Origin of the sequence: Nocardia sp. 348MFTsu5.1, from assembly GCF_000383535.1 — a bacterium.
GTDB lineage: Bacteria > Actinomycetota > Actinomycetes > Mycobacteriales > Mycobacteriaceae > Williamsia > Williamsia faeni.
This window is the reverse complement of record NZ_KB911513.1, coordinates 1-115,343: the sequence shown is the minus strand read 5'-3', so window position 1 is coordinate 115,343 and position 115,343 is coordinate 1. Positions and strand designations below refer to the sequence as shown.

Genomic DNA, 115,343 nt, shown 5'->3' with positions numbered 1-115,343 from the left:
GGTGTCGACATCGAAGTCATGGCTGGCCACCACCAGGAACGTGCTGAACCACAGGACGGCCACAAACTGTGCCAGCCAGGCCCAGAAGTCCCCCATCGCGATGAAGATCGCGAGTTCGGAGATCAGCAGGGCACGTAGTCCGAAGGCGCCGAAGAAGTGCGGCAGTCCACCCCGCAGCGACCCGTACATGTCCGAGACACCGACCTGCCGTGTGAGCTTGCAGATCTCGAGCAGCCGGATCACCATGCCGGTGGTGGCGTGTCCGAACTTGTGGAGGGTGTGGATCGGTATCCGGAAAGCCCTGGGCAGATCCATCATGAAGGTGAAGACATTCTTCTTGATGTCCACTTCACTCTGCGTGTGTGGATGGTGCAGCAGTGCATGGCCATCCGCGGTGACGAACGAGAGGGCGACGTAGTTGATGTCGAAGGCACTGACCAGCGCCTTGTTGGCGCCCTTCTGTGCCCGGTGTATCGCATAGTGGCCGTAGCCGGCAATTCCGCTGCGCAGCACAACCATTGCGACCACGAAGGCCGGCAGCGGCATCCAGCTGGTGTTGTACAGTCGCAGGCCCTGGACCGCGAAGTACGCCAGCACCAACGAGATGACCACGATGTTGAAAATGGTGTCCATGCGCTTGATGCGGGCCGCGAGTTCCGGTTCGCGCAGCCGGCGCTTGATCCGGTGCAGCAGGTCGTTCTTGTCGTCGAACCGGAAATGCGGGGTGTCACGCCAGCTGTCGAAGCCCTCCTTGAACAGGAAGTCGGGCGCGTTGGCCTTCGGGTGGATGTCCTCGACCTCGGCATCACGATCGAGTGCGTACTTCTCCAGCATCTTTTCGACTCGCTCCGGATTCTTGTGGTACGAACCGATGATCGAGGTGATGTCGCGGTTCTTTGTCCGCCCGATGAAGAACTCGCCGCCGGGATGCTTCGAGATCCAGTCGGTCAGGTCGTAAGCGCGGCCCTTGTAGATCCAGACATTGGCCAGCCGGGGTCCGCCGTCGGGTCCCGGTGCGCGGCCGAGGTCGTGATCCTCTGCCGGACCCTGATCGACATCGTCGACCTTGGTCACCTCGTCGATCTGCGTTTCGGTCATCCGATTCCTCCGTTGTCGGCTGCCGGAATCAGGTGACGGCAGCGGGTGTGGTTTGGCTATAGGAGTACGCGGAAGCCGCCGATGTTCCCGGACGAGGAAACTGATTACGGTCAATTGAACGACTATTGCCGGGCTGCCAGGCGCTATAGCGTCCCAGAGCATGTCAAAACAACCACGTCGCAACCCGAGAATCACGCGCTCGAAATCCAACCTGATCGCGGCCGCGGTCGCGTTGTCGCTTTCCGGAGTCCTGCTGACCGCATGTGGCGGTGGAGGCTCGAACGATGCGGATTCGACTGTGTCCCAGTCGGTTCCACCGGTGCTGGAAACCTCTCGGTCGACTCAGCCATCGGTGGTGGCCACCGATCCCGCCGCGGTGATCGAGCAGAGTGCCCAGACGACCCGGATGATGAACTCCGTGCACATCGCACTGGTGGTGGATGACTCGATCGAGAGTCTTCCGATCCAGACGATCAACGGTGACGTCACCAATCAGCCGGCTGTCGGCGCCCAGGGCGACGGCGAGTTCCGGATCAACAACAACCTGACCCAGTCGGACTTCATCGTCACCGAGGGCAACCTCTACACCAAGGGCGATGGCGCCGACAGCTACACCAACCTCGGTCCGGCCAACCGGATCTACGACCCGGCCATCATCCTCGACAAGGACAAGGGCCTGGCCAATGTGATCTCCAAGGTCCAGAATCCGACCGTCGTGGGCACTGAAACGATCAACGGTGTCGAGGCGATCAAGATCGAGGGCACCATCGCGAGCACCGAACTCAAGCCGATCCTGCCCGAGGTCGACAAGACCGGAGCCGAGCTGCCGATCACTCTCTGGGTCACCGCCGAAGCCCCGTACAACCTGGTGCAGATCACCGTGGAGGTCTCCGGTGGTGAGGTCAACATCGTCACCTCGAAGTGGCAAGAACCTGTCACCATCAACAGCCCCGAGTAGGGTTCTGACCGGTAGCGTCCACCCCTACTGACGGCAGGTTCACCGAACAATGACCACATCGAACCCCTCTGAGCTGCAGATTTGGGTCGACGGGATCCAGGCACCGGCGGTGCCGGGCACCACCCGAATCCAGATCGGCCGGGTGCCGGAGAACGACATCACGATCGACCATCCGCTGATCTCGCGTCGGCACGCGGTGCTGAGCTGGAACGGCGGGTGGTCGATCGCCGACGCCGGGAGCACCAATGGGATGTATGCCGGCGGTCAGCGGGTGCAGGCGGTGAACCTGCGGGGCACCCAGGACGTCCGTCTCGGTGGTCCCGACGCGGGCCCGGTATTGCGTATCCGCGTCGCACAGCCTGCGACGCCATCGGTCCCGTCCCTGCAGAAGCCGGTCGGGGTCGACGACCGGCCACACATGCAGGCGCTGCGGCAAAACATGTCGGCCGTGTACCGGACCGCCGGGAATCAGCCGGCACCACAGCGGCAGGCAGTCGACATCGCCAGCGGTTCGGCGGTCCGGATCGGTCGCACCCCGGACAACCACGTCGTGGTCAGCGATGTGCTGGCATCTCGCCATCATGCCCAGATGATCAGCAGCCCAACAGGTCTGGTGATCGAGGACCTGCGCAGTGTCAACGGAACGTATGTCAACGGTCGCCGGATCACCCGGCAGTCCCTGTCCGACGGCGATGTCGTCACCATCGGCAACAGCGACTTCGTGGTCGCCGAGGGTCGACTGGTCCGCGGCCAGGCCAAGTCGGTGGTCTCCGGTGGCGTGCACGTGAGCTCGGTGAGTCTGACGATCGACGGCAAACAACTCCTCGACGACATCGACTTCACCGCCGCACCCGGAACCCTGACCGCCATCATCGGTCCATCGGGTGCCGGCAAATCGACTGTGTCCAAGATTGTTTCGGGTTCGCACCATCCGTCGGTCGGCACGGTGACGTTCGAGGGGCACGGAGTCCACGAAGAGTATGAAGCTCTGCGAACCCGTATCGGTATGGTCCCGCAGGACGACGTCCTGCACAGCAGGCTGACCCTGCGCCAGGCCCTGCGCTATGCCGCCCAACTGCGGCTACCGCCGGACATGTCGCGGGCCGACCGGGATCTGGTGATCGACGGCGTGCTCGCCGAGTTGCAGTTGTCGGAACACACCGCGACCCGCATCGACAAACTGTCCGGCGGACAACGTAAACGGGCGTCCGTGGCCATGGAGCTGCTGACCGGCCCCGCGCTGCTCATCCTCGATGAGCCGACATCCGGACTGGACCCCGCACTCGACCGGCAGGTGATGCTGACCCTCCGTCGCCTGGCCGATGCCGGTCGTGTGGTCATCGTCGTCACCCACTCGGTGGCCCACCTCGCCATGTGCGATCAGGTGCTGTTGCTGGCACCCGGTGGGAGGACCGCGTTCTGCGGTCCGCCCCGATCCGTCGAATCCGCCATGGGAACCTCCGATTGGCCCGAGATCTTCGCCTACGTCGCAGCGGAGCCGATCGAGGCGTCGAATCGATACCGCGCCACCGTGCGGCGGCGGCCACCGCCGGCACCGCCGCAACCCGGCGCCGGACGCCCGCGTCCCCGGCAGGCGAGTTCACTGCGCCAGGTGAGCACCATCGCCCGACGGCAGTTCCGGCTGATCCTGGCCGACCGCGGCTATCTGGCGTTCCTGCTGCTCCTGCCGGTCGTCCTGGGGGCCTTGACCCTGGTGATCCCCGGTTCGGCCGGATTCGGGCTGAATGCACCCGCAACCACGGAAACCCTTCAGATCCTGGTGATCCTGGTCATCGGTGCGACCTTCATGGGTTCGGCACTGACAGTCCGCGACCTGGTGGGCGAGCGATCGATCTTCGAACGTGAACGGGCCGTGGGACTACGCCCCGGCGCCTACCTGGCAGCCAAGGTCATCGTCTTCGCGCTCTTCGCGACCATACAGTCGGTGGTCATGCTCCTGATCTGCTACGCGGGCCGCGGCACACCGGGCAAGGGCGTATATCTGCCTGCCACAGTCGAACTCGGCATCGACCTTGCGCTGTTGACCTGCCTCGGCGCGCTCATCGGCCTGGCCATCTCGGCGAGTGTTCGCACGCCGGAGCAGACGATGCCACCACTGGTCGTGGTGGTGATGATCCAGCTCGTGTTCTGTGGCGGCCTGTTTGCACTGCACGGCCGGTCCGGTCTGGAACAGATCGCCTGGCTGATCCCGTCCCGATGGGGCTACGGCGCAGCAGCGTCAACCGTCGAAGTGCAGTGGACGACACCGGGTTCGGCCACCGAGGACGAACCACTCTGGCAACACGACATGTCCACCCTCGGTGTCAGCTACGCGATCCTGGGCGCGATGGCCGTCGTCCTGGTGCTGTTCATCTACAGCCGCCTGCGGCTGAAGCGCTCCTGACGCCCGATCCTGGTGGGTTTCGGTGAGCGCGAACTGGCCTTTTGCTCACCAGAACCCACCACAACCGGGTGTGCGGGGGGTTATTTGGTGATCAGTGCCCAGAGGTTGTCGCGGCCGGCGGCGGCAGCGGCTTCGGCAAGCCGGGTGTCCCAATGGTGGACGGAGCCGTACTCCGAACGCCAGGCCAGCGCAGCCTGGGTGAACTCGTGCAGCCGGTGTTCACGGGTGGTGCCGATGGCGCCGTGGACCTGATGGGCGTTGCGGACCACCACTGATGCGGCATGGCCGGCGCAGGATCGGGCCGCGGCCACCAGGAACTCGAGATTGCCCCCCGTCCAATCGGTTCGGATCACCTCGCCCAGGGCTGCCTCGACGGCAGCGCGGGCGAGGGAGGTCTCGGCGGCGATGTCGGCGACGAGATTCTGCACGGCCTGAAACTTGGCCAGCGAACGGCCGAACTGGACCCGTTCGACAGTGTGAGCGATCGACATCTCGAGGATGCGGTCGAGTGCGGCACAGACCTGCAGCCCGCGGATCAGCGCACTGCGTAGCGTCAACTGGTCGACGACGGCGTCGGGAACGAGAGTGCCCTCGAGTCCGCTCGTGTCGAATCTGACCGTGTCGCGCGGCTCGCCCGCGATGTTGGAACCCGAGCTGATGCTCAGTTCACCGGCCGCGACATCGGCGACGCGGTAGGTATCGGCGGCGCACCACACGACGACAACGTTGTCGGCGGCAGACGCCCACGGCACCCCGGCCGCAACTCCCGACTCATCGAGGCGGCAGAGGGTGCGTCGGGCATCGCCGACCGGCAGTCCGGCTGTGTCGAGGAGCCATCCCGCCAGCAGATCGTGTTCGGCCAAGGGGATCCGGACGCCGTTGTACGCGGCCGCGTGGATGAGCGCGGCGGCCTCGCGCCAGCCCGCTCCACTTCCACCCGCGTCTTCGCTGCCGGTCAGCCGTACCAGGCCCAATTCCCCCAGCCGGCTCCACAACCCGGTATCCCATTCTGCAACAGCGGTTTCCGGGGAACTCTGCTCGCGGTGGGCAGCGAACACCGCGTCCATCATGTCGACCAGTTCGCGGTCGACGCCGGTGGTCGCATCCATCAGCGCATCCCCAATCCCCGCGCGATCACACCGCGCAGAACTTCGCTGGTTCCGCCGCGCAGGGTGAACCCGGGGCGCTGGGACACCGCGTCGTCGACCATTGCGCCAAAGTCGGCGTTGATCAGATCACCGCCGAGAAGATCTGCGAAGTCGGCGATGTCACCTTCGGTGGCAGTGCCCAGAACCTTGACCACGGCTGCGGCGGTATCGGCGGGCTCCGAACGCTCCAGTGCGCCGGCAACCGCTGTCGACATCTGGTGCAGGCCCGCGATCCGCCCGACGAATCTGCCCAGGTCCGGGTGGGCGGGCAGAGTGCCCGCGGCGGTGTGCTCCGCCACTTCGGCGAGCAGCGTGAACGTCGACAGAAATCGTTCCGGGCCACTGCGTTCGAAACTGAGCTCGGACGTGACCTGGTTCCAGCCGTCGCCGATGGTGCCGAACACCATCTCGTCCGGAACGAAGACGTCGTCGAGAATCACCTCATTGAAATGATGTCTGCCGTTCATCCCGATGATGGGGCGGATGTCGACACCGGGCGAGCGCAGGTCGACGATGAACTGACTCAGACCGGCATGACGGTGTGCGGGGTCGACAGCCTCGGTGCGGGTCAGGCAGATGAAGGCGTGGGCGAGGTGCGCGCCGGACGTCCACACCTTGGTTCCGGTGATCGTCCAGCCACCGTCGACCGCGGTCGCCCTGGTCCGGACACTCGCCAGGTCGGAGCCGGAATCGGGCTCGCTCATACCGATTCCGAAGTAGCACTCGCCCTGCGCGATGGCGGGCAGGTATTTGCGCTTCTGAATCTCGGTGCCGTACTTGAGGAGCGACGGCACGATCTGCCGGTCGGCGATCCAGTGCGCGCCAACGGGCGCGCCCGCCGCGAGCAATTCCTCGGTGACAACAAACCTTTCGAGGTGACTGCGGCCGTGCCCGCCATACTCTTCGGGCACGGTCATCCCCAGCCAACCGCGGGCGGCCAGTGCACGGGAGAAATCCTCGTCCCAGCCGGTGAGCCAGCAATCGACCTCGCGGCCGATGCGTCCGTCGGCCCGCTGATCGGCGATGAACCGGCGGACCTCGTCGCGCAGTCCGTCAAAGGCATGCGGATCATCCGATCCCGGGGGAACCAATCTCAGATCCGTCATACCGGTGTGTCCCTTCCCTTGCGCTCGCTGTGACGGGCGGTACACGGAACTATGGCAGGAGCTCAATTCTTGGGCAATACCGTGACAACTTACGTATTTACGTAGCCGCGGAGGAGTGTTGCGCCCACCTGCTTCGTACGTCGCCTGGATGGGTGCTGCCCCTCAATGAACTCGGCCGTGACGTAGTTTGGCAGCATGGACGGAGTCGATGTCATCGTGTCGCACTGGGCTGTTGCTCGCCCGGAACTCGACGTCTCGGGTTTGAAGGTCTTCGGACGGCTGCATCGCAGCTTCCTGGTCTACAAGAATCGCATCGCCGAAACATTCGAGAAGCACAACATCACCGACTCCGGTTTCGACGTCTTGGCCTGCCTGCGCCGCGCGGTACCCGATCACCGCTTGACCTCAGGTGAACTGGCCGAGCAGACATTGGTCACCACCGGCGGACTCAGCTTGCGGGTCAAACGGCTCGAAGAAGCGGGGTTGGTGACGCGCTCGCGCGATGCCGGCGATGCACGTCTGGTCTATGTACAGCTCACTCCGGAGGGCAGCGCACTCGTCGATGCCGTCGCGGACGAACATTTTCGCAAGCTGAACGCAATGCTCGGCGACATGAGTGAAGACGACATCCAGACCTTGGCCGCCCTCCTCGGACGCCTCGAAAGTTCCGCACGCACAGTCCCCGGAACCGACTCCGCGAGCGCTGCGCGAGCTGTCACCTCCGCCTGACGCAAAATATTTTCGGTTCTTCGTGACGCGGCACACACCCACTGTGACCTGCGTCTCTTCCATTTCGTAGACGTAAAAGGCACGTAACAGCAGCTCGAACGGGCAAGTTTGACATTGACGTCTTAGCGCTAAGAGATTACAAATGTCTTAGCGCAAAGATATTTGCGAAGCGCACTGAAAAGTCTCCTGTCGAACGGATACCCGATGACACTCGCTGCACAACCCGCTCCAACGGTCCTGAGAACGGCGCCCGGAGGCGCATCCGCCACCGATCTGGTCGACGAGATCTATGTCGGCGGCATCTGGCGTCGCGGCTCGGGTGATGGGATCGACACGGTCGATCCCTCCACCGGAGAGGTGTTCGCCACCCTCCACGGCGCAACCGCCGACGATGTCGACGTCGCGGTGCAGGCCGGCCTCGACACCGCTCACCGCAGCGGATGGTCCTCGATGTACGTGCATGAGCGCGCCGCGGTACTTCACCGCATCGGCAACGCCGTCGAGCACAACCGGGACCGCATCGCAGCACTGCAGACCCTCGACACCGGCAAGACGCTGACGGAGACGCGGGCACTTACGATGAGCGCTGCCAACACATTTCGTTACATGGCGGCGGCCGTGGAGACCATGGACGGCGCGCTGACCACACCGCGTGGGCCGTGGATGACGATGTCGACTCACGAGCCGATGGGTGTCATCGGTGCCATCACACCCTGGAACTCCCCGATCGCCTCCGACGCCCAAAAGATCGCTCCCGCACTGGCTGCCGGCAATGCCGTCGTCTCCAAGCCGCCCGTGTGGGCGCCGTGGGTGACACTGCTGCTGGCCCGCCTGTGCGAGGAGGCAGGGCTACCGGCCGGCCTGTTGTCCGTACTCCCTGGCCCCGGCCGCACCGTGGGTGAAGCCCTGGTCCGGCACCCCGACATCGCCAAGGTCACCTTCACCGGAGGCACCAACACCGGTCGCCACCTCGCCCACCTGGCCGCCGACAAACTCATGCCGATCACCCTCGAACTCGGCGGCAAGTCCCCCACCATCGTCTTCGCCGATGCCGACATCGAACGCGCCCTGCAGGGTGTCCTGTACGGCATCTTCTCCTCCAGCGGTCAGAGCTGTATCGCAGGATCGCGAGTCTTCGTACAGCGCAGCATCTTCGACAAGTTCACCGCCGAGCTCGCCGAGCGTGCACAACGCCTGCGCCTTGGCGCCGGAACGGACGCCCGCACGGACGTCGCACCGATGATCGCTGCGGCGCACCGTGATTCGGTGGCACGGATGGTCGATGACGCCGTCGCCGCCGGTGCAACACTGCTGTGCGGAGGCGCCGTCCCCACGGAGGGAGACCTCGCCGTCGGCGCCTACTACCCTCCCACTGTTCTGACAGGTGTCACCAACGCCGCGGTGATCTGTCAAGAAGAGGTCTTCGGTCCCGTGGCGGTCGTTCTCCCGTTCGACGACGAACGCGATCTGATCGAGCAGGCCAATGACAGTGTCTACGGTCTCGCCTGCGGTATCTGGACCGAGGACTACCGGCGGGCGACGCGCATCGCCAACACCATCTCGGCCGGCACCGTGTGGGTCAACACGTACAAGCAGTTCTCCATCTCGACCCCGTTCACCGGTCTGCGCGACAGCGGACTCGGCACCGAGAAGGGTCGAGATGCGGTGCGGCAGTACAGCAATCAGAAAAGCATCTACCTCGATCTTTCCGAGGCCCCCCTCTCCTGGGGTCACCGGAATTGACACATCCAACCCCTCTCGAAAGGACACCCGCCATGGCAAACACCGTTACCACCACGAGTCCGGCGCACCCCTACAGTCCCGCATACGCGGTCGCCGGCTTCGGATTCGTCTCCGGCGCTTTGTCGGTCGATGTTGACGGCCACGCCGTCGAAGGAGTCGAACCAGCTCTCGACGCCGCCATCGCCCGGCTGACCGAACGCCTCGCCACGATTGACATGGCGCTGACCGATGTCGTGAAGACCACCTACTTCGTCACCGACGTCGCCACCCGCGATGCGGCCAACAAGCACTACGAGCGCATCTTCGATGCGCCGCGGCCGGCACGCTCGTTCGTCGAGGTCGCTGCCCTGCCGTACGGGGCGACCGTCGAAATCGAAGCCATCGCCCACCGCCCCTGAGTATTTCAGTACTCCCTGCACCACGGCGTAAACCATCCCGTTCTCCCGAAAGGACCCAACATGACCGCTCCCGAAAAGACCCACGCCGACCTCGAGAACCTGATCGACTCGTGCATCGCCAGCAAGGAAACCCGCTACGAGGACTGGGACACCCTCGGTTTCCAGGCCGCCAAGGGCGGCGACCGCTTCAAGCGCGCCCAGATCCGCTACATCGGCTCCGGCGCAACCGGCAACCACGAGGGTGACTCCCGCTCCCTTCCGTCCGAGCACTTCACCTTCTCCAACATGCGCCTCCCCGCAGGCGCCGTAGGACCCGAACACACCCACCACGACGTCGAAGAGGTCTTCTACGTTCTGGAGGGCGAACTCGAAGTCGCCGTCCACGACGTCGAGGACGGCACCAAGACCGCCGTCCGGCGCCTGGGCTACCGCGACCTCATCCGAGTCCCCGCCGGCGTGCCCCGCAGTCTCGCCAACGTGGGCGAGACCGACGCGCTCTTCTGCGTGGTCATCGGTGCACCCAAGCCCCAGCTACCCACCTACCCGCCCAGCTCGGAGATGTACGGCGTCACGCGCTGACCCCAATTGGGTCACCCGGACGGCAGACACGGAAGGAACAGCGATGCACGAGAACACCACCAGACGACTCCGCGTGCAGCAGAAGAGCTACGAGGCCGAGGGCGTCACCAGTGTCACCCTGGTCGACCCGACCGGAGCACCACTGCCGACGTGGGAGCCGGGTGCTCATGTGGCTCTCCACCTCCCTGGAGGACTGGTCCGCGAATACTCGTTGTGCTCGGATCCCGAGGACACGAACGGATGGACCGTCGCTGTCCTGCGTGCTGAACAATCCCGGGGCGGAAGCGTTCACGTGCACGACAAGCTATCCGTCGGAACGGAAATCGAGGTGGCCGGGCCCCGCAGCGCATTCGCGTTGGACACCGGTGCCGACGAACACGTCCTGATCGCCGGTGGTGTCGGCATCACGCCCATCGTGGCAATGATGCGGCGCCTCGAGAGGACCGGCCGCCCCTGGCGCATGCTCTACGCCGGCCGGTCCCGCTCGTCGATGGCATTCGCCGACGAGGTCAGTCGATCGGCGGGGGAAGCGGCGATCCACGCCGACGACGAACAGGGCGGGCTCCCGGACCTGCCTGCGATGCTCGGCGAACTCGGTGCCGGCGTAGTCGTCTACTGCTGTGGTCCGGCCCCCCTGCTCGACGCTGTTGCGAACGCGGTACCGGCCCAGGCGTCGCTACGTACCGAGCGGTTCGCCGCCCCGGAGGTCCTGGTCTCCGAGGCCGGCGACACGGCCTTCGACGTGGTACTCGAACACAGCGGCCGGCGGCTCCCGGTGGCCCCGGAACAGTCGGTGCTCGATGCGCTCCTCGACGGCGGCCTCGACGTCCCCAGCTCCTGCACCGAAGGGATCTGCGGAACGTGCGAGGTCGGCGTGATCAAGGGCGATGTCGACCATCGTGACTTTCTTCTCGGTGAATCCGAACATGCCGACAACAAGATCATGTTCCCGTGCGTATCCCGTTGCCGCTCAGCCGAACTCGTTCTCGATCTCTAAGGAGTCCCACCATGACCGCCGATCACCTGCCGGTACACCGCCGGCCTGTGCTCACCGATCGACCCGTCTGTGCTCTGCGCAGCCTCCGATCCGTGGCACTGACCGTGCCGGATCCGAGCGCTGCCCGCGACTTCTACCACGAGGTATGGGGCCTGACGACCGTAGAAGAGGACGGCGACCGCTTCTGGCTTCGCGCCACCGGAACCGACCACCACGTGCTCGATCTGCGGCGCGGTGACCATAATGCGTTGGGCCGCATCAGCTTCGCCGTCGGGACACCCCGCGAGGTGGACGACGCCGCACGTGCCCTGCATCGCATCGGAGTCCCGGTTCTCCGCGAACCCGGTCCTCTCGACCACGCCGGCGGTGGCTACGGATTGCGGCTCGTGGACCCCGAGGGTCGCATCGTCGAGTTGTCCGCCGACACCTACGCGGTGCCGGCACAGGAACCGGCGGGACGACGCGCGATTCCCCGCAAGATCGCCCACGTCGTGCTCAACACCACCGACATCGAACGCACCGCCGCGTTCTACACGCAGGTCCTCGGCATGAAGATCTCCGACTGGTCGGAACGTCAGATGACGTTCCTGCGCTGCAACTCTGACCATCACGTCATCGCGCTCAATCAGGCGCCATGGGCTTCGCTGAACCACGTCGCCTATGAGATGCCGTCGATTGACCACTTCATGCGCGGCATCGGAAGCCTCCGCGCACACGGCATCTCACCGCAGTGGGGGCCGGGTCGCCACGGACCGGGTGACAACACCTTCTCCTACTTCACCGATCCGGCCGGACTGGTCTGCGAGTACACCTCCGAGGTGGCGCAGATCGACGAGGACTCCTGGTTGTGCCGCACCTGGCGACGCACCCCCGAACTGTCCGATCAATGGGGCACGGCCGGTGCACCCACCACCTCCGTCCGAACGGCGATGGCCGGCATCCCCGACCTCGGTGCGCAGCCACTCTTCGTGGCCGACCACCCCGACTACTTCATCCCGATGCCCGAAACCGTGGGTGTCTCATGACGGGGACAAGGGTGACGCGGACAACGTTGACCCGGACCCTGTTCGTCGACGGACTGCGTGTCGTCAGGTACCACCCGGACAGCGAAAACGCAACGCCGCCAGCGGTTCTTCTTCTGCACGGCATCGGCGGCTCGGCAGACTCGTGCGCGCCCCTCGCGGGCATTCTCGCCGATCTCGGCATCCACGCCTGGTGCCTCGACGCCGCTGGGTACGGCGAGTCCGCAGATCCGACGAGCGTGCACCACCACGACTTCGTCGCCGATGTCCTGACGGTTGCCGAGGCAGTGTCGCCCGGACGTCCGGTGGTGCTGCTGGGGACCTCATGGGGCGGCGTCATCGCCGCCGCCGCAGCGCTTCGCCGACCCGACCTCGTGGCAGGTCTCGTGCTCGCCGACAGCACCCGCGGCAGTGGGACGTCGCCGGCCAAAGCCGACGCCATGCGGACCCGGGCCGCCGACATGAAACTGCGCGGACCCGCCGCGCTCGCCGACGAGCGAGCGGCCCGCCTGGTCGCCCCCGGCGCGGACCCCGCGATCGCGGAATCGGTGCGCGTGTCCATGGCGTCGGTGCGCGACCGCGGATTCTCGGCGGCCGCGGAGTTCATGGCATCGGCCGATCTCGGACCACTGCTGGGTCAGATCAGCTGCCCCACCGCAGTTGTCGTCGGAGAGGACGATGTGATCACCGGCGTCGAAGAATCCCGACTGCTCGCGGAGTCGATTCCAGGGGCCCGGCTGTACGAGGTCGCGGGTGCCGGGCACGTCGCGATCCAGGAACAGCCGGCGATCGTGGCCGCTCACGTCTTACAACTCCTGGAAGGCCTGTCATGACGGGCGGCACTGTTGTCGTCACCGGAGGCGGGCGCGGTTTGGGCCTGAGCATCGCGCAGCGCCTGTGCAGCGACGGTAAGCGGGTCGTCATCGCCGAACGCGATCCCGACACTGCACACGCGTCGGCCGAAGGACTGCGGCGAAGAGGTTACGACGCCCACGCCGTGGTCACCGACATCGGCGACAGCAGTTCGATCCGGGCGCTCGTGTCCGGGTTGCACACCGACGGTGACCGCGTCGTCGGCCTCGTCAACAACGCGGCGATCGCCGACGGTGTCGGCGGCAAAACGTTCTTCGACCTCGACGAGGCAGAGTTCGACCGGGTCACCTCCGTCAACATCCGCGGGACGTGGGCCATGACGAAATACCTGTGGCCGGCGATCTCGGATGCAAAGGGATCGATCGTCAACATCGCCTCCGACGTCGCGATGTACGGATCGCCGCGGCTCGTGCATTACGTGAGCTCCAAAGCCGCCGTCATCGGCATGACGCGATCGATGGCTCGCGACGCCGGTGAACACGGAGTCCGGGTGAATGCTGTTGCCCCCGGGCTTATTCGGGTGGAGGCCACCGAATCCGTACCCGATGCCCGCTACCGGACCTATGCCGAAGGCCGGTCACTGAACCGGGAGCAAACCCCCGAGGACGTCGCCGGCGTCGTCCGTTTCCTCCTGTCCGACGACGCAGCCTTCGTCACCGGACAGACCATCGTCGTCGACGGCGGATTCATCTTCCGCTGACAGCGCATTCTCAGGAGTTAGTTCATGGATCTGCATCTCAAAGACCGACGAATACTGATCACGGGTGCCAGCTCGGGTATCGGACTCGCGACGGCGACGATGCTCGCCGCCGAGGGTGCACGACTGGCCCTGTGCGCCCGGGATCAGGACCGGTTGCGTGCGGTGACAGCACCTCTCGCCGAGCAGACCGACGTGGTGACCGCATCGTGCGACGTCACTTCGAAGCAGTCGGTCGAAGACTTCGTCGGCCGGGCCGTCGACCGCCTCGGCGGGCTCGACGGTGTGGTCTGCAATGCCGGCCGCTCACTGATGAGCACCGTCGAGGAGACGACCGACGATGAGATCCGGGAGGAGTTCGACCTCAAGATCTTCGGCGCACTCAACGTCGTCCGTTCGGCCCGCAAAGTCCTGGCATCCTCGGATGCCGGATCGATCGTCGTCGTGAACGCAATCCTGTCGCGTCAGCCCGAATCACGGCTGGCCGTCACGGCCGCAGCGAGGGCCGGCTTGCTGAACCTGTCCCGTTCGCTCGCAAATGATCTGGCAGTGGACAACATTCGGGTCAACTCGGTCCTGCTCGGTCTGGTCGACACCGGACAGTGGCAGCGCCGTTATGCAGACAGCAACTCCGCCCTCGACTTCGCCCAGTGGAGCGCCGAGATCGCCGCTGACCGCGGTATTGCATTGGGCCGCTTCGGCACAGCCGAAGAACTGGCCTTTCCGATCACCACGCTCCTGTCCCCACGCAGCAGCTACATCACCGGTGCCGCGCTCGACGTCGGCGGCGGTGTCCACCGCTACATCTGACCGCCGAACCCAAACAGACTTCCACGCCACCAACTCAGGAGAAGACATGCAACCAGAAGCAGGCACCCGCCGCACCGGTGGTGACGTGCTGGTCGACGTCATGAAACGACACGGTGTGACAACCGCGTTCGGCGTCATCAGTATCCACAACCTGCCGCTCGTCGAGGCCGTCGACCGTGACCTCGATTTCGTCGAAATGCGCCACGAAGCTGCCGCCGTCAACGCCGCGGACGCCTACGCCCGCACCACCGGGGGTATCGGGATCGCACTGACGAGCACCGGGACCGGAGCCGGCAACGCAGCCGGTTCGATGGTCGAAGCACTGACCGCGGGCAGTCGCGTCTTGCACATCACCGGTCAGATCGAGAGCGAGCACCTCTCACCCGGCCGCCCGGCGCCCAGTCGCGGTGTCATCCACGAATTCCCGAAACAGCCCCAACTGCTCGATGCGGTGTCGGCATACAGCGCCTCGATCACCGACGTGAAAAGCGTTCAGTTCGAACTCGAGAACGCAATTGCACGGATCCGGTCGGCACCGAACGGTCCGGCGAGCATCGAATGGCCCACCGACCTGCAATATCTCGCGTCACCGGAGAACCAGCGCCCGTTCGAGACCAGCGATGGATCGCTGCCCGAACTCGACACCGACGCGATAGCACGGGCGGCCGAGTTGGTCCGACAGGCGAAGACCCCGTTGATCTGGCTGGGCGGCGGCGCCGCAGTTGCGGGCGAAGAGTTGACCGAGCTCGCACATCGGCTCGGAGCCGGGATCCTCACCAGCAATTCCGGACGTGGCATCGTGCCCGAGAGCGACCCACTGGTCGTCGGCAACTTCGCCACGACACCACCGGCGCGCGCCCTCATCGCCGATGCCGACCTCCTCATCGCGATCGGCACCCACTTTCGCTCCAACGAGACTGCGACGTACAGCCTGTCGTTGCCGGACAAGATGATTCAGATCGACATCGAACCTTCGACGATCGGCCGGGTCTACCCCGCCGTGGTCGGGATCGTCGGGGACGCCAGGGCAACGGTGGCCGCTTTGGCAGAGCAGGTCGGTGTCGTCGACGTCGCCGCCGACTGGGCGGCGCGGGTGACCGAGATGCGCGAGAGCGTGCGCGCAGATCTGACCGAGTACATCGGCGGTTACGCAGACATCTGCACCGCGATGCGCGCGATCCTGCCGGAGCGCTCACCGATCGCCCGGGACGTCACCATCCCGTCCAGTCAATGGGGTAACCGACTTCTGCCGATCCTCGACCGCGCCACCAACATCTTTCCGCTTGGCGGCGGAATCGGTCAGGGTCTCGCGATGGGGATCGGTGCGGCACATGGCCGCTCGGATGTGCCCACGCTGGTCATGGTCGGTGACGGCGGTTTGGCTGTCCACCTCGGCGAGCTGGCCTCACTGGCAGGCTCGAATGCGCACTGCATCGTGGTCGTGTTCAACGACGGTGGGTACGGGGTCCTTCGGAACATGCAGGAGAAGAACGGGTTCCGGCGATCCGGGGTCGACCTGCACACCCCGCGGTTCGATCTACTCGCGGAGTCGATGGGGATTCCCCACCGCCTGATTCAGAGCGCTGATCTGTTCGGCGCAGCGCTGACCGAGGCGGTCGAGCGGCAGGGACCGTCCATGATCGAAGTCGACGTCTCCGCCATTACGCCCACACCGGGGGCATTCGTTCCGCCCGTCCACGTGCCGACGGACGCCGGCCGATGAACGCACTCGCACCGAAGCGCTGGTGGGACGACGACGCCCGCATGGCCGTCGAAGCCGCCAACCCGACGCACGTATTCGCATCAGGCGCCGATGCCCGCGCCGCCATCGAACTCGCCGTCGATCATCCGGCCACCGTCGTGAGCCTCGTGCTCGCCGACCCGGTCTTCGATGTCGACAGCGACACCGGCGAGCGGCTACTGAACTCGGTGACGGTACCGACACTCGTCATCGCATCCGCCCCGGAATCCGATACCGATCTGGGCGTTGCGCAACGCCTCGCCGGAGACATCGACAACGCGGTTTTCGTCGTCGTCGACGGTTCGACCAACCCGGTGCACACCGGCAGCCGCGAGTCATTCCACGAGTGGACGTCCTCCTTCGTCACCATCGCCGAAGGGTTGGCCCTCCGCTCGGGGACCGTTCTCACCCCACCCACCCCCCTCGTCGAAGGAGAAGTCCGATGACCACTCGCACAGCCCGCGAGCCCTATCTCGAAACACACCAATCCCACCCGGAACCGATCACACCGTACGAGCGCAAACTCGCCGGCTCACTCAGCGAGGTCTACGCCGGCGGGGTCGACACCTTGGACGGCGTGGTCGAAGGCCTGAACAACCTGGGCCTACACGGACCAGATGGCGGGCCCTGGACCGCCGAGAGTTTTCGCGCCGAGATGCGCAGATTGGGGAAGTGACATGACCACCGAAACCACCACCGTCACCAGCGGCACGCCGGCACGACCGACCGCCCGCCGGTCCGGCCCGACCTATGCCGTCGGCACCCGGCGTCACCTCGACGCCGACGACATCGCTGCCACCGGCATCCGAGATCGCTGGTACCCGATCCTGCCCTCCCACATGGTTCAGGCAGGTGACATGGTCCCCGTGCGCCGCCTTGACGTGGACTGGGTTCTGTTCCGCGACGCCGAAGGCAACGTGCGCATGCTCGAGGACCGTTGCCCGCACCGCAGCGCACCGCTGTCGGTCGGACAGCACCTCGGCGACCGCATCGCGTGCATGTATCACGGGGTCCAGGTCGACGGAACCGGAACTGTGGTCTCCGTCCCGGGCATGCCGGGGTGCGCGCTGGAGGGACGGCGAGCGACTGTATCGCTGGACGTGGTCGAAGCCGCCGACACCATCTTCGCGTTCGTCCCACTGACCGCGGACTCCGTCACCACCCCGTTTGCACTGCCTGATCGACTGGCCGATCCAGAGGTGTCCTCGTTCCCGAATTACGCCGAGTGGGCCGGGCCCTGGCGCTTCTACATGGACAACGTCCTCGACCCGATGCACGGAGCCTTCCTGCACCGCAACTCCCACTCGATGTTCGGCGGCGACGTCACCGCGCGTTTCCGTATCCGGGAGACCGATCGCGGCTTCTTCTTCGAGAAGACCGACCAGCGCGGCGTCAATTTCGACTGGGTCGAGTTCGTCCGCGGGTCGATGGACTACGTCGACCTGGAAATCCCGTACGGCCCCGGTGCAGGTCCGGGCGGAGTGTTCGGCATCGTCGGTATGAGCACCCCGATCGATCGGCAGAACTCCGCGATCTTCCACTGGCGTACCCGACGGGTCGCCGGATGGCAGCGTGAATCGTGGCGGTTCCTGTACCGAACCATGCTCGAGGCAAAACACTGGGAAGTACTCGAACAGGACCGTGCCGTCCTCGAGGTACTCGCGGCGGACGCCGATCACGAGGAACACCTGTACCAACACGATCTCGGTGTCTCGCGGATCCGCCGGCTGTACCGGGCCGATGCGAAAGCCCAGGCTCAGACGCTGGCGGAAGCCGGCCGATGACCGCGCCCACCACCGAGACGATGATGCTGACCATCTTCCTGCGGCACGACCAGAGCCAAAATCTCGAACAGCTGCAGACCCGGCTCGACGACAACGACTGGTGGCACGGGTTTCCCCCGGAAGGTTGCGAGGTCGTGTCCTGGGTCGTCGCCATGGGAATCGGGCAGATCGTCACCCTGCGCCTACCCGCCCATCGGCTACCGGCGGTCAACGTCGAACTCGAACGACGGGCGTGGGGAACGTTTCGCACCGACTTCTACCCGACCTACGACTTCACCGAGGTACGCGAACGTCTCGCCCGCGAATCCGACGCCCGGCGGACAGTGTCCAGCTCATGACCCGCGTGACGCACTCTGACGTGCCCGAGCCGCCTCGGGCCGGAATGTTCAGCAACGCCCGAGTCATCGGGAACCAGTTCTTTCTCTCCGGCATGCACGCGGGCACACCGTCGGGACCGATCGGTGGATCCGACACGTATGAGCAGGCCAAGGAGGCGTTTCGCCGCGTCGCAGCTCTCTGCGAGGCCTGCGGCGCCGGCGTCGACGACATCGTCACCCTACGGATCTACGTCACCGACGTCGCCGACAAAGCTGCCGTCGGGCGTGCCCGGGGCGAAGTCTTCACCGGCAACCTCCCCTGCTCGACATTGCTGGAGGTCTGCGCACTTGTCGAACCCGGTCTCACCGTCGAGATCGAAGCTCAAGGTTTCATCCCCACCGTCCGCTAGCGGACAATTGACAACAGCACCCGGCGCTCGTCGCCGACCGACCCTTAGGACGCCATCATGAGCGGACCAACTTCACCAGGAAAAACAACTGCAGCGATCACCCGCCCGAACTGGACTGTGCTGACGCTGGCCTTCATCGCTGTCGTGCTCGACGGCTACGACACCATCGCGCTCGGGCTGTCGGTGCCCGCGATGTCCCGCGACTGGGGAGAGGCTCCGTCGCACTTCACACCCGCCCTCGCACTCACCAGTCTCGGTGTCGCCCTCGGCTACATCGCCGTCGGACGCCTCACCGCACGCCACGGGTGCCGCCACGTCATTCTGGTCGCGGTCGGCGTGTTCACGGTCGGTTCGCTACTGACAGCCTGGTCCGGATCGATCATCGAACTCTCTGCCCTGCGGTTCATGACCGGCCTCGGGCTGGGTGCGGTCATGCCCGCAGCCGTTGCGCAGGCAACCGCCCTCAATCCGGCTCGACTGCGTCAGTCCATTGCCGTGTTCGTGACCATGGGAATCTCGCTCGGCGCCCTCATCGCCGGACTGGCGGGCAGCCAACTCGTGTCCCACTTCGGGTGGCCGTCCGTGTTCATCGCCGGCGCAATAGCCTCTGCCTCGCTGTTCCCGTTCCTGTGGTTCGGGCTGCCCGACGAGCGCGGCGCAATCGGTCAGGTCACGCCCGCCGATGCGAAGCACAGTGCCTCGGTCGCGCGGTTGTTCGATCCCGAGGTCCGGGCCCGCACGCTCGTTCTGTGGGGATTCGCCTTCCTGGTGTTCTCGGTGTTCTACATCTTCTCCTCGTGGCTCCCGACGCTGCTCACCAGTTACGGATTCAGCACCGGACTTGCACCGCTCGGCTCCGCTGCATTGGGTGTCGGCAGCATCATCGGCGCCGGCATCCTCATCGTCGGGGTTCTCAAGTTTCGACTGACCTCCGTTCTCGCCTGCACCACAACGGCCGCGATCGTGTTCCTGGTGATCTCCGCGTTTCTCGGACCGGACAAAGCATTGCTGCTGATCGTGTTCGGCGGTGTCGGCCTCGGCCTGCAAGCGGGCATGATCGGACAAGCCGCGGTCGCTGTATCGATCTACCCTCATCGCACCGTCGCAACCGGTGTCGGCTGGGCATCGTCGATGGGCCGATTGGGCTCGGTCATCGGCCCGATCGTCGGCGGAGCGCTCATCGGACTCGGAACCTCTACCAGCACCATCGTGCTGCTCTCCTGCGTACCGGTGTCCGCGGCCCTGGTGTTGATGGTCGTCCTCGGCAGGATGCGCACTGCGGCAGATGATTCCGGCGATGTGGCCACCACAACGTCCGCGCCAAGGGACCACGCGTTGAGGTCATGAACATGAACGAGGATCTTGTGCAACACAATTCGTCGAACTCGACAACCACAGCCCCGCCCATAGCAGTATCCATAGTCGGTTACGGTGCGATAGGCAGGGTGCTCGCCGACCGATTGCTCGCCGGAGCCGTTCAGAGCGTCGACCTGATCGGCGTCGTCGATCAGAAGCCACTGACATCAGCACCCGCCGGGCTGCAACGCCTTGGCTTCGAGGAAGCCTTGAGCGCATCGCAGATCATGGTCGAATGCGCCGGAGCCGGATTCGTGCGTCAGTGTGCACGCACCATCGTAGAAAGCGGCGTCGACCTTGTCCTCTGCTCAATCGGCGCGTACGCCGATCCAGAGCTGCGGGCGCAATTGAATGCAGCCGGCCCAGGACGAATCGTCCGCCCGACCGGCGCGATCGGCGCCTTGGACTTCCTCGAAGCCGCAGCACGATTCGAGCGGTTCGACCAGGTCACGCTCACCACCACCAAACCACCCCGCGCGCTGCTGCGGGACTGGATGAGCAACGACGAACAACAGGAGTTGCTCGCGTCCACGGCACCGCGGGAGGTGTTCCGCGGATCAGTCCGCAAAGCCTGCGAGCTCTACCCCAGCTCGATCAATGTGGCCGCCGCAATCGCGATGGCCATCAACGACTTCGACGCCGTCGAGGTCGTGATCCGCAGCGACCCGGATGCGTCCTTCAACAGGCACAGTATCGACGCCGGCGCATCGTTCGGGCAGTACCGGTTCACCTTCGAAAACCGGCCCACCCCCGAGAATCCGCGTACCAGCGGCATCGTGGCCGCGTCAGTACTGCATTCGCTCGAACAACTCGCGCAACGTCAACGCGCACTTCTCTGAGCCGACGCCCAACCCGAGCCCCCCCGGGAAGTCCCGGGGGCGCTGGGTCAAGGGATGATGTTCACCATTCGGCCCGGGACCACGATGACCTTGCGAGGTTCACCGTCGAGCAGCGGGATGATCTTCTCGTCCGCCAGTGCGGTCGCGCGCAGGGTCGCCTCATCGGCGTCGGCCGCCACCGTCATCCGGCTCCGGACCTTGCCCTTCACCTGGATCGGGATCTCGATGGTGTCGTGGACCAGCCACTGCTCCTGCGCCACGGGGAACGGCCCGTGCGCCAGAGATGCGGTGTTGCCCAACCGTTCCCACAGTTCCTCGGCCGCGTGCGGCGCCACCGGAGCCAGCATGAGAACCAGCGGCGTGACCGCGTCGCGCGGCGCACCCTCGGGATACTGCTTGGTCAGGTGGTTGGTCAGCTCGATGAGCTTGGCCACGGCGGTGTTGTCGCGCAGGTTCGAATAGTCTTCGCGCACACCGTCAATCGTCTTGTGCAACAGGCGATTGGTGTCATCGGTCAGGTCGACGTCGACCACGCGGGTCGTCCCGGTCATCTCGTCGACGACCAGACGCCAGGCGCGCTGCAGGAATCGCTGTGCGCCGACGACGTCCTTGGTCGCCCAGGCGCGTGAGGTGTCCAGCGGTCCCATCGACATCTCGTAGACACGCAGGGTATCCGCACCGTAGTCGCGGCAGATGTCATCCGGCGCAACGGAGTTCTTGAGGGACTTGCCCATCTTTCCGTATTCGCGGTTGACCTCTTGGCCGTCGTAGAAGAACTTGCCGCCTTCTTCGGTGACCTCTTCGGCCGGCACGTAGACGCCGCGCGCATCGGTGTACGCGTACGCCTGGATCATGCCCTGGTTGTATAGACGGCGGTACGGTTCGGCCGAGCTCACGTGTCCGAGGTCGAACAGCACCTTGTGCCAGAAGCGCGAGTACAGCAGGTGCAGCACCGCATGCTCGACACCGCCGACGTAGAGATCGAGCCCGCCGGGATCGTTCTCACCGTGCAGATCGGTCCGCGGACCCATCCAGTACGCCTCGTTCTCCTTGGCGCACAACTCATCCGAGTTGGTCGGGTCGATGTAGCGCAGCTGGTACCAGGAGCTACCCGCCCACTGCGGCATCACATTGGTGTCGCGGGTGTAGTCCTTCAGGCCATCGCCGAGGTCGAGTTCGACACTCACCCAGTCGGTAGCCTTCGCCAGCGGCGGGGACGGTTCGCTGTTCGGATCGTCCGGGTCGAACGACACCGGCGCGTAGTCGATGACGTCCGGGAGTTCCACGGGCAGCATCGAATCCGGAATCGGATGCGGCGCACCCGAGGCGTCGTAGACGATGGGGAACGGCTCGCCCCAGTACCGCTGCCGCGCAAAGAGCCAGTCACGCAGCTTGTACTGGATGGTGCCGCTTCCGGTGCCATCGGCCTCGAGGCGCTCGATGGTGGCCGACTTGGCCTCGTCGACCCGCATTCCGTCGAGGAAGCCGGAGTTGACCAGCGGTCCGTCGCCGGTGAAAGCCTCTTCGGCCACACCCTGATCCGAGCCGATGACCTCGATGATCGGCAACTCGAAAGCAGTGGCGAACTCGTAGTCGCGGCCGTCGTGGGCCGGGACCGCCATGATGGCGCCGGTTCCGTAGCCGATCAGCACATAGTCGGCGATGAACACCGGGACCGGCGCGCCATTGAGCGGATTGACGGCGTAGCTGCCGGTGAAGACACCCGTCTTCTCCTTGTTCTCCTGCCGTTCGAGATCCGACTTCGCCGCGATCGTCTTGCGGTAGGCCGCAACAGCTTCGATCGGGGTCGATGCACCGCCGGTCCACAGTCCGTTGACATCGGCGGGCCACTCCGCGGTGGTCAGCTGGTCAACGAGCTCGTGTTCGGGGGCCAGCACCATGTACGTCGCACCGAACAGGGTGTCGGGGCGGGTGGTGAAGACCTCAATTTTACAGTCCCGCGCAGGAGACGAAGGCGAAGCCGGAGCTCGACCAGATGGGACCGTGAAGGACACCTGGGCACCGCGGGAGCGGCCGATCCAGTTGCGCTGCATGGTCTTGACCTTTTCGGGCCAGTCCAGCAGGTCCAGATCGTCGAGCAGGCGGTCGCTGTACGCGGTGATGCGCATCATCCACTGGCGCAGGTGTTTCCGGAACACCGGGAAATTGCCGCGATCGCTACGACCGTCGGCGGTGACCTCTTCGTTGGCCAGCACGGTGCCCAGCCCGGGGCACCAGTTGACCAGCGAATCGCTCTGATAGACCAGCCGGTACTCGTCGATCACACCAGCCTTCGCGGCCTCGTCCAGGTCCGACCAGTCCCGGCCGTCGGCGAGAGTCCGTGCTCCGGAATCGAATTCGGCAATCAACTCGGGGATCCGCCGGGCCTTCCCGGAGTCCGCGTCGAACCAGGCGTTGTAGATCTGCAGGAAGATCCACTGCGTCCAGTGGTAAAAGTCGACGTCGGTGGTCGCCACCCGGCGACGCTCGTCGTGACCCAGACCCAGGCGGCGGATCTGTTCGAGGTACCGCTCGATGTTGGCCTCGGTGGTCGTCCGCGGATGGGTTCCGGTCTGCACCGCGTATTGCTCGGCCGGCAGACCGAAGGAATCGAAGCCCATCGTGTGCAGGACGTTGCGACCGTTCATCCGGTGGAATCGCGCGTAGACGTCGGTGGCGATGAATCCGAGCGGGTGGCCGACGTGGAGTCCGGCGCCCGAGGGGTACGGGAACATGTCCTGGACGAAAAGCTTGGCGTCGGGACCGTCGAACGACGACAGATCGCCGGCCAGGTCACCCACCGGGTTGGGCGCCTCGAAGGTGCGCCGCTGCGTCCAATTCTGCTGCCAGCGCGCCTCGATCTGCCCGGCCAGCTCTGCCGTGTAGCGATGCTGCGGGGATTCGTCGGGGGCTGAATTCGTCGGGCCAGTCACCTGACCAGCGTAAAGCCTGCCCAATCCGAGCTGCAGGCAGGCCTGGGTGACCATTGATTTCCCCTGGCCTCGTATTGTATGGGGGTGACCGTCGCAGCAATCATCCTCGCCGCCATCGCGCTGGCGCTGGCGCTGGTCTTCGGAGTTTCCGGGGTCCTGGGCATCTTCAAGCGCCTCCCCCGCAATCGCTGGATCGGCGTACGTTCCGCCGAGACCATGCGCAGCGACGAGAAGTTCGAGCTGGCCAACCGCGTCGCCGGACCCGGCCTGATCTGCGCAGCAGTCGTCCTGGTGATGGGCGCCGTGCTCGCGATCCTTCTCGGCGGCTTCGCCGGTTTGATCATCGCCGTCGCCGCGATCGCGGTCGGCGTCGGTCTGGCCGGTGTCATCGGTTCCCTCGGTGTCCGGGCCGCCGCGGCAATGCCCGAGCCCGCGTCGGATTGCGGCGTCAGCGGTGGCTGCACCAGCTGTTCACTGCAGAGCGTGTGCTCCACCGACAGCGCCGGCGGCGGCGCAGCTCCGGCCAACTGAGGCGTGGCGCGCTCGCCGCTGGCCTACCTTCAGCGCTTCAATATCGATGGCTTCATGGTGGCCATCATCGGCGCAGTGGTCGTGGCCACCGTGTTCCCGGCCCGCGGCTCGGCCGACGACGTCCTCGACTGGGTCGTCAAGATCGGGATCGGCCTGCTGTTCTTCCTCTACGGCACCCGCCTGCACCCGCATGATGCGCTCACCGGCCTCACCCACTGGCGCCTTCACCTGACGATCCTGGTGTTCACCTTCGTGGTGTTCCCGTTGCTCGGACTGGCGCTCTGGCCGATCCTTCCGCACCTGGTCGGCGACGAACTGGCCGCCGGTGTCCTGTTCCTGTGCCTGGTGCCGTCCACGGTCCAGTCGTCGATCAACTTCACGTCGATCGCGCACGGAAACGTCGCCGGAGCCATCGTCAGCGCCTCGGCCTCGAACCTGCTCGGCGTGTTTCTGACGCCGATGCTCGTGGTGCTCCTGATGAACACCTCCGGAGATGTCACGTTCTCGGCGTCATCCGTGCTCACGATCGTCCTGCAGCTGTTGGTGCCGTTCATCGCCGGACAGTTGCTGCAGCCGCTGATCGGCAGCCGGATCGCCGCGCACCGGGCCCTCACCAAGTTCTACGATCGCGCCATCATCGTCCTGGTTGTCTACGCCGCATTCAGCGAAGGCGTCCGCCAGGGCATCTGGGGGCAGGTCGTCTGGTGGCAGGTGGTGATCCTGGTGGTCCTGGCCACGGCGATGGTTGCGTTCATGCTCTGGCTGACCGGTACCGGATCCAAACGCCTCGGATTCGACCGGGCCGACTCCATCGCCATCCAATTCTGCGGCACCAAGAAGTCACTGACCACGGGCCTGCCGATGGCCGCAGTCCTCTTCGACAGTCACGAAGTCGGTCTGATCGTGCTGCCCCTGATGATCTTCCACCAGGTCCAGCTGATGATCTGCACCTGGCTGGCCTCCCGCTACAGCCGCCAAGACTTCATCTAGCCCCACGCGGCCCCCGGCCGCGACCAAAATTCGATCAGTCCTTGCCGCGCGTCTCTCGCAATCGTTTGCCGCGCTCGACATACTTCGCATCCGTTTCGGCATTCTTGTCCGACACCTTCGTGTCGCGCGGCGGCAGTTGCAACGACTTCTCCGCCGGAATACCTGCCTGCAGCTGCCGGCCCCGTTCGAGTTCGGCGTCCACTTCGGCGCCGAACAGCAGGGCGAGGTTGGTGATCCACAGCCAGAGCAGGAACACGATCGCTCCGGCCAGGGCGCCGTAGGTTTTGTTGTAGCTGCTGAAGTTGGCCACATACAGGGCGAACAGGACAGAAGCGATGATCCAGGTGACGATCGCCACCGTGGCGCCGATGCTGATCCAGCGGAACTTCGGCTGCTGGACGTTCGGGGTCGCGTAGTACAGGATCGCCACCGTCAACACGACGAAGAGCAGAACCAGTGGCCAGCGGGCGATGTTCCAGACGGTGAGGGCGGTATCACCGAGACCGATGGCCTCGCCGATGGAACGCGCGATGGGTCCACTGACCGCCAGCATCAGGGCCACCGCGGCGGCCATCAGCAGAGCGATGACCGTCACCAGCAGCATCAGTGGCCGAAGTTTCCAGATCGGCCGACCTTCCTCGACCTCGTACATCCGGTTCATCGCCCGACCGAATGCGCCCACATACCCGGAGGCCGACCACACCGCACCAACGAGACCGATGACCAAAGCGAAGCCGGCAGACGAAGAATTGACCAATTGCTCCACCGGTCCCCGTAGCGTGTCGACCGCCGAGGCCGGGCCGAGGTCATCGACCATCTGCAATACCGAATCCACGGTCTTCTGACCCTGCCCGAAGATGCCGAGCAGGGAGACCAGCACCAGCATTGCCGGAAACAGTGACAGGACAGCGTAATACGTGAGGGCAGCGGCGAGGTCGGTGCATTGGTCGCGGGAGAACTCCCGCGCCACCTTGCGCCCGACGTAGAGAAAGGACGGCTTGGTCAGGTCCGTCGGCGACTCCGGCTTACGTGGATCGTCCGGGTCCGGTTTGTCTGTCGTGAGCTGCTCATCCTTGGTGCGGGCCATGACGTGGGACTACCCGCGAGCGCACCGGGTCAAACCGTGGCAGCGAGCGGTTTGAAGTGGTCTTCAGCAGGGCATTCTGCGTTCGCGACCCTGCTGGTCGGTGCGAGACGGTCATGTCATGGTCGCGTCATCCAACTGCGTTCACCCGTTCATCCCCCCACCTGCGGAGGCTTTGATGTCGACAGATGCAATTGTCATGCTGAAAAATGACCACAAGGAAATCAAGAAGTTGTTCAACGCCTTCCGCGATGCCGGTCCGGACGCGACGAAAACGAAGGCAGACATCGTCGCCAAGATCGTCGAAGCGCTGACCGTGCACACCTACATCGAGAACGAGGGCATGTATCCGGCGGTCCGCAAGGCTGTCCCGGACGTCGAGGATGACATCTTGGAGTCCTACGAGGAGCATCACGTGGCTGATCTGCTCGTGATGGAACTCGTCGCGATGGCTCCTTCCGACGAACGATTCGACGCGAAGACCACGGTCCTCATCGAAAATGTGGAGCATCACATCGAAGAGGAAGAGTCCGAGTGGTTTCCGGAGGTGCGGAAGGCGTTGGGACGTAAGGAACTTCAGCGCATCGGCGAGGACATGCTCGAGTTGAGGGCGAAGGCCCCACACTCGCCGGCGCAGCCTTCGGCACTGAAGAAGACGATCGACGCCATCATCAAGTAGAGATTCGGCGCCTACACCCCGCTCGCCTCGAGGCGGGCGGGGTGTGGACGTCTGTTGCCCTTACCGTTGCTGGTCGGCAACCCTGTTGGTTGCGTCCTTCGCGTGACCCTGAACGTCCTGGGCCGCAGAGGTGCCTTCGTCCTTGATGGTTCCGGCGGCATCGATGGCCGTATCCTTCACCGCCGCAACTGCTTCCTGAGCCGGCCCCTGCAGATGCTCCGCAGTTTGTTTGGCCACGTTGGTGAGCTCGTCGGTGAGTGGCTGTGCCTTCTCTTGCAGCGCCGCCGCCGCCTGGGCTTCGCGGTCACTCGCCGGGATGAGTGAGGACACCAATAGTCCTGCGCCGAAGGCGATCAGGCCGGCCGCCAACGGATTGCCCTGGGTCTGCGCCTTGACCGTACCGGGTGCGGATTGGACGGCGTCGGAAGCAGACTGCGCCGCGCCGGTCACCGACGACACCGCCGAATCCTTGGCGCCCGAGGCACTCTGCGCGCTGTCCTGGGCCGAGCCCATGACCCGATCGCGGACACTGCCGAGCGAACCGGTGACGCGGCCGACCCTGCGCTTGGCCATCGTCGCCGGATTGGCTTCGTAGGCAAGGGTGTTCACGTTTGAACTCAATGCGGCCCGAGTTCGTTCGATGTCGGCGCGAATCTGGTCGGGATCTGAACTGGTGGTCATCATCTCTCCTGAGGGTGGGGCGCCAACGCGCCGGGTATGTTCTTGACGGTCGCGGTGGTCTGCGGTAATCCTTTGGCCTTGCGCAACTCCGAGCGTCCGAGGACGGCCAGGATTGCACCGATAACGGCCCAGATCACCAGTACGACGAGGGCGGACCAGCCCCTGCCAATGGCGTTGCCGAGGCTCCACCAGAGGGCGATAGAAGCGAACAGCAGCACGAAGTAGCCGGCCACGGCGGCACCGGCGAGCATTCCGGATCCCTTGCCCACCCGGCTCGCAGTCCGGGTCGCTTCGGCTTTCGCCAACGCCAACTCTTGCCGAACGAGCACGGATAGGTCTTCGCTGACGTTTGCCAGCAGATCGCCGATCGACGGGGGATCGGTGCCTTCGGTGGGGTTGGCGTGCAACGGGCCGCTCATGGGTTCACGCCCGGCTGCGGGTAACCCGGCTGCTGGTAACCCGGCTGCTGGTTGCCCGGCTGTGCGTAACCCGGCTGCGGGGCGGACGCAGGCGGAACAACGTAGGGCGACTCGGGCATGCCGGCACTTTGTGGCGGCGCGGCAACGTGCTGACCGGGTGCGTATCCCGTAGGTGGTGTGCCATAGCCGGTGGCCGGGACGTCCAACGGCGGAATAGGACCGGTGGGAGCGTCTTCGAACCGGGTCACCTGCGGCGACGAACCAGAGTTCGTAGAGTCGTCAGCGGTGTTGGCCGCGGTCAGCCCACGTCCGAGACGACCCGCGAGTAGCCCGGCTCCGGCGGCGAGCGCGAGGAAGGTGCCTGGTTTGCGACGGGCGAAGCGGGTGACCTCGTCGATGATCTGGCCCGGCTCGCGGTCTTCGAGCCAGGATGCGACCGTTTGGGCATGCTGTCCGGCCTGACGGGTGAGATCTGTTGCCATGCCGGGGTTCTCGGAGTTCCTGGCCATCGAGCCGAATTCATCGGACAGTGCTCGCAGACCGCCGGCGACACGCTTTTGCTGCTCGGCCGCCTGGGTGGTCAACTCGTCGCGGGTCTGGTGCAACAGATCTTGCGCCTGATTCTTGGCCTCACCGGCAACCTGCTGCGCCTGATCGCCGGCCACCGATGCCACATGCTTCCCGGCGTCGGTGGCGCCGGCCGCGACCTCGCCGGCTTGCTGCTTGGCGACGTCGGCGGTCGAATCGTTGCCGGACGTGGGCGGACGACCGGTCGTTGTCATCTGATCTGGGTGATTTGGGATGGAGATGCCACTCGAAGAAGTCATGATGCGCTCTCGCGTTCGTACTAGACAGTGGTACGGAGAAGGGCCACTCCTTGACCTGAGGTCGTAGTACCCCGATCCGCGGATGCCAATCAGGTTGATCGACGGACCCGCAAATCTGTTGTGCCTCGGCTGAATACCTGTTTCACCGATCGCGTACCTGGGTAGAGCTATATCCATGCGGTGTCGAGATGCCACGCGCGTGGCAGGTCCATCTGGAGTGGGGCGGGGCTCAGTTGCGTTCGAGTTCGATCGGATGGGTCGACAACATCGGCAGAGGCCAGGGCTGACGCCGCAAGACCTGCGACCAGAGGTCGACCTCGGCGGGCGCCAACACATCGGCCGGCAACGACGGCGCCACGATCCAGCTTCCCGACATCAATTCATCACCGAGCTGCCCGATACCCCACCCGGCATATCCGGCGAAGATCCGGACACCGACCAACGACTCCCCGAGTTCTTCGGCGTCGGCATCGAGATCGACCAGAACCACCGAACCCTCGACCGACCGCAACGCCGGAATGTTGTCGACGTCGGCGCCGGGTTTGATCACACCGAGACAGAGCGCGGAGTCCTGCTTCACCGGACCGCCGATGTAGATCGCCTTGGGCCGGGCGACGGTGTCGGTCCATTCCGGCAACAGGTTGTGCACCGCCGTCTGACTCATCCGGTTCAGGACCAGACCGAGGCTGCCCGCGTCGTTGTGCTCGATGACATAGATCACCGAGCGACGGAATGTGGGCTCGACCAGGTCGGTGGACGCCATCAACAAACTGCCGGCAGAGATCGGCTCGGGAATCGATGACACCCGAACATGATGCCACGCCGGAGCTCCGGCGGTCGGTGGCGAACACCTTCGAATACCTGATCCTGAACTCGCCCTGTACCCGGGCCCGGAATAATTTGTAGGCTGGACATGGTGAACGTCGAACAGCCCGTCGCGGCCACAGCGCCGCATGTCCGCACCAGCCACCACCGGTTGCCGATGCGCGATTTCACGCGGTCGTTTCGCGAATCACCGGGCCTGTCCCGGCTCCTCACCGTCCGGCTCGGAAGCCAGTTCACCGACGGACTCTTTCAGGCCGCACTGGGCGGTGCCATCCTCTTCAACCCCGAACGGCACGCCGACCCGATGGCGATCGCCGCCGGGATGGCGGTCCTGCTTCTCCCCTACTCGCTGGTCGGTCCGTTTGCCGGTGCACTGCTCGACCACTGGGATCGACGCATGGTCCTTGTCTGGGCCAACGTGCTCCGGGCCTTCCTCGTCGCGATGGTCTCGATCGTCGTCGCCACGGGTTCCGGCGACAACGGGGTGTTGATCGCCGCGCTGGCGGTGACCGGCGCGAGCCGGTTTGTCGCGTCCGGGCTCTCCGCATCCCTGCCGCACGTGGTGCCTCGCGAACTGCTGATCGGCATGAACTCGTTCTTCACCACCATCGGCTCCGTGATCCTGGCCCTCGGTGCCGGAACCGCCCTCGGTTTGCGCGGGATCTTCGGATCCGACAACACCGGGAGCGCACTGACACTGCTCGGTGCAGTCGTGGTGGCACTGATCACCGCGGCGATCGCACGCCACTTCGAACCCCTACAGCTCGGCCCCGATCACCCCGACTTCGTCGGCCATCCGACGCCCAAGCATCCCGAGGGCACCGCCCTGCGAGCGATCGCGGTGGGTCTGGGCCACGGCGCCCGTGCAGTCTGGAGCTCGCCTCCCGCCGCCTCGGCGCTGTCCGGGGTGGGTGCACACCGGATCGTGTTCGGCATGAACACCCTCCTGCTGCTGGTCATGACCAAACAATCCGCGCTCGGCGGCGGCCTGACCGGCTTCGGTCTGGTTGCCGGACTGACCGCGGTCGGCATGCTGTGCGCCGCGGTGATCACCCCCTTCGCGGTGGCCTGGTTCGGCCGCCTGCGCGCTGTGGTGGCGGCCCTGGCCATCGGAACGGTCGCGCAGCTGACGCTGCTGAGCTTCAACGGCGTGGTCATCTGCATCGCCGCGGTGTTCCTGGGTCTGATCGGCCAGGTGTGCAAGCTCTGCGGCGACGCGGCCATGCAGATGGACGTTGACGACGCCCGTCGCGGACAGGCCTTCTCATTCCAGGACGCCCTGTTCAACGTCGCTTTTGTCGCAGCGGTGACCGTCGCCGCGATCGTCATCCCCACCAACGGCAAGTCCGCGATCCTCGTTGCCGCCGGTTCGGTGCTCTACGCACTGGCCATCGTGTCCGTCACCCTGATCCACCGTCGACCCATCCCCGCGCCTCCCGGGCCTCCCGCGCCGCTGGCGAAAACTGCCTGACCCGCTCACTTACTCCCCCGATCACAGGAGGCAGCGCGTGCAGTACGGACTCGTGTTCGCCAAGGGCGACAGCGCGGATTTTGCCGACATGGCTGTCGCCGCCGAAGAGGCGGGCTGGGACGCGGTGTTCGGATGGGAGGCACTCTGGGGCGTCGATCCATGGATCTCTCTGACCGCCGCGGCCGTCCGTACCAGCCACATCCGCCTGGGCACCATGCTCACACCTCTGGCCCGGCGGAAACCGTGGGACCTGGCATCCACGACCTCCACACTCGATCGGCTCAGTGGTGGCCGGGTGATCCTCAGCGTCGGTTTGGGGGCTCTGCATCCCGGTTGGCTGGCGTTCGAGGCCGATCAGGGCCGCAAGGTGCGCGCCGAACTCGTCGACGAGGGCCTCGACGTGATGTTCGGACTATGGGGTGGCCAGCCCTACGCCTACGACGGCAAGCACTACCAGGTGCAGCCCACCGATTTCGAGTTGCCCGCCCCGCCGGTCCAGCAGCCCCGGATCACCACCTGGTGTGTGGGACTGGAGGGTTCTCGCAAATCGATGTCGCGGGCCGCGCGATGCGACGGATTGATACCCAACTTCACCGGTGTGGCCGGCCCGGAACCGCAGCCAATCGAACGCTGGGTCGGCGTGGCCGGCGAGATCCGGGAACTCCGCGAAGAACTCGGATACACGGGAAAGTACGACGTCGTCTACGAGGGCACCGCCGATCTGTCGGACCCCGCCGGAGAACGCGAAAAAGCCCGCGCACTCGAAGACGCGGGGATCACGTGGTGGCTCGACTCCGACTGGACTTCGACACCCGACGATCCGATCGCCTACCAACTCGAGCGCATCAAAGCCGGTCCGCCCAAGGAATTCTGAGCCGCTCGCTACCCCATGAATGGGGTATCTGCGGAGGTCAACGCCAGATCTGAACGACTGAGACGGACAACTGGTCAAGATTCACAGCGGGCGGGCACACACCCGGGAATCCCGCTCGGACACGGTATCGACGCAGCTCAGGATGCATTTCAGTCCCCCGGCACTGACACCGGAGCACAGTCACCGCTGCAGTGGTCGCCGAAAATATCGTCGAAATCGTGTGACCAAGGCGACAAAAAGGGTGACCACCTGGCACTATTGGCGAATGCGCAATCGTGACGAGGTATCTGAGTTCGCCATTGAACTCAATCGGCTCTGTGCTTCTCGCTGGCCAGGTGGGTCGCGCACTGCCAACGCAGAAATTGCCGACTGGGTGACGGCCGAAACAGGTCGCAACATCGATCGGCAGTTCGTCTGGCGGATCCGTAAGGGCCGCGTGATGAAGGTTGACGGCGCTGTTCGCGACGCCATCTGTTCATTCTTCGGAGTCTCCAAGGAGCACTTCTCTTCCAGCCCCCGCACTCTCGGCGAAGAGGTGCAGGCTGCTATCGAGGAAACGGGGCTTCAAGTAGCCGGCCTCCGTGCCGATCAGCTGTCATCGACCGGGCGGGCCGAGCTCGCCTCGCTACTACGAGAGGTGAGCCGGGTTCTCGAAGCCGAGAAAAGCGTCGGACAATGATGACCCGGCAGAAGATGTTCCGCCTCGCCGCGGCCATCACGCCGATGAGCGGCTGGTCCTGGGACGATTTCGAGTCCCGGCTGGGCGAACAACTCGGATGCGAGGTTCGGTGCATCACCTCGGAGTCCTTCGACTCGGGCGAGATCACCGGGGCCGCACTGCGGACCGGCGACGGAACCGCGATCATCGTGTCGCCTGCCAACGTCTCTGACGCGCACCGGATGCACATTGCTGCCCATGAGGCCTGGCATCTGCTCGCCGGCCACGAGGGTTGCGATCAGAACGCGCGTCGCGAGTCGCAGGCCGAGGCTTTTGCCACGACTGTCGGCACGCTGGCCGAGGGACGGGGCAGCGAACCCCGGAACAATCGCGCATTGACTGCCGCGTTCGGAGCTGTTGGCATAGTCGCATGAGTCAGGCGCTCGGCGCCCTCGCCTGGGTGGGGGTCGCCCTGGGGATGATGCTGGCGGTCCGAGGGGGCTGGTACCGCCAGACAGCGACGGCCGCCTTCGGTGTGTGCATTGTTTTCTATTGCCTGACCGGCGAGAACTACTCGACCTTGGTCCCTGAAGACGGCGTTCGCCAGGCGATGAACACCTCCGAACGAATCTGGGGCGCCACCTCGGCGGTGATCGCCGGGTGCGCCCTGGTCGCAACTCTCATGGCGATCCGCTTCGGCGACAACGAATCGGACCACGGCGGCCGCAGCGGTCCCGACCTCAACCAGCGGATCATGCTTCTCGTGGTGGCCGCCGCCGCCTCCATCGCGGTGATCAATCTGTCGCTGGTCCACAGCGAACTCACGCCGTCGTCGGACTTCCTCGCCGACTACGGGCATATGTACCAGGTGGTGGTGTACCAGGCGGTGTTTGCCTTCTGGATCGGATTCCCTGCCGGTTATCTCGGGTGGACGGTCGTCCGATCCGAGCTCGGGCCGCTGCGTTACCTCGTCGGGTTCGGCGGACTCTGCGGTGTGCTCTGGGCGATCTGGAAAGTCTTTGTCACAGCGTTGATCTGGATCGCCGGTATCCACATCGCCGAGTCCAGTCCGGTGAGTCTGTGCCTGGGATTTCTGGCCCTCGCGTTCTGCGTGTTCGGGTCGTTGCTGCTCGCGCTGACGGCCTCGTTCTCGGCCTGGCGCACCGGACGGACCTACCGGACCGCCCGCGCCATCGAAGACCGTCGCCTTCGGCATGACAACCGGGCCGCCTGAGGCTGCCGAGCCAGCAATAACAGGTGCTCTTCTGACCTCTCACAGGCCGAAACCCGGTTCCCCTGGCGACATCACCTCGTCTGCGGTCCCGTCGAGATCGCGGTCGACGAGTACCTGATCAAAACGTTGATCGCCATCGGTGTCGAAGTAGACCCGACCACCCGTCCGCACCACCACGATCTCGCCCTGGCCGTCCGAGTCACGGTCGTAGAGGAGATCCCTCGTATCCCCGTCACCGGTGAAATCGATCAACGTGCGCGACCCCTCCGCATCCTCGGTGGCCGTTGACGTCTGGGACGTACCGTCGAGCGAGGTCCAGGTGACGTGCACGTCGGCCGGCGCCGGGGTTTCGATCTGTGGAGTCGGGATCTCGGGGCCCGGTATCTGCGGGGTAGCGGCCGATGGAGCCGGTTCTGACTGCCCCCACACACCAGAACCGTTGTCGGAGAACCACTTATCCGGTACACCGTCGTCGTCGAGATCGAGACCACTGAGATCTGCGCGACCATCGCCGTCCCTATCCCACAACACGTCGTCGAGCCTGCCGTCACCGTCGAAGTCGAGCCGGACCGCGTCGGCCACACCCCCGCCGAGCACCGCGTCGGCGGGCGAGCACCACGTGATCGGCGATCCGTCACCAACACCAAAGACGTACTCGATGACCGGGTCCATGCGTACTAGGACGGACTGGACCGGTGCGCCGGTTCCGGGCCGGCCGTAGGCGGTAGCGTGTGATGCACACCCTGCCCGGCGTCGAGGAGGATCTACGGATGTATGTCAGCGAGCTCGGTGATCTGTGGCATCGCGGTCGGACCGAGCCGATGAGCATCCATCTCGATTCGGCGTCGGCATCACGCTCCTCCAGCAAGGTCATCGAGACGATCACCGCGCATCTGTGGCGTGAATCCGAGCGTGGCGCCTACGTCGCACAGGAACAGATGTCGGAATCCCTCGACCGCTGTCGCCGCGACATCGCCGCACTGGTCGGACACCAGGCGCATGAACTCGCCTTCCGTGAGTCGGCAAAGGCCTCACTGCGGGCGCTGCTCACCTACTGGAACCTCCCCATCTCCGCCACGGTCTGGGTGGCGAAGAACGAGTTCGGGCCCAACCTCGACGAATTCGAACGCCGCGGTTACGCCGTCCACACCATCCCCTCCGGCGATGTGTACGGCCACGTCGACACCGACGCACTCGAGAACATGCTCCAGTTCGACCAGCCCGACTTCATCCACATCTGCCATATCGGCTCACACAGCGGTGTGGTCCAGCCGGTCAACAAGGTTGTCGATCTCGCCCGGGCCGCCGGAGTGCCGGTGGTTGTCGACGTCGCGCAGTCGTTCGGCCAGCGCGACTGCGCATCCGGTGCCGACGTCGTCTACGGCACCAGCCGCAAGTGGCTGGCCGGTCCACGCGGTGTCGGATTCCTTGCGGTGCGCTCTGATTCGGTACGCCCGGTGGAGATCGAGAGTTCCGAAGCCTTTGTGGCCGGGCGCCTCGGACTCGGTGTGGCGATCCAGGAACTGCAGAGTTTCGGCCCCGAACGGGTCAGCCGCGAACTCGCCGCCATCGGCCGCTTCGCCAGGGAACGCCTGCACGGTATCGGCAGCTGGGAAGTTCTCGAACCGATCGACGAACCCTCGGCCATCGTCACACTGGCGCCACCTCCGGGATGGGGTCCGTCGGATGTCCTGGCCGCCCGCGACAAACTGCGGTCGATCGGGATCCTGGTCACCTGCGCGGATTCCTGGCGAGCGCCGCTCAACACGGAGCAATCGGTCCTGCGGATCAGCCCGCACCTGGATGTCCAACGGTCGCACCTGGACCTGCTCGCCGGCGAGCTCCGTCGGATGGGTTACTAGACCCCGGCCGGATCCACACTCCGGGCAATCACGGTGACGGCATCCCTGGCGAGGTCGGCATCCTTGTGCACCAGAGCAATTCGTGTTCGACGGGCCAGGATGTCATCGACCGTGCAGGCGCCTTCGTGCGTGATCGCGAACTCGATCTCGGCCCGGGTGACGTCGATACCGGGCGCGATCTGCGCGGCCGCGTCCGGCACCTGCGCAACGTCCATGACATGCGGGGCCTCCGCGCCGAACCGGGCGACCAGGGAATCCGGCAATCCCGAGGTGTCCGGCGATCCGGTGGCGCCGATCAGGGGCAATTCACTGGTGTGGCACGGCCCGGCCCGCAGACCCGACCGGGTGACGGCCTCGTCGACCGCCTGCTCGGCCATCTCCCGATAGGTGGTGAGCTTGCCTCCCACCACCGTGATCAGACCGCTGTCCCCCACTGCCACAAGGTGTTTGCGGGACAGATCCGCCGTACTCACCGATACGCCTGGACCGACCTCCTCCACCAGCGGACGCAGCCCGGCGAACACCCCTTGGATGTCGTCTCGGGTCAGCGGACGGGCCAGCGCCTTGTTGATGGTGTCGAGCAGCAGGGTGATCTCACCGTCGGACGGCTGCGGCTCGTCCGGGATCGGGCCCGGCGCATCCTCGTCGGTCAGTCCGATGTAGGTGCGGCCGAGCTGTTGCGGCAACGCGAACACATACCGGCTGATGCTGTCGCCCAAGGGAACCGTGAGTGCACCGGTCGGGTTGCCCAGCGACTGGGAGTCGACCACCAGGTGTGTTCCCCGGCTCGGACGCAGCTTCACGGTCCGGTCGACCTCTCCGGCCCAGACACCGGTCGCGTTGATGACGGCATGCGCCCGGACACCGAATGTGGCACCGGTCAGGACATCTGTCAGGGTCGCCCCTTCGCCGGTCACGTCCGTGGCCCGCGTGTAAGTGCTGATGATCGCGCCATGGACGGCAGCTGTCCGGGCCAGCGCGACAACAAACCTGGCGTCGTCGATGAGCTGTCCGTCATGGGCCACCACCGCACCCCGTAGCCCGTCGGTACGGATCCCGGGACACAGCGCCTCTGCTTCCGTCGCCGACACCCTCCGCGACCGGGCCAGGACCTCCGGTGGAGTCTTGGCGTTGTGCCGCAACATATCCCCGGCCAGCATCCCCAGCCGTGCAGCGGTCGTCGCCTTCCTGGGACTGTCTGTGAAGACCGGGATGACCTGTGGCAGTGCATGAACCAGATGAGGTGCTATTCGCGTCATGATCCGGTGACGTTCGAGAGCCGACTCCTTCGCGATGCCCACATCGAGACTCGCCAGATAACGCAGACCACCGTGGATCAGCTTGCTGCTCCACCGACTGGTACCGAACGCGAGGTCGCGGGCCTCCACCAGCGCCACCGAGAGGCCGCGGCTCGCGGCATCGAGCGCAACTCCGGCGCCGGTGACTCCCCCGCCGATCACGAGGAGATCCAATGGCTCTGTGCGCGAACGTAATTCATTCAGACCGGCGCGGCGCGACGTGGGGCTCAGCGCTCCGGCCGGGATCTGCTCGGCGGTCATGACTGCACCCGCAGGTACGAGTGCACCGCGTGCCGCAGTTCCACCGTCCACTGATCGGCCAGGATGGGCTCGAGGATCGCGTGGGACTGGACCGCCGCCTGGCAGATCATCAGCACCATCGCGGCCATCTGATCGGGCGCTCCCCGGCGCACATCGCCGCGGTATTGACCGTCGGCGATGGCCCGCCGCAAGATCGTCAGAGCAGCTTGCTGGCTACGGCCCAGTCGAACGAAAACATATGGGGCAAGAGCGCTCGACGGTTCACGCCAGAGCATTTCGAGGAGGTTGTTCCCACGGATCGCATCGGCGACCGCAACGAGGCGATCAACCTTGTCATCCAGCGTCGGACCGCGTTCCGGGATGTCGGCAATCGTGCCGATCAGTTCCCGGGTGACGAGGTCGGCGGTCAGCGTCCGGACGTCCGGCCAGCGCCGATAGACGGTCGGCCGACTGACCCCGGCTTCACGTGCCACCTCGGCCAGGGTGATCTTGCGACCCGCGGCACGGATCAACACCGTGCGTGTCGCGTCGAGGACACGATCGGTGATGTTGGCGCCCATCGCAGAGGCCACCGGGTCGGGGTCGCCGACGCCGGCTTTCACAACGTGGTCCAATTCTTCGTTACGGATTGACATGTTGTGTAAAACTGTAACTCATGACGGTCGGATTTCCACAGCATTCTCTGCCACTTCCACCAATGCGCTGGGACGGATGGGGCTCGCCCGAGGCGGCCACCGAGCTGTCCGAACCGATCAGGGCGCTGCTCGCCCAGGTCCTCGGTGTCACCGGTGACCCCATTCCGGCTCCGGCAGCCACCGAGATCGAACTCTCCCCGGTTCGGCTCACCGACGCCGACCTCGACGCCCTACGCGGGATCGTCGCCGCCGTGTCGACCGCCGACGGTGATCGCCTGACGCGGTCGGGCGGCAAGTCGACCCTCGACCTCCTGCGCCGCAAGAACCGCACTCAGGATGCACCCGATTGTGTGGTCGAACCCGCGACCGAACAGGAGATCTCCGATCTCCTTCAGTGGTGTGCCGACTCCCGGATCGCGGTGGTGCCCTTCGGCGGCGGCACCGGTGTGGTCGGCGGAGTCGATCCCGAGGCCGGCGAGATGCGCGCCGTGATCAGCCTCGACCTGCGACGATTTGATCAGCTCTTGTCGATCGACACCATCTCCGGCGAAGCCGTTCTGGGTGCCGGGGTCACCGGTCCAGAGGCCGAAAAGCTTTTGGCCGCACACGGATTCTCGCTGGGACACTATCCGCAGAGTTTCCAGTTCGCCACCATCGGCGGCTTCGCGGCCACCAGATCGTCCGGACAGGCCTCCGCCGGCTATGGGCGATTCGACGACATGGTCACCGGACTTCGGGTGGTCACGCCCACCGGGATTCTCGCTCTGGGCGGCGCCCCGAAAACCGCTGCCGGACCCGATCTGCGCCAGATGTTCCTCGGTTCCGAAGGAACTCTCGGCGTGATCACCTCCGTGTCCCTGCGGGTGCACCGGATCGCGCCGGTAACCCTGTACGACGCCTGGCATTTCGCCGACTTCGACTCCGGTGCAGCAGCTTTGCGCGCAGTGGCACAGTCCGGTGGTGGGCCGACGGTGATGAGACTGTCCGACGAGGCCGAAACCGGCGTGAACCTGACCAGCCCGGACAAGATCGGCGCCGACACCGAGACCGTGTCGGGTGGGTGCCTGGCCATCACCACGTTCGAGGGAACCGAGGCGGTGGCCCGGGCGCGCAAGGAGTTGACCGGCGCGCTGTTGGCAGCGGCGGGCGGGACGTCGCTCGGCGACGGCCGGGCGCAGGCCTGGGAGCACGGCCGCTTCAACGCCCCCTACCTGCGAGATGCGCTCCTCACGATCGGCGTCGGCTGCGAGACCCTGGAGACCGCCACCACCTGGTCGAACCTGGCCAGTCTCAAGGCGACGGTCACGAACTCCCTCACCGAGTCCATCGGCCGATCCGGCTCCCCCGCACTGGTCCTCTGCCACATCTCCCACACCTACCCCACCGGCGCCTCGCTGTATTTCACGGTTGCCTACCGCTGCGGCGATGACCCGATCGCCGAATGGAATGGCGTGAAAACTACTGTGAGCCAGGCGATTGTGGACTCCGGCGGCACGATAACCCATCACCACGCAGTGGGATCCGACCATCGGCCGTGGTTGTCCGATGAGATCGGGGACGTCGGTGCCCAGGTGTTGCGTGCGGTGAAATCCGCACTTGATCCCACCGGCATCCTCAATCCGGGCAAACTCATTCCATGACCATCCACCGGGTTGCCGCACTCATCAATCCGTCCGCACGTCACGGTCTGGCCGGCCAGACGTCCAACGCGGCGGTCGAGGCACTGACCGCTGCCGGACTGCAGGTCACCCCATTGCTCGGTTCGAGTGCCGATGAAGCCCTGGAACTCGTCCGCACCGCACAGACATCCGATCATGACGCCGTGGTGGTGGTCGGCGGCGACGGCACAATTCGTCTGGCCCTGCAGGCCGCATATGAGTCCGGCGCGGGCGCCCTGCCCATCGGACTGATGCCCGCCGGCACCGGCAACGACACCGCCCGGGCGCTGGGCATACCGATCCACGATCAGGCGGCCGCCGCCGCGATCATCGCCGCCGGTGCCCGCCGGGTCTGCGACACCGCCACCATCACGCTGGCCGACGGCAGCATCCACGCGTTCGGCACCGTGGCCGCGACCGGCCTCGACGCCCTCGTCACCGAACGCGCCAACACCCTGCCGTGGCCGAAAGGTCAACTGCGATACCCGATTGCGGCGGTGATCGAGCTCGCTCGGATGAAGCCCTTCCCGTATGAGATCACCGTGGACGGCCGGAAACTCGAGCACGACCTCGTGCTGGCATCGGTCGGGAACACCGCAACCTACGGCGGTGGGATGCAGATCACTCCGTCCGCCCTGATCGACGACGGTCACCTCGATGTCATCCTGGTCCACCACGGGTCGCGCCTGAAGTTGATGGGAATGTTCCCAACCATCTACAGCGGCAAGCACATTCACCGAAAGGAAGTGGATCAGGTCCGCGGCCGGCGCATCGAACTCAGCAGTACCCGGCCAACACCGATCTACGCCGACGGCGATCGGATCGGCGAACTGCCGGCAACCATCGAAGTCCGGCCCGGTGCGGTATCGTTCCTGGTATCGGCAGCGTCGGGGGGCGAGTAGAGAATTCTCCTGTCGATCCATGATTTCACTGAATGCTTCAGGAGCAGGTTTGCAAAAACGCGACGTATCAGCCCATCTCGATGTCGAGATCACCGAGGAGACGGATCTCGAGTTCCAGATCGCCGTCGCACCGCATCCCGACGCCGAGGTGACCGAGACACTGTCCTTCGTACTCGACGGACAACCCGTGGAGGCCAAGGAGGTCAGCGGACCGGAGGGCAACCGGATTCATCTGCTGCACGCCGGCGTCGGCAATCTGCAGGTGGCATACGAGGCCACCATCCTCGGCAACACCGCACCCGCGACGGCCACCGACTACGACCAGTCGCTGTATCTGCGCCCCAGCCGGTACGCCGAGGCCGACAAGTTCTTCGGCTGGGCGGCAAAGCAATTCGATCCTTCCGCCAAACCCGCGGCGCTACTCGAATTGGTTGCGGCCTGGGTCGGCAACCACCTCGACTACACCCCCGGAGCCAGTGGCCCGACCGACGGCGCCTCCGACACCCTGCTCGCCGGTGCCGGTGTGTGCCGCGACTACGCGCATCTGGTGGTCGCGGCCCTTCGAGCCCTCAACGTGCCGGCCCGACTGGTCGCCGTCTACGCACCCGGGTGTGACCCGATGGACTTCCACGCGGTGGCCGAAGCGGTTGTCGACGGACAGTGGCGAGTGGTCGATGCCACCTGCCTGGCACCCCGGCAGACCCTGGTCCGCATCTCGACCGGTCGCGACGCGGCCGACACCGCATTCCTCGACAACCACGGTGGCGCAATCAATTTGAACAACGCAACCGTCACCGCCGTGGTCGACGGCACGCTACCGTCCGACGACATCTCCGACCTGATCTCGATCACCTGAGCCATCACTGCCGGCGCTCGTCCACCCGTTTTCGCACCGTCCACCCGCAATATCCGGTGGGCCATGCGAAAACGGGTGGGGGAGTAGCCGTCAGCCCTGCTGCTCGGCCCACCACTCGCGCAATGCCGCCTCGGCTTCCTCATGGGACATCGGGCCTCGATCGAGCCGGAGTTCCTTGAGGTAGCGCCAGGCCTGACCGACCTGGGGTCCCGGCGGGAGTCCCAGCAATTCCATGATGGCGTTGCCGTCGATGGCGGGGCGGACGCGGGCCAGATCCTCGTCCTGCGCGATCCGCGCGATCCGCTCTTCGAGGTTGTCGTAGTTCTGCTGTAGCCGGCGGGCCCGGCGCTTGTTGCGGGTGGTGCAGTCGGCGCGGACCAGTCTGTGGAGGCGGGGGAGTAGGTCACCGGCATCGTTGACGTACCTGCGGACGGCGGAATCGGTCCACTGGTTGTCGCCGTAGCCGTGGAATCGCAGATGCAGGAACACCAGATTCGCGATGTCTTCGATGACCGCCTTCGGATACTTCAATGCGCGCAGCCGTTTGCGGACCATCTTCGCCCCGACCACCTCGTGGTGGTGGAAGCTGACGCCACCGTTGTCTTCGTGCCGGCGGGTGTCGGGCTTGCCGATGTCGTGAAGGATCGCCGCCCAGCGCAACACCAGGTCGGGGTCACCGTCCTCGAGGTCCATCGCCTGCTTCAGCACCGTCAACGAGTGGGTGTAGACGTCTTTGTGCTGATGATGCTCGTCGATCGCGAGTTTCATCGCCGGGATCTCCGGGATCACCCGCTGCGCCAGCCCCGTTTCACACAGCATGTCGATGCCGTCGACCGCGTGCTCACCGAGGATGAGTTTGTCGAGTTCGACGGCGACGCGTTCGACGGTGATCCGGTCGATCTGCTCTGCCATCGCCACGGTGGCCTCGAAAACCCGCGGACTGAGTGAGAAGCCCAGCTGCGAGACGAACCGGACACCCCGCAGCATGCGCAGGGGATCGTCGTTGAAGGAGTCCTCGGGGGCGGCCGGGGTGTCGATCACCCCGGCGAGCAGTGACTCGAGCCCGCCGAGCGGATCGATGAACTCCTGGCTGCCGTCCGCGCCGATCTTGACGGCCATCGCGTTCATGGAGAAGTCGCGGCGGATCAGATCGTCTTCGAGCGACTCCCCGAACCGGACCTCGGGGTTCCGTCCGACCCGGTCGTAACTGTCGGCCCGGAACGTCGTGATCTCGATCTGCTGCCCCGACTTGACCGCACTGATCGTGCCGAAGTCGATGCCGGTGTCCCAGATCGCCTCGGCCCAGCCGCGCAGCAGTTCCTGGACGTCCTGCGGACGGGCATCGGTGGTGAAATCGAGATCGTTGGTCAGTCGGCCGAGCACGGCATCCCGGACCGAGCCACCGACCAGGTAGAGCCCGAACCCGGCGGCGGCAAACTTCGCGCCGAGCGGATTGAGGACATCAGAGTGCTCCCGCAGCGAGACCGCGGCCGCGGCCAACAGGCGCATGCGTCGTTCGCCTGCGCCCGCGGAATCGGCGGCAGGGGAATCAGCGGCAGACGGGGGAGTTGTCACGGGTGGCCAGACTAGCCCAGCACGGCAGGTCCAGGACTTCATGGGCCACCACAGGGTGTGCGTTCGGTGCCTGATCGGCCACGCTGGCGGAAACAGCCGGTTACCGACGACTAGCATCTATTGGGTGTCAGCCGAACCCACAGAGCCGAGTAGGGACGTCACCCGGCGTCCTCGGCGTCGGCGCGGCAATCGCCGCGGGGGCGGCGCAGGTCAGACCACCGATCCCAGGCCATCCGCTGCGGTGTCCGAGTCGCCGGCGTCGAACGACGCCCCGGCACCCGACAAATCGCCCACCGGAGCATCCTCGCGTCGCGCGCGTCGCGGCCGTCGACGCAAGCCGTCACGGCCCGCCGACAACTCGGTCGACGCCGCCCGCAGTGAATCGAGTGGTGTCGCCGGCACCACTGCCACCGAAGGCCGGACTGCGCAGGTCAAGCCCTCCGACGTGGGTAAATCGAGGATGCCCGCGAAGGTGCCGCCGAATCTCGCGAAGCAGCGGTTGCGAACCGTCCGGGAGACCTCCGCCGGGGGCTTGATGGTGTCCGGGCTCGATGGTCCCGGCGACGAGCGATGCGCCGCATTGATCGGCCGGGTGGACCGTCGTGGCCGCATGATGTGGTCGCTGCCCAAGGGTCATATCGAAACCGGTGAGACCGCCGAGCAGACCGCCATCCGTGAGGTCGCCGAGGAAACCGGCATCAAAGGCAACGTCGTCGCGCCCCTGGGCAAGATCGACTACTGGTTTGTCAGCGAGGGCAAACGCATCCACAAGACGGTGCACCACTATCTGATGCGGTTCACCGGGGGAGAACTGTCCGACGCCGACTACGAGGTCGCCGAGGTGGCCTGGGTGCCGCTTGCCGATCTGCCCCGGCGCCTGACGTACTCCGACGAGCGCCGTCTGGCACGCGTGGCCGACGACGTCATCGCCGAACTCACCGCAGATCCCGATCGGATGGCCGAATCGGAGGCATTGGGTGCCCGCACCGAACCCAACGCCTATGAGAAGGCCGCCGCCGCGCGCAACCAGAAACGCAACGAACCCCCGGCTCCCACCCCGAAAGCCCGTCGCCGCCGGCGTCGCGGCCGGCGCGGTTCAGGTCGCGGGAGCGAGGGTTCGGCAGGTAGAAGTGGGGGAGCGGCCGCGAACAGCCCTACCGGCGACTCCGGCCCATCAGAAGCCACGTGAAGGGCGGTTCGATGCGGGCTCCGGGTATCGGCCGCCTGCAGCGGTTCCCGGCGCTCCGGCGACTCCTGATTGTCCTGGGCGTCGCACTCCTGGTTGCGGTACCGCTGGCCCCGGCCGCGACCGCGGCACCCGACGACGATTCGACGTCCGATCAGTTCCTGCAGATCTCTCTCGATTCGATCGATCCGTCGATGGTGTCGACCACCAGCAGCGGCACCGTCACCGCGCGTGGCCACCTGAACAACGTCGGTGACCGGCCGGTCAGCAACATCGCCATGCGGCTGCAGCGCGGTGACGTGATCACCACCAGCGCCGGACTCGGCGACTCGTTGTCGGCCGATCCGAACAGTTTCGAGATCGTCGGCGACTTCGTCGACGTGGCCAAAGCGCTTGCCCCAGGGGCATCGGTGCCCTTCACCTTGCGGATCGCCTTGTCGCAGGACAACTCCGACAAACCCGGTCTCGATATCGACAAGCCCGGTGTCTATCCCATCCTGATCAACGTCAACGGCACGCCCGAATACGGCGATCCCGCCAGACTCGACGATGCCCGCACCCTGCTCCCGGTCATGGGTCTGCCCGAGGACGCCCTCCGCGCCGCCACGCAGAGCTCGGCCGACCTGCAGGCGGCCCTGCCCCGGGCGATGCCGGTGGCACCCGATGGATCCGTCGCACCGGACGTGTCGGCGCCAATGGGCCTGACCCTGCTGTGGCCGATCGCCGCACCCGCCTCGCTCGCACCCGGCGTGACCGGCGGTGGCGACGAGACGGTCCGGCTGTTGGACAACGGATTGCGGCAATCCCTGGAGCCCGGCGGGCGACTCGACACCCTGCTGACCGCGATGGAACAGACCCAGGAACAACAGGCCAACACACCACTGACCCAGAGCATCTGCCTCGCCGTCGATCCCGACCTGCTGGTCAGTGTGCAGGCGATGACCGGTCCGTACCTGGTCACAGACACACCCAGAAATCCGACCGGACCTGCGGTCGAGGGCACCGGATCCGCGGTGGCCGATGCGTGGCTGACCCGGCTGCAGACGCTCGCATCGACGATGTGTGTGGTCGCGACCCCGTTTGCCCACGTGGACATCGACGCACTCGCCCACGTGGACGACGCCGGACTCTCCGAAGCCGCGCTGGCCGCGCCTGCCGACATCGTGGACACCATCCTCAAGGTCCAAAGTGTGCGTGGACTGACCATCGCCACGTCCGGTGTCCTCGACGCCAAGGCCGCCGATGTGGTTCGTCGCACCGGATCTGTCGGCACGATCATCTCCGCGTCGGCGGTCTCGACCATGACACCGACCTCCACCAACGGCGAATACCCGCTCGGCAGCGACCTCGCCGTCCAGACCTTCGATCCCGCGCTGGCCAGTGCGTTGGCCGCGATGGGGACCGACCCGCGGTCGGCGCAGGTCACACCCACCGACCAGCGCGACGGCTGGTTGCGGGGCAGTGACGCCGGCCGGCGGCAGACGGCGCTCGGCGCGATGATGTTCTCCGCGCTGTCCCCGTCCACCCTGGCGCCGGGCAACATCAATCCCGTACCGACCCCGGACGACGACCCGATCGCCAACCGCATCGGACGTGGCGAGGTCCTCATGCCGCCGCCGGCATGGTCGGCCACCGCCGACGACGCGAAGGCCGTGTTGTCCACGGTGACCCAGCTGCTCGCAGCCAATCTGGCCGTCCCGCGGCCGCTCGAGAGCATCGGCTCCGATCTCACCGCCACCGCGTCCGCACCGTCCGGGGCGGCACTGATCGCGCCACCGGCCACCCAGATCACCGGGCCGTCCCTGCAGACCGTCGCCGCGGTGACCACCAGCACCACGCAGACCTGGGACCTCCAGGAATCGATGGTTGCGCGTTCCGACGTCCCGATCACGCCCCAGGCCTACATGGCCCCGCTCCGGGAAGATCTGCTTCGCGCGATGGCGTCGGTCGCACCACAGGACCAGCCGGCCGCCGCGAAATCCGCTTCGATGCGGACCACGGCCGTCTCGGTCACCACTGCCGGGATCAGAGACGGTGTCTCCATCCTCGATCCCGGAGGCCGCTTCACCCTGGCCTCGGAGCGGAGCCCGTTGCTGCTGGTCATCCGCAACGACCTCCCGGTTGCGATGCGCGTCCGGCTCTTCATCAGCGCCCCCACCGGCATGACGGTCGGCAATCTCGGGGTCATCGAGATACCGGCGCAGGGAACCCGGCAGCTCCAGATACCCACCCGTGCCGACCTCTCCAAGTCGATGACCGTTCAGATCGGTTTGGTCACATCCAGCGGTGTCCCCCTGGGCAGCCCGATCGAGCTGTCAGTACATTCCAACGCATATGGACAACCGCTTTTCATCATCACCATCTGTGCCGGGGTACTACTCGTACTCCTTGCCGGCCGACGGCTCTGGCACCGATTCCGCGGTGAACCGGACCCCGCTGACTTCGACCGGCCCGAACCCGACGAACACGAGCGTTTGATGGCCGACAGCCGCGCCCTGCACAGCGGGGGCATCGGACCCTGGGCTCACACCGAGCGCGGTCATCAGCGTGACGGGGACACCAAGCGATGACCGATCAGCCACCACCCCCGCCACCGCGGCGCCGGCCACCGCCCGGTCCGGTGCCGGGCCCGAGACCGGGTCCCCGGCCATCGCCCGGGCCCCCCGAAGGGTTCCGGCCCGCACCCCAGGTACGACCGGCACCGCAGGGACGGCCGGTACCGCAGCAGCAGGCACGACCCGGACCGCAGGCACGACCCACGTACCCGCCGCGGCCGCCGGCCGGTGATCCGGCAGCCGGACGCAGGCAGGTGAACCCCTCCGCTCCCACCTCGATCGCGGTCGAACTCGAACCCGACGAACCAGATGCCGGTACACCGGGCCAGCCGTCCGACGACAGCGTCATGCGGACCAGTGGTTCCATCGCGCTCGCCACCCTCGTCTCACGCATCACCGGATTCGTCCGCACCGTCCTGGTGCTGGCCATGCTCGGCGCGGCGGTCGCGTCGTCGTTCCAGGCCGCCTATGTGCTGCCGAACATGGTGGCCGAGGTTGTCCTGGGTGCGGTACTGACCGCAATCGTCATCCCGGTGCTCGTCCGCGCCGAACGCGAGGACCCGGACGGGGGAGCCGGGTTCATCAACCGGATCTTCACCCTGACGGTCCTGATACTCGGGATCGCGACGTTCATCGCGCTGGTCGCCGCCCCGCTGCTGACGACGCTGAATCTCGGTGACGGCAAGGTCAACAAAGACCTGGCCACGGCCCTGGCATACATGCTGTTGCCGGCCATCCTGTTCTACGGTCTGTCCGCGCTGTTCATCGCGATCCTGAACATGAAGGGCCTGTTCAAACCGGGTGCCTGGGCGCCGGTGCTGAACAACATCGTGCAGATCGCGACGCTGATCGTGTACTACTCCACACCTGGTGAAATCTCGCTCAACCCGGTCGAGATGGGCCAGACCAAGCTCCTGGTCCTCGGTGTCGGCACCACCCTCGGTGTGGTCGCACAGACCCTGATCCTGGTGCCGGCGATCCGGCACAGCGGAGTGAAACTGCGGTTGCAGTGGGGTCTCGATGCCCGTCTGCGCAAGTTCGGCAACATGGCGCTGGCCATCGTTCTCTATGTCGCCGTGCTGCAGGTCGGGCTCATCGTCACCTACCGCATCGCCTCGGCGGCGAGCGCGGATGGCGTCAGCGTCTACGCCACGCAGTGGCAACTGCTGCAGTTGCCGTACGGCGTGCTCGGCGTGACCATCCTGACCGCGATCATGCCGCGACTGTCCCGCAACGCCGCGGCCGACGACACCCACGCGGTGATCGACGACCTGTCCCTCGCCACGCGTCTGACGATGGTCTCGCTGGTCCCGGTGATCGCGTTCATGACGTTCTTCGGCCCTGCCATCGGTGTGGCCATCTTCAACTTCGGCAAGTTCAGCGCCGAGACCGCCTCGCAGTTGGGCAGCGTCCTGACGTGGGGCGCGTTCACGATGATCCCGTACGCGATGACCCTCGTGCAGTTGCGCGTGTTCTACGCCCGCGAGGACGCCTGGACCCCTACGTACATGGTTGTCGGGATCACCGCGGTCAAGGTCGCCGCGTCGTATCTCGGTCCGGTGCTGTTCGACGACCCCGACTACGTCATCCGCTGGCTCGCGCTGTCGAACGGTCTGGGCTATCTGGTCGGTGCCGTGGTCGGCCACTATCTGCTGCGCAGCCGCCTCGGTGGCGCCCGAATGACCAACGTCGGCCGGACCGTGTCCTGGACCATCGTGGTCTCGGTCGGTTGTAGTGCACTGGTGTGGGCGCTGTCCGAGATCTCCGGCCTGCATCATCTCGCCACCGACTACGGCAAGGTCGGGTCGGTCGCCTACCTCGCGCTGGTCGGTATCGTCACCATCTCGCTGATCTACATCGTGCTGACACTGCTGCGCGTTCCCGACGTGCTGGCCGTGGTGGTCGTGGTGCGACGACTGCTGGGACGCTTCATTCCCGCCATCGCACCGGCACCCGAACCCGAGACCGAGGGTGCGGCCACCATGACGGTTCAGTTCCCGCGGATCTCCGGCGAGGAATCTGTTCCGTATTCTGGTCAAGTCGAAGTCATCCGACGCTTCGACCGGGGTACATCGAGCTGGCACGCGTATGCGGTCACAAGCGGCGGCGCTGCCGGAACCAACTTCCGTCAGCCTCAAGACCTGCGGTATCGAAGGAAAGGAGTGGGTGCTTTGGGTAAACAGGATGCCGACAACAAGTCGGTCGAGGCGCCCACGCCGCCACGTCCACCCGCCGGGACTCCCGGTACCGACGAGACCGCGAAGATGAATCTTGCTGCAGCCGCGGCGGCTTCGGCGGCCGCACCCGAAGCACCGGCCGCCGCCCCGCCGCCCGCCCCCCCGCGTCCGCGGGTTCGCCGTGGTCCCCGGCTGGTTCCGGGAGCCGCCGTCGCCGGTGGCCGGTACCGGCTCCTGCAGAATCACGGCGGAGCTCGCGGGCTGCAGTTCTGGCAGGCCCGCGACATCAATCTCGACCGCGATGTGGCACTGACGTTTGTCGACGCCGAGCAGGTCGCGCCGCTACCGGAACCCGGTGTCCGGATCGATCCCCGCGACGAAGGCCCACAGGCCGTGTTGTCGCGGACGCTGCGCCTCGGCCGGATCAATTCGCCCGGCATCGCCCGGGTCCTGGACGTGGTCCGCGGATCGTCGGGCGGAATTGTTGTCGCCGAATGGATCCCGAGTTCGTCGCTGGCCGACGTCGCGAAGTCGAATCCGTCGCCGGTCGGTGCTGCCCGCGCGGTTCGCGCCCTGGCGGCCGCCGCCGAGTCGGCGCACCGGAACGGTGGCGCACTGTCCATCGATCATCCCGAGCGCATCCGGATCAGCCAGGAGGGCAATGCCTTCGTGGCGTTCCCGGGCACCCTGGCCGACTCTGACAAGTCGTCCGACGTTCGTGGTCTCGGTGCCGTTCTCTACGCACTGCTGCTGGCCCGCTGGCCACTGGACGCGCGGACCGGTACCGATCTGGCGACCAGCCGCAAATCCACCGAACCGGTCGGCGGCCTGCCGCCGGCAGCACCCGACAACCAGGGCCTGCCCCGCGAGCCGCGGATCGATCGCCCCGACATCCCGTTCGAGATCTCTGCGGTCGCCGCCCGTGCCCTGGAGGGCAACAGCGGGATCCGCACCGCGGCCACCATCCAGCATGTACTCGACCAGGCAACGGTTCTCGATCAGAAGACCGACCTGATCGCGCAGGTCGGCACCGACGGCAAACCGGTGAGTTCATCGCCGCGGGCGACGCCGAGGACGCTCGGTGGCGGCCGGGATGACGGCGACACCAAGAAGCCGCGCTCGGTGCGCACCATGGCGATCCTGGCCGGAGTGGGACTGTTCATCCTGTTCCTGGTCATCGCGTTGGTCGTCTGGGCGACCAACGCCTTCGGTGGCCAGGACGAGACCCCGGACATCGACTCGATCTTCTCCACCTCCGCAGGCGCCTCCGGAGAGCCGGGCCAGACCGGTCCCGCAGCTCCCGCGGCACCGGTGGGCCTGACCGCGGTGACGATGCTCGACTACTCCGATCAGGAACCCGACAGCCGGGCCAACCTGAACAACGTGCTCACCGGGGCGCCCCCGCCCTGGAAGACCGACGAGTATCGCGGCGGACCCGAGTTCGGCAATCTCAAACCCGGCCTCGGCCTGATGTTCACGCTTGACCGGACTGCGACGATCACCGAGGTGATCGTCCGGTCGCCGACGCCGGGCATGCAGCTCGAGATCCGCACCGCCGACTCCGTCCAGACGACGTTCGAGAGCACCAAACTGGTCGGCTCGGCCACGCTGCAGGGTGAGACGACCAGGATCCCGATCAGTGGTGCCGGGCCGGCGAAGTACGTCATGGTGTGGCTGACGTCCCTGCCGCGCAATGACAGCGGGCGCTACCAGGGCGCCGTCAGCCAAGTGTCGATGACGGGCTAGCAACCCTCGATGCCCGACGATCTTCCCGTGGGTGCGGTCCGCTGCGAGGACGGATTGATCCGTCCCGCGTGGGCCGCCGCGGCGGGCTTGATGCGCGACTACTACGACGTCGAATGGGGCATGCCGGTATCCGGCGAGAACGCGCACTTCGAACGTCTTGCGCTCGAAGGGTTTCAGGCCGGACTGTCGTGGGCGACGATTCTCCGCAAACGTCCGGCGTTCCGGGAGGTCTTCGCCGACTTCGATGTCGACACGGTCGCCGGCTACGGGGACGCCGAGATTGCCGAGATGCTCACCGACGCCCGGATCATCCGGCACCGCGGCAAGATCGAAGCGACCATCGGCAACGCGCGGGCAACCCAAAACCTGCGCGCCGAAGGCGGTTTGGTCGACTTCCTGTGGTCGTTCAAACCGTCCTCGACGCCACGGCCACAGTCGATGGCCGAGGTTCCGACCACGTCCCCGGAATCGGTGGCGATGTCGAAGGCATTGCGGGCAAAAGGTTTTCGTTTTGTCGGACCGACGACCATGTATGCATTGATGGAAGCTGTCGGGATCGTCGACACCCATCTGCTGGTGTCGTTCCGGCGGGGGAGTTCCGGCGTCTGGGCGGAGTCCGGCGAAGGGCCGGGCTACCGCTGATCTGCTCCGACGTGGCGGCGGACCACCTCGGCGAGATTCGTCGGGAAGATCAGTTCGGTACTCGCCTCGATGTCGGCGGGGGACCACCAGCGGTGGTCGAGGATCGTGTGCCGCTCGAGTTCGGTCCAGCCCACCGAATGCGGCTCGAATACCGGAACGAATGCCACGAAATAGACCTCCACCTGGTGGATGGGTTCGCCGGCGAACACGACGTCGAACTCGCGGTGGAGCACCGGTCCGGACATCACCTCGACCAGGTGGCCGGTTTCCTCGAACACCTCGCGGCGGGCGGTCTCCTCATCGGTCTCCTCGCCTTCGCGACCACCGCCGGGTGTGAACCACCAGGTCGGTCCGGTGGCGTTCGACGGATCGACCCCACGGAACAGCAGGGTACGGCCGCTCTCGTCGATCAGGATCATGCGCGCTGCCTGGCGACGACGTCGTACCGATTCCATCCGGACCATCCCTTCCCTGCGAACACCACATTGCCACCAGCGGTCACCGTGTTCGTCCGCAGGTGTTCATCGAATGTCCCCACAGGTGTCGGTGTTCGGAATTCCCGGTGTGCTTGGCTAGTGTGTGTTGGCTGCGGTATCAGCCCCGGGCAGCCGCCCGAACACCGCAGCAGCGCAGTGACGATCGGAAGCGAGTCAGTCGATGATGGCTCGAGCGGCCGAGTATTCCAGGCCCACGCACGCTCTGGTGCACCTCAGCGACACCCATCTGATCGATGGTGGCGGTGATCTGTACGGCGGTGTCGACGCCGCAGCGCGCCTGCGCCAGATCCTGGCCGAACTCAGCGGATCCGGGGACCCCCTCGATGCCCTGGTCTTCACCGGGGACCTGACCGACAAGGGTGACCCGAGCGCATATGCGGCCTTGCGCCGCATGGTCGAGCCCGTTGCCGAGCAACTCGGCGCCGTGGTCATCTGGGCGATGGGCAATCACGACGACCGCGCCGCATTCCGGGTGGGACTGCTCGATGCCGAACCGGACACCGGGACCGTCGACAGCGTGCACGATGTCGGTGGACTGCGCATCATCACCCTCGATTCGACTGTCCCCGGGTCGCACCACGGTGAAGTCACCGATGCCCAACTCGACTGGCTCACAGAGCTTTTGGAAACGCCTGCCGAACACGGAACCATTCTGGCGATGCATCATCCACCGGTGCCGTGCGTTCTCGACCTCGCCGTTGTCGTCGAGTTGCGCGACCAGAAACGGCTCGCCGCTGTGTTGCAGGGCAGTGATGTCCGGGCCATCATCGCCGGACACCTGCACTTTTCGACCACCGGGACATTCGCCGGAATTCCGGTCTCGGTCGCAGCCGCCACCTGTTACAACCAGGACCTCAACATGCCGGCCGGAGCGATGCGCGGACACGACGGGGGACAGGCCTACAACCTCGTCCACGTCTACGACTCCACCGTGCTGCACTCGGTGGTCCCCATCGGCACGTATCCGACTGTCGGCGAATATGTTTCACCGACAGAGGCGGCTCGGCGCCTGGCCGAGGCCGGTGTCGCGATCCCCGCACCGGCGCCGTCGAACCCGGTGAGGCACTAGGCCGGAGGAGCAGGTTCCGCCGACGTCTCCCACGGAGCGACAACCGGGAAGTAGCGGTCGAGGAACCGGGTCACCGTCTGGGTGCGCAACTCGAGATCCACCTCGGGAGTGCTTCCGTCGTTGAGGCAGAAGAAGTCGACATCTCGCCGCGGCAGCATCTTCTCCATCACCTTGAGTCCGGCGACGGCGGTGGTGTCGATGTACTTCACCTTGGCGTCCTTCTGAACCACCGCGCGACCGGTCATCAGCGCGTAGTAGTGGTACAGCGAGTTGGTCACCGAGATGTTGTCGCTGGCGCGGAACACGCTGGCGGCGGTCCCCGCGAACTCATCGGCGAACTCGTCTTCCATCTCCTGCATGACGCTCTTGCGGAGCGGTGTCGCCGCATGCTCGAGGTGCCGGGTTGTCATGAGCCCGAACCGATCCTGCAGCAGCCGGCGATTGACCCTGGCGGCGTTCTCGAAGCCGCTGCGGTCGGTGTTGCTGTATCCCAGACCGATCCGGGTGGTCGCCTCGATGAACATGCTGACGCCACCGGGCGAGAAGAATGCCTGGGGTCCGACCGGACGGCCGAAGAACATGTCGTCGTTCGAATACAGAAAGTGTTCGGACAGTCCCGGGATGTGGTGCAGCTGGCTTTCGACCGCCTGGGAGTTGTGTGTCGGCAAAACCGATGTGTCGACGAAGAATTCCTCGCTCGGAACAAAGGTCACCCGATCATCGTCGGCGAGCCACGCCGGTCGCGGGGAATCGGTGGCCACGAAGATCCGGCGGATCCAGGGTGCGTACATGTGCACCGACCGCAGCGCGTACTTCAACTCATCGATCTGCCGGAATCGCGCAGCTGACGCATCCCCTTCTCCGACAACATAATTCTGCATACGCTTCGCGCGCTGTGCCTGGAATTCGGCCGAGGACCCGTCGACCCAGGAGAAGACGATGTCGATGTCGAAGTTGATGTCGGAGGCATGTCCGGCAAACATGTTCTCGATCGTGGGCCAGGTCAGGCCGAACCGCTCGACCGTGCCGCGAATCGCCTCCTCCGGGCGAATGTTCCGGCGCGTCAGCGAGTTCTCGATCGGCAGGATGATCTCGTCGTCGGTAAAGGACCACAGTTCGATCTGAACCGCGGTCGAGGCACCGTAATGCAAACCGCTGATCGGCTCGACCCGTGGCCGATAGAGCCGGAAGATCCTGGCCTTGGGTGATTGCGACAGGAGTCCGTCCCCTACGAAGACGGCCTTACTCCGTTTGGCGTCAACGGTTTTCGAGTAGAACGGTTCGCTCGCGCACGCCCCGGAAAGCGCAGTCTTCAAGGCGGCGCGGTCGGTCCAGTCGATCGCGATGACAGGGCGTTCGTCGTTGCCGCGAACCAGGAGATACCGGATCCCGGCCACGTCGAGGACTCCGCGGATGAACAGCAGATCCTCGACCATCGCCTCGTGCGGGGTGGTCGACGAGATCGCGAGCGCGTATCGGCCCTCGAACCCCATGACATCGGGCCGCTCCCGCAACCGGGCAGTCGACACCGCTGACTGGTGCACGACCGCCTCCGGCACCGCCGGCTCGGGCGGAACGAGGTAGATATCGTGCGGCGCTGGGGATGAAGTGATGACATTCCTTCCGGGGACGGCATAGCCGAGAGATACCCGGGATGTCATCAGTGTAGTTCCTCTCCTGGCCGCAACCGAATGCCCGATTCACGTACATATCGCAAGAACAGGAAGTCGTCGTGCGAAAGGGCATGCGCGAGTGTCAGACCGCGCGGCGAGGCGAGGGGGTTCGCCGGACGCATGCGTTGTCCATGTTCTTGGAGCCCGGCGAACTTCGGTGCCACCGTCAAACACAACTCGTCGACCAGATCGTCAACGGCCAGTGCGTCCAGCAGCGTCGGACCGCCCTCACACAGAATATGTTTCATCCCACGGTCTTTCAACGCGGCGACCGCCTCGGTGAGGTCGACCGTCTCGTCGCCGACCGCGATGACGTCGGCGCCGCAGTCCGCGGCCCTGGCACGTGCGCGGGTGGTTGTGATGATGATGGGCCGGGGAGTGGCGCCTCTCAGTCGTGAGGTCTCGGGCAGGCCACCGGTAGTGGTGACCACCGCGATCTGGGGTGGGGTCATCGCCCCACGCTGCTCGCGTACCCGCTGGTATGCCTCTTTGAGCACCACCGGCCCGTAGTTCTCGGCACGCACTGTGCCGGCCCCGACCAACACCACGTCGGCGAAGATTCTCAAGGCCTTCAGCAGCGCTTGGTCGGTGGCACCCGAGATCTGACCTACCCGCCCGTCAAACGCCGCCTGCCCGTCGAGGCTCGTCACCATGTTTGCCCGGACGCCCACGGGCGGATCCCCGTACCAGTCGGCGGCGAGCGCTGCGATATCCACGGGGCCCGACGGCAACAACTGCACCTTTGAGTTGTTCATGCGTCGTGTCCCGGCTCGAGATCTTTCACGTCAGAGAAACTCACCAATTCCTCGGCGGCTGCAGGTGTTGTCGCTCCATCAAATGGTTCCATCAGAACTCCGAGATGGTCGCCGGCGTCGATCCTGCGGACTATTCGTCCCACGAACCAGGCGGCAGCATCATCGAGAATCGGCAACCCGTGCGGTCCTTCGTGCCACTGGCATTGCTGGAACTTGTCGATTTCGTCACCGGTCTCCGAACCAAAAAAGCGCGCGAGGTCGACGTGTTCGCGAGCGAGGACGTGTACGGCGAGATACTCCGCGTCCTGGGCCACCCCGAACGTGTGGTTCTTCTTGGACAAACCGACAAAGAACCGGGACGGATTGATGCTGGCCTGGCTCGCAAAGCCGACCAGACATCCGGACAGCCGATCCGACGCACGCGTCGTCACGACAAACATCGGATAGTCCAACTGACCCACCAACTGCTCGAAAGCAGGTTCAGTTGAATCCTGTTCATTTACCACTATTCGTCCTTCGTCACACCGATCACAACGTTTCACGGACACATTCCGCTTTCAGTGTCTCCTCATGACGACGAACGCAAACCTCACCGGCACATACCGCAGGTGTTTTGCGTGCGCGGATTTCGCGGCTGTGATAGCACCGGGCGACCGCCTCCACTAGTCTCCATCCATGGCCGAGTGGGGGGAGGTCTGTGGGGATGACGCGCGGACTGACGAAGAATTGCTGGCGGCTCATGTGGAGGGGGACAGGGATGCGTTCGGAATACTGATCACGCGACTGCAGGGTCATTTGTGGGCCGTTGCGCGCCGGACCTCGCAATCCGACGAGGATGCGGCAGACGCGCTGCAGGATGCGCTGCTCAAAGCACATCGCATGGCCGACCGGTTCCGGGCCGACTCCAAGGTCAGCTCGTGGATGCACCGCATCGTGGTCAACACCTGCCTCGACCGGATCCGGCGCAACAAGGCGCGCCCGACCGTACCGCTACCCGAATTCGACATCACCGAGATCGCCGATCCACGCGACCAGCACGGTGACGTCGACCTCACCCTGTCGATCGGACGAGCCCTCGACACCCTGCCGGCGGATCAACGTGCCGCGATCGTGGCTGTCGACGTCGAGGGTTACTCGGTGGCCGAGGCCGCGGCACTCCTGGGCGTACCGGTGGGGACCATCAAGAGCCGGTGTGCGCGGGGCCGCGCGAAACTTGCTGTGAGCCTTGGCCATCTGCGCGCACCCGCAGAAGAAACCAACTCATGAGGCATTAATCCGCGCCTGAAGGCCGGCGAAGATCACCTCGAGGCCGAAGGTGAGCTCTTCGTTGTAGAAGTCACCGTTGGTGTTCGGCGTGTCCGCAACTGCGTCGATCAGACGCGGATAGCGCTCGGGAACAGCAAGTTTGAGAATGGATGCTTCGTAAGCCCCGTCGTCGGTCGTCGTACCACGTTCGGTGACGGCCCCCAACTGCACCGATTGCCGAACATGGTTGCGCACAAATCCGTCCACCAGCAACAGCGCGGACAGCTTCTGCTGACCGGTCATCGGCACATTCTCGAAGCACTGCAACCCAGATTCTGTCCAGGTCAACAGATTTGGCGTGACCGGCGCGGTGTGCATGGGCGCCATCACCACCCACGGTCTGGCCACCAGCGCCGCTGCGATCGCGCGCGCCCACTGATCGAGTCGGGTGCGCCAGGCTCCGGTGGCGGTCAAGAGCGGATCGGCCGGACCGTATGCCACGTCGAGCATGACCTGCTGCAACTCGTCACGGGAATCGACGTATCGGTACAGCGACATCGTGGTGAGTCCCAGCGATTCGGCGACCGCCTTCATCGACACCGACTCCCAGCCGCGCTCGTCGGCCAGCGCAACCGCTGCAGCCCCGATGTCGGCGATGGACAGCGTCGGTTTGGGCCCCCGACGGCCGCCCTCCTCACGACCCCACAGCAACTGCAGATACCGCGGCATGGGTCGATCGTCGGTGGTCATGGGGCAATCCTACTAACTGCTTGCCACATACACAGTTAACTGGTTACCATTCGTCTGCACCATATACAGTATGTGTCATACACAGTTTGGAGTGCTTCCATGCCCAGCACACGATCTCCATGGTTCAGCCTCGCCGCACTGTGCCTGCCGATGCTCATCGTCTCGATGGACGTCTCCGTATTGTTTTTTGCCGTACCGTTCATCTCCGCAGACCTCGATCCCTCTCCTGCCCAGCAGTTGTGGATCTTCGACATCTACGGATTCGTCCTCGCCGGACTGCTCCTGGCAATGGGCGCTGTGGCCGACCGGATCGGACATCGCCGCCTGCTGCTCATCGGGGCCGCCGGATTCAGCGTCGCCTCAGTGCTTGCCGCCTACGCGACCAGCGCCGAGATGCTCATCGGGGCCCGGGCGCTCCTCGCCGTCTCCGGTGCCACGCTGATGCCCTCGACGCTGGCATTGGTGCGGCACATCTTCACCGACGAGACCCAGCGGGCCAAGGCCGTGGCCACCTGGACTGCTGTGATGACCGGGGGAGTGGCGGTCGGCCCGATCATCAGTGGCATTCTGCTGGAACATTTTTGGTGGGGATCTGTGTTCTTGATCAACATCCCGGTGATGGTGCTCTTGGTGATCGTGGCCCCGATCCTGCTCCCGGGCGACACCGGCGACCGGAAGCGCCGTATCGATGCGCTGAGTTCGCTTCTGGTGCTGATCACCATCCTGCCCGTCATCGAAGGCGTCAAGGCGATCGCCGCCGACGGCTGGTCTCCTGCGCACGTCGCCTATCTGGTTCTCGGAGTAGCGGCCGGCCTGATGTTCGTCCGTCGCCAACACCACCTGGCCGAGCCCTTGGTCGACCTCACGCTCTTTGCCGATCGCCGGTTCTCCACCACCATCTGGATCAACCTCATCGCCATGTTCGGCATCCTCGGCAACGCGATCATGATGACCCAGTATCTGCAGTCTGTCCTCGGACGATCACCACTGTCCGCGGCAGTCTGGAGTTTGCTTCCCTCGATCGCGATCGCCCTTGTCGCGCCACTGGCCGCGGTCCTGGCCTCCCGAATCGGCCGGCCACCGGTGATGGTCGGGGGCCTGCTGGTGGCCGGCGGCGGATTTGTGATCCTGGCCGCATTCACAACTACAGACTCGCTGGTGTCCGTCCTGGTCGGTGCAACGTTCCTGGCCGGCGGGCTGGTCGCCACCAGTGCCATGGTTTACGACTACGTCGTCGGAGTCACCCCGGCCGAACGCGCCGGTGCCGTCGCGGGCCTGTTGGAGACGACCACCGAACTCGGTGGCGCGCTCGGCATCGCCATCCTGGGGAGCGTCGTCAACATGGTGTACCACAACACATTCCAGTATTCGGGCGCCTCGGACGACTCGGCGCGCGAGAGTCTGGGTGGTGCCCTGGCAATTGCCCGGGGGTTGCCGGCGAACACGGGCGACGCCCTGGTGGACGCCGCTCGTGCCGCCTTTGTGAACGGTGTTGCCGTCGCGTCGTTGGTGGGTGCGGTGGTCATGGTGCTCACCGCACTGGCCGCGATCCACCTGCTCCGTCAACCCGCCGACGCTGCGTCCCCATCGACTGCGGTCTACTGATGCGATGGGTTTCACGCGCGCAGAACTCGAGTCGTACCGCGACGCCGTCATCCCCGACCTGGTCGGTCCGGGTTGCCGATTGCTGTTCGTCGGGATCAATCCGGGGTTGTGGACAGCTGCCACGGGTGCGCATTTCGCTCGCCCGGGCAATCGCTTCTATCCGGCGCTGGCGCGCGCCGGAATCGTCGACCGCGTGATCGATGCCTCGGCAGGGTTCACCGATGCGGACCGGAAGTTGTTGACAGACAACGGTATCGGCATCACCAATCTGGTGCGCAGAGCCACGGCCCGCGCGGACGAACTGACTGCCGAAGAATTGCGGATCGGCGGCGAAGAATTGATAGAGACCGTCCGCGCTGTATCGCCGAAGATGATTGCGGTTGCCGGAATCACCGCATATCGGACGGCATTCGGAGAACGGAAGGCAGCGGTGGGACTTCAAGACCGCACCATTGCGGGTGTCCCGGTCTGGGTGGTCCCCAACCCCAGCGGGCTCAACGCCCATGCCACGGTCGACTCGCTCGCCGCCGCGTATCGGCAGCCCGCAGAGGCCGCGGGCATCGTCTGAGAACAATCTCCACAGATTCTCCGATCTCGATGGAACCGACCGGCCCACGAGGGCGTCCTACTTGGTATTGATGACCCAGCGATCGAGATGACGAGGGAAGGGATCCGCACGATGTTCGGAATCGGCGACCGAGTGCACTCACCCGGTGAGTTGCCCGAACCACCGTATTCCGTGGACGTGATCGCTGATCTGCATGCCGGTGTGTACCCGGACGAGTTCTCGGAGCAGCTGTTACCCCTGGTGCTCGCCGATCCCGATGCCGGCGCCATCTGGATGGCGCTCGAGGCCACCACCGCGCAACTGGCCGAACTACCCGACTCATCGCTCCCGCTGCCACCGTTTGCCCAGGAGCGAATCGATCAGACCCTGCGAACACTCGCCCCCGGCAGCACCACCGATCAGCAGGTCACCTGGTTGTCCCGTCATCGCGGCGCCGTCGTGTCGTCGGTGGCAGCAGCCGCCGCGGTGGCGGGGATCGCCGTGGCCACCACGTTTGCATTCACCGGCGATTCTCCCGACACGGAATCGACGCCGATGGCCACCCGGACCAGCCCGATCGCCACCCTGCCCGGCAATGTCCTGCCCGACAGCGATCTGCCCACCGCCACGCTACTGAGCGTTCTCGGCAACACCGAGGGTGGAGCATTTGTCGATCCCGTGGCCCAGGATCGATGTCTGCAGGCCAATCAGATCCCGCCGGCGACCACCATTCTGGGATCGGGCTCAATCAACAACGCCGGTCGCCCTGCCGTAGTGATTCTGCTGTCCACCGGAACGATAGGGACGTTCGATGCGCTGGTGGTCGGCACCGACTGCACCACGGGCAACCCCGCGACCATCAGCCGGACCACGATCGGCGACAAGTGAGGCAATGGCCACAGCGGCGGCCAGACCCACCGGCGCCACGGCCAGGTGGCCGGTTGTCACGGCCCATACCAGGGGGCCGACGGCTGCCACCACCGCTGTGACCACCCCGACGAGGAACCGACTGTAATTCTCGACACTGCCTCGTCCGCGAGACGGCGGCACCAGGTGCATGAGTGCGGCCGCCAGTAATACCGATCCGATGAGGTCGCTCGGGCGGTGCCATCCCCAGACCATCAGATCCTGCGACACCAGCGTCAGCCACCCGACCCCGGCAACTGCCGCGACCGGCGCGACAGAGCGCGGCGCAGCCCGAACGATCGCGGCCACACACCCGGCAGCGGCCACTGCGTGCCCGCTCGGGAATGTATTGGTCACCCAGCCCAGCCCATCGAAGTCCGGGCGGGTCAGCAGTTCATCGCGCAAGAACTGCGTGAGCACGATACCGACCACCGGAAGTGCAAGCAGCACAAGAATACTCAGCCGCCGACGCGCCATCAGTCCCAATCCGATGATCGCCACGACCGACACCAGCCACAGCCTCAGGTCGGTGACGGACCCCAGCCCGACGACGTGGGGGAGATCCGCGGTCGCGCCGGTTCCACGCAGGGACAAGAAGGCCCGCTGATCGGCACCTTGACCGACCTCGGTGTGTACTGCCACCACAAAGACGGCGATGAAGGCGGCCACCAGCGATACCGCCCACAACAGCGACGACAGCGACAACTGTGCGCGCGACGTACGTGAGGGGGACGGCCGATACATACACTCCATGGTGCAGGAGAAACCTGTGAGCCTTCTCAGGCTCGTGCGTTGACAGAGAACCGGGAACAGAAGCCCTTAGGCTGACGTTATTGAAGCTGTCACCCAGTCAGGAAAGTAGAGCATCGATGACCTCAGCAGGTACCGACACCGTTCACGACGTGATCATCATCGGATCAGGTCCGGCGGGCTACACGGCAGCCGTTTACGCGGCGCGTGCAGATCTATCACCGGTTGTTTTCGAGGGCACCCAGTTCGGCGGTGCACTGATGACAACCACTGAGGTCGAGAATTTCCCGGGCTTCCAGAAGGGCATCCAGGGCCCCGAGCTCATGGAAGAGATGCGTGAGCAGGCGATTCGCTTCGGTGCGGACCTGCGCATGGAAGACGTCGACGCCGTGCGTCTGACCGGTGAGATCAAAGAGGTCGAGGCCGGAGGCGAGACCTACCGTGCCAAGGCCGTCATCCTCGCCATGGGTGCAGCTGCCCGCTACCTCGACGTCCCCGGTGAGCAGGAACTGCTCGGCCGCGGCGTCTCGGCCTGTGCCACGTGTGACGGCTTCTTCTTCCGCGACCAGGACATCGTCGTGATCGGTGGCGGTGACTCCGCCATGGAGGAAGCCACCTTCCTCACCAAGTTCGCGCGCAGTGTCACCGTGGTCCACCGCCGCGATGAGTTCCGCGCGTCGAAGATCATGCTGGAACGGGCCCGGGCCAACGACAAGATCCGTTTTGTCACAAACACCACGATCGGCCGGGTTCTCGGCGAGACCTCGGTCGCCGGCCTCGAGCTGGTCGACACCGTCACCGGTGAGACCTCCCAGCTCGACGCCACCGGCATGTTCGTCGCGATCGGGCACGATCCGCGCAGCGAACTGATCAAGGGTCAGGTCAATCTCGACACCGACGGATATGTCGTCGTCGACGGCCGCACAACCTACACCTCGGTGCCCGGTGTGTTCGCGGCCGGCGATCTCGTCGACCACACGTACCAGCAGGCCGTCACCGCCGCCGGTTCGGGCTGCGCGGCAGCGATCGACGCCGAGCGCTGGCTCGCCGACCAGGCCGATTCCTCCACCCACGAGGTCCCCGAGGCAGTCGGGGCCGACGCTGTCGGTACCCACGCTGTCGGGGCACAGGCCTGAACCACCGACCACCGCATCACCCGTTCAGATGGACGGACCTCAACGCACGTGTGAAAAGGAGAACACAATGGGAGCAAACACCGTGGCCGTCACTGATGCCACGTTCAAGGAACAGGTTCTCGGGGCGGACAAACCGGTCCTCGTCGACTTCTGGGCCACCTGGTGCGGACCGTGCAAGATGGTCGCACCGGTTCTCGAAGAGATCGCCGGCGAGAACTCCGGAAAGATCACCGTCGCCAAGCTCGACGTTGACCAGAACCCCAACGTGGCCAGGGACTTTCAGATCATGTCGATCCCGACCATGATCCTCTTCGAAGACGGCAAGCCCACCAAGACCATCGTCGGCGCCAAGGGCAAGGCTGCCCTGCTGCGCGAGCTCGACGGGGTACTCGGCAAGTAAGATCGCCCTCGGGCAATCGCGGCCAGTCATCAGTAGTGTGACCTCAAAGGTCCCGTACTGATGCCTGGCCGTATTGGCTCTGTCGGGGGATAGCTGAGACACTTGCTAGCGAGTTGGGGGAGTCCCGACTCATCGAGATCCACGTATTCGCTAGAGGGAAGGCCACTGTGATGCCGTTGTTCCGGTTGGGGGATCACGGTTCCGCTGTCGCCGAAATACGGGCAATCCTGACAAATCAGGGTCTGCTTGCAGACGTGGTGCCCCAGTTGGGTCGTGCCGTCGATGCCAACGGCTGGGCACTGCCCGAAGCCGTCTTCGATGCCGAGACCGACCAGGCCGTTCGTGCCTTCCAGCAGCAACGTGGACTTCTCGTCGACGGCATCGTCGGCCCCGCCACTTTCGGTGCGCTCCACGAGGCGTCATTCCGCCTCGGTGCACGTGTGCTGTTCTACCAACTGTCGGCCCCGATGCACGGCGACGACGTCGCGACGCTGCAGTCGCGATTGCAGAATCTCGGGTACTACACCGGCCTCGTCGACGGCCATTTCGGCGGCGACACCTACACCGCACTGTGCAACTACCAGAGCGAGTTCGGACTGAGCGCCGACGGCATCTGCGGGCCGGCAACCCTGCGTTCCCTGGAATTGCTCGGAACCCGGGTCACCGGAGGTTCTCCACACGCGATTCGCGAAGAGGAGCACGTCCGCCGTCTCGGACCACAACTGTCCGGCAAGCGCATTGTGATCGATCCCGGTTCCGGTGGTGACCACCCCGGCGCCGATCCCCGGGAGTCGGCCATCGAAGCCGAAATCCTGTGGGATCTCGCACGCCGTCTCGAGGGCCGGATGATCGCGGCCGGAATGGAAACATTCCTCTCCCGCGCCGAGGATCAAAATCCGTCCGACATAGAACGTGCCGAGACCGCGAATTCCATTGGCGGCGACTTACTCATCGCGCTGCGATGTGCTCACTACCCGAACAGCAGCGCCAGCGGTGTGGCCTGCTTCCACTTCGGAACCCCGCACGGGTCGACGTCGATGATCGGACGTTCCCTCTCGGGCTTCATCCAGCGCGAGATCGTCGCGAGAACCGAACTGCGCGACTGTCGTTCGCACGCGCGCACCTGGGATATCTTGCGGCGCAGCCGGATGCCCGCGGTTCAATTGGACATCGGCTACATCAGCAATCTTCACGACGCCACCGAGCTGAGCAATCCCGCGGTCCGGGACACGATCGCCGAGGCCATACTCGTTGCGGTCAAGCGCCTGTACCTACTCGGACAGGATGATCAGCCCACCGGCACCTACACGTTTGCCGCACTACTCGCGTCGGAGCAGATTCCCCGCTACACCTGACCTGGCTGGTCCCAGACTCACCCTCGTGCCCTGACAGGCTTGCTTGTCAGGGCACGAACGTTTGGTGGCGTCCTACGGTCACCGCAGTACGTTCGCGACCGGCCACGTCGATGGCAGCCATCACGACCAACTTCTCGAGGGCACTCTCGACGCCGGCCTTCCATCCGAGATCGTCGTCGAGCTCGAGCCGCAGACGAGGGAAGCGGTGATGTGCCGACACCACGTCGAACCCTGATTCCTTGAGGAACTCCGCGTCGATCATGCAGTGCGGACAAATGGTCTCGTCGCCCTGGATCTCGCCGGTGCCCTGTTCCTCACTCAGATCGGCGCGCTCGGATCGGACGATCCCGAACGCCTCGATCGCGCGGACGCCGCGCCGGGTGAGGTCGACGATGACGGCCCGCGCCAGATCCTCCGCCGCATTGTCGTGACCGGGGTCCACCCACATCGATGACAGGATGACAGCGTCAGCCGAGACCGGCGACGTGGGGAAGAGCGCGGAACGGGGGACGCTGCGCGGGGGGCCGTAGAACGCCGCACCGACAACCTTGCCGGTCTTCCGATTCATCGCAACCTGTCCGCAGGTGCCCCACTCGAGCAGCATCATCGAGACCCAGACTTCTTTGTCGAACTCGCTCTCGAACGGTTCTCCGCCCAGGGTGTCGGGAATGACGTTTGGTTCCATCTCCCAGAACACACAGCGCCGACCGTGTACGGGTAGTGACTCGAACCCGTCCATGGTGAGCGGCGTTATCGTTACCGACACGGACCCGCCGCCTCCTGAACACACCTCATTGGACCAAATACTGCGAAGAACACATCTCAGCATAGGCGATGACGGAACGTCGTCCTCGACGAGCGAGGGTGAACGCCAATTCTGTTGTGTGAAACCATCTTTGGGCCATATTGCGACCTCTTTTTCCGACTGTTGTCACAGTGACGTTTCACCCGCACCCATCCGTACCTGGGATTTCGCGGTGAAATTCCTACTTTTGCGCGATGATCTCCACCAGTCGCTCGAGGTCGCCCACCGACCCGAATTCGACCGTTATCTTGCCCTTGCGCTTGCCCATCGCCACGGTCACCCGCGTATCGAGCTTGTCCGAGAGTCGCTCGGCCACGTCTTGAAGGCCGGGCATCTGCATCGGTTTCCGTTTTTGCGGCGGGGGAGCGGTCTTGCCGTCATCCCGGTTGGCCAAGGTGACGGCTTCTTCGGTCGCCCGCACCGACATACCTTCGGCCACAATCCGCGCGGCCAAGACTTCTTGCGCATCCGCGCCGGCGTCGAGCGACAGCAGTGCGCGCGCATGTCCGGCCGACAGCACACCCGCGGCAACCCGTCGCTGGACCGGAATCGGGAGCCGCAGGAGCCGGATCATGTTGGTGATCACCGGGCGTGAACGCCCCAACCGGGTGGCCAGTTCATCGTGGGTGACACCGAATTCTTCGAGCAGCTGTTGGTAGGCGGCCGCCTCTTCCAACGGATTCAGCTGCACTCGATGGATGTTCTCCAGCAGTGCGTCGCGCAGCATGTCGGTGTCGGCGGTCTCCCGGATGATCGCCGGGATCTTCTCCAGACCGGCTTCCTGACCGGCCCGCCAGCGGCGCTCGCCCATGACGAGTTGGTAGTCGACGCCGTCTTCGGGCTCGGCCAGCCGACGCACGACGATCGGCTGCATGAGTCCGAACTCGCGGATCGAGTGGACGAGTTCGGCCAGAGCTTCTTCGTCGAACGCGGTTCTCGGCTGCTGCGGATTGGGCTGGATGCGCGCCGGTTCGATCTCCTGGTAGACCGCGCCCACGTCGTCGATTCCGGCCGGATCCGTGATGGATGCGGGCGTGGGGACCGGTGCGCTGGCGGTTTCGGGACCGGTCGAATCGGAACTGACGGAGTCGGAACCGCCGGGGATTCCGTTGCCGGCTCCCTGCTCGTTGGCGGCTCCACTGTCAGCGACGTTCCCGGGGGTAACTGCCGTAGCACGTCCGTTGCCGAACATCACGTCGGTGGCAGCCGAACCCATCCTCGGTCCGTCAACGGGACCGGTGGGGATCAGGGCGGCAAGCCCCCGTCCGAGACCGCCTTTGCGCGGTGCGGCCTTGGCCGGCCTGGATGCGCCCGGCGCCTTCGAGGTGTTCTTGTCGTCACTCACCGTCGGCCCTCCACTTCCTGTGCAGATCGCAACGCCAGTTCGCGTCCGGCGTCCAGGTAACTCATTGCTCCACGTGAACCCGGGTCGTACTCGATGATCGTGCTGCCGTATCCGGGGGCCTCCGAGACCTTCACGCTGCGCGGAATGACCGCGTTGAGCACTCTGTCACCGAAGTGCTCCCGGACGCTCGCAGCGACTTGATCCGCGAGCTTCGTGCGTCCGTCGTACATCGTCAGGACGACGGTCGACACGTGCAGCGCCGGGTTCAGGTGGGCCTGCACCAGGCTGATATTCGAGAGCAACTGGCTCACACCCTCGAGGGCGTAGTACTCGCACTGGATCGGGATCAGCACTTCTTGGGCGGCGACCATCGCGTTGATCGTCAGCAGTCCGAGTGACGGCGGGCAGTCGATGAGAACGAAGTCGAAGTCGTACTGATCCAGCGTCGCGCGATCGAGTGCGTTCCGGAGACGATTCTCTCGCGCCACCATCGACACCAGCTCGATCTCGGCACCGGCAAGATCCAGGGTGGCCGGGACACAGAAGAGATTCTCGTAGCTGGTGCTCTGGACGATCGTGTCGGCGAAAGCCACCTCACCGATGAGCAGCTCGTACACCGACGGGATGCCGGAACGGTGATCGACGCCGAGAGCGGTACTGGCGTTTCCCTGGGGATCGAGATCAATCACCAGAACCCGGAGTTGGTGCACCGCCAACGCTGCCGCGAGATTGACGGCCGTCGTGGTCTTGCCAACGCCACCCTTCTGGTTGGCAATCGTGATGATCCGTGTGTGCGGGGGTCGGGGGAGGGAACCCGGTCCTCCCGGTGTCAGCACCTGGCTGGCACGTTCCGCCGCCGCGGCGATCGGGGTGTCGTAGTGGGGTTGTGGTCTGGCCTCATACCCGGTGGTTTCACGTGAAACTGTTTCACGTGAAACATGCGGTTCATTGGACACGCTTTCGCTCCTTCGGCTACGCCTACCGAACATTCTGCGCTCTGTCACCGACGACCACCAATTCGCGTGGCGACGACAACTGTTGTGGGTGTCTCGAGTATCCCAGCACCGGTGGTTTCCACGTGAACGTTGGACAGCCCGATTCGCCCGAGAGTTCCGAGATGCTGTGCAATCTCCTCCTCCGCGGACGATCCCTTGACCGCGACGAGTCGGCCACCGGGGCGGAGCAGGGGAACGCACCACTTGGCCAACCGGTCCAGCGGGGCCACCGCTCGGGACGTGACGACATCGGCGCCGCCGACGATCTTCTTGACTGCCTTCTCCTCGGCCCGGCCCCGGACCACACGCACGTCGAGTTCCAGTTCCGCGACAACCTCCTCGAGAAATGTTGCACGGCGCAGGAGTGGTTCGACCAATGTCATCCGCACCGTCGGCTTCGCGATGGCCACCGCGAGGCCCGGAAGGCCGGCGCCACTGCCGACATCAACGACATTCTCGCCGTCGGGCATGAGGTCTCCGATCACGGCGCAATTCAACACGTGACGGATCCAGAGCCGATCAACTTCCCGTGGTCCGATGAGGCCGCGCTCGACTCCGGCCCCCGCCAGACTCGACCAGTAGCGCTCCGCCAATCCGAACCGGTCCCCGAACACCGCTTGCGCGGCTGCCAACGTCTTCTCACCGTCGGGACCCTCAAACTCTGTAGACACCGAAATCCTCCGTTTCACGTGAAACATCACCACATTCTGATGCCGGCACCAGAACGCGGGCGAGCAAACTACATGGATGTAACTATGCACCGACAACGCAATGGGCCCCGGCGAAAACGCCGGGGCCCATTCACGTCAAAAACTGGAGATCAGGATTTGAGCACAACAACACGGCGGTTGGGCTCGGTGCCTTCGCTCTCGGAGTACACACCGTCGACACCGGCAACAGCGTCGTGGACGATCTTGCGCTCGAAGGGGGACATCGGGTCGAGGGTCTCGCGCTCGCCGCTTTCGAGGACACGCTCGGCGACCTCGGAGCCCAGCTTCGCCAACCGCTCACGCCGATCGGCACGCCACCGCGCGACGTCCAGCATCAGCCGGCTGCGGTCGCCCGTGGTGCGCTGGACCGCGAGGCGGGTCAGCTCCTGCAAGGCATCGAGAACCTCACCGTTCTTACCGACCAGCTTCACCAGATCCGAACCACCATCGATACTGACGATCGCACGGTCACCGTCGACATCAAGATCGATGTCTCCGTCGAAGTCCAGAACATCGAGCAACTGCTCCAGGTAGTCGCCGGCGATCTCGCCTTCCTCTACCAAACGCTCCTCATCGGACAGCTTCGGCTCGTCTGCTGCCGAGTCCTCGACAGCCGTATCCTCCGCAGCCACCGCAGCGGTATCTTCGGTTACTTCCTCGACAGCGACTTCTTTGGTCTCTGCACTCATCGCACTACCTCGCTTTGCACTCTTCCGGGGAACTGACCGCGCATCGTGTCAGCGCCTTCTCTTACGTCTTTGTGGGGTACCGCTCGGGCGGCTGCCGGCAGGCTTCTTCGCATTGTTCGAAGCGGGGGAGCCGGCGGGTCTGGTCTTGTCCGGTGTCTTCGCCGGAGCCGGAGAATCCTTGGACGCGGTCTGATCGTCCGTTACGGCGTCGTCCGTTGTCGTCGCATCACTGTCCGCGTCTGATTCACCTTTTGACAGATCAATGGACGCTGCTTTGGTCGTGTCGGCAGCCTTGCCCTTGGCGACCGGCTTGGCACCGGGCTTCGGCTTGGCGGACACGGCAGGCTTGGCGCCGGGCTTGGGTGCGTTCTGTGAACGCTTCTCCAGCTTGGCAGCCTTCTCGTCTTCTTCTTCCTGGGCGATACGTCCGAACACGATGTGCTGCTGGCCGTAGGTCCAGAGGTTGTTCGAGACCCAGTACAGGAGGATCGCGACGGGGAAGAACGCGCCGGACACCAGGATGCCCAGAGGGAAGACGTAGAGCGCGAGCTTGTTCATGATCCGCGTCTGCGGATTCTCCAGTGCTGCCTCGCTCTGGCGAGCGACCGAGGCACGCGCGTTCATATGCGTCGCGATCGAGGAGATGATCACCAGTGGGATCACCAGCATGATGATGTTCGCGCGGGTGAAGTCGATGGTGCCGTCGGCGCTGAAAGCCACCCACTCGGTTTCGGGCTGGTTGATGGCAGCCGACAGCGGGACACCGAACAAACGCGCATCGAGGAAGTTCTGGACGAGCTCGGGGCTGAAGATGTAGTTGGCGGTGTTACGGGTCTCTTCGGCCGTCATACCGAGCTGACCGAAACCTGTACCCATCCGGTTGAACGAGCGCAACACGTGGAACAGACCGATGAACACCGGGATCTGCGCCAGCATCGGGAGGCAGCCGAGCAGGGGATTGAACCCGTGCTCCTTCTGGAGCTTCTGCATCTCCTCGGTCATCTTGACCCGGTCTTTGCCGTACTTCTTGCGGATCGCCTGCATCTGCGGCTGGATCTCTTGCATCTTCCGCGTGGTGCGGATCTGCTTCACGAACGGCTTGTACAGGATGGCGCGCAGGGTGAAGACCAGGAAGACGACGGACAGCCCCCAGGCAACACCATCCCAACCCGGGGTATCGGGCGTGACCAGGGCGAACAGCCAGTGCCATACCCACATGATCGCCGAAACCGGCCAGTAAATGAAATCAAGCACGTCGTCAGTTCCTCACTGTTACAACACGATTCGACTTTGCAGCCGAGGAAGATCGGTCCAGATCCCGTTGGTTGCCCGATGTCGCATCATCATCGGGCTCGGCTTCGGGCCGCCGAGGGCGTTCCGGGATCGGGTCGTAGCCCGGTTTGTGCCAGGGTCCACATTTCGCAAGTCGCACGACGGACAGCAGACCACCCCGGACGAATCCGAATTCGGTCAGTGCCTCGACTGCGTAGGTACTGCAGCTCGGTTCAAAACGGCAGGTCGGTAGTCGCATGGGGGAGACCCACGCACGGTACAGCTCGATCAAGAAGATGACGCCGCGGCGCGGCCACATCGTCACCGCGTGACGACCATCCGCAACCATACTCATCACGCCGTCGATTCGATGCGGCGTTGCGCCTTGCTGACTGCACCGATGAGCTGCTGCTCCAACTCCGGTTCCGAACAGGTGGCACTTCCGGGTAGAGCCCGCAGAACCACCATCGTGTTCGGTTCGCACTGGGCCAGCAACGACCGCGAGGCCGCACGCAGCCGGCGTGACACCGCATGACGGGTCACGGAATTGCCCACCGACTTACCCACGATCAATCCGATTCGTGGTCCGCCGGTGGTGACAAAATCCGGGTGCGACGGCCTGTACACGTGCGCGACCACATCACGCCGACCAACCCGCACCCCATTCTTCAGAGTGCGGGTAAAGTCCGATCGCCGGGTGATCCGGTGCGGCGGAGCCAACACGAGTCTGCGGCCTGCTACGCGGGCTGCGGTTCCGTGTCGACTCAGGCCGTCAGGCTCGAGCGTCCCTTGCCGCGACGAGCATTGACGATCGCGCGTCCGGCGCGGGTACGCATACGCAGCCGGAAGCCATGCACACGTGCGCGACGACGGTTGTTTGGTTGGAAAGTCCGCTTGCCCTTGGCCACGGCCAAATCTCCTCATGGTGATGGGCTCGTCTTACACAGTTGAGCCCAGCTTGTTAATCGGTGGTCTGTTCGCTACCTCGAAGCATCGGACGGGCGAGCAACCTTTGTACCGGTTTGCTCACCGCAGCCGGAATCGACGTTTGGCGACCGTTCGAGACTACTGACCGGGAGCGGGCGGGTCAAACCGCCTCGAAAGCGCGGAACCGCCCGCGACCTGCGATATCGTTCATCGACACGCCAATGGGGCCCGGATTCTTGCCTTTACCTGCGGCATGTGGTTTTCGGTTGTGACGCCCAGCCATTCTCTGTTAACTTCACCCAAGCTATCCACCCGGGGCGGAATCGCGATCACCATCTGGGGTTCGCTGTTGTCTTCGTAGTTGCTCCACACCTGTGGATAACGGTGTGGACAATCGGTGACGAACCCACCAGGAGGGACGACCATGCCAGCCGATTCCGATCACGATTCGTTCACGGTGATCTGGAACAAAGTCGTATCCGAGCTCAACGATGACAGCACCGGAAACCGACTCCCACTGTCGAAGCAGCAGAAGGCCTGGCTCTCCCTCGTCCGTCCACTGACTCTGGCCGAGGGTTTTGCACTTCTGACCGTTCCCACCCAGCGCGTGCAAGAACAGATCGAACGCGGACTGCGTGAACCGATCGTCACTGCTCTGAGCCGGCATCTGGGCTATTCGGTGGACCTCGGCGTCCGGATCGATCCGATCGCTGCCGCCGACACACTCTTCGATCCCTATTCGGCCACGCCGGCAAAATCCGAGCGCTCCGACAACGGGCAGACCCCGGCCGGACTACCTCCGGTCGATCCGGGCCACGTCGGTGCCGGTCCGATTCCACCGGATCCGGTCGGTGCCGGACGCCCCGACGAGGGTGACGGCCGGTACCTCAGTTCGGCACCGCCGCTACCTCCCGAAACGTTTGCCTCCCGCGATCGCGATCTCGGTCGTACCGGTGCCGCGGAGTGGTCCGGTTATTTCTCCGCGGATTCCTCGTCGAAGTCCGAATCCAGCGGCGACTCGAGCCTCAACTCGAAGTACACGTTCGACACCTTTGTCATCGGTGCCTCGAACCGCTTCGCTCATGCCGCCGCCGTCGCAATCGCCGAAGCTCCGGCACGTGCCTACAACCCGCTCTTCATCTGGGGTGAATCGGGGCTGGGCAAGACCCACCTCCTCCATGCCGCCGGCCACTACGCTCAACGTCTCTTTCCGGGCATGCGGGTGAAGTACGTCTCGACCGAAGAGTTCACCAACGACTTCATCAACTCTCTTCGTGATGACCGCCGGGTCGCGTTCAAGCGCCGGTACCGCGACATGGACGTACTCCTCGTCGACGACATCCAGTTCCTGGAGGGCAAAGAAGGTATCCAGGAAGAGTTCTTCCACACCTTCAACACCCTGCACAACGCGAACAAGCAGATCGTTGTCTCCTCGGATCGCCCCCCGAAACAACTCGCGACACTCGAGGACCGACTTCGGACCCGCTTCGAGTGGGGTCTGATCACCGATGTTCAGCCGCCCGAGCTCGAGACCCGGATCGCCATCTTGCGCAAGAAAGCGCAGATGGATCAGATCCGGGTGCCCGACGACGTGCTCGAGCTGATCGCCTCGAAGATCGAACGGAACATCCGCGAACTCGAGGGTGCACTCATCCGCGTGACGGCCTTCGCATCCCTGAATCACTCGGAACTCGACACGAGTCTGGCCGATGTCGTGCTGCAGGCCCTGCTGCCCGATTCCGCGAGCCTGGAGATCACCGCAGCGACCATCCTCGCCGTCAATGCCGAGTACTTCGACATCAGCATCGAAGAGCTTCGCGGTCCCGGCAAGACCCGGTCCATCGCCCAGGCCCGTCAGATCGCCATGTACCTGTGCCGGGAGCTCACGGACCTGTCGTTGCCGAAGATCGGTGAGACGTTCGATCGGGACCACACCACGGTCATGTACGCCGACAAGAAGATCCGTAAGGAAATGGCCGAACGTCGCCGGGTGTACGACCAGGTGCAGGAACTGACCGCACGGATCAAACAGCGCTCACGTCGCTGAACGCAGCACCCCTCACAAACCCCCAGCGGGCGGCCGATCAGGTCGCCCGTTGCTGCGTCATATCCCGGAACTCAGGCCTCTCCGAGGGGCCTCTTGAGCCCATCAGATTGTCCCAACCTCGACCTGTACTCGAGTCTTTGCGGAGCCGTTGGTCACACCAATCGCGACTGACGACTCGTCCTCAGCCTGTGTACAACTCCGTGGATAACTTCCATTTTCTGTGGATAAACAGTGGACCTTCGCGCAAACTCCAAGGACTGTTCACATGCCCGTCACGTTGGTCACCGAATCATCAAGAATCCGCTACCAACCCGTCAGCCGCCCCAACCTGGCAAATTTGGTACCTGTCCACAAATTCACAGCGCCTACTACTACTAAGAATTTCTCTATCAACAAATCTCTTTAAAAGAAGGGGTGTGCACAACGTTGGTCCACATGCCCTCCCGGCGATCAATCGTTCGATCTCACTGACCACCCCCATCGGCACCGAATACTTGTGATCCGCTTTAGAGTGGAGACCCTGACGCCTGCGCTCGCCGGATGTTCTGCGACCGCAGGCAACCTGTTGCGCATCGGGAAGTTCAATCAAGAAGGGCAAGCTGGAGACTATGAAGTTTCGGGTGACTCGTGACGAGTTTGCAGATTCGGTCGCGTGGGTTGCGCGCAGCCTGCCCAGCCGACCGCCGGTTCCGGTACTCGGCGGCGTCCTGCTGACGGTGACCGACGCCGGCCTGTCGGTATCGGGATTCGATTTCGAAGTATCAGCTCAGGTCAACGTGGCAGCAGAAGTTGCCGATGAGGGTCAGGTCCTGGTCTCGGGCAAATTGCTCGCCGACATCACCCGGGCCCTGCCCGCCAAACCGGTAGACGTACAACTCGACGGCACCCGGGTTGCCATCGTCTGTGGCAGCGCGAAGTTCTCACTGCCCACGATGCCGGTCGAGGACTACCCCCAGTTGCCGGACGTACCCGACAACACCGGTTCGATCCCGGCCGACGTGTTCTCCGAGGCCATCACGCAGGTTGCGATCGCAGCCGGCCGCGACGACACCCTGCCGATGCTCACCGGAATCCGGCTCGAGATCGACGGCACCACCGTGGTCCTGGCGGCCACCGACCGCTTCCGGTTGGCAGTTCGCGAGCTCAGCTGGACTCCTGAGGCGCAGGACACCACCTCTGCGGTGCTCGTCCCGGCCAAGACGTTGTCCGAAGCCGCAAAGACCGCTGGTGCCGACGGGAACTCGGCCGTCGCATTGGCCTTCGGCTCCGGCGGCAGCATCGGTGCGGATGGACTCCTGGGCATCGTCGGTTCCGGCCGTCGCACCACCACGCGTCTGCTCGATGCGGAGTTCCCGAAGTTCCGGCAGCTGCTGCCCGCGACCCACACGTCGGTCGCATCCATCGAGATCGCACCGTTGACCGAAGCCATCAAGCGTGTGGCACTGGTCGCCGAACGCGGCGCCCAGGTGCGGCTGGAGTTCGGTGAGGATTCGGTGCTCCTGACCGCCGGCGGCGATGATGCCGGCCGCGCCGAAGAGCAGGTCGATGTGAAGTACTACGGCGAACCCCTCACCATCGCGTTCAACCCCCAGTACCTGCTGGACGGGTTGACCTCGCTGCATTCGACGTCGGTCGACTTCGGTTTCACCACGCCGGCGCGGCCCGCGGTCCTGCGTCCGGGCAACGAGACCGAGCCGACCCCGGACGGCAACGGTGCCTACGCCGCGCCGAACAGCGAATACACCTATCTGCTGATGCCGGTCCGCCTGCCGGGCTGATCCGATCGCCGATGTAGGTACACCCGACGCCGAAGCTGCGCGTACTTCTCCGGGCTGGATCAGAATGATGGAGGCGCGCAGAATCCGGTGAGACGACGAGCGTCGATCCGACCGAGATGGTCCGCGAGCCGAGAAAATTTCACGAGCACCGACAGGCAGAGGATAGGGCGATCATGCAGATGGGTTTGGTGGGACTGGGAAAGATGGGTGGCTTCATGCGCACCCGCATCAAGAACGCCGGCATCGAAGTCGTGGGCTTCGATCCGCGACCGGAAGTCACCGACGTGGCCTCGCTCACCGAACTCGCCGGTGCACTCGATGCGCCCAGGATCGTCTGGGTGATGGTGCCATCGGGTGAACCGACACGTTCGACGGTCCGCACGCTCGCCGACACCCTGTCTGCCGGAGATCTCGTCATCGACGGCGGCAACTCCAAGTACACCGACGATGCCATCAACGCAGAACTGTTGGCAGCCAAGGGAATCAAGTACATCGACTGCGGTGTATCGGGTGGTGTCTGGGGCCTGGAAAACGGCTACGGACTGATGTGCGGCGGCGCGAAGGAAGATGTCGAGCGTGCGATGCCCATCTTCGATGCGTTGCGCCCACCCGGCGAACGGGCCGACGGATTTGTCCACGCCGGCCAGGTCGGTGCCGGTCACTACGCCAAGATGGTCCACAACGGCATCGAATACGGACTGATGCACGCCTACGGCGAGGGCTACGAGATCCTCGACGCCGAACCACTCATCGAAGATGTCACCGGCACCCTCCGTGCGTGGACCAACGGAACCGTGGTTCGCTCCTGGCTTCTCGAGTTGCTGGTGAAGGCTCTCCAGGAAGATCCGGGTCTCGCCGAAATCTCTGATTACACAACAGATTCCGGCGAAGGGCGTTGGACCGTCGAAGAAGCTATCAGGCATTCGGTGCCGGCAAACGTCATTTCTGCGGCACTGTTCGCCCGCTTCGCCTCACGCCAGGAGGGTGGCTCGCCGACACTCAAGGCCGTGTCCGCGCTGCGGCAGCAGTTCGGTGGGCACTCGGTGGTACCGAAGTCGACCGAATGATCGGGAGTGATCCGACCAGGTGTATGTCCGCAACCTGACCTTGCATGATTTCCGTTCCTGGGAGCAGGTGTCGATCGAATTGACAACAGGCACAACGCTTTTTGTCGGGCGGAACGGGTTCGGCAAGACAAATCTGCTCGAAGCGCTGTACTACCTGTCGGGCTTGCGATCGCATCGGGTCAGCACGGATCAACCCCTGATCAGGTCGGGTGCCGAGCAGGCGAGGCTGTCGGCGACCGTCGAAAACGACGGTCGCGAACTCACCGTCGATGTGCTGATCTCGGCGTCCAAGGCGAACAAGGTCGCGATCAACGGTGCACCGCGCCGGCGGCCGCGGGACATCCTGGGGATCCTGCGGACAGTGATGTTCGCGCCGGAAGATCTGTCGTTGGTCCGCGGCGACCCGGGGGAGCGGCGGCGATTTGTCGACGAACTGACCGCCGGCCGCGGTCCCCGCTGGGCGGCGGCCAAGGCCGATTACGACCGCGTGCTGCGGCAGCGGGCCGCACTTCTCAAGACGGCCTCGGCGGCGCTGCGTCGCGGCGGCAGTGATGCCGACTCGGTGATCGGCACCCTCGATGTCTGGGATGCGCAGCTCGCCGACTACGGCGCGCAGGTCACCGCCGCCCGGATAGATCTCGTATCCGAGCTCGAACCCCATGTCCGACAGGCATATTCGACCATCGCACCGCATTCGAGGCCGGCGTCACTGCACTACCGTTCATCGGTCTCGGAGAACGTCATCCCGGCCGAGGGTGAGAAGGCCGATGTCGAATACATCGAGGCGTTGATGCTCAACGATCTGTCGGTGTTGCGCAAGAAGGAGATCGAACGCGGTGTCTGCCTCGTCGGGCCGCACCGCGACGACATCGAGCTGATGCTGGGCAACGAGCCGGCGAAGGGTTTTGCCAGTCACGGAGAATCGTGGTCGATGGCGTTGTCGCTGCGGCTGGGGTCGGTGGAACTCGCACGTGCCGACGGGGTGGAACCGGTCCTGATGCTCGACGATGTGTTTGCTGAACTCGACGTGTTGCGCCGCGAGAAATTGGCGGAGGTGGCCGCCGGTGCCGAACAGGTACTGATCACCGCTGCGGTGGCCGACGACATCCCGGCACAGATCGGTGGTCGCACGGTGGCGGTCAATATCATCGAAACCGAAGGTGTCCGGACGTCGGAGTTGGTGGTGCAGGGATGACCGAGAGCGATCCTGATCGGCCGACAGGCGATGCCGACACGCCCCAGAGCGGGGATTCCGGCAACAAAACTTCGTCGTCGAGCGGCTATGACATGGCCCGTAAGGCGCTCGAAGAAGCCCGGGCAGCGGCTCGGGCGGCGGGAAAATCGGTGGGTCAGGGGCGGGCATCACCGGCTGCACGGCCGGCGGGTTCTCGCAAAGTCGTCCGCCGGGGCTGGACCGGTGCCGGGCCCGATCAGTACGACCCGCAACCGTTCGGTCGCCTGGTGGGCGGCCTGGCCGGACGTCGCGGCTGGAGCGCCAAGATCAGTGAAGGCACCGTATTCGGGGCCTGGGATCGCATCGTCGGCGAGGAAATATCCGCCCATGCCCAACCAAAAGCATTGCAAGACAGAGTTTTACATGTCACGGCCGAGTCCACGGCGTGGGCGACCCAACTGCGATTGATCCAGTCGCAGATCATCGCGAAGATCGCTGCGGTGGCCGGCGACAATGTGGTGACGAGCCTGCGGATCACGGGTCCGTCGGGTCCGTCCTGGCGTAAGGGCGAGCGTCACGTCCGGGGCCGTGGGCCCCGCGACACCTACGGCTAGGCCCGGCCGGGCTGCCGGGTCTCGGCGAATGGACGAGAAACCCACCGCAACGAACACCGGACGCTGGAGTTGTCGGTCCGACTAGGTTTCTGTCGAAAAAATCCGTCAGTGGACTTCTCAGGGGTGCGGCAGGGCTATTCCTTGTCGCCTTACCCAGTAGTATGTAGAGAGTTGCCCCGAACCGGGGCAGACCGCCGCGTGGAGGACCCCCGGAACAGGCAGAGATTGTGACTGCCGGGTGCGTGCTGCGTGGTGCTATTCATTGGCGATGTAAGGAGCGGACGCACTCGTGGCCGACAGCACCGAACCCCAGCAACCGGCAGCCCCGGAACCGGCCCAGACCCCGGTACCGGCGAAGAAAGCCCCGGCAAAGAAGAAGGGGAACAGCGAATACGGTGCAGACTCGATCAGCATCCTCGAGGGTCTCGAGGCGGTCCGGAAACGGCCCGGTATGTATATCGGCTCCACCGGTGAACGCGGTCTCCACCACCTGATCTGGGAAGTTGTCGACAACTCGGTCGACGAGGCGATGGCCGGACATGCCACCCGCGTCGATGTCACGCTGCGCGCCGACGGCGCCGTCCAGGTGGTCGACGACGGCCGCGGTATTCCGACCGGAATGCACAAGACGGGTATTCCGACCGTCGAGGTCGTCATGACCCAGCTGCACGCCGGCGGCAAGTTCGACTCCGATTCCTATGCGGTGTCCGGCGGATTGCACGGCGTGGGCATCTCCGTGGTCAACGCCCTGTCCAAGACAGTGGAGCTCGAAATCGACCACGCGGGCTACTCGTGGGAGCAGACCTACACCAACGCGGTTCCGGGTGAGCTCAAAAGGGGTGCGCCGACAAAGAAGACCGGCACCCTGGTCCGGTACTGGGCCGATGACTCGATCTTCGAGACCACCACCTACAGTTTCGAAACCATCGCGCGGCGTCTGCAGGAGATGGCCTTCCTCAACAAGGGCCTGACCATCACCCTGACCGATGAGCGCCCGAAGTCCATCGAGGCCGGCGACGGCGAGGCCCTCGAGCATGCCGAGGCCCCCAAGTCCGAAGACGAACTCGCCGCCGAGGCCGACAACACCGAATTGGGTGATTCGGCCGTCGATGGCGAGACGGCGAAGCCCGAGGTTCACAGGGGCAAGAGCCGCACCCGGACGTATCACTACCCCGGCGGTCTCGAAGACTTTGTGGCCCACCTGAATCGGACCAAGCAGCCGATCCACACCTCGATCGTCGGCTTCACCGCCAAGGGCACCGGCCACGAGCTCGAGGTTGCGATGCAGTGGAACGGTGGCTACGCCGAATCGGTGCACACGTTCGCCAACACCATCAACACCCATGAGGGTGGCACCCACGAAGAGGGTTTCCGCGCCGCACTGACCACCACGGTCAATCGCTATGCGCTGGACAAGAAGCTGGTGAAAGAGAAAGACGGCAAGCTGACGGGTGACGACATCCGCGAGGGTTTGGCCGCCGTCATCTCGGTGAAGGTCACCGATCCCCAGTTCGAGGGTCAGACCAAGACCAAACTCGGTAACACCGAGGTCAAGAGCTTTGTGCAGAAGGTGAGCAACGAACACCTCTCGCACTGGTTCGAGGCGAATCCGGCCGAGGCCAAGATCATCATCAAGAAGGCGCTCGATTCTGCGCAGGCCCGCCTCGCGGCCCGCAAAGCCCGGGAGTTGGTGCGCCGCAAGAGCGCCACCGACATCGGCGGTCTGCCCGGCAAGCTCGCCGACTGCCGTAGCAAGGATCCGAGCAAGTGTGAGGTCTACATCGTGGAGGGCGACTCGGCCGGCGGTAGTGCCAAGTCCGGTCGCGACTCGATGTACCAGGCGATCCTGCCGATCCGCGGAAAGATCATCAACGTCGAGAAGGCCCGGATCGACCGTGTTCTCAAGAACACCGAGGTCCAGTCGATCATCACGGCGTTCGGTACCGGTATCCACGACGAGTTCGACATCGCGAAACTGCGGTACCACAAGATCGTGTTGATGGCCGACGCCGACGTTGACGGACAACACATTTCGACCCTGCTGATGACACTGCTGTTCCGCTTCATGCGGCCGCTCGTCGAGCACGGTCACGTGTACCTGGCGCAGCCGCCGCTGTACAAGCTCAAGTGGCAGAAGGGTGCCGCGCCGGAGTTCGCCTACTCCGACCGTGAGCGCGACGGACTGCTCAAGGCCGGTGCCGAGAGTGGCAAGAAGATCAACAAGGACGACGGTATCCAGCGTTACAAGGGTCTTGGTGAGATGAACGCCAAGGAACTGTGGGAGACCACGATGGACCCCTCGGTCCGTGTTCTTCGTCAAGTGACACTCGACGATGCCGCCGCCGCTGATGAGCTGTTCAGTGTGTTGATGGGTGAGGACGTGGTGGCGCGCCGCAGCTTCATCGCGCGCAACGCGAAAGACGTTCGCTTCCTGGACGTCTGACGTCAGACGGCAACCTCACCCCAACCTGATACAACGAAAGTGAAACGATGACCGACACCACCTTGCCGCCCGACAGTGGCGAAGGCGACCGCATCGAACCGGTAGACATCCAGCAGGAGATGCAGCGCAGCTACATCGATTACGCGATGAGCGTCATCGTGGGCCGCGCCCTGCCCGAGGTCCGCGACGGCCTCAAGCCCGTCCACCGCCGGTTGCTCTATGCGATGAACGACGCCGGATTCCGGCCCGACCGCAGCTACGTGAAGTCGGCCAAGCCGGTCGCCGAGACGATGGGTAACTACCACCCGCACGGCGACACCGCGATCTACGACGCCCTCGTGCGTCTGGCGCAGCCGTGGTCGATGCGTTACCCGCTGGTCGACGGCCAGGGCAACTTCGGATCTCGCGGTAATGACGGCGCGGCCGCCATGCGTTACACCGAAGCCCGTCTGACGCCGCTGGCGATGGAGATGCTGCGTGACATCGACGAGGAGACAGTCGATTTCACTCCGAACTACGACGGCAAGACCCAGGAACCGACGGTCCTGCCGGCTCGTGTCCCCAACCTGCTGATCAATGGTTCCAGCGGTATCGCGGTCGGTATGGCGACCAACATGCCGCCGCACAACCTGGGTGAGGTCTCCGACGCGATCTTCTGGGCCCTCGACAACTACGAGGCCGACGAAGAGAGCACGCTGGCGGCCTGCATGGAGTTCGTCAAGGGACCCGACTTCCCGACCTACGGTCTCATCGTCGGTGGACAAGGTATCCGGGATGCCTACACCACCGGCCGCGGCAGTGTCCGGATGCGCGGTGTGGTCGACATCGAAGAGAACAAGGGCACCACCACCCTGGTCATCACCGAACTGCCGTACCAGGTGAACCCGGACAACATGATCCTGTCGATCGCCGAACAGGTGAACGAAGGAAAACTCAAGGGCATCAGTCGTATTGACGACGAGTCCTCGGATCGTGTGGGTATGCGCATCGTGGTCACCCTGCGTCGTGACGCGGTGGCCAAGGTCGTGCTGAACAACCTCTACAAGCACAGCCAGCTGCAGACCAGCTTCGGCGTCAACATGCTCTCGATCGTCGACGGTGTGCCGCGCACCCTGCGGCTCGACCAGATGATCCGGTACTACGTGGCGCACCAGATCGAGGTCATCATCCGGCGAACCCGCTACCGGTTGCGGAAAGCCGAAGAGCGGGCCCATATCCTGCGCGGTCTCGTCAAAGCCCTTGACGCCCTTGATGAAGTGATCGCCTTGATCCGCCGGTCGGAGACCGTCGATCTGGCTCGCACCGGGTTGATGGACCTGCTCGACGTCGACGAGATCCAGGCCGACGCGATCCTGGCGATGCAGCTGCGCCGCCTCGCCGCCCTCGAGCGTCAGAAGATCATCGACGAACTCGACGAGATCGAGGCGTATATCGCCGACCTGCAGGACATCCTGGCCAAGCCGGAACGTCAGCGCGCGATCGTGCGGGACGAACTGCGCGAGATCGTCGACAAGTTCAGCGACGATCGCCGCACCAGGATCATCGCGGCAGACGGAGATGTCTCCGACGAGGACCTGATTGCCCGCGAAGACGTGGTCGTCACGATCACCGAGACCGGCTACGCCAAGCGCACCAAGACCGACCTGTACCGCAGCCAGAAGCGCGGCGGCAAGGGCGTGCAGGGTGCGGGCCTCAAGCAGGACGACATCGTGCGGCACTTCTTCGTGTGTTCCACGCACGACTGGATCCTGTTCTTCACCACCAAGGGCCGGGTGTACCGGGCGAAGGCGTACGAACTGCCCGAGGCCAACCGGACCGCGCGCGGACAGCACGTCGCCAACCTCCTGGCCTTCCAGCCGGAGGAGCGCATCGCTCAGGTCATCCAGATCAAGAGCTACGAGGACGCGCCGTACCTGGTGCTGGCGACCGTCAACGGACTGGTCAAGAAGTCGCGTCTGGTCGACTTCGACTCCAACCGTTCCGGTGGCATCTTCGCGATCAACCTGCGCGGCGAGGACGAACTGGTCGGTGCACAGCTGTGCAGCGCCGACGATGACCTGCTCCTGGTGTCCACCAAGGGTCAGTCGATCAGGTTCTCCGCGACCGACGACGCACTGCGCCCGATGGGTCGGCAGACCTCGGGTGTCCAGGGGATGCGCTTCAACGACGAAGACCAGTTGTTGTCGCTGAATGTGGTCCGTGAAGGCACATATCTGCTGGTGGCGACCTCCGGTGGCTACGCGAAGCGCACCGCGATGGACGACTACCCGGTGCAGGGTCGCGGCGGCAAGGGTGTGTTGACCATCCAGTACGACAAACGTCGCGGTGCCCTGGTCGGCGCATTGATCGTCGACGACGACAGCGAGCTCTACGCGATCACGTCGGGTGCCGGTGTGATCAGGACAGCGGCGAAGTCGGTTCGGAAGGCTGGGCGCCAAACCAAGGGCGTCCGCCTGATGAACCTGGGCGAAGGAACTACGCTCTTGGCTATTGCCCGTAACGCTGACGAACCGGAAGAACCGATCGAGCAGCCGACCGGGCCTGCCGGCAAGAACTAGGCCGGGAGAGAAGTAGCACCGAATGGTCGGAGCAGGCGAAGTGCTCCGCGAGACGACGCCGAAGGCAAAGGAACGCATGAGCACACCCAACGAGCCCAAGGATCCGAAGACCGCAGGCGACTCGGCCGGGTCCAGTGGGCCAGTGCAAAGGCCGGCTTCGTCGGGCGGAGCGGGCGCGCAAGCGCCTGCTTCCGGCAGCAACGGCACCCGTCCGGCCGTCTCGGTGCAGGATCAGCCGGCGCGGGGTGCCGAGACCGGCCCCAACAAGGTGCAGACGTCCGGCGACGTGACGAAGGCGCAGCCGGTGGCCTCACCGGCTCCGTCTCCGACGACGGGTCCGACCACGGCACCGGTACAGGGTCGTCCGACCGGCACCGGTCCCGGCGGGGTGCCGCCGTGGCAGCGTGCCGGCGCGGGGCCCGGTCCGGGCCGGCAACCGTCGCCGGGTCCTGCGGGAGGGCCTGGCAAACCGCCGCCTCCGGCCGGTGGCCAGCCGCCTCCGGGAGCTGTCAACCAGCCGCCTCCCGGCGTCCCGACGCAAGGTCGGGGTCCGGCGGGACCGCCTCCGGGGCGTCCGTCCTCGGGTTCGGGCGCGCCGGGTCAGCAGGGTGGCCCCTCGACCGTGAAACGTCCGGTGATCACCGGAACCGCGGCGCCCAAGCTGATCGATGGTCCGACGAGGAACATCGATCGCCGGGATCTGGTTCAGGAAGAGCTGCCGGATCTCGATGCCATCCACCATCCCGAAGCCACGCCGGCGCCGATACAGCCGATCTCAGCCCTTCCGACGCACGGTGTGGCGGGTGCGCCGCTGCGCGCTTCGGTACAGCTGCGCCGGATCGACCCGTGGGCGGCCTTCAAGGTCTCGGCCGTGCTGTCCGTGGCGTCTTTCTTCGTCTGGATGATCGCGATCGGTGTGTTGTATCTCATCCTCGACGGCATGGGTGTCTGGGATCAGGTCAACAGCTCGTTCGGGACCCTGGTGTCGAGCGACACGACGACCGAGTCGTCATTTGAGGTCAGCGCGGGCGGTGTATTCGGGATTGCAGCGTTGATCGGGGCCGTGAACGTGATTTTGTTCACAGCGTTGGCGACAGTTGGTTCGTTCATCTACAACCTGTCGTCCGATCTCGTCGGCGGACTCGAGGTCACGCTCGCCGATCGCGACTAAACAGGGCCGTTTGACCAGCCGTTTTGTTGTCTTGGGCCGACGTCGGGTAATCTCTGAAATCGGTTCAAGGGCCTATAGCTCAGGCGGTTAGAGCGCTTCGCTGATAACGAAGAGGTCGGAGGTTCAAGTCCTCCTAGGCCCACTGTGACCATGAGTCCGTACCGCGGATGAACCCGAAACGGAGCGTGATGAAGTTCGTTTTGATCACCGCCGCGGCCCTGGCACTCGTGGTCGCCGGTTTGCTTGCCGAGTCTCGTCGCAACTTCGAGATTTGGCACGGACTGCCCGAAAGTTAGATCCGGGGCCTTAGCTCAGTTGGTAGAGCGCTGCCTTTGCAAGGCAGATGTCAGGAGTTCGAATCTCCTAGGCTCCACAGAAAAAAAGTGACCACCTTCCCGATGCCGGGGAGGTGGTCTTTCTTTGTCTCGAAGACGTGCATCCGAGCCGAATTACATCGGTGTGATTGTTTCACGGGAAACATGTCGGCATCGAGGCTGGAGTTGATGAACCCACGGTGGTGCGACAAGAGTGGGAGGCATGGAATTACGTGTCTTCGTCGAACCACAGCAGGGTGCCACGTACAGCGATCAGCTCGCCGTGGCCCAGACCGCAGAGGCAGCCGGATATGGTGCCTTCTTCCGGTCCGACCACTACCTCGCGATGAATGTCGAGGGCCGGCCCGGACCGACCGACGCCTGGACCACGCTCGCCGGAATCGCCCGGGAGACGTCGACGATCCGTCTGGGCACGCTGGTCACGTCGGCGACGTTCCGTTACCCGGGCCCGCTGGCGATCACTGTCGCGCAGGTCGACGAGATGTCGGGGGGCCGCGTGGAGTTCGGCTACGGCGCGGGCTGGTTCGAGGCCGAGCACAACGCGTACGCGATCCCGTTCCCGTCGCTGGGTCAACGGTTCGATCGGCTGGAGGAGTCGCTGGCAATCATCACCGGCCTCTGGACCACGCCGGTGGGGGAGACGTTCTCGTATAGCGGTCAGCAGTACTCGGTGACCGATTCGCCGGGGCTGCCGAAGCCGGTTCAGAGCCCGACTCCGCCGATCCTGCTCGGCGGTCAGGGCAAGAAGCGGACGCCGGCCTTGGCCGCGCAGTACGCCAGTGAGTTCAACATCCCGTTCGTCTCGGTGGAAACGGCGGGGGAGGCCTTCGGGCGGGTCCGGGAGGCGTGCACCGACCGCGGCCGGTCACCGGACGATTTGGTGTATTCGGCGGCGCTGGTGGTGTGTGCAGGTGACGATGACGCCGAGGTGGCCCGACGGGCGGCGAAGATCGGCCGGGAGGTCGATGATCTCAAGGCGGGCGGACTCGCCGGATCTCCGGATGAGATCGTCGACAAAATTGGCACCTACGCGGCGATCGGTGCATCGAGGATCTACCTGCAGGTGCTCGACATGGCAGATCTGGCGCACATCGAATTCATCGCCGACAAGGTCATTCCGCAACTCTGACGGACGCTGCCCTGAGGGGCGGATCTCGCACCGATCAGTTTCGTGCGGTGAACCGGTCTTCATTGGCGACAACGGCTGACGGAAGGCATGGCGCGATGCGAAAACTGATCTACGGCATGAACCTCACACTGGATGGCTACATCGCCGCGCCCGGCGACGACCTCGGGTGGAGCGAGCCGAGCGACGAGCTGTTTCAGTGGTGGCTCGATCAGGAGCTGGCGATCGGCCTGTTCCTGTATGGGCGCAAGCTGTGGGAGGCCATGAGTTCCCACTGGCCGACCTTCGACCAGCAGCCCGATGCCACCCCGGCGGAAATCGAGTTCGCGCGGAACTGGCGGGACACACCGAAGGTGGTGTTCTCCTCGACGATCGAAAAGGTCGACTGGAACGCCCGCCTGTTCACCGGCGATGCGGTCGCGGAGATCACCCGGCTCAAGGCGCAGGACGGCGAGCCGATGAGGGTTTGTGGGGCCACGCTCGCCGGGGCGGCCATGCGGGCCGGGCTGATCGACGAGTACACGATCGTGACCCATCCGGTCCTGGTGGGCGGCGGCGCGCCGTTCTTCACCGCGCTGGATAGTTGGGTGAACCTGAACCTGGTGGAGACGCGGACGATTTCCGGCGGGGTGGTTATGACGAGGTACGAGACGAGGCGCTAGGCGCGTTTTTCTAGCTGCCGGAACCAACGATGTAGAAGTAACCGCCCAGGACGAGCACGGTGGCCGCCAGATAGAGGTAGCCCACCCACAGTGCCGCGATGGCAAAGGCGTCGCCCTGCTCACCCGTGCGGCGGATCTGTGACCGCGCAACATGGCCGCACACGATCCCGATGATGAACGTCACGCCGATCACCGACAGGATCAGCGCCACAACCGAGAGGGTATTGGTCTTGTTGGCCCGCGAGGTGGGTGCGGGGGTCATCTCTGCTCCGGATTCGTGGTCCTCGACGCGGTCGGTGGCGGAGTAGTCGTCGTAATTGTCATGTCGACGATCTGCCGGGTCGGCCGTCTGTGAGTAGGCGTTGCCGTCTCCGGTGGCGAGGCCACCGATACCGGCGGCCGGTCCGCTCAGTGGGGCCGGTGAGGCGTGCGGCGGTTGCTGCCGCCGCGGAGGCTGCTGTGGGCCGGTCTGCCCTGGTCCCGGCGCCGGCCGATAGGGCGAACCCTGCGCGGGTCCCGAACCTGCCACCGGCGGAGCGGGGCGGTTCGGGGCCGACTGATGGCCGGGCGGAGGTCCTGGGCGAACAGCCTGCGTGGCAGGCCCCGTGCCGGGATGCGGGGGCTGCCGATAGCCGGCGGGAGGGGCACCCTGAGGTCCTCGCTGCTCCCATGCGGGCACGGGCGCACTGCGCCGCCGGTCTGGGTTCCCGTTCTCAACACTCACGGATGCCACGGTACCCGTCTGCCCGATTTCAGCTTCCGGTCTGGCCGTTGGACGACGGTGATGCGGGCGCGGTAACCGGCGCCTCGTCCTCGGCCACCGGAACATCGGTCAGCCGGGGTGGAGCGGCCGCAACCGACGGCGGGGCCGGGCGGCGACGACGGGAGATCGCGAAGACGGCGGCACCCGCGGCGACGACACCGACCGCGATGAGGGCGATCTTCAGACGACGACGAGACGGCTTGATCGTCGCGACCTGCTCCGGCAGGGCGTCGGCAAGACCGGTGCGTTGCAGACCCGACACCACGGTCGGATTGCTGATCTGCAGGGGAAAGGCGTCGGCGGCGCGGTGACGGTATTCGTCGGTCAGCCGACGGGCGTCCGCGGCGAGTTCGACTTCCTTCGAATACGCTTGGCCACCAATCTTTTTCGCACCGGACCAGGCGGCTGCACCGGTGCTGCGGGTGGCGTTGCCTGCGGTGTTGAAGGTCTTGCGGATGCCGACACCACTGAGTCCGAGTGATCCCCGGGTGACGTTCGACAGGCCTGCGAGGCTCTGCTGTGTACCCAGCCGAAGGCGCTGACCAGAGGTCAGTGCGATCGCCCTGTCACGTACTGCTTTCAGATCGGATTCGAGTGTGCTCATGAAACCTCCTCGGGTGAAACCAGCGGGATTGGGTCCACCCTAGTGCCTATCCGTCAGAGGATCTGGGCGGTTGCGTCCGTCGCCGGAAGGACGAAGTGGCACCATGGTGGGCGTGACCACAGCATTGAAAACCGCAACCGCGACCCTGCACACCAATAACGGTGACATCAAGATCGCCCTGTTCGGTAACCACGCACCCAAGACGGTTGCGAACTTCACCGGCCTGGCAGACGGCTCCAAGGACTACTCGACGGCCAACGCGTCGGGTGGAGACAGCGGACCGTTCTACGACGGCGCCGTCTTCCACCGGATCATCTCCGGCTTCATGCTCCAGGGCGGTGACCCGACCGGAACCGGCACGGGTGGCCCCGGCTACCAGTTCGAGGACGAGTTCCACCCGGAGCTCACCTTCAACCAGCCGTACCTGCTGGCGATGGCCAACGCCGGACCGGGCACCAACGGTTCGCAGTTCTTCATCACCGTCGGCCCGACCCCGCACCTGAACCGCAAGCACACCATCTTCGGTGTCGTCGAGGACGAAGAGTCGAAGAAGGTTGTCGATGCGATCGGCGCCGTCGCCACCGATCGTCGGGATCGGCCGCTCGAGGATGTTGTCATCGAGCGGATCTCCATTTCCTGACCTCTTGTGACATTCCAGCCCCCGTCCTCCCCATCGCCGTCGCCGCCGACACAGGTATGTGTGCGGCACCCCGATCGGCCGACGGGACTGGCGTGTAGCCGGTGCGGGCGTCCGGCCTGCCCCGATTGTCTGACCCCGGCCGCAGTCGGCCAACATTGCGTCGACTGCGTCCGGGCTTTCGGCCGGCAGGTTCCGACGGCCCGCACCATCGGTGCCAAGACCGCCTGGGCCACCTACGCACTCATCGCGATCAACAGCGCGCTGTTCCTGATCGCCTCGGCCCAGGCGCGCAGCATCACCGAGGTGCGTTCGTCCGAGGTGTTCGTCGACGGAGCCCTGTGGGGTCCGTTCATGGCCTCCGGCGAGTACTGGCGCCTGTTGACCGCCGGATTCCTGCACTTCTCGTTGATCCATGTCGGGGTCAACATGTTCTCGCTGTACATCCTGGGTCGCGACGTCGAGCTGACCTTGGGCACCGCCCGTTTCCTGGGGATCTACCTGACATCTCTGCTCGGCGGCAGTGCCATGGTGATGCTGCTCGGCGACCCGCTGGCAATCAACGCCGGTGCCTCGGGGGCGATCTTCGGTCTGATGGGCGCCACGCTGATCGTGGTGCTCAAAGCCAAGATCCCGGCCTCTGGTGTGTACGGCATCATCGGATTGAACGTCGTGCTCTCGTTCACGATCCCGGGCATCTCACTGTGGGCGCACCTCGGCGGTCTCGCATTCGGCGCCGCAGCGGCCGCCGGCATCGTCTACGGCCCGCAGTTGCTGCCCGCCGATGCGCGCAATCCACGCAATGCGAACGCCGTCGGGTTCCTGGCGATGGGCGTGCTGATCGCGGTGGCACTGGCCATCGGCATCGTCAAAGCCATGACACTGACCTTCTGAACGAGGCCCTGCCCCGGTAGGTCTAGCTGCGCTCTTCGACCGTCAGGCCGGCCGCCCGCAGCGCATCGGCAACATCAAGCGGGCTGGTGCCCAGATCCCAGCGTCCGTAGATGACCAGACGTTCCCCATCGTGGCCGCGCTCGTCGTCCAGATCGAACTCCAGGTGCGGTACCCGGCGCCCGAACCGGGGATAGGTGATCAGCTGTGCCCGGCGGACGTCGTCGAAGGAGTAGCTGCACGTGCCGCGAAAGAGGGTGCGGATGTGGATCCGCCGACCTTCGACGGCCAGTTTCGGCCGGACCCACAAACTCAGTCCACCGATCACCAGCAGCAGCACCGCGGCGATGAGCATCAGGAACATCCCCGCCGGATCCGTGCTCGACAGCAGTCCGGCACCGCCGAGGAATAGACCGCCGAGCACCATCAGGATGCCCATCGGGGTCGGCGAGGCCCATTCCAGGCGTGCGTTCACAGAGTTATCCACAGGCCTTATCCACATTGAGGATGAATTACACACATGTTGTTCCACAGCTGTGAATCACTGAAAAAGCAGCTCAGCGTCACATCACTCCACAGGGGTTATCCACAATGGGGATGAATTACACACATGTTGTTCCACAGCTGTGGATCAAAATCGGTGCTGGTCAACGCCACTTCATCGTCATCAGGAGGCCGGCGACCATGAAGCCGAATCCGATCAGGAAGTTCCAGGCGCCGAGCTCGTACATCCAGTTGAGGGCCTTGCCCGGGGCACCGAGAGATTCGGGCGTGGCGACAAGGTAGAAAACGATCAACCAGGCCAGGCCGATGAGCATCAGACCGAGCATCACCGAGACGAAGAGCGTGCCGGACGGACCGGCCTTCACCTTCACCGGTGTGCGGCTGGCAGGGTTGATCGTGTAGTCGGTCTTCTTGCGGACCTTTGACTTGGGCATGACTTCCTCGGTTCGCGGTCTCTAACGTTTCCCTATAACCTAACCCACCCGTCGCCGGTGCCACAGTTTCGTGGTTACCGGAAAGTGGCGTGAGCTCGCCGAATCGACCCAGGTAGCCTGACGACGTGAACTCCGGCGCTCCTGTGCAGATCCTGGTTGTCGACAACTACGACAGCTTCGTCTACAACCTTGTCCAATATCTCGGACAGCTCGGTGTGCATGCCCAGGTCTGGCGCAACGACGATGCGCGGCTCGATGATCCCGCGGCCGCAGTCGCGCAGTTCGACGGCGTCTTGCTCTCGCCCGGTCCCGGCACCCCGCAACGTGCCGGCGCGACCATGCCGCTGGTGGGTGCCGCTGCCGCTGCCCGTACCCCGTTGCTCGGTGTCTGCCTGGGCCATCAGGCCATCGGCGCAGCCTTCGGCGCCACCGTCGACCGCGCACCCGAACTCCTGCACGGCAAGACCTCACTGGTGAACCACAACAATGAAGGTGTACTGGCCGGTCTGCCGAATCCGTTCACCGCCACCAGGTATCACTCGCTCACGGTGCTGCCGGAGACCATTCCCGACGAGCTCATCGTCACCGCCCGCACCGACACCGGAATCGTGATGGCGATGCGCCACCGAGAACTCCCGATCCACGGGGTGCAGTTCCATCCGGAGAGCGTTCTCACCCAGGGTGGTCACCGGATGCTCGCCAACTGGCTGACGGTCTGCGGGATGGCGGTACCGGACGGTCAGGTCAGCACCCTCGAAGCACAGGTCGCAGCGGCGCTCGGCTGAGCGACCTCAGCGAACCGGGGCTCAGATCCGTGAGCGCCGGCTCGTCTGGATGGCCTGCCGTGACATGGCCGCCGAAGCGTTGACGATCCGGTCACCGAAGCGATCGAGCACGTACGCCTGGGTGGCGGCCAGATGTCCCCGGGCCAGGCGCTCGGCTTCCTCGGCTCGCCCGGCCGCGATCTCTTCGACGATCCGCCGGTGAGCGCAGACGGCCTCTGTCGCTTCGACGTCGGAGGGGTACTCCCCGTGCCTCGCGCTGTGGTCGGCCCAGGCCTCCTCTTGCGCGGACCACAACGCGACATAGCTTCCCACCACGTACCGGATGGTCGCATTGGGTGTGAAGGACACGATGAGGTCGTGGAAACTCCTCGCGGAATGGGTGAACGCCGATCCGTTCGAGAGGAGTTCTGCCGACTCGTGGACAGCATTCTCCAGGGCCGGAACGACCACATCTGCACGGTCTTCACGCTTCGCGCATTCGGCGGCGCACATCGGTTCGAGCATCTGCAGGCCGACCGATAGGTCAGTGAGGGTGACTCGCGCTGCCTGCAGGGAGAGCCCGAGGTGATACGCCGCCGACATCTCGTCGGGCCGGTGAACTTCGGCTCCACCGACGTTGCCGCGGCGGACCGTGACCAAACCCTCGGTCTCCAGGATCCGCAGGGCCTCCCGGATCGATGGATAACTGACACCGAAGTCTCTGACCAGCTGTTCCTGCGTGGGCAGCTGGTAGTCCTCGTTCTCCAGGATCTGGTCGCGAATCTCTGCGGCGACGGTTTCTGCGATCCGGCGCTGCGGGACCCGACCGTTTCTGAGGGTGGTCATACGGACCGCATCTGGTACATCATCAGACCCTATTCGAAATCGGGCACGACCATACAAGTATTTCAATCCTTGTAAGGATTAACCCCGTGCGGACCCGGCCTTCCTAGGTGTTACGTCCGCCGTTCACCCCGAGCACTTGTCCGGTGATGTAGCTCGCCTCGTCGCTGACCAGGAAGGAGCACGCCGCGGCGATGTCCTCCGCGGTTCCGACCCGGCCCACGGGTGTTCGCGCGATCTGGTCGGTCACCGATATCAGTCCCTGACTCTCGTGGTCGCGCATCATCGGGGTGTCGATGAACCCCGGTGGGATCGTGTTGACGGTGATCCCGTGCTTTGCGAACTCGAGCGCGAGCACCTTGGTCAGCCCGTTCACGGCTGCCTTCGACGACACGTAGGCCGCCATTTGTGCCACACCGCTGTGGGTGCTCGACGACGAGATGTTCACGATCCGGCCCCAGCCGGCTTCGATCATGTGTGGGAGGACGGCCTGGCAGCAGTCGAAGGTCCCGGTGAGATTGATGGCATGCACCAGCTCCCACAGGTCCGGGGTCACTTCGAGGGTGGGTCCTGCGACGGTCTTCCCGGCGCTGTTGACGAGGATCTGCGGTGTGCCGAGTCGGGTCTTCACCTCGTCGATCCCCGCGTGGATTCCGGCGCGATCGGTCACATCGACCCGGACGCCGATCGCGGTTCCACCGTCGGCCTCTATCTGTTCTGCGGCAGCTTTCGCGGAATCGCCGTCGCGATCGAAGAACGCCACGGAGTTGCCGTCCGCGGCGAGGCGACGTCCGATCGCCAGTCCGATACCCGAACCGCCGCCCGTGACGACGGCAACCCGCCGGCTCATTTCGCGTCTCCGGCCGACGTGGACTGACGCGGGGTACGGGACTCTGTGTTGTCGAACATCAGGGGCTCCTTCATGGTTGCGTTCCTCTCGATTGCGGGTTGGGGTGGGGTGTGGGTCGTGGCGGTGGGATCACAGGCTGCGGGCGGCCTGCTCGCCTTCCCAGATGGCGTTGAAGATTCGCCGCGGCGCGTGCGCGTCTCCGATCAGCTGGACATCGACGCCGCTGCCCTCGAGTTCGCGGGCCAGTGAATCGTTCGCGGTATTGCCGAGAACGAGCACGACGGCATCGATGTCGGTGAGCGTCGACAGTTCTTGTGTATGAACATCTTTCAGTGTCACGGTGTCGCCATCGATCTCGGTGACCTCGGTGCCGGCGGTGAATGTCACTCCCGCCCTGCGCAATTGACCGAATGCGAACGGGAGGTCGTGGGCATCCGCGAACGCGTGTCCGAGCTGCGGGTATTGGGAAACGATGTGCACGGGATGGCGACGGCCGACCAGATACTCGGCGGTGACGAATGCTTGCCGGTCACCGGTGTCGTCGACGATCAGGACCCGGTGAGGGATGTCGACGTGTCCGGAGAGTATCTGCGCCGGTGAGTAGACATTCCACTGGTCGGAGCCGGGCAGGGCCGTGCCGGCAACCCAGCGGTCGGGATGACGCGATGTCCAGCCGTGCCGTATCGGTGTCGATCCGGTCGCGATCACCGCCGCGTCGAATTGCCCGATGAGATCATCTGCAGTCGCTCGGTGCCCCAGTGCAACCTTGACGTTGCTTTCGACGAGTTGTGTTGTGAGCCAGTCGGTGACGCCCGACCACTCACTGTACGAGTCGGCCATCGCGATCAGGCCCACTTGTCCGCCGAGCACGGACTCCTGCTCGAAGAGCGTGACCTCGTGCCCGAGTTCGGATGCCGTCAGTGCCGCCCGCAGACCGGCCGGTCCGCCGCCGACCACCGCGACTGTCCGCGGCCGGCGCGGCCGGCTGTCGTCGTCGTGAAACGCTCGCTCCCGGCCGACCTTCGGATTGTGGATGCAGGCGAGTGGACCGCGTGCGAACGAGGCAACGCACCAATTGGAACCGACACAGGGCCGGATGGTGTCGGAACGTCCGTGCCGGGCCTTCTCCGGCCACCTCGGGTCGGCGATGAGCTGGCGGGCCATGCCGACGAACTCCGCTTTGCCCGATGCCAGGATGTCTTCGGCCATCTCCGGGGTGGTGATGCGACCGACCGCGACCACCGGCACCGAAACTGCGCGGGTGATCGCGGTGGTGTCGGCGATCTCGTATCCGGCGGGCCGGGCACCTGAGGTTCCGTAGATCTGCATGCGGTCCAGATAAGTACCCTGACTGGTGGAGATGTAGTCGACGGCGCCCCAGCTCTCGACTTCGACGGCGATCTGTACCCAGTCGGCATTGGTCAGCCCGTTTTCGGCGTCACCGTCGTTGCTGTTGATCCGAATTCCCAGAATCCGGTCCGCGGGGACGACCTGTCGTAAGCGGTCGACGATCCGCCGGACGATGCGCATCCGATTCTCGAAGGAGCCACCGTACTCGTCGGTGCGGTGATTTGTTGCCGGCGACAGGAATTGGCCGAGCAGATAGCCGTGGGCCAGCCCATGGACCTCGATTCCGTCGACCCCGCCCTCGATCGCATACTCGGCCGCCCGCACGTAATGCGCTACCAGTTCGTCGATCTCGCCGTGCGTCATCTCGTGTGGGATCTCGCGGTAGACCGTGTCGGGCACAGCACTCGGTGCCCAGGTCGGCAGGCGGCTGATGATCCCGTCGGTCTGCCTTCCCCGATGCCACAGTTGTGCGAGCAGGAGAGTCCCGTGCGGATGGACGGCATTTGCCACGGCGCGGTAGCTGTCGATCACGGCCGGGTCGTATGCCAGGATCACACCCCGACGCGGTTGGGTCGTCGGATGAACTGCCATGGCCTCCATGGTGATAACGGCTACGCCACCGCGAGCCCGTTCGGCGTAGTAGTCGGCGCTGGCATCCGCAAAGGTGCCGTCGGTGGAGAACTCCGTGGCGTGTGCCGTCATCCAGACCCGGTTTTTCGCAGTGCGTGGTCCGAGGGTGATCGGTGAGAACAACGTGGGGTAATCGGGTGGCATAGAGGGCTCCATTGCTGGCAGAACAATGACGAAGGTGGGAGGTCAGTGCTGTGCCAGCAGCTGTCCGAATCCCTCGAATTGATCTCGGATCTCGTTGGTGCGCAATGCATGCCAATAGGTCGCGGTATTGACCGCGATCACCGGGAGACCGAGCTGCTGCTCGGCCTCGGCGGCGATGCGGCCGGCGCACATGTTGGCACCGAACTGGACGATGGCACGCGGCCGGTTCTCGGCGAGCTTGGTGAACCCCTGTTGCACGGTTTCCCTTGGGGTGTGGGCGATCTGGACTGCACTCGGCGATCGCAGGTGGATCGCGTCCTGGAGCTGGTAACCGCAGCTCTCGACGAAGGTCCGCAGATGGCCCTCGGACACCGGCTGGTAGGGGGTGAGCAGTGCGATCGGGCCATCCTCGACTCCGACGGCACGCAACGCGGCCGGAATCGCATCGCCCGCATGGACAAGCCGGAGCTGGTCACCGAACTTCGCGCGGAGTCGTTGCTGGATTCCGTCCCCGGCTTCGGGGTCGCCGTACACGGCTTCGATGGACACTCCGAGGACGATGCAGTCCGGCTCGCAGGTCAACACCCGCTCGACGGCCTCGTCGAGACCGCGGTCGATGTCGCGGACCAGTAGTTCAAAGTCGTTGTCGTTATTGGTGATCCGGTTGGGGATATGGATGCGCCCGATGTGGTTGGTGACGCCTCGTGGCCGCATGTCGTCGTATTCGGGTTGTACGACGGTGTTCACCGAGGGGGTGACCACTCCCAATTTCAGTCGCCAGCCCAGCGCGTCGGTCATCGGACCTCCTTGGATCGTGGTGGCTCGTTGTCGGAGACATCGTGTCCCTTCTTGCATACACGCTTTCCTCGTTATCCTGATAAGGATTGCAAGAATTAATAGGACGACTTATATTCCAAGCGGATCCATTTTTGACGAGCGGCCTTGCTGCCGCACTGCTCAAGGGAGACGAGATGGCCACACTGACCACGCGGAAACTGACCGAAGGCGTGGGCGCCGAACTGGTCGACGTCGACATCGACCGCCTGCGCAACGATGAACAATTGCCCGAGGCGTTCATGTCAGCGCTCGAAGAGTTCGGTGTCCTGCTCCTGCGCGGTCTACCGATCGATGACGAGGTGCAGGTCGAGTTCATTCGGAAGCTGGGCGACGTGGTGCAGTTTCCCTCGTACCCGAACCCCGATGTCATGGTGATCAGCTTCGATCCGTCGAATCCGAATGTGCGCTACTTCTCGAGCAACGATCATTGGCATTTCGACGGGTCGATGGACGAAACACCTGCGAAAGCGGTGGCCTTGACCGCGCATGTTCTCGCCAGCGACGGCGGTGAGACAGAGTTCAGCAGTACGTATGCCGCATACGATCTCCTGACCGACGACGAGAAGGAAAAGTTCGCAAAGTTACGGGTATTGCACACATTCGAGGCCATCCAGCGTCGAAGCCATCCGGACCCGACACCGGAGCAGCTCGAGGACTGGGCGACGTGGCCGAACCGTGAACACCCGCTGGTGTGGGAGCACCGGTCAGGGCGACGGTCTTTGGTCTTCGGTCACAGTGCATCGCACATCGTGGGAATGGATTTCGACGAGGGCCGCGCGCTCCTGGCCGATTTGGAGAAGCGTGCCACCTCCCCAGAGCGGGTATTGCGGCACGACTGGCGGGTGGGAGACATGGTCATCTGGGACAATCTCGGCCTCCTGCACAGGGCCTGCCCATTCGATCGAACCGAGCCGCGCCGGATGCACCGCACCACTCTCGCAGGCACCGAGCCGATCGCGTGATGTGCGCGCCGGCCTCTATCGGACAACCTCGCCGACCTCAGGAGGAACTGGCATGCAGTTGAAGGGCAAGGTTGCCGTGGTCACCGGCGCAGGCTCCGGAATCGGCAGGTCGATCGCACACCGATTCGCTGCGGAGGGGGCAAACGTCGTGTGCGCGAGCGTAACCGGACGGGCCATCGACGTGGCCGCGGAGATCGGCGACGGTGCGGTCGGAATCAAGGCGGACATCAGCGACGAGCACGACGTCCGGCGCATGATCACGACCGCGGAAGACTGGTTCGGCAGGGTCGATGTGCTGGTCAACAATGCCGGGTTCGGCGGCAAGATGATGCCCTTGCATGAGCAGACCATCGAGGACTGGGACCGCGTCCATGATGTAAATCTGCGGGGCGTGTTCCTGTGTATGAAGTACGGCATCCTGTCGATGCGCAAAACCGGGGGCGGGTCCATCGTCAATATCTCGTCGATGACGGCGATGGTCGGCTTCAAACACCATGGCGTCTACGGGGCGGCCAAGGCAGGAGTCAATCAGCTGACGAAGACCGGGGCGCTCGACTACGTGGACGAGAACATCCGGGTCAATGCGGTGTGCCCGGGTTCGGTTTGGACCGGCTTGGTCGCGATGTCAAAGGAGCACCCGGAGCCGCCACCCGAAGCACCTCGGATACCGGGAATCCCCATGGATCGCTGGGGTATGCCGGACGAAATCGCCTCGGCGGCACTATTTTTCGCCAGCGATGCGTCATCGTACATCACCGGTGTCCTGATGCCGGCCGACGGTGGATACTCAGTGGGGTTCTCGGGTATGGGTGCCGAGAAGTCCGGGAAGTCGATTGTTTGACACCCGACCCTTGCCGGGAATTGCCCCGGCTCCGGGCGCAGCGGTGTCAGCCGGCCGAGGACATGGAGTCCTCGTCGAGGTCGCTCTTGTGCGGGTCCGTCCCGTTCACCTCGAGGTCGGCTGACGCCGCTCCGAACTTGGGGATGAACCAGGCGATCCCGAAGGCGACGAGTGCCGCGCCGGCACCGGATGCCATGACGATTCGGAATGCGTTTTCGGTGGGTACCGTGACTGAACCCAGCGACATCGTCATCTGGGCCAGGATCACCCCGGCGATGGCACTTGCGGAAGATGTTCCGAGCGAACGCATCAACGTATTGAAGCTATTGGCGGCCCCGGTCTCCGAGGTCGGCACCGCACCCATGATCAGGGCGGGCATGGCGCCGTACGCCAGGCCGACGCCGACGCCGATGATCATCGAGATCAGCACCAGCTGCCAGAGCGAATGCATGAACAGGACGCCGCCTCCATAGCCGACGGCCATGCCGACCGCCCCGCACATCAACGTTGTTTTCGGACCCCGGGTGGTGGTGATCCACGCCGACACCGGTGAGATCATCATCATCATGATGCCGGAGGGCGCCATCGCCAGACCGGCCACCAGCATCGACTTCTCGAGCCCGTATCCGGTGGCGGCAGGCAACTGCAGAACCTGCGGGAAGACCAGACTCATCGCGAACATGGCGAAACCGACGACAATCGACGCCATATTGGTGAAGAGGACCTGAGGCCGGACACTGACCCGGAGATCGACGAGTGGCCCCGGAACGCGGAGTTCCCACCAGACCCAGAGGACAAAGGCCAACACGAACACAATCGCCAGGACCATGGTCGTCTGAGACGTCCAACCCCAGCTGCCGCCTTTGGAGATCACCAGAAGCAAGGTGATCAAAGTGACGGACAGCGAGAGGGCGCCGCCGAAGTCGAACGTGCCGCCGGTGCGGATATTCGATTCGGGGACAACAAGAATCACCAGCCCGGCGGCCACGATGCCGAGCGCACCCGAGGTCCAGAACAGGACATGCCAGCTGGAGTATTCGGCGATCAGGGCGGCAATGGGCAACCCCAGTGCCCCGCCGACACCGAGCGAGCTGCTCATCGTCGCGACGGCACCGGGTAGTTTCTTCGACGGCAACACATCTCGCATGATGCTGATGCCGAGCGGGATGACTCCGGCCGACAAACCCTGCAGTGACCGGCCGACGATCAGCGTGAGGACGTCCGTGGCCACTGCGCAGACGAACGAGCCGGCCACCAGCAGTGCAAAGCAGACCAGGAGCATGCGGCGTTTGCCGAACATGTCCCCCAGGCGGCCCATCATCGGAACGGACACGGCGGCAGCCAGCAGGGTGGCGGTGATCGCCCAGGCGGTGTCGGCCGCCGATGCGTTCAGCAGTCCGGGCAGCTGTGGGATGACCGGGATGATCACGGTGTGCATCAGGGCGGCCACGACGCCGGAGAACGCGAGGACCGCCACGATGACAGTGGGGTTTGCATCGATCTGCCGGTCGGTGCCGGAATCATCGGCGGTTGACATGGGCAGACTCCATCGCGCGGGTATTCGACTTCATCAATCAATCAATTGACTTACTCAAGGTAGATGTCAGGCGTGATTCAGTCAACTGACCCACTCCGAGGGTGATTCATGGCATTGTTCCCACAAGTGCCGGCGCGGCGGCGTGTTGCTAAAGCAACTGATTGACCGGGCGGGCGAATGGCGGTTGAATGGCGTCAGGAACCGGGCCCGCCACCCCTCGTGGCCTGTCCTGAAACAAAGGTGGATTTGGGTCGATGACTGCGACGGCTGGATCAAGATCGACGCGTGCGGTTGCGACGCGGGAGCTCATCCTCAGCGCTGCCGAACGGCTCTTTGCCGAGCAGGGCGTGTTCGCGATTTCGAATCGTCAGGTCAGCGAGGCCGCGGGGCAGGGCAACAATGCCGCCGTCGGCTACCACTTCGGTACCAAGAACGACCTCATCCTCGCCATCGTGAACAAGCACTCGTTGAGAATCGAAGAGTCACGCGCGAAGGTGCTTTCGGAAGTCATGGGATCCACCGATGTCCGCGCGTGGATCACCTGTCTGGTGAGGCCGGCGACGTTGCACATGGCCGAGCTCGGTACCCCGAGCTGGTACGCCCGGTTCAACGCGCAGGTGGCGACCGATCCGACCCTGCGAGTGCTCGCCTACCAGGAGACCGAACGGGTGTCGCCCTCGCTATCCCCGATGGTGAAGGGCCTCGGTCAGGCAGTGGCACATCTACCACCCGACATCCGGATGGCCCGCGGGGCGATGGGCCGGCTTCTGATGACCCACATGTGCGCCGAACGCGAGCTCCAACTCGCCTCCGATGACACGGCCGAGGCCACGAGCTGGGACGACTTCGGTACTGACCTGATCGACGCCATCGCGGGTCTGTGGACGGCACCCGTGACCCGCTGAGAACACACCACATACGACACAGGCCGGCGACCCCGAGGAGGGTTCGCCGGCCTGTTTGGTTGTCCGAGCTACTTGGCCACCGGCCGGTGGAAGGTGGCGAGCTGTGCGCCGGCTGCCACCAGTCCCACACCCGCAGCCAGGGCGGCACCCTGGTTGGGGCTGAGCTTGCTGTCGAGTCCCAATGCGCGGTCGACGCTGAAGCGACCGGGTCCGATCGCGGCGAGGGCCACGGCGGCGACGGCGAGGTTGGCGACGTACTCCCAGCCCTCCGAGGTGATGAAGAAGCCGTTTTCCTGATGCACCGAGCGGGCGGCCACGGCCATCGTGGCGACCACTGCACTGGCGGCGAGCGGGGTTGCCGCACCGGCGACAATTGCGGTTCCGGCTCCGACCTCGACCACTGCAGATGCCTGCGCCTGCAGTTTCGGCTGGCGGAAGCCGATCGATCCGAACCAGCCGGCGGTGCCCTCGAGGCTGCGGCCGTGCTTCACGCCATGGGCGATCATCGTCCCACCGATGGCGGCACGAAGCAGCAACTGGACGGCGGTGCTGTCGGTTTTAGGTGCGCGGAACAGGCTTGTCATCGGTGCGGTGACCCTTCATTTGTGGCGGTGTTCGGCAAATCTGGCTCCTCAAGGGTCTACCACCCCGCCGCACCATCCGGCGCGGCGAGGGGGCGAACGACCCGTTCCTACGGCAGGAGACTGGCCCGTCCGACGGTGATCGTGATCGCGCCGTCCTTGCGTGCGAGTTCCCCGGGAGCGGGCGACTGATCGAGGATCTTGCCGTCGTCAGGACTGCCGAGTGGGACATTTCGGGGGACCGTGGTGACGGTTCCGCCTTCCCAGCCGGCCGTCGTCAGCTGGGTCTCGGCCTGGCTCGGGGTCTTCCCACGCAGGTCGGGCACCACGAACATGTTGCCGCGACTGACGGTGACCTGGACGATGCTGCCCTCATCGACCACTTCGCCGGCGTTCGGTGATGTGCTGATGACGGTGCCCGCCGGTAGGTCGGAATCGGCCTCGATCGGAGAGATCTCGAGCTTGAGCTGCGTCAGGTTGGTCCGTGCCTGTTCCAGTTTCTGTCCGGTCAGGTCGGGCACGGTGACCCGGCGCGGACCCGTTCCGACCTGGATGGTGATCTGGGTCGTCACCGGCTGGGTGCTCTGGGCCGGCGGATTGGTGCCGACCACTTTGCCCTTGAGGTCGGTGGTGGAGGTGACCTCGACCGATCTGACGTTGCCGAACCCGAGGCTGTTGAGTTCAGTGGTCGCCGCGTCGAGGGTGAGCCCCTTGACATCGGGTACCTGCTGGCGCTGTGGGCCGGCCGAGATGTACAGCGTCACCGTGGAACCCTTGTCGGCCGACACGCCCTCGCCGGGTGTGGTGCGGGTCGGGCTGCCCTCGGCCACGGTGGCGCTGGGTTCCTCGAGCTGATTGACCCGGAAACCCAAGGTCTCGAGTTCGGCGCGGGCATCCGCGGCCGACATGTCCGAGACCCGCGGGATCGAGATCTGCGGCGTCTCGTCCGAACCCCACGGCCGGACGAGCAGGAGCGTGACCGCCACGATGGCCAACAGCGCGAGCGCGCTGAACGCGGCGTACTTGAGTGCGGTACGACTCTTCGGCGGTGTGTCGTCGTCATCCTCGCCGCGATGTTGCGAACCGGTCGCGGCACCGATCCGGCTGACCCGTGCTCGTGGTCCGGTGTCGATCATGGCGGAACGATCTTCATCGCTCATCACCATCGGCGCACTGGGTTTGCCACCGGCGAGGACCTTGATCAGATCGGAGCGCATCTCGGCCGCCGACTGATAGCGGTTCGCCGGGTTCTTGCTCATGGCCTTGAGCACCACGGAGTCGAGTTCGGCCGGAACACCGGGACGGACCGACGACGGCGTGGGCGGATCTTCCCGCACGTGCTGGTACGCCACCGCCACTGGCGAGTCGCCGGTGAACGGCGGCTCTCCGGTGAGCAACTCGAACAGCACGCAACCGAGCGAGTAGACGTCGCTGCGGGCGTCGACACTCTCGCCGCGCGCCTGTTCCGGCGACAGGTACTGGGCGGTGCCGATGACCGCGGCCGTCTGGGTCATCGAATTACCGGTATCCGCCATGGCGCGGGCGATACCGAAGTCCATCACCTTGACGGCGCCGGACTTGTCGATCATCACGTTGGCCGGCTTCATGTCGCGATGGACGATGCCGTTCTGGTGTGAAAAGTGCAGGGCCGCAGCAACATCAGCGACCCAGGTCATCGCCTGGCGGGGACTGACATGACCTTCGGCACGCAGCACGTCGCGGAGGGTCTCGCCGTCGACGAACTCCATCACGATGAAGGGCAACGGCCCTTCGGGTGTCTCGGCCTCGCCGGTGTCGAACACCGACACGATGGTCGGATGGTTCAGTGCCGCGGCGTTCTGGGCCTCGCGCCGGAAGCGGAGATAGAACGTGGGGTCGCGCGCGAGGTCGGCGCGCAGGACCTTGATCGCGACGTCGCGGTGGAGCAGCAGATCGCGGGCGAGGTGTACCTCGGACATGCCACCGAAACCGAGCGTCTCGCCCAGTTCATAGCGCTCTGAAACCTGCCGGGGGCCTGCCATCAACCACCGGTCCCGGAGTCGGGGGCCGCGGATGTCGACGCGGATTCAGAGGACGCGGACCCGGTTTCCTGACGTGCGGGCAGCCCGGGGAGCGGGATGGTCGGCAGCGTGAAGATCGGGTTGCGCGTGGTGGTCGTGGTGGTCTCGACCGGCGGCGGTGTCGTGGTCGTTGTTGTGGTGGTGGTTGTGGTCGTTGTTGTCGAGCGGGTCGTGGTGGTGGTGGTCTCCTCGGTCGTCTCTGGCGTCTCGGTGGTGGTTGTCGTGGTCGACGGCGGCTTCGATGAGCTCGGGGAAGGGGTGTCGGAATTGTCGCTGGACGACATCAGCAGGAAGCCGACCGTGATCAGCGCTCCGAGGAGCAGCAGCACCGCCACTGCGGCCAGTGCTTTCTGCCCGCCGGACCAACCGTCCTGCGACGCCGGTGTCGGAGTAAGAGGTGTGGCGCGGACGGCGTTGGTCGTCGGCGGGATCATCGAGGTGGCCGCACCGACGGTTGCCGTGCCGGGCAGCGGTGGGCGACGACCGGCACGTACCGCCGCGACGGCGTTCGCGAACTCGCCACCATCGGAATAGCGCTGGTGGGGCTCCTTGGCCATCGTGATCTCGATGAGTTCACGAACGTTGTCCGGCAGTTCCGTGGGCAGCGGCGGTGCCTCTTCGCGGATGTGTTTCATCGCGACGGTGATGGCGCCGTCTCCGAGGAACGGACGTCGTCCGGAGATCGCCTCGTAGCCGACAACACCGAGCGAGTACACGTCGGACGCCGCGGTCGCGTCTTCGCCCAGCGCCTGCTCGGGCGAGATGTATTGCGCGGTCCCCATGACCATGCCGGTCTGGGTGACGGGGGCGGCATCGACGGCCTTGGCGATACCGAAGTCGGTGATCTTGACCTGTCCGGTGGGCGTGATCAGGATGTTGCCGGGCTTGACGTCACGGTGGACCAGTCCGGCGTCGTGCGCGGCCTTGAGCGCCCGTCCGGTCTGCTCGAGCATGTCCAGTGTGTTGTGCAGGGACAGCCGGCCGACCCGTGACAACACCGCGTTCAGCGGCTCGCCGTTGACCAGTTCCATCACCAGGTAGGCGACGGAGCCGGCGCCGGGGTCCTGCGCTTCGCCGTAGTCGAAGACGTTGGCGATGCCCGGATGGTTCAGCTGGGCGGTGGTGCGGGCCTCGGTGCGGAAACGCTCGAGGAACTCGGGATCGTCGGAGAACTCTGCCTTGAGCACCTTCACGGCGACACGACGGCCCAGCCGGGTGTCCATGGTTTCCCACACCTGGCCCATGCCGCCGGTCGCGATCAACCGCATCAGCCGATAACGGCCGGCGATGGTCGTACCACCTTGCAAAGTCACGCGGTCACCTCTCACCTACGAGCGCGTTGATGACTGCGCGCCCGATCGGAGCGGCCGACGAGCCGCCCGTTGCCTGTAGTCCTCCATCGCCGTTTTCGACGATCACCGCAACCGCGACCTGAGCATTGGCCGACGGCCCGAACGCGATGTACCAGGCGAACGGGGTCTCGTCGGCCCCCTGGGTGTCGGAATGTTCGGCTGTACCCGTCTTCGATGCAATCGAAACCGGTCCACCGGAGCCGGTGGTGTTGCGCTCTGAATCGACCATCATCGCGGTCAGCGTGGCCGCCGTCTGCGCGGAGATCGGTTCATTGAGCGAATTCGGTCGTGTGGTGTTCAGTGTCTTGAGGTCTGGACCTTGGAGTTTATCCACGAGATAGGGCTGCATGCGAACCCCGCCGTTGGCGATGGTGGCCGCGATCATCGCATTCTGGATCGGTGTGAAACGGACATCCCGCTGACCGATCGAGCTCTGGCCGAGCGCGGCGAGGTCCGGGACCGGGCCCATCGTCGACTCGGAGACGGGAAGCGGGGTGTCGGGCAGTTTGGTGTCGACGCCGAACGCGTTGGCCTGACTCTTGACCGTCTCGATCGGATTCTGCAGTTTCGACGTCGACAGATCGACGAACGCCGTATTGCACGAATACTCCAGCGCCTGGTGCAGGGTGACGGTGCCACCGCTCGAGTCGGGGCAGGTCTGGTTGCCGTAGTTGGTCAGCGACGTCTGCGTCTGGGGCAGGACGATGCTGTTGTCGGCGGTCAGCCGGACGTTCGGGTCGACGCCCTGCTCGAGCGCCGCCGCCGCGGTGATCACCTTGAACGTCGAACCGGGAGGGTAGGTCTCGTTCAGCGCGCGGTTGAGCATCGGCTGGAAGCCGGTGGTGTCGGTGGGATTCCAGGCGGCCCAGGCGTCCTGACGAACGGTGGAATCGTGGCTGGCCAGCAGGTTGGGGTCGTAGCTGGGAGTGGAGACCATCGCCAGGATCGCGCCGGTACTCGGTGCGATGGCGACCACCGCGCCGCGGCAGCCACCGTTGCAACCGGACATCATCTGCTCGTAGGCGACCTGCTGTGCGTGCGCGTTGATGGTGGTGATGACGTTGCCGCCGCGGGGGTCGCGGCCGGAGAACATGTCGGCGAATCGTTGTCCGAACAAGCGGTCGTCGTTGCCGTTGAGGATCGCGTCCTCGGCCTGCTCGAGTCCGGAACTGGCGTACTGGAACGAGTAGAAACCGGTGACGGGCGCAAACGCGGGTGCCCACGGGTTCGGGTACGTACGCAGGTACTTGAGCCGGTCGTCGGTGGGGATGGACTGGGCGATGACGTCGTTGCCGGCGGTGATCTGGCCACGCTGGCGTGAATACTCGTCGAGCAGGACCCGCTGATTGCGGGGGTCGGCCCGGAGCTTGTCCGCCTTGAAGACCTGCACATAGGTGGCGTTGACGAGCAGCGCAAGGACGATCACCATGACCGCTGTCACCACGCGGCGGATGGGAATGTTCATGAGCGCTTCACCATCTGAGTGGGTGCTTCAGCGATCGGCGTCGACTTCTTCTTCGTCGGGTCGGGCTCGCGCGCGGCGTTGGACACGCGGAGCAGCAAGGCCACCAGGATGTAGTTCGCCAGCAGCGACGAGCCGCCGTAGGACATGAACGGTGTGGTCAGACCGGTCAGCGGGATCAGTTTGGTGACACCGCCGACGACCACGAAGACCTGCATCACGATCGTGAACGACAGGCCGGTGGCCAGAAGTTTGCCGAAGCTGTCGCGGACCATGATCCCGGTCCGCAGACCACGGGTGACCAGGATCAGATAGAGCAACAGGATCGCGGCGAGTCCGGCGAGCCCGAGCTCCTCACCGATCGTCGCGATGATGAAGTCGGTGTTGGCGAACGGCACGATGTTCGGCCGGCCCGAACCCAGACCGGTCCCGAACACACCACCGGTCGCCAGGCCGAACAAACCCTGGCCGACTTGATATCCCTGACCGTAGAAGTCGCTGAACGGGTCCTGCCAGACACTGACGCGGACCTGGAGATGCGAGAACAGCTGGTAGGCGACGATCGCTCCGAGCGCGAACAGACTGATGCCGATGATGAGCCAGCTGACCCGTTCGGTCGCCACGTAGAGCATCACGAGCATCGTGGTGAAGATCAGCAGCGAGGTACCCAGATCCGACTCGAAGGCCAGGACGCCGATGGAGATGACCCAGGCGGCCAGCAGCGGACCGAGGTCGCGGGCCCGGGGCAGGTCCATGCCGAGGAAGTGCTTGCCGGCGGTGGTGAACAGGTCGCGTTTCGAGACCAGCAGCGACGCGGTGAAGATGATGATCAGGATCTTCGAGAACTCACCGGGCTGGATGTTGAACAGCGGTGTGCGGATCCAGATCTTCGAGCCGTTGATCTCCGACATCGACGACGGGAGGATCGCCGGGAGGGCCAGGAAGATCAGGCCGCCCAGGCCGAGGATGTAGCTGTACCGCGACAACGTGCGGTGGTCGCGGATCAGGATCAGGACCGCGACGAACGCGACGATGCCCAGGACGGCCCACAGCACCTGCTGGTCGGCGTCATGGGTGCGGTCGATGGGGCTGGCGGTCTCACCGTTCTGTCCGGTGCCGAGGTCGAGGCGGTGGATGATCACCAGACCCAGTCCGTTGAGTGTTGCCACCAGCGGCAGGATCACCGGATCCGCATACGGCGCAAACCGGCGGACCACCAGGTGCGCGAACCCGAAGAGCAGCATGTAGGCGGCCATGTACTTTGCGAGATCCCAAGTGAGACTTTGGGATTGGGCGACCTGAACGAGGATCAGGGCGGCGAAGACGATGACCGTGGACAGCCCGAGCAGCGCCAGCTCGAAGTTGCGGCCGGTGTAGGCCCGGGAGCCCGGTGGCGGGGTCTGGGTGACGGAGGCGGAGCGGAGCGGAGCTCGACCAGGGTTGTCGGCGGCCTGTGACATCAGCGGCCCCGACAGTTCCCCGGCGGTGGGGCCGGCGTCGTCGACAGTGGCGGCATTGTGCTGGCCGAGCCCGATTGCGGGGCAACGGTTGTGGAAGGCGACGGTTCGCCCGTCTGCGGCGCCGGTGACGGAGCCGGAGTCGCCGGCTGCGGCGTCACCGCCTCGGTGGCGGCCGAGGTTTCCTCGGGGCACAGCGGCAGCAGGTTGTCCATCAGGTCGTTGACCTGTGTCTCGGCGTCGTCGAGCGACACCGGGTCGCGCCCGTCGAGGGAGGCGGGTGCGGTCCCGGTCAGGTCGGCGACCTCCAGTGGAACGCAGTCGGCGGGCCGGTTGTTGTAGTCGGCCAGCGTGACGGTGGGGTCGGCACTGTCCATGTCGTGGGTGCAGGTGATCTTGCTCAGCTCGTGCAGGCTCATCCCGAGGACCGATCCCGGCAAACCGCGGTAGACCACGACCTGGCCGTCGGATTGGCCCACGTAGTAGTTGGACCGGACGATCGCGCGGCCGACGAACAGCCCGCCGATCACCAGGGCGATGATCGCGACGGCGATGCCGGCGACGATCCATTTGCGGCGCGGGTGGGCCCGGCGGGGCTCGGGCTCGGGTGTACCGATCGTCGGACGGCGCGGGGTCTGGGCAGGTGGCCGAAGCGCGGCGGCGCGTCCGGCCGACGTGCTCGGATCGGGGACGTACTCCTCGTCGTCGCCGCCGGCGGCGCCACCGAGGATCGGTTGGCTGTCGCCGTAGTCCACATCCGCGACATCGGCGATCACGACGGTGACGTTGTCGGGACCGCCGCCGCGCAATGCGAGTTCGATGAGCCGGTCGGCGCAGTCCTTGTGGTTCTCCACGGTCGACATCGTGTCGCGGATGGTCTCTTCACTGACCACGTCGGACAGGCCGTCGCTGCAGAGCAGATAGCGGTCTCCGGCGCGGGCTTCGCGCACGGTGAGGGTCGGCTCGACCTCGGTGCCGGTGAGCGCCCGCATGATCAGGGAGCGCTGTGGATGCGTGTGGGCTTCCTCTGCCGTGATCCGGCCTTCTTCGACGAGCGTCTGGACAAACGTGTCGTCCCGGGTGATCTGGTTGAGCTGGCCGTCGCGCAACAGGTATCCGCGTGAATCGCCGATGTGACAGAGACCGAGGCGGGAGCCGGCGAACAGGATCGCGGTGAGCGTGGTCCCCATGCCGTCGAGTTCGGGGGCTTCGGCGACCTGATCGGCGATCGCCTGATTGCCACGGCGCGTGGCGGTGTCGAGTTTGGCGAGCAGGTCGCCACCGGGCTCGTCGTCGTCGAGCGGACGCAGCGCCTGGATGACGAGTTGGCTGGCCACCTCACCGGCCGCGTGACCGCCCATTCCGTCGGCGAGGGCCAGAAGTCGTGCACCGGCGTAGACGGAGTCTTCGTTGTTGGCACGGACCAGTCCACGGTCGCTCCGCGCGATATAGCGCAACACCAGTGTCACGGGCGCAACTCAATCACGGTTTTGCCCACGCGTACCGGAGTTGCGATGGGGACCCGCACAGCGGTGGTGACTTTCGACCGATCGAGGTACGTGCCGTTGGTGGATCCGAGGTCTTCGACGTACCAGTCGTCGCCGCGGCGGATCAGGCGGGCGTGACGTTCGGAGGCGTATTCGTCGGTGAGTACAAGGGTCGAATCGTCGGCCCGTCCGAGGAGGACGGGCTGGGTACCCAGGGTGATGCGGGTGTTGGCCAGCGCGCCGTGGGTGACCACCAGGTACCGGGCGGCGCCCTTGACCCGGGCCGGGCCGGGGGTCCGGCGTTCGAACCGGGTAGGTGGTCGCTGGCCCGTTGCCGCATAGACATCGTTTCGGATGACTCGTAGCACCGCCCAGATCATCAGCCACAGGAGCAACAGGAAACCGACACGCGTCAGCTGCAGCACGATGCCTTGCACGTTTTCTCACCTCCTGGGCCAGCCATCAAAGTCCAGTGCATCTTATGGCCCAGTGGCCTCCCCGTAGGTACTCGGATGTGTCACTTGTGCAAAGAAGGTGGGTCGGGTCATACCGGGATCAGCGGCCGGAGCCCCCGCGCCCGTCGGTTGGGTTCGTCTACTGGAAGCGAACGGTGATGTCCGAATGTCCGACGCGAATCCGGTCACCGTCGGCCAGTTCCCAGCTGCTGACCTGGACATCGTTGACCGTGGTGCCGTTGGTGGAGTTCAGATCGTTGAGCAATGCACTCGATCCGTCCCAGCGAATTTCCACGTGGCGACGGGAGACACCGGTGTCCGGCAGCCGGAACTGGGCGTCCTGGCCGCGGCCGATCACATTCGAACCGTTACGCAATTGAAAGGTGCGGTTGCTGCCGTCTTCGAGCAGAAGGGTGATCGAGCTCGGCGCGTAACCGGCTGGTGCCGCATAGCCCTGCCCGGCGTAACCACCCTGCTGGTCTGCCGGAGGGTAGCCACCCTGGTCCGCGGCATAGGCCTGCTGGTCGCCGTAGCCCTGGTCGTAGCCGCCCTGTTGGTAGCCCTGGTCGTAACCGGGTTGTGCGTAGCCCTGCTGGCCGTAGGCGGGCTGCTGGTCGTAGCCGCGCTCGTAGCCACCCTGGTCGTATCCGGGTTGTGCGTAGGCGCCCTGGTCCGCGGCGTAGCCGCCCTGGTCATAGCCGCCCTGCTCGTAGCCGCGCTGGTCGTAACCCTGCTGATCCGGTGCGGCGGCACCCTGCTGCTCGCCGGCGTAGGCGGCGGGGTCGTAGCCGCCCTGCTGGTAGCCCTGGCCGTATCCGGGCTGCTGCGGTGGGTAGCCGGGCTGGGGTGCGTAGCCGCCCTGTTGGTACCCCTGCTGGTCATAGCCAGCCTGCTCGTAGCCGCGCTGGTCGTACCCCTGCTGGTCGTAATCATCCTGCTGGCTGTACGCCTGCGGGGCGGGGTCGCGCTGGTCACCGGGCTGGTACGGCTGCTGGCCGTAGCCAGGAGGCGGATAGGAGCCCTGTTCGTAACCTCCGCGCTGGTCATATCCGGAGTTCTTGCTCATGGGAACGGCTCCTACTTGTGGGGTTCGGTGTGGTCCTGCGGGTTGCGGCCCTGCCTGTGGACCGGGCGGGGGCGGCCCGGGTGGGCCTACCGGTTGGTCACCGGGTGAGGGTACGGGCATCGGTCGGGCATCGGGGTTGACTGCACCCCGAGCCCGGAACTGACCCGTGTGCAGGGTGGGTGAGTGGGCAAACTCAACAACCACTTCGCCATACGTCTGCCACCCATTGTCTCGAATGAAGTTATCGAGATGTTTGGAAAAGGTCTTGCGATTGAGCTCGTATTCCGCAGCCATCTCCTGGTGGTCGGTCGAACTGACCACCAGGGTGTAGGCGTTGGGCGCCAGTTTGCCGCCGTCGCCGAGGTCCTCGAGGTTGTCCTCGGCCTCCCGCTGGAGTGCGTTCTCGACCTCCTGCGGTGCGACTTTCCCACCGAACACCCGAGCGAAGCCGTCATCGACAACACCTTCGAGCTTGCGTTCGATTCTCTGCAGAATCCCCATAGCGACGACCTCCCTCCGAATTGCCAGCGTGTCGGCGTGCCAATCGTGCTTTTTGATGATAGCGACTCAACACTCGCATGGGCACTCCAGGGAGAACATCTGCACCGTCAGCCACAGATGTCCCATGTCGGCTCGCCGAACGGGACATTCCGGTGCCTGCCGATGTACCGGTGTTTGCCCAGCTCAGATGGTGGTCCAGAACCTACGGATCACGGACACCGGAGTGATATGTACCTTGACCGGGCTGGAATGGCTGTATTCGGGCCACCCGTCGTGGCTTGGGTCCGGACCGGGTGGCGCCGTCGATAGACACATTTGCAGTGAGACTTTTGGCGATCTCTGCGGCTACGTCGACGACGCCTCGCGGGTCTGATGGGGCTATCGGTGCCGCACGATCTGGTTGGAATCCCGGGGACTGTGAGGGGACGTTCTCGTTGTAGAGGTGTGTAGATACGAGAGACACTCCAAGGCGGTTTTCTCCGGATGGGGCGTGGCCCGGAACCACCAAAATGGACCACAGAACAGCGGATTTCTGTCCGAGCGGTCAGTCGTGTTAACGTCTCGTAGTCCTTTTCGGAGAGATCCGACAAGGACAGCCACGGGCGAGTGGCGGAATGGCAGACGCGCTGGCTTCAGGTGCCAGTGTCCTTCGGGACGTGGGGGTTCAAGTCCCCCTTCGCCCACAGAGAGCAGTTCAGCTCAAAGCGGTACAAACGGTCAGGTTGCAGAAATGCAGCCTGACCGTTGTGTTTGCGGGGAAAACGCGGATCCTTGGTCGGTAGCGGCGGTGGGGGACCCAGGCGCGGGCCCAGGTCCACCGTTTGCTTCAGTCGTACGAGGGTTCTGGGTTCACGAGAGTTGCGTCCCCACGAAGCAGAAGAACTTTCCACTCGAGCAAGACTTTCTTGACGCGCTCACCGATGCTCGCCGCAAGTGCGGATCCGCTCCTGAGGTTTACTGGAACGTATCCGGCGGGATCGTCAGCGAGACAGCCCTTTTTGCAGTTTCACGCGACAAGGCATGGAGGCACTCGAGACCCTGACATCATGTCGCCTCATCGTTGCGCATCCGGCCGGATGGGGAGTTGCCACGAAGTCGGTTTGCCCGTCGGTGCTGCGACAATGGGGGCCATGGGGAATCGATCTGAGTACCTGGACTCGCGGATACTTGATGCCGAACTCGCCATCCGCCGGCTCTACGGTTTGCAGGTCGATCAGCGGTCGATCACGGTGAGATCGGGTGCCTCCGTACGTGTCCTGAGTACCGGCGAGGGACCGCCGGTGCTCCTGCTTCACGGCGCCACAATGACGGCTGCGGCATGGGCTCCCTTGATGGCCGCGCTCGGCGGATTCCGGTTACACGCTGTTGAATTGCCTGGGCACGGGCTTTCCGACGCTGGTGACTATCGCACAGGCGGGCTCCGACCGTTCGCGCAATCATTGCTGTTGGACGTCGTGACTGATCTCGTTGACTCGCCGATTCCGATGATCGGCAACTCGCTTGGCGCCATGTTTGCCTTATGGTTCGCCGCCGACCACCCAGAACTCGTGACGACTGTGATCTCGATCGGGACACCCGCGATCGCGTTGCCCGGCACTGTTGTTCGAATGCCGCTGGCTCTGCTGAACCTTCCGGTTGTGGGTCGCGCATCGCTGCGGTTCCCATTGCCTCGACTTGCCTACAAGTGGGTGCTGCGGGCCGGGTTGGGAACCGACGCGAGTGCGGCGATGCCGGCGTGCCTGCTCGACGAACTGCGGTTGTCGGCGCGCAGGAACGCCACCAGTCTTGCTCAGCTCAACCGTGCGATGAATCGCTTCACCCAACCGCGAGTCGAAAACGTCATGACCGCAAAGGAACTGCGCAAGGTGGTGTGCCGACCGCTTTTCATCTGGGGATCAGAGGATTGTTATCTGGGCATCGACCAGGCGCGGAAATGGGTGGCGGCCAGTGATGGCGCCCGGATACAGGAGACTCCTGGAGGACACGCGCCCTGGATCGCTGATCCACACGGTTTGGCTGACATCATCGCCGCGCACCTACGTCACGAATCAGATCAGTGCTGACATGGCACCGTTGCCAAACTCAGCTCGGACGACCGGTCTCGTGATCAGTGGCGAACGCTCGAACGGCTCGAAACCCAAACCCGACTCGGCGTCGATGCCTACCTCAGCCGATCCGGGCTCGCGGTGAAACCGTCCAATCTCGCTTCATATTTCGCCGACACCGAAGAGGTTCGGTTCTTCACTTACGTTGTGAAACACGAACTCTCGATCATCGACTCCACCGAACGTGCGCTTCGTCAGGATCGTAACCCCCTCGACGGTGTCCTTCGAATACTCGATGACCAACTTCCCGGACGCTGAACCATGTCGATGACCGTGATCTAACCGGCGAGCGTGGCCCGCGCATCCTCGAAGGGGAGTGCGCGCGAACCGAGAGCGCGTTCGGTTCTGCGCTGCACATATCCCGACACGGTCGCGGTGCATTCGGGTACTACGAAAGCATCGAAGCCTCGAGCGAGTGCGGTGCGAAACGTCTTCGCCACGCACTGATCGGTGATGAATCCGCACATGACGACGGTCTCGGCGCCGGCAGCCCATAGTACTTCTTGGAGGTCGCTGTCGACGAACGCATCGAATGTCGTGCGGCCATGGACCACCGTATCGCCCGCAGCGTGGACCCCGTCGGTGAACTCCGCACGCGTGCTGCCCGCGGTGAAGAATCGGCCGCGGGTCAGCTTCGCGAAAGTTCCGTTCAGCTGCTTCGGATCGATCACCAAGGGGGCGTGGATCACCGGGACCCCGCCGGCACGGGCGGCTGTGACGAGTTCCAGGGTGTTGCTGATCGCGTTGCGTTGCCTCAGTTGCCGGGCGATCAACCGGCTGTGCAGCCCGGAATCCGTCCACTGCTTCTGAAACTCGATGAGCAGAAGCACAGTCCGATCATGTGGAAGATTCATGCTTACCCCGCTTGTAGGCCAGGACCGCTCGACAGTTACTGGTCGATGGTGCTGGGTTCTTGGGCCGAGAATTCGGATAGGTACGCGCCGAGCGTCAGGGGGCCTTGCTGACCATGTTTCTTCCGAATGCTTGTGCGGCAGAGAGATCGTCGATGGTGGGGTGGGCCTTGTTCACTCCGCCGAGCAACTTGAACGGGCCCATCGTGTCAAGGCCCCGGCACGAGAATGTGCCGGTGGCACGGAAGCCCTTGTCGGTCAGTAGTTTCGTGAAGTTGCGGAGGTAGGGGCGGAAAGGTGGCTGCGGAAATCCACTGGTGGCGAAGACAAAAGCGTCACGCCCCGACATGTCCGGAAGACTGTTGACACAGGTGATGAGTTCAGGAGCGAATGCCAACCAGTAGATTCCGGAACCGAAGCCAATGCGGTCGGCCTGTGCCAGCTCGGTCGGGGTTGCCTGCGCTGGGCTGAGAATGCGCGCGTCGAGCACTTCGGCAAGTGCGTCGGCGACCTGCCGGGTGTTTCCGTTGGAGGTGGACGAGCACACCAGAATGGTGTTCACGGTTCTGCTCCCGTCTGTGGATCTGTTGCCGATCCTTATGACCAGCTGTAGCTGAGTTTGCCGAAGTGCCCGAAGCGCAATGTGTTCGAGCAGACCTTTTCTTTTGCGTACGCTGCCGGCGGGCCGGTGAGGATCGCCCATCCGCGGGGTCGGTCTTTGAGGTTGCTGCCCTGCAGCACACCAGATGTGCGTCCGAGGCTGATGGCCTGGCCGGTGAACTTCGGTTTGAGACGCTTGGGTTCCCTGCCCTCGATTACGCGGAGAACTGTCTCGGCTGCGTGGATTCCCGATGGGGTGGCCGCTTGGCAGCTCATCCGGAGTGGAATGCCTGATATCAGGGCTGCATCTCCGGCGGCGACGATGTTCGGAGCACCTTCGCTGACCAGGTTTGGTCCGACGGTCAGGGCACCCGTCGGGCTCGTGGGGAGGTTGCTCACACGCGCGAGGTCGGGCTGGATCGCGCCTGTCGAGATAATCGTCAGATCGCTGGCAATCGTTGTGCCCGTTGCCAGTACAACGTCCTCCGGGTTGACTCGCCGGACGGCCGTGCCCTCGGTGATGACGACCCCCGCGGCGGTCAGATGTCTGCGGATGTAGTTACGCGCGCGGTTGCCCACACTCGGAGCGAGTTGTGTATCGGTGATCAGATGGATGGTCGCGCCGGTGCCCATTCCGGCCAGTTCCGCGGCGGTCTCGATGCCGGTGAGTCCGCCGCCGATGACAACAATCGACGAATGATCCGGGAGGTCCCGCAAACGGGTGCGCGTGGCCTGTGCCTCCTCGAAGGTACCCAGCGTGAACGCGTGTGCTGCGGCTCCGTCGATCCCGCCGGTCCACTCCCGGCTGCCGACCGCATAGATGAGATGGTCGTACTCGACGGTGGTGTCTGCGAGATGGATCCGGCCGTTGTCCGGATCGATGCGATCGGCGGTGCCGATCAGCAACTTGGTCGATTCCGGAACCACCAGCCGCAGATCGGTGACGGCGTGGTGGTTGCCGGCCACATACTGGTGCAGCCGAATTCTCTCGACGAACTCGGACCGCGGATTCACAAGTGTCACAGCGAGATCGACTGAACTGCGCGCCAAACGTTTGGCCGCACTGACCCCTGCGTAACCCCCACCGAGCACAACCACTCTCGAACTCATCGCGACCCCCTCGTCGACTGTTGGCTGTCTGACAACGTACGTGCGAGGACGCCGCAATGCAGACGGTTTGTGACGTACGTCATGTAGGGCAGCGAAGGCCCGGCCTTGCGGACGCACGATCTGCGTAATCCAACCGTGGAACCGGTCGAACATGTCGATCTCTTCACGAAGGCGGCCGGCGCCGGCCTCGTGGACGACGCCGCGGCCCCACCGATGGTGAGCAAGTTGTTGAACGTCTCCTCCGCGTCGGACTGATACTGACCTATCTGGCACATGGAGATTCGGACGGTTCCCGGAGGGGCCACTGCAGAAGGTGCTGCGGCAACGGCAGTTGCCAGCGTGGCAAAGAGAACACACAACGCGATGACTCCACCACGCCACGTCGTGTATTTGCCCTCAATCACTGGCAGACACCTCGATCGACACGATCGCGCCCGGTCAGCGACCGTAGTTCGGATTGTTGCCCACTGGGATATTGATGTTGATGGGCATGCGGAGTTCGGACATGTAGAAGAGCACAAATTGACGGAGAAACTCGTCGAACAGGAAGTACGCCTCTTTGGGTAGGCCGGCATCGAGAAGTCCTTCGCGGACCAGGACGTAAGGGCCCCAAGCTGTTTCGAGAAGCGGCGTCCAGACAGGTTCGGTGGGGATGTGGAGCCAGTTGGCGACTTCATCGCCGAGCATGAAGCGGGTCAGGGCGCCGAGGATCGGTCTGGTGAGCAACGTCAGGTCCAGGTTCATCCCGAGATCGAGGAGGGTATCGGCGAGCTTGATGCCCTCGGG

At 64.8% G+C, this 115,343-nt stretch carries 109 protein-coding genes, 3 tRNA genes and 1 pseudogene (1 of these 113 running past the window's edge); 64 read left to right on the top strand and 49 right to left on the bottom strand.

Annotated elements, in window-relative coordinates; all coding sequences use genetic code 11:
• Nucleotides 1–1,098 carry the 5' portion of a cytochrome b5 domain-containing protein gene (locus tag H290_RS0111140; RefSeq protein ID WP_020106883.1) on the bottom strand. 405 nt of this gene lie to the left of the window's left edge, so 1,098 of the gene's 1,503 nt are visible here — the first part of the coding sequence; its start codon is at nt 1,096–1,098; its stop codon lies off the left edge, out of view.
• Between the two features lie 160 nt (nt 1,099–1,258).
• On the opposite strand from H290_RS0111140, the gene H290_RS28350 reads away from it, so the two are divergent.
• Complete coding sequence (locus H290_RS28350) at nt 1,259–2,056, top strand: LppX_LprAFG lipoprotein (protein WP_020106882.1); 798 nt, start codon at nt 1,259–1,261, stop codon at nt 2,054–2,056.
• A gap of 49 nt (nt 2,057–2,105) precedes the next feature.
• On the top strand, nt 2,106–4,460 hold the full coding sequence (locus H290_RS0111130) for an FHA domain-containing protein (RefSeq protein WP_020106881.1): 2,355 nt from the start codon (nt 2,106–2,108) through the stop codon (nt 4,458–4,460).
• Nucleotides 4,461–4,540: 80 nt separating this feature from the next.
• On the opposite strand, the gene H290_RS0111125 is transcribed toward H290_RS0111130, so the two are convergent.
• Nucleotides 4,541–5,569, bottom strand: coding sequence for an acyl-CoA dehydrogenase family protein (locus H290_RS0111125; RefSeq protein WP_020106880.1), 1,029 nt, complete (start codon nt 5,567–5,569; stop codon nt 4,541–4,543).
• Entirely contained in the window at nt 5,569–6,714 is a 1,146-nt protein-coding gene (locus H290_RS0111120) for an acyl-CoA dehydrogenase family protein (protein ID WP_020106879.1), read from the bottom strand. Before H290_RS0111120 ends, H290_RS0111125 begins: the two co-directional genes overlap by 1 nt.
• A gap of 195 nt (nt 6,715–6,909) precedes the next feature.
• Here H290_RS0111120 and H290_RS0111115 point away from each other — a divergent pair, with 195 nt between their 5' ends.
• The 17 genes from H290_RS0111115 (at nt 6,910) to H290_RS0111035 (ending at nt 21,009) form a co-directional block, all read left to right on the top strand.
• Nucleotides 6,910–7,443 carry a MarR family winged helix-turn-helix transcriptional regulator gene (locus H290_RS0111115; RefSeq protein ID WP_020106878.1) on the top strand — a complete coding sequence of 178 codons (534 nt, stop codon included), beginning with the start codon at nt 6,910–6,912 and terminating at the stop codon, nt 7,441–7,443.
• Between the two features lie 204 nt (nt 7,444–7,647).
• Nucleotides 7,648–9,186 carry an aldehyde dehydrogenase gene (locus tag H290_RS0111110; RefSeq protein ID WP_020106877.1) on the top strand — a complete coding sequence of 513 codons (1,539 nt, stop codon included), beginning with the start codon at nt 7,648–7,650 and terminating at the stop codon, nt 9,184–9,186.
• A gap of 32 nt (nt 9,187–9,218) precedes the next feature.
• Nucleotides 9,219–9,584, top strand: coding sequence for a RidA family protein (locus H290_RS0111105; RefSeq protein ID WP_020106876.1), 366 nt, complete (start codon nt 9,219–9,221; stop codon nt 9,582–9,584).
• Nucleotides 9,585–9,644: 60 nt separating this feature from the next.
• Nucleotides 9,645–10,163 (top strand): cupin domain-containing protein, encoded by a 519-nt coding sequence (locus H290_RS0111100; RefSeq protein WP_020106875.1) that lies wholly within the window; start codon nt 9,645–9,647, stop codon nt 10,161–10,163.
• A 43-nt stretch (nt 10,164–10,206) separates the two neighbouring features.
• Nucleotides 10,207–11,160 (top strand): PDR/VanB family oxidoreductase, encoded by a 954-nt coding sequence (locus H290_RS0111095; protein ID WP_020106874.1) that lies wholly within the window; start codon nt 10,207–10,209, stop codon nt 11,158–11,160.
• An 11-nt stretch (nt 11,161–11,171) separates the two neighbouring features.
• Nucleotides 11,172–12,185 carry a VOC family protein gene (locus H290_RS0111090; protein ID WP_020106873.1) on the top strand — a complete coding sequence of 338 codons (1,014 nt, stop codon included), beginning with the start codon at nt 11,172–11,174 and terminating at the stop codon, nt 12,183–12,185.
• Nucleotides 12,182–13,015, top strand: coding sequence for an alpha/beta fold hydrolase (locus tag H290_RS0111085; RefSeq protein WP_196809534.1), 834 nt, complete (start codon nt 12,182–12,184; stop codon nt 13,013–13,015). The genes H290_RS0111090 and H290_RS0111085 overlap by 4 nt, the downstream gene beginning before the upstream one ends.
• Entirely contained in the window at nt 13,012–13,755 is a 744-nt protein-coding gene (locus H290_RS0111080) for an SDR family oxidoreductase (RefSeq protein WP_020106871.1), read from the top strand. The genes H290_RS0111085 and H290_RS0111080 overlap by 4 nt, the downstream gene beginning before the upstream one ends.
• Before the next feature lie 24 nt (nt 13,756–13,779).
• Nucleotides 13,780–14,562: an SDR family oxidoreductase gene (locus tag H290_RS0111075; protein WP_020106870.1), complete on the top strand. Its 783-nt coding sequence runs from the start codon at nt 13,780–13,782 to the stop codon at nt 14,560–14,562.
• Between the two features lie 46 nt (nt 14,563–14,608).
• A complete protein-coding gene (locus H290_RS0111070; protein ID WP_020106869.1) occupies nt 14,609–16,285 on the top strand; it encodes a thiamine pyrophosphate-binding protein in 1,677 nt (558 codons plus the stop codon).
• Nucleotides 16,282–16,749: an alpha/beta fold hydrolase gene (locus H290_RS0111065; RefSeq protein ID WP_020106868.1), complete on the top strand. Its 468-nt coding sequence runs from the start codon at nt 16,282–16,284 to the stop codon at nt 16,747–16,749. Before H290_RS0111070 ends, H290_RS0111065 begins: the two co-directional genes overlap by 4 nt.
• Nucleotides 16,746–16,979: a recombinase-like helix-turn-helix domain-containing protein gene (locus H290_RS0111060; RefSeq protein WP_020106867.1), complete on the top strand. Its 234-nt coding sequence runs from the start codon at nt 16,746–16,748 to the stop codon at nt 16,977–16,979. The genes H290_RS0111065 and H290_RS0111060 overlap by 4 nt, the downstream gene beginning before the upstream one ends.
• A 1-nt stretch (nt 16,980) precedes the next feature.
• On the top strand, nt 16,981–18,087 hold the full coding sequence (locus tag H290_RS0111055; protein WP_020106866.1) for a Rieske 2Fe-2S domain-containing protein: 1,107 nt from the start codon (nt 16,981–16,983) through the stop codon (nt 18,085–18,087).
• Nucleotides 18,084–18,425 carry a hypothetical protein gene (locus H290_RS0111050; protein ID WP_020106865.1) on the top strand — a complete coding sequence of 114 codons (342 nt, stop codon included), beginning with the start codon at nt 18,084–18,086 and terminating at the stop codon, nt 18,423–18,425. The genes H290_RS0111055 and H290_RS0111050 overlap by 4 nt, the downstream gene beginning before the upstream one ends.
• Nucleotides 18,422–18,814, top strand: coding sequence for a RidA family protein (locus H290_RS0111045; protein ID WP_028463053.1), 393 nt, complete (start codon nt 18,422–18,424; stop codon nt 18,812–18,814). Before H290_RS0111050 ends, H290_RS0111045 begins: the two co-directional genes overlap by 4 nt.
• A 57-nt stretch (nt 18,815–18,871) precedes the next feature.
• Nucleotides 18,872–20,161: an MFS transporter gene (locus tag H290_RS0111040; protein WP_036518664.1), complete on the top strand. Its 1,290-nt coding sequence runs from the start codon at nt 18,872–18,874 to the stop codon at nt 20,159–20,161.
• 2 nt (nt 20,162–20,163) lie between these two features.
• A complete protein-coding gene (locus H290_RS0111035; protein ID WP_196809533.1) occupies nt 20,164–21,009 on the top strand; it encodes an aspartate dehydrogenase domain-containing protein in 846 nt (281 codons plus the stop codon).
• A 47-nt stretch (nt 21,010–21,056) separates the two neighbouring features.
• Here H290_RS0111035 and leuS read toward each other — a convergent pair whose 3' ends face one another.
• Complete coding sequence (gene leuS / locus H290_RS0111030; protein WP_020106861.1) at nt 21,057–23,942, bottom strand: leucine--tRNA ligase; 2,886 nt, start codon at nt 23,940–23,942, stop codon at nt 21,057–21,059.
• A gap of 84 nt (nt 23,943–24,026) precedes the next feature.
• On the opposite strand from leuS, the gene H290_RS0111025 reads away from it, so the two are divergent.
• Nucleotides 24,027–24,473 (top strand): SdpI family protein, encoded by a 447-nt coding sequence (locus H290_RS0111025; protein WP_028463051.1) that lies wholly within the window; start codon nt 24,027–24,029, stop codon nt 24,471–24,473.
• A 54-nt stretch (nt 24,474–24,527) separates the two neighbouring features.
• Nucleotides 24,528–25,463 (top strand): bile acid:sodium symporter family protein, encoded by a 936-nt coding sequence (locus tag H290_RS0111020; RefSeq protein WP_051121969.1) that lies wholly within the window; start codon nt 24,528–24,530, stop codon nt 25,461–25,463.
• Between the two features lie 34 nt (nt 25,464–25,497).
• Here H290_RS0111020 and H290_RS0111015 read toward each other — a convergent pair whose 3' ends face one another.
• The gene (locus tag H290_RS0111015; protein WP_020106858.1) at nt 25,498–26,550 is read right to left on the bottom strand and encodes a YihY/virulence factor BrkB family protein; all 1,053 of its coding nucleotides are present in this window, start codon (nt 26,548–26,550) and stop codon (nt 25,498–25,500) included.
• A 175-nt stretch (nt 26,551–26,725) separates the two neighbouring features.
• Between H290_RS0111015 and H290_RS0111010 the strand changes: the two genes are divergently transcribed.
• On the top strand, nt 26,726–27,226 hold the full coding sequence (locus tag H290_RS0111010) for a hemerythrin domain-containing protein (RefSeq protein WP_028463050.1): 501 nt from the start codon (nt 26,726–26,728) through the stop codon (nt 27,224–27,226).
• 60 nt (nt 27,227–27,286) lie between these two features.
• Here the strand turns inward: H290_RS0111010 and H290_RS0111005 are convergent, their stop codons facing one another.
• The 4 genes from H290_RS0111005 to H290_RS0110990 all read right to left on the bottom strand — a co-directional run bounded on the left by H290_RS0111005 (nt 27,287) and on the right by H290_RS0110990 (nt 29,958).
• Entirely contained in the window at nt 27,287–27,907 is a 621-nt protein-coding gene (locus tag H290_RS0111005; RefSeq protein WP_028463049.1) for a DUF3618 domain-containing protein, read from the bottom strand.
• Nucleotides 27,907–28,326, bottom strand: coding sequence for a phage holin family protein (locus tag H290_RS0111000; RefSeq protein ID WP_020106855.1), 420 nt, complete (start codon nt 28,324–28,326; stop codon nt 27,907–27,909). Before H290_RS0111000 ends, H290_RS0111005 begins: the two co-directional genes overlap by 1 nt.
• A complete protein-coding gene (locus H290_RS28345) occupies nt 28,323–29,108 on the bottom strand; it encodes a hypothetical protein (RefSeq protein WP_020106854.1) in 786 nt (261 codons plus the stop codon). Before H290_RS28345 ends, H290_RS0111000 begins: the two co-directional genes overlap by 4 nt.
• 274 nt (nt 29,109–29,382) lie before the next feature.
• Nucleotides 29,383–29,958 (bottom strand): YqgE/AlgH family protein, encoded by a 576-nt coding sequence (locus tag H290_RS0110990; protein ID WP_020106853.1) that lies wholly within the window; start codon nt 29,956–29,958, stop codon nt 29,383–29,385.
• A 108-nt stretch (nt 29,959–30,066) separates the two neighbouring features.
• On the opposite strand from H290_RS0110990, the gene H290_RS0110985 reads away from it, so the two are divergent.
• The 5 genes from H290_RS0110985 (at nt 30,067) to H290_RS0110965 (ending at nt 34,215) form a co-directional block, all read left to right on the top strand.
• Nucleotides 30,067–31,449: an MFS transporter gene (locus H290_RS0110985; RefSeq protein WP_020106852.1), complete on the top strand. Its 1,383-nt coding sequence runs from the start codon at nt 30,067–30,069 to the stop codon at nt 31,447–31,449.
• Nucleotides 31,450–31,486: 37 nt separating this feature from the next.
• Nucleotides 31,487–32,323, top strand: a complete 837-nt coding sequence (locus tag H290_RS0110980) for an LLM class flavin-dependent oxidoreductase (RefSeq protein ID WP_020106851.1) — start codon at nt 31,487–31,489, stop codon at nt 32,321–32,323.
• A 265-nt stretch (nt 32,324–32,588) separates the two neighbouring features.
• Complete coding sequence (locus H290_RS0110975; RefSeq protein WP_020106850.1) at nt 32,589–33,002, top strand: hypothetical protein; 414 nt, start codon at nt 32,589–32,591, stop codon at nt 33,000–33,002.
• Complete coding sequence (locus tag H290_RS0110970) at nt 32,999–33,415, top strand: hypothetical protein (protein WP_155976798.1); 417 nt, start codon at nt 32,999–33,001, stop codon at nt 33,413–33,415. Before H290_RS0110975 ends, H290_RS0110970 begins: the two co-directional genes overlap by 4 nt.
• Nucleotides 33,412–34,215 (top strand): hypothetical protein, encoded by an 804-nt coding sequence (locus H290_RS0110965; protein WP_020106848.1) that lies wholly within the window; start codon nt 33,412–33,414, stop codon nt 34,213–34,215. The genes H290_RS0110970 and H290_RS0110965 overlap by 4 nt, the downstream gene beginning before the upstream one ends.
• 39 nt (nt 34,216–34,254) lie before the next feature.
• Here the strand turns inward: H290_RS0110965 and H290_RS0110960 are convergent, their stop codons facing one another.
• Nucleotides 34,255–34,887 carry a hypothetical protein gene (locus H290_RS0110960; RefSeq protein ID WP_020106847.1) on the bottom strand — a complete coding sequence of 211 codons (633 nt, stop codon included), beginning with the start codon at nt 34,885–34,887 and terminating at the stop codon, nt 34,255–34,257.
• A gap of 98 nt (nt 34,888–34,985) precedes the next feature.
• Between H290_RS0110960 and H290_RS0110955 the strand changes: the two genes are divergently transcribed.
• Nucleotides 34,986–36,077: an aminotransferase class V-fold PLP-dependent enzyme gene (locus H290_RS0110955; RefSeq protein ID WP_028463048.1), complete on the top strand. Its 1,092-nt coding sequence runs from the start codon at nt 34,986–34,988 to the stop codon at nt 36,075–36,077.
• Here H290_RS0110955 and H290_RS0110950 read toward each other — a convergent pair.
• Both H290_RS0110950 and H290_RS0110945 read right to left on the bottom strand, forming a co-directional pair.
• Entirely contained in the window at nt 36,074–37,636 is a 1,563-nt protein-coding gene (locus tag H290_RS0110950) for a glycerol-3-phosphate dehydrogenase/oxidase (RefSeq protein WP_051121965.1), read from the bottom strand. The two genes, H290_RS0110955 and H290_RS0110950, sit on opposite strands and share 4 nt — an antisense overlap.
• Nucleotides 37,633–38,271, bottom strand: coding sequence for a TetR/AcrR family transcriptional regulator (locus H290_RS0110945; protein ID WP_020106844.1), 639 nt, complete (start codon nt 38,269–38,271; stop codon nt 37,633–37,635). Before H290_RS0110945 ends, H290_RS0110950 begins: the two co-directional genes overlap by 4 nt.
• Before the next feature lie 20 nt (nt 38,272–38,291).
• Between H290_RS0110945 and H290_RS0110940 the strand changes: the two genes are divergently transcribed.
• The 3 genes from H290_RS0110940 to H290_RS0110930 are packed head-to-tail and all read left to right on the top strand — an operon-like array spanning nt 38,292 to nt 41,687.
• Entirely contained in the window at nt 38,292–39,911 is a 1,620-nt protein-coding gene (locus tag H290_RS0110940) for an FAD-binding oxidoreductase (RefSeq protein ID WP_081631554.1), read from the top strand.
• Nucleotides 39,908–40,831, top strand: a complete 924-nt coding sequence (locus tag H290_RS0110935; RefSeq protein ID WP_020106842.1) for a diacylglycerol kinase — start codon at nt 39,908–39,910, stop codon at nt 40,829–40,831. The genes H290_RS0110940 and H290_RS0110935 overlap by 4 nt, the downstream gene beginning before the upstream one ends.
• A gap of 19 nt (nt 40,832–40,850) precedes the next feature.
• A complete protein-coding gene (locus H290_RS0110930) occupies nt 40,851–41,687 on the top strand; it encodes a transglutaminase domain-containing protein (protein WP_020106841.1) in 837 nt (278 codons plus the stop codon).
• A gap of 90 nt (nt 41,688–41,777) precedes the next feature.
• Here H290_RS0110930 and H290_RS0110925 read toward each other — a convergent pair whose 3' ends face one another.
• Complete coding sequence (locus tag H290_RS0110925) at nt 41,778–43,196, bottom strand: CCA tRNA nucleotidyltransferase (protein ID WP_020106840.1); 1,419 nt, start codon at nt 43,194–43,196, stop codon at nt 41,778–41,780.
• Nucleotides 43,197–43,386: 190 nt separating this feature from the next.
• On the opposite strand from H290_RS0110925, the gene H290_RS0110920 reads away from it, so the two are divergent.
• From H290_RS0110920 to H290_RS0110905, 5 genes are read left to right on the top strand one after another with little or no spacing between them, the layout of a single operon-like run.
• Nucleotides 43,387–44,451, top strand: coding sequence for an NUDIX hydrolase (locus H290_RS0110920; RefSeq protein WP_231373557.1), 1,065 nt, complete (start codon nt 43,387–43,389; stop codon nt 44,449–44,451).
• Nucleotides 44,448–47,018: a DUF6049 family protein gene (locus H290_RS28340; protein ID WP_020106838.1), complete on the top strand. Its 2,571-nt coding sequence runs from the start codon at nt 44,448–44,450 to the stop codon at nt 47,016–47,018. The genes H290_RS0110920 and H290_RS28340 overlap by 4 nt, the downstream gene beginning before the upstream one ends.
• Nucleotides 46,996–47,235 (top strand): hypothetical protein, encoded by a 240-nt coding sequence (locus tag H290_RS31635; protein ID WP_231373556.1) that lies wholly within the window; start codon nt 46,996–46,998, stop codon nt 47,233–47,235. The genes H290_RS28340 and H290_RS31635 overlap by 23 nt, the downstream gene beginning before the upstream one ends.
• Before the next feature lie 22 nt (nt 47,236–47,257).
• Nucleotides 47,258–50,926, top strand: a complete 3,669-nt coding sequence (murJ, locus tag H290_RS28335) for a murein biosynthesis integral membrane protein MurJ (RefSeq protein WP_020106837.1) — start codon at nt 47,258–47,260, stop codon at nt 50,924–50,926.
• Nucleotides 50,927–50,935: 9 nt separating this feature from the next.
• Nucleotides 50,936–51,568 carry a DNA-3-methyladenine glycosylase I gene (locus H290_RS0110905; RefSeq protein ID WP_020106836.1) on the top strand — a complete coding sequence of 211 codons (633 nt, stop codon included), beginning with the start codon at nt 50,936–50,938 and terminating at the stop codon, nt 51,566–51,568.
• On the opposite strand, the gene H290_RS0110900 is transcribed toward H290_RS0110905, so the two are convergent.
• A complete protein-coding gene (locus H290_RS0110900; RefSeq protein WP_028463044.1) occupies nt 51,559–52,023 on the bottom strand; it encodes an NUDIX hydrolase in 465 nt (154 codons plus the stop codon). The two genes, H290_RS0110905 and H290_RS0110900, sit on opposite strands and share 10 nt — an antisense overlap.
• A 202-nt stretch (nt 52,024–52,225) precedes the next feature.
• Here H290_RS0110900 and H290_RS0110895 point away from each other — a divergent pair, with 202 nt between their 5' ends.
• Entirely contained in the window at nt 52,226–53,134 is a 909-nt protein-coding gene (locus tag H290_RS0110895; RefSeq protein ID WP_020106833.1) for a phosphodiesterase, read from the top strand.
• Here H290_RS0110895 and H290_RS0110890 read toward each other — a convergent pair.
• From H290_RS0110890 to H290_RS0110880, 3 genes are all read right to left on the bottom strand, one after another.
• Nucleotides 53,131–54,627, bottom strand: coding sequence for a stealth family protein (locus H290_RS0110890; RefSeq protein WP_051121963.1), 1,497 nt, complete (start codon nt 54,625–54,627; stop codon nt 53,131–53,133). The genes H290_RS0110895 and H290_RS0110890 overlap by 4 nt on opposite strands.
• A 167-nt stretch (nt 54,628–54,794) precedes the next feature.
• Nucleotides 54,795–55,562: a pyrimidine reductase family protein gene (locus H290_RS0110885; RefSeq protein WP_020106831.1), complete on the bottom strand. Its 768-nt coding sequence runs from the start codon at nt 55,560–55,562 to the stop codon at nt 54,795–54,797.
• On the bottom strand, nt 55,559–56,068 hold the full coding sequence (locus H290_RS0110880; RefSeq protein WP_036518658.1) for a flavin reductase family protein: 510 nt from the start codon (nt 56,066–56,068) through the stop codon (nt 55,559–55,561). Before H290_RS0110880 ends, H290_RS0110885 begins: the two co-directional genes overlap by 4 nt.
• Nucleotides 56,069–56,237: 169 nt before the next feature.
• Here H290_RS0110880 and sigM point away from each other — a divergent pair, with 169 nt between their 5' ends.
• Entirely contained in the window at nt 56,238–56,828 is a 591-nt protein-coding gene (gene sigM, locus H290_RS0110875) for an RNA polymerase sigma factor SigM (protein ID WP_020106829.1), read from the top strand.
• Here sigM and H290_RS0110870 read toward each other — a convergent pair.
• Nucleotides 56,823–57,557, bottom strand: a complete 735-nt coding sequence (locus H290_RS0110870; RefSeq protein ID WP_020106828.1) for a TetR/AcrR family transcriptional regulator — start codon at nt 57,555–57,557, stop codon at nt 56,823–56,825. The genes sigM and H290_RS0110870 overlap by 6 nt on opposite strands.
• A 99-nt stretch (nt 57,558–57,656) precedes the next feature.
• Between H290_RS0110870 and H290_RS0110865 the strand changes: the two genes are divergently transcribed.
• Together H290_RS0110865 and H290_RS0110860 are read left to right on the top strand one after the other, a co-directional pair.
• Complete coding sequence (locus H290_RS0110865) at nt 57,657–59,162, top strand: MFS transporter (RefSeq protein WP_020106827.1); 1,506 nt, start codon at nt 57,657–57,659, stop codon at nt 59,160–59,162.
• Nucleotides 59,163–59,166: 4 nt separating this feature from the next.
• Complete coding sequence (locus tag H290_RS0110860) at nt 59,167–59,730, top strand: mismatch-specific DNA-glycosylase (protein ID WP_020106826.1); 564 nt, start codon at nt 59,167–59,169, stop codon at nt 59,728–59,730.
• A 723-nt stretch (nt 59,731–60,453) separates the two neighbouring features.
• On the opposite strand, the gene H290_RS30645 is transcribed toward H290_RS0110860, so the two are convergent.
• Nucleotides 60,454–61,359, bottom strand: coding sequence for a phosphatase PAP2 family protein (locus tag H290_RS30645; protein ID WP_196809532.1), 906 nt, complete (start codon nt 61,357–61,359; stop codon nt 60,454–60,456).
• Between the two features lie 125 nt (nt 61,360–61,484).
• Here H290_RS30645 and trxB point away from each other — a divergent pair, with 125 nt between their 5' ends.
• The 3 genes from trxB (at nt 61,485) to H290_RS0110835 (ending at nt 64,256) form a co-directional block, all read left to right on the top strand.
• Complete coding sequence (gene trxB, locus H290_RS0110845; RefSeq protein WP_020106823.1) at nt 61,485–62,501, top strand: thioredoxin-disulfide reductase; 1,017 nt, start codon at nt 61,485–61,487, stop codon at nt 62,499–62,501.
• 67 nt (nt 62,502–62,568) lie between these two features.
• Nucleotides 62,569–62,901, top strand: a complete 333-nt coding sequence (trxA, locus tag H290_RS0110840) for a thioredoxin (protein WP_028463041.1) — start codon at nt 62,569–62,571, stop codon at nt 62,899–62,901.
• Nucleotides 62,902–63,071: 170 nt separating this feature from the next.
• Nucleotides 63,072–64,256 (top strand): N-acetylmuramoyl-L-alanine amidase, encoded by a 1,185-nt coding sequence (locus tag H290_RS0110835; protein WP_020106821.1) that lies wholly within the window; start codon nt 63,072–63,074, stop codon nt 64,254–64,256.
• 46 nt (nt 64,257–64,302) lie between these two features.
• Here the strand turns inward: H290_RS0110835 and H290_RS28330 are convergent, their stop codons facing one another.
• The 9 genes from H290_RS28330 to rpmH all read right to left on the bottom strand — a co-directional run bounded on the left by H290_RS28330 (nt 64,303) and on the right by rpmH (nt 70,980).
• Nucleotides 64,303–65,022 (bottom strand): hypothetical protein, encoded by a 720-nt coding sequence (locus tag H290_RS28330; protein ID WP_036518653.1) that lies wholly within the window; start codon nt 65,020–65,022, stop codon nt 64,303–64,305.
• A gap of 220 nt (nt 65,023–65,242) precedes the next feature.
• Entirely contained in the window at nt 65,243–66,406 is a 1,164-nt protein-coding gene (locus H290_RS0110825; protein ID WP_020106819.1) for a ParB/RepB/Spo0J family partition protein, read from the bottom strand.
• Nucleotides 66,403–67,395 carry a ParA family protein gene (locus tag H290_RS0110820; RefSeq protein ID WP_051121951.1) on the bottom strand — a complete coding sequence of 331 codons (993 nt, stop codon included), beginning with the start codon at nt 67,393–67,395 and terminating at the stop codon, nt 66,403–66,405. Before H290_RS0110820 ends, H290_RS0110825 begins: the two co-directional genes overlap by 4 nt.
• A gap of 11 nt (nt 67,396–67,406) precedes the next feature.
• The gene (gene rsmG / locus H290_RS0110815; protein ID WP_028463040.1) at nt 67,407–68,099 is read right to left on the bottom strand and encodes a 16S rRNA (guanine(527)-N(7))-methyltransferase RsmG; all 693 of its coding nucleotides are present in this window, start codon (nt 68,097–68,099) and stop codon (nt 67,407–67,409) included.
• A 122-nt stretch (nt 68,100–68,221) separates the two neighbouring features.
• Complete coding sequence (locus H290_RS0110810; RefSeq protein WP_020106816.1) at nt 68,222–68,800, bottom strand: protein jag; 579 nt, start codon at nt 68,798–68,800, stop codon at nt 68,222–68,224.
• A 48-nt stretch (nt 68,801–68,848) separates the two neighbouring features.
• Nucleotides 68,849–70,054: a membrane protein insertase YidC gene (gene yidC, locus H290_RS0110805; protein WP_020106815.1), complete on the bottom strand. Its 1,206-nt coding sequence runs from the start codon at nt 70,052–70,054 to the stop codon at nt 68,849–68,851.
• 4 nt (nt 70,055–70,058) lie between these two features.
• Nucleotides 70,059–70,427 (bottom strand): membrane protein insertion efficiency factor YidD, encoded by a 369-nt coding sequence (yidD, locus tag H290_RS28325; protein WP_020106814.1) that lies wholly within the window; start codon nt 70,425–70,427, stop codon nt 70,059–70,061.
• Entirely contained in the window at nt 70,427–70,795 is a 369-nt protein-coding gene (rnpA, locus tag H290_RS0110795; RefSeq protein WP_028463039.1) for a ribonuclease P protein component, read from the bottom strand. Before rnpA ends, yidD begins: the two co-directional genes overlap by 1 nt.
• Nucleotides 70,796–70,836: 41 nt before the next feature.
• Nucleotides 70,837–70,980: a 50S ribosomal protein L34 gene (gene rpmH, locus H290_RS30640; protein ID WP_081631551.1), complete on the bottom strand. Its 144-nt coding sequence runs from the start codon at nt 70,978–70,980 to the stop codon at nt 70,837–70,839.
• A gap of 443 nt (nt 70,981–71,423) precedes the next feature.
• Here rpmH and dnaA point away from each other — a divergent pair, with 443 nt between their 5' ends.
• The 12 genes from dnaA (at nt 71,424) to H290_RS0110730 (ending at nt 85,974) form a co-directional block, all read left to right on the top strand.
• Entirely contained in the window at nt 71,424–73,046 is a 1,623-nt protein-coding gene (gene dnaA, locus H290_RS0110790) for a chromosomal replication initiator protein DnaA (protein WP_020106812.1), read from the top strand.
• 608 nt (nt 73,047–73,654) lie between these two features.
• On the top strand, nt 73,655–74,824 hold the full coding sequence (gene dnaN / locus H290_RS0110785) for a DNA polymerase III subunit beta (protein WP_020106811.1): 1,170 nt from the start codon (nt 73,655–73,657) through the stop codon (nt 74,822–74,824).
• Nucleotides 74,825–74,997: 173 nt separating this feature from the next.
• Nucleotides 74,998–75,891 carry a phosphogluconate dehydrogenase (NAD(+)-dependent, decarboxylating) gene (gene gnd, locus H290_RS0110780; protein ID WP_020106810.1) on the top strand — a complete coding sequence of 298 codons (894 nt, stop codon included), beginning with the start codon at nt 74,998–75,000 and terminating at the stop codon, nt 75,889–75,891.
• A gap of 19 nt (nt 75,892–75,910) precedes the next feature.
• Nucleotides 75,911–77,086 (top strand): DNA replication/repair protein RecF, encoded by a 1,176-nt coding sequence (gene recF / locus H290_RS0110775; protein ID WP_020106809.1) that lies wholly within the window; start codon nt 75,911–75,913, stop codon nt 77,084–77,086.
• Entirely contained in the window at nt 77,083–77,679 is a 597-nt protein-coding gene (locus tag H290_RS0110770) for a DUF721 family protein (protein ID WP_020106808.1), read from the top strand. The genes recF and H290_RS0110770 overlap by 4 nt, the downstream gene beginning before the upstream one ends.
• A gap of 406 nt (nt 77,680–78,085) precedes the next feature.
• The gene (gene gyrB / locus H290_RS0110765) at nt 78,086–80,122 is read left to right on the top strand and encodes a DNA topoisomerase (ATP-hydrolyzing) subunit B (protein WP_051121961.1); all 2,037 of its coding nucleotides are present in this window, start codon (nt 78,086–78,088) and stop codon (nt 80,120–80,122) included.
• Between the two features lie 47 nt (nt 80,123–80,169).
• Nucleotides 80,170–82,680, top strand: a complete 2,511-nt coding sequence (gene gyrA / locus H290_RS0110760; protein WP_020106806.1) for a DNA gyrase subunit A — start codon at nt 80,170–80,172, stop codon at nt 82,678–82,680.
• A gap of 76 nt (nt 82,681–82,756) precedes the next feature.
• Nucleotides 82,757–83,851: a DUF3566 domain-containing protein gene (locus H290_RS31975; RefSeq protein WP_028463038.1), complete on the top strand. Its 1,095-nt coding sequence runs from the start codon at nt 82,757–82,759 to the stop codon at nt 83,849–83,851.
• 68 nt (nt 83,852–83,919) lie between these two features.
• Nucleotides 83,920–83,993 (top strand) — tRNA-Ile (locus H290_RS0110750).
• 158 nt (nt 83,994–84,151) lie between these two features.
• Nucleotides 84,152–84,224: transfer RNA gene (locus H290_RS0110740), tRNA-Ala, on the top strand.
• A 164-nt stretch (nt 84,225–84,388) separates the two neighbouring features.
• On the top strand, nt 84,389–85,315 hold the full coding sequence (locus H290_RS0110735; RefSeq protein WP_020106803.1) for an LLM class F420-dependent oxidoreductase: 927 nt from the start codon (nt 84,389–84,391) through the stop codon (nt 85,313–85,315).
• A 95-nt stretch (nt 85,316–85,410) separates the two neighbouring features.
• Nucleotides 85,411–85,974 (top strand): dihydrofolate reductase family protein, encoded by a 564-nt coding sequence (locus H290_RS0110730; protein WP_020665457.1) that lies wholly within the window; start codon nt 85,411–85,413, stop codon nt 85,972–85,974.
• Nucleotides 85,975–85,984: 10 nt separating this feature from the next.
• Here the strand turns inward: H290_RS0110730 and H290_RS31970 are convergent, their stop codons facing one another.
• A complete protein-coding gene (locus H290_RS31970; protein ID WP_020106800.1) occupies nt 85,985–86,503 on the bottom strand; it encodes a DUF4190 domain-containing protein in 519 nt (172 codons plus the stop codon).
• Nucleotides 86,504–86,726: 223 nt separating this feature from the next.
• On the bottom strand, nt 86,727–87,341 hold the full coding sequence (locus H290_RS30180) for a hypothetical protein (protein WP_020106799.1): 615 nt from the start codon (nt 87,339–87,341) through the stop codon (nt 86,727–86,729).
• Nucleotides 87,342–87,444: 103 nt separating this feature from the next.
• Here H290_RS30180 and H290_RS0110715 point away from each other — a divergent pair, with 103 nt between their 5' ends.
• Nucleotides 87,445–87,981: a peptidylprolyl isomerase gene (locus H290_RS0110715; RefSeq protein ID WP_020106798.1), complete on the top strand. Its 537-nt coding sequence runs from the start codon at nt 87,445–87,447 to the stop codon at nt 87,979–87,981.
• Nucleotides 87,982–88,041: 60 nt separating this feature from the next.
• On the top strand, nt 88,042–88,872 hold the full coding sequence (locus H290_RS0110710) for a rhomboid family intramembrane serine protease (protein WP_020106797.1): 831 nt from the start codon (nt 88,042–88,044) through the stop codon (nt 88,870–88,872).
• Nucleotides 88,873–88,894: 22 nt separating this feature from the next.
• Here H290_RS0110710 and H290_RS0110705 read toward each other — a convergent pair whose 3' ends face one another.
• Together H290_RS0110705 and crgA are read right to left on the bottom strand one after the other, a co-directional pair.
• Entirely contained in the window at nt 88,895–89,344 is a 450-nt protein-coding gene (locus tag H290_RS0110705; RefSeq protein WP_231373555.1) for a PH domain-containing protein, read from the bottom strand.
• Between the two features lie 172 nt (nt 89,345–89,516).
• A complete protein-coding gene (crgA, locus tag H290_RS0110700; RefSeq protein WP_020106795.1) occupies nt 89,517–89,807 on the bottom strand; it encodes a cell division protein CrgA in 291 nt (96 codons plus the stop codon).
• A gap of 143 nt (nt 89,808–89,950) precedes the next feature.
• Between crgA and H290_RS0110695 the strand changes: the two genes are divergently transcribed.
• Complete coding sequence (locus H290_RS0110695; RefSeq protein WP_028463033.1) at nt 89,951–90,592, top strand: aminodeoxychorismate/anthranilate synthase component II; 642 nt, start codon at nt 89,951–89,953, stop codon at nt 90,590–90,592.
• 21 nt (nt 90,593–90,613) lie between these two features.
• On the opposite strand, the gene H290_RS0110690 is transcribed toward H290_RS0110695, so the two are convergent.
• The 4 genes from H290_RS0110690 to H290_RS0110675 all read right to left on the bottom strand — a co-directional run bounded on the left by H290_RS0110690 (nt 90,614) and on the right by H290_RS0110675 (nt 95,186).
• Nucleotides 90,614–91,417, bottom strand: coding sequence for a FadR/GntR family transcriptional regulator (locus H290_RS0110690; RefSeq protein WP_020106793.1), 804 nt, complete (start codon nt 91,415–91,417; stop codon nt 90,614–90,616).
• Nucleotides 91,418–91,520: 103 nt separating this feature from the next.
• Nucleotides 91,521–92,264 (bottom strand): SDR family NAD(P)-dependent oxidoreductase, encoded by a 744-nt coding sequence (locus tag H290_RS0110685; protein ID WP_020106792.1) that lies wholly within the window; start codon nt 92,262–92,264, stop codon nt 91,521–91,523.
• A gap of 129 nt (nt 92,265–92,393) precedes the next feature.
• On the bottom strand, nt 92,394–94,388 hold the full coding sequence (locus tag H290_RS0110680) for an FAD-dependent oxidoreductase (RefSeq protein ID WP_020106791.1): 1,995 nt from the start codon (nt 94,386–94,388) through the stop codon (nt 92,394–92,396).
• A gap of 42 nt (nt 94,389–94,430) precedes the next feature.
• Nucleotides 94,431–95,186: an IgiC gene (locus H290_RS0110675; RefSeq protein WP_020106790.1), complete on the bottom strand. Its 756-nt coding sequence runs from the start codon at nt 95,184–95,186 to the stop codon at nt 94,431–94,433.
• A gap of 173 nt (nt 95,187–95,359) precedes the next feature.
• On the opposite strand from H290_RS0110675, the gene H290_RS0110670 reads away from it, so the two are divergent.
• Nucleotides 95,360–96,187, top strand: a complete 828-nt coding sequence (locus tag H290_RS0110670) for a TauD/TfdA family dioxygenase (RefSeq protein WP_028463032.1) — start codon at nt 95,360–95,362, stop codon at nt 96,185–96,187.
• Nucleotides 96,188–96,239: 52 nt separating this feature from the next.
• Nucleotides 96,240–97,028, top strand: coding sequence for an SDR family NAD(P)-dependent oxidoreductase (locus tag H290_RS0110665; RefSeq protein WP_020106788.1), 789 nt, complete (start codon nt 96,240–96,242; stop codon nt 97,026–97,028).
• 46 nt (nt 97,029–97,074) lie between these two features.
• Here the strand turns inward: H290_RS0110665 and H290_RS0110660 are convergent, their stop codons facing one another.
• Nucleotides 97,075–98,565: an MFS transporter gene (locus tag H290_RS0110660; RefSeq protein WP_020106787.1), complete on the bottom strand. Its 1,491-nt coding sequence runs from the start codon at nt 98,563–98,565 to the stop codon at nt 97,075–97,077.
• A 254-nt stretch (nt 98,566–98,819) separates the two neighbouring features.
• Here H290_RS0110660 and H290_RS0110655 point away from each other — a divergent pair, with 254 nt between their 5' ends.
• Entirely contained in the window at nt 98,820–99,470 is a 651-nt protein-coding gene (locus H290_RS0110655; RefSeq protein WP_020106786.1) for a TetR/AcrR family transcriptional regulator, read from the top strand.
• 68 nt (nt 99,471–99,538) lie between these two features.
• Here the strand turns inward: H290_RS0110655 and H290_RS0110650 are convergent, their stop codons facing one another.
• The 8 genes from H290_RS0110650 to H290_RS0110615 form a co-directional block, all read right to left on the bottom strand.
• Nucleotides 99,539–100,054 carry a DoxX family protein gene (locus tag H290_RS0110650; protein ID WP_020106785.1) on the bottom strand — a complete coding sequence of 172 codons (516 nt, stop codon included), beginning with the start codon at nt 100,052–100,054 and terminating at the stop codon, nt 99,539–99,541.
• A gap of 107 nt (nt 100,055–100,161) precedes the next feature.
• Nucleotides 100,162–102,072 carry a Stk1 family PASTA domain-containing Ser/Thr kinase gene (gene pknB, locus H290_RS0110645; RefSeq protein ID WP_020106784.1) on the bottom strand — a complete coding sequence of 637 codons (1,911 nt, stop codon included), beginning with the start codon at nt 102,070–102,072 and terminating at the stop codon, nt 100,162–100,164.
• Nucleotides 102,072–103,424, bottom strand: coding sequence for a protein kinase (locus tag H290_RS28315; protein WP_081631566.1), 1,353 nt, complete (start codon nt 103,422–103,424; stop codon nt 102,072–102,074). The genes pknB and H290_RS28315 overlap by 1 nt, the downstream gene beginning before the upstream one ends.
• A gap of 4 nt (nt 103,425–103,428) precedes the next feature.
• Nucleotides 103,429–104,928 carry a penicillin-binding protein 2 gene (locus H290_RS0110635; protein ID WP_020106782.1) on the bottom strand — a complete coding sequence of 500 codons (1,500 nt, stop codon included), beginning with the start codon at nt 104,926–104,928 and terminating at the stop codon, nt 103,429–103,431.
• Entirely contained in the window at nt 104,925–106,385 is a 1,461-nt protein-coding gene (locus tag H290_RS0110630) for an FtsW/RodA/SpoVE family cell cycle protein (RefSeq protein ID WP_020106781.1), read from the bottom strand. The genes H290_RS0110635 and H290_RS0110630 overlap by 4 nt, the downstream gene beginning before the upstream one ends.
• On the bottom strand, nt 106,385–107,851 hold the full coding sequence (locus tag H290_RS0110625) for a PP2C family serine/threonine-protein phosphatase (RefSeq protein WP_020106780.1): 1,467 nt from the start codon (nt 107,849–107,851) through the stop codon (nt 106,385–106,387). The genes H290_RS0110630 and H290_RS0110625 overlap by 1 nt, the downstream gene beginning before the upstream one ends.
• On the bottom strand, nt 107,848–108,306 hold the full coding sequence (locus H290_RS0110620) for an FHA domain-containing protein (protein WP_020106779.1): 459 nt from the start codon (nt 108,304–108,306) through the stop codon (nt 107,848–107,850). The genes H290_RS0110625 and H290_RS0110620 overlap by 4 nt, the downstream gene beginning before the upstream one ends.
• Before the next feature lie 157 nt (nt 108,307–108,463).
• Nucleotides 108,464–109,891: an FhaA domain-containing protein gene (locus H290_RS0110615; RefSeq protein WP_020106778.1), complete on the bottom strand. Its 1,428-nt coding sequence runs from the start codon at nt 109,889–109,891 to the stop codon at nt 108,464–108,466.
• Between the two features lie 600 nt (nt 109,892–110,491).
• Between H290_RS0110615 and H290_RS0110610 the strand changes: the two genes are divergently transcribed.
• From H290_RS0110610 to H290_RS31135, 3 genes are all read left to right on the top strand, one after another.
• Nucleotides 110,492–110,574, top strand: a tRNA-Leu gene (locus tag H290_RS0110610).
• 447 nt (nt 110,575–111,021) lie between these two features.
• A complete protein-coding gene (locus H290_RS0110605) occupies nt 111,022–111,954 on the top strand; it encodes an alpha/beta fold hydrolase (RefSeq protein WP_020106777.1) in 933 nt (310 codons plus the stop codon).
• A 123-nt stretch (nt 111,955–112,077) separates the two neighbouring features.
• A complete protein-coding gene (locus H290_RS31135) occupies nt 112,078–112,254 on the top strand; it encodes a hypothetical protein (RefSeq protein ID WP_020106775.1) in 177 nt (58 codons plus the stop codon).
• A 20-nt stretch (nt 112,255–112,274) separates the two neighbouring features.
• Here the strand turns inward: H290_RS31135 and H290_RS0110595 are convergent, their stop codons facing one another.
• The 4 genes and pseudogenes from H290_RS0110595 to H290_RS28305 all read right to left on the bottom strand — a co-directional run.
• The gene (locus H290_RS0110595) at nt 112,275–112,850 is read right to left on the bottom strand and encodes a cysteine hydrolase family protein (protein WP_081631549.1); all 576 of its coding nucleotides are present in this window, start codon (nt 112,848–112,850) and stop codon (nt 112,275–112,277) included.
• Between the two features lie 94 nt (nt 112,851–112,944).
• Nucleotides 112,945–113,409 (bottom strand): flavodoxin family protein, encoded by a 465-nt coding sequence (locus H290_RS0110590; protein WP_020106773.1) that lies wholly within the window; start codon nt 113,407–113,409, stop codon nt 112,945–112,947.
• A gap of 35 nt (nt 113,410–113,444) precedes the next feature.
• Nucleotides 113,445–114,557, bottom strand: coding sequence for an NAD(P)/FAD-dependent oxidoreductase (locus H290_RS28310; RefSeq protein WP_036518638.1), 1,113 nt, complete (start codon nt 114,555–114,557; stop codon nt 113,445–113,447).
• Between the two features lie 438 nt (nt 114,558–114,995).
• Nucleotides 114,996–115,343, bottom strand: a pseudogene (locus H290_RS28305) (DUF2236 domain-containing protein); the annotation flags it as partial.

Coding starts and splice junctions, on each gene's coding strand:
- H290_RS28350 (WP_020106882.1), top strand. CDS start 1,259: ATGTCAAAACAACCACGTCGCAACCCGAGAATCACGCGCTCGAAATCC.
- H290_RS0111130 (WP_020106881.1), top strand. CDS start 2,106: ATGACCACATCGAACCCCTCTGAGCTGCAGATTTGGGTCGACGGGATC.
- H290_RS0111125 (WP_020106880.1), bottom strand. CDS start 5,569: ATGGATGCGACCACCGGCGTCGACCGCGAACTGGTCGACATGATGGAC.
- H290_RS0111120 (WP_020106879.1), bottom strand. CDS start 6,714: ATGACGGATCTGAGATTGGTTCCCCCGGGATCGGATGATCCGCATGCC.
- H290_RS0111115 (WP_020106878.1), top strand. CDS start 6,910: ATGGACGGAGTCGATGTCATCGTGTCGCACTGGGCTGTTGCTCGCCCG.
- H290_RS0111110 (WP_020106877.1), top strand. CDS start 7,648: ATGACACTCGCTGCACAACCCGCTCCAACGGTCCTGAGAACGGCGCCC.
- H290_RS0111105 (WP_020106876.1), top strand. CDS start 9,219: ATGGCAAACACCGTTACCACCACGAGTCCGGCGCACCCCTACAGTCCC.
- H290_RS0111100 (WP_020106875.1), top strand. CDS start 9,645: ATGACCGCTCCCGAAAAGACCCACGCCGACCTCGAGAACCTGATCGAC.
- H290_RS0111095 (WP_020106874.1), top strand. CDS start 10,207: ATGCACGAGAACACCACCAGACGACTCCGCGTGCAGCAGAAGAGCTAC.
- H290_RS0111090 (WP_020106873.1), top strand. CDS start 11,172: ATGACCGCCGATCACCTGCCGGTACACCGCCGGCCTGTGCTCACCGAT.
- H290_RS0111085 (WP_196809534.1), top strand. CDS start 12,182: ATGACGGGGACAAGGGTGACGCGGACAACGTTGACCCGGACCCTGTTC.
- H290_RS0111080 (WP_020106871.1), top strand. CDS start 13,012: ATGACGGGCGGCACTGTTGTCGTCACCGGAGGCGGGCGCGGTTTGGGC.
- H290_RS0111075 (WP_020106870.1), top strand. CDS start 13,780: ATGGATCTGCATCTCAAAGACCGACGAATACTGATCACGGGTGCCAGC.
- H290_RS0111070 (WP_020106869.1), top strand. CDS start 14,609: ATGCAACCAGAAGCAGGCACCCGCCGCACCGGTGGTGACGTGCTGGTC.
- H290_RS0111065 (WP_020106868.1), top strand. CDS start 16,282: ATGAACGCACTCGCACCGAAGCGCTGGTGGGACGACGACGCCCGCATG.
- H290_RS0111060 (WP_020106867.1), top strand. CDS start 16,746: ATGACCACTCGCACAGCCCGCGAGCCCTATCTCGAAACACACCAATCC.
- H290_RS0111055 (WP_020106866.1), top strand. CDS start 16,981: ATGACCACCGAAACCACCACCGTCACCAGCGGCACGCCGGCACGACCG.
- H290_RS0111050 (WP_020106865.1), top strand. CDS start 18,084: ATGACCGCGCCCACCACCGAGACGATGATGCTGACCATCTTCCTGCGG.
- H290_RS0111045 (WP_028463053.1), top strand. CDS start 18,422: ATGACCCGCGTGACGCACTCTGACGTGCCCGAGCCGCCTCGGGCCGGA.
- H290_RS0111040 (WP_036518664.1), top strand. CDS start 18,872: ATGAGCGGACCAACTTCACCAGGAAAAACAACTGCAGCGATCACCCGC.
- H290_RS0111035 (WP_196809533.1), top strand. CDS start 20,164: ATGAACGAGGATCTTGTGCAACACAATTCGTCGAACTCGACAACCACA.
- H290_RS0111020 (WP_051121969.1), top strand. CDS start 24,528: ATGGTGGCCATCATCGGCGCAGTGGTCGTGGCCACCGTGTTCCCGGCC.
- H290_RS0111015 (WP_020106858.1), bottom strand. CDS start 26,550: ATGGCCCGCACCAAGGATGAGCAGCTCACGACAGACAAACCGGACCCG.
- H290_RS0111010 (WP_028463050.1), top strand. CDS start 26,726: ATGTCGACAGATGCAATTGTCATGCTGAAAAATGACCACAAGGAAATC.
- H290_RS0111005 (WP_028463049.1), bottom strand. CDS start 27,907: ATGACCACCAGTTCAGATCCCGACCAGATTCGCGCCGACATCGAACGA.
- H290_RS0111000 (WP_020106855.1), bottom strand. CDS start 28,326: ATGAGCGGCCCGTTGCACGCCAACCCCACCGAAGGCACCGATCCCCCG.
- H290_RS28345 (WP_020106854.1), bottom strand. CDS start 29,108: ATGACAACGACCGGTCGTCCGCCCACGTCCGGCAACGATTCGACCGCC.
- H290_RS0110985 (WP_020106852.1), top strand. CDS start 30,067: ATGGTGAACGTCGAACAGCCCGTCGCGGCCACAGCGCCGCATGTCCGC.
- H290_RS0110975 (WP_020106850.1), top strand. CDS start 32,589: ATGCGCAATCGTGACGAGGTATCTGAGTTCGCCATTGAACTCAATCGG.
- H290_RS0110970 (WP_155976798.1), top strand. CDS start 32,999: ATGATGACCCGGCAGAAGATGTTCCGCCTCGCCGCGGCCATCACGCCG.
- H290_RS0110965 (WP_020106848.1), top strand. CDS start 33,412: ATGAGTCAGGCGCTCGGCGCCCTCGCCTGGGTGGGGGTCGCCCTGGGG.
- H290_RS0110960 (WP_020106847.1), bottom strand. CDS start 34,887: ATGGACCCGGTCATCGAGTACGTCTTTGGTGTTGGTGACGGATCGCCG.
- H290_RS0110955 (WP_028463048.1), top strand. CDS start 34,986: ATGTATGTCAGCGAGCTCGGTGATCTGTGGCATCGCGGTCGGACCGAG.
- H290_RS0110950 (WP_051121965.1), bottom strand. CDS start 37,636: ATGACCGCCGAGCAGATCCCGGCCGGAGCGCTGAGCCCCACGTCGCGC.
- H290_RS0110945 (WP_020106844.1), bottom strand. CDS start 38,271: ATGTCAATCCGTAACGAAGAATTGGACCACGTTGTGAAAGCCGGCGTC.
- H290_RS0110940 (WP_081631554.1), top strand. CDS start 38,292: ATGACGGTCGGATTTCCACAGCATTCTCTGCCACTTCCACCAATGCGC.
- H290_RS0110935 (WP_020106842.1), top strand. CDS start 39,908: ATGACCATCCACCGGGTTGCCGCACTCATCAATCCGTCCGCACGTCAC.
- H290_RS0110930 (WP_020106841.1), top strand. CDS start 40,851: ATGATTTCACTGAATGCTTCAGGAGCAGGTTTGCAAAAACGCGACGTA.
- H290_RS0110925 (WP_020106840.1), bottom strand. CDS start 43,196: ATGCGCCTGTTGGCCGCGGCCGCGGTCTCGCTGCGGGAGCACTCTGAT.
- H290_RS0110905 (WP_020106836.1), top strand. CDS start 50,936: ATGCCCGACGATCTTCCCGTGGGTGCGGTCCGCTGCGAGGACGGATTG.
- H290_RS0110900 (WP_028463044.1), bottom strand. CDS start 52,023: ATGGAATCGGTACGACGTCGTCGCCAGGCAGCGCGCATGATCCTGATC.
- H290_RS0110895 (WP_020106833.1), top strand. CDS start 52,226: ATGATGGCTCGAGCGGCCGAGTATTCCAGGCCCACGCACGCTCTGGTG.
- H290_RS0110890 (WP_051121963.1), bottom strand. CDS start 54,627: ATGGGGTTCGAGGGCCGATACGCGCTCGCGATCTCGTCGACCACCCCG.
- H290_RS0110885 (WP_020106831.1), bottom strand. CDS start 55,562: ATGAACAACTCAAAGGTGCAGTTGTTGCCGTCGGGCCCCGTGGATATC.
- sigM (WP_020106829.1), top strand. CDS start 56,238: ATGGCCGAGTGGGGGGAGGTCTGTGGGGATGACGCGCGGACTGACGAA.
- H290_RS0110870 (WP_020106828.1), bottom strand. CDS start 57,557: ATGACCACCGACGATCGACCCATGCCGCGGTATCTGCAGTTGCTGTGG.
- H290_RS0110865 (WP_020106827.1), top strand. CDS start 57,657: ATGCCCAGCACACGATCTCCATGGTTCAGCCTCGCCGCACTGTGCCTG.
- H290_RS0110860 (WP_020106826.1), top strand. CDS start 59,167: ATGGGTTTCACGCGCGCAGAACTCGAGTCGTACCGCGACGCCGTCATC.
- H290_RS30645 (WP_196809532.1), bottom strand. CDS start 61,359: ATGTATCGGCCGTCCCCCTCACGTACGTCGCGCGCACAGTTGTCGCTG.
- trxB (WP_020106823.1), top strand. CDS start 61,485: ATGACCTCAGCAGGTACCGACACCGTTCACGACGTGATCATCATCGGA.
- trxA (WP_028463041.1), top strand. CDS start 62,569: ATGGGAGCAAACACCGTGGCCGTCACTGATGCCACGTTCAAGGAACAG.
- H290_RS0110835 (WP_020106821.1), top strand. CDS start 63,072: ATGCCGTTGTTCCGGTTGGGGGATCACGGTTCCGCTGTCGCCGAAATA.
- H290_RS0110820 (WP_051121951.1), bottom strand. CDS start 67,395: ATGTTCGGTAGGCGTAGCCGAAGGAGCGAAAGCGTGTCCAATGAACCG.
- rsmG (WP_028463040.1), bottom strand. CDS start 68,099: ATGTTTCACGTGAAACGGAGGATTTCGGTGTCTACAGAGTTTGAGGGT.
- H290_RS0110810 (WP_020106816.1), bottom strand. CDS start 68,800: ATGAGTGCAGAGACCAAAGAAGTCGCTGTCGAGGAAGTAACCGAAGAT.
- yidD (WP_020106814.1), bottom strand. CDS start 70,427: ATGAGTATGGTTGCGGATGGTCGTCACGCGGTGACGATGTGGCCGCGC.
- dnaA (WP_020106812.1), top strand. CDS start 71,424: ATGCCAGCCGATTCCGATCACGATTCGTTCACGGTGATCTGGAACAAA.
- dnaN (WP_020106811.1), top strand. CDS start 73,655: ATGAAGTTTCGGGTGACTCGTGACGAGTTTGCAGATTCGGTCGCGTGG.
- gnd (WP_020106810.1), top strand. CDS start 74,998: ATGCAGATGGGTTTGGTGGGACTGGGAAAGATGGGTGGCTTCATGCGC.
- H290_RS0110770 (WP_020106808.1), top strand. CDS start 77,083: ATGACCGAGAGCGATCCTGATCGGCCGACAGGCGATGCCGACACGCCC.
- gyrA (WP_020106806.1), top strand. CDS start 80,170: ATGACCGACACCACCTTGCCGCCCGACAGTGGCGAAGGCGACCGCATC.
- H290_RS31975 (WP_028463038.1), top strand. CDS start 82,757: ATGAGCACACCCAACGAGCCCAAGGATCCGAAGACCGCAGGCGACTCG.
- H290_RS0110735 (WP_020106803.1), top strand. CDS start 84,389: ATGGAATTACGTGTCTTCGTCGAACCACAGCAGGGTGCCACGTACAGC.
- H290_RS0110730 (WP_020665457.1), top strand. CDS start 85,411: ATGCGAAAACTGATCTACGGCATGAACCTCACACTGGATGGCTACATC.
- H290_RS30180 (WP_020106799.1), bottom strand. CDS start 87,341: ATGAGCACACTCGAATCCGATCTGAAAGCAGTACGTGACAGGGCGATC.
- H290_RS0110715 (WP_020106798.1), top strand. CDS start 87,445: ATGGTGGGCGTGACCACAGCATTGAAAACCGCAACCGCGACCCTGCAC.
- crgA (WP_020106795.1), bottom strand. CDS start 89,807: ATGCCCAAGTCAAAGGTCCGCAAGAAGACCGACTACACGATCAACCCT.
- H290_RS0110690 (WP_020106793.1), bottom strand. CDS start 91,417: ATGACCACCCTCAGAAACGGTCGGGTCCCGCAGCGCCGGATCGCAGAA.
- H290_RS0110685 (WP_020106792.1), bottom strand. CDS start 92,264: ATGAGCCGGCGGGTTGCCGTCGTCACGGGCGGCGGTTCGGGTATCGGA.
- H290_RS0110680 (WP_020106791.1), bottom strand. CDS start 94,388: ATGCCACCCGATTACCCCACGTTGTTCTCACCGATCACCCTCGGACCA.
- H290_RS0110675 (WP_020106790.1), bottom strand. CDS start 95,186: ATGACCGACGCGCTGGGCTGGCGACTGAAATTGGGAGTGGTCACCCCC.
- H290_RS0110670 (WP_028463032.1), top strand. CDS start 95,360: ATGGCCACACTGACCACGCGGAAACTGACCGAAGGCGTGGGCGCCGAA.
- H290_RS0110665 (WP_020106788.1), top strand. CDS start 96,240: ATGCAGTTGAAGGGCAAGGTTGCCGTGGTCACCGGCGCAGGCTCCGGA.
- H290_RS0110660 (WP_020106787.1), bottom strand. CDS start 98,565: ATGTCAACCGCCGATGATTCCGGCACCGACCGGCAGATCGATGCAAAC.
- H290_RS0110655 (WP_020106786.1), top strand. CDS start 98,820: ATGACTGCGACGGCTGGATCAAGATCGACGCGTGCGGTTGCGACGCGG.
- H290_RS0110650 (WP_020106785.1), bottom strand. CDS start 100,054: ATGACAAGCCTGTTCCGCGCACCTAAAACCGACAGCACCGCCGTCCAG.
- pknB (WP_020106784.1), bottom strand. CDS start 102,072: ATGGCAGGCCCCCGGCAGGTTTCAGAGCGCTATGAACTGGGCGAGACG.
- H290_RS0110635 (WP_020106782.1), bottom strand. CDS start 104,928: ATGAACATTCCCATCCGCCGCGTGGTGACAGCGGTCATGGTGATCGTC.
- H290_RS0110630 (WP_020106781.1), bottom strand. CDS start 106,385: ATGTCACAGGCCGCCGACAACCCTGGTCGAGCTCCGCTCCGCTCCGCC.
- H290_RS0110615 (WP_020106778.1), bottom strand. CDS start 109,891: ATGGGGATTCTGCAGAGAATCGAACGCAAGCTCGAAGGTGTTGTCGAT.
- H290_RS0110605 (WP_020106777.1), top strand. CDS start 111,022: ATGGGGAATCGATCTGAGTACCTGGACTCGCGGATACTTGATGCCGAA.
- H290_RS0110595 (WP_081631549.1), bottom strand. CDS start 112,850: ATGAATCTTCCACATGATCGGACTGTGCTTCTGCTCATCGAGTTTCAG.
- H290_RS28310 (WP_036518638.1), bottom strand. CDS start 114,557: ATGAGTTCGAGAGTGGTTGTGCTCGGTGGGGGTTACGCAGGGGTCAGT.